At 72.6% G+C, this 109,688-nt stretch carries 112 protein-coding genes, 2 tRNA genes, 3 pseudogenes and 1 riboswitch (2 of these 118 cut by a window edge); of the genes and pseudogenes, 57 read left to right on the forward strand and 60 right to left on the reverse strand.

Annotated elements, in window-relative coordinates:
* Positions 1-90: the 3' end of a winged helix-turn-helix domain-containing protein gene (locus ACIRPP_RS06360; RefSeq protein WP_403638445.1), read on the forward strand. The gene continues 822 nt to the left of window position 1, outside the view; 90 of the gene's 912 nt are visible here — the last part of the coding sequence; its start codon lies beyond the left edge, outside the window; its stop codon occupies positions 88-90.
* A 94-nt stretch (positions 91-184) separates the two neighbouring features.
* Here the strand turns inward: ACIRPP_RS06360 and ACIRPP_RS06365 are convergent, their stop codons facing one another.
* A complete protein-coding gene (locus ACIRPP_RS06365; RefSeq protein ID WP_164338034.1) occupies positions 185-373 on the reverse strand; it encodes a hypothetical protein in 189 nt (62 codons plus the stop codon).
* A 135-nt stretch (positions 374-508) separates the two neighbouring features.
* On the opposite strand from ACIRPP_RS06365, the gene ACIRPP_RS06370 reads away from it, so the two are divergent.
* Entirely contained in the window at positions 509-1,390 is an 882-nt protein-coding gene (locus ACIRPP_RS06370; protein ID WP_403638447.1) for a winged helix-turn-helix domain-containing protein, read from the forward strand.
* Complete coding sequence (locus ACIRPP_RS06375) at positions 1,339-2,142, forward strand: HAD family hydrolase (RefSeq protein ID WP_403638449.1); 804 nt, start codon at positions 1,339-1,341, stop codon at positions 2,140-2,142. The genes ACIRPP_RS06370 and ACIRPP_RS06375 overlap by 52 nt, the downstream gene beginning before the upstream one ends.
* On the opposite strand, the gene ACIRPP_RS06380 is transcribed toward ACIRPP_RS06375, so the two are convergent.
* A complete protein-coding gene (locus ACIRPP_RS06380; RefSeq protein WP_403638451.1) occupies positions 2,133-2,315 on the reverse strand; it encodes a hypothetical protein in 183 nt (60 codons plus the stop codon). The two genes, ACIRPP_RS06375 and ACIRPP_RS06380, sit on opposite strands and share 10 nt — an antisense overlap.
* Before the next feature lie 174 nt (positions 2,316-2,489).
* Here ACIRPP_RS06380 and ACIRPP_RS06385 point away from each other — a divergent pair, with 174 nt between their 5' ends.
* Positions 2,490-3,398: a winged helix-turn-helix domain-containing protein gene (locus ACIRPP_RS06385; RefSeq protein ID WP_403638452.1), complete on the forward strand. Its 909-nt coding sequence runs from the start codon at positions 2,490-2,492 to the stop codon at positions 3,396-3,398.
* On the opposite strand, the gene ACIRPP_RS06390 is transcribed toward ACIRPP_RS06385, so the two are convergent.
* The gene (locus ACIRPP_RS06390; protein ID WP_403638454.1) at positions 3,364-4,122 is read right to left on the reverse strand and encodes an HAD family hydrolase; all 759 of its coding nucleotides are present in this window, start codon (positions 4,120-4,122) and stop codon (positions 3,364-3,366) included. The two genes, ACIRPP_RS06385 and ACIRPP_RS06390, sit on opposite strands and share 35 nt — an antisense overlap.
* A 385-nt stretch (positions 4,123-4,507) precedes the next feature.
* Between ACIRPP_RS06390 and ACIRPP_RS06395 the strand changes: the two genes are divergently transcribed.
* Positions 4,508-5,548 carry a phosphotransferase family protein gene (locus tag ACIRPP_RS06395; RefSeq protein ID WP_403638456.1) on the forward strand — a complete coding sequence of 347 codons (1,041 nt, stop codon included), beginning with the start codon at positions 4,508-4,510 and terminating at the stop codon, positions 5,546-5,548.
* A gap of 329 nt (positions 5,549-5,877) precedes the next feature.
* Positions 5,878-6,624, forward strand: coding sequence for an alpha/beta hydrolase (locus ACIRPP_RS06400; protein ID WP_403638458.1), 747 nt, complete (start codon positions 5,878-5,880; stop codon positions 6,622-6,624).
* A gap of 164 nt (positions 6,625-6,788) precedes the next feature.
* On the opposite strand, the gene ACIRPP_RS06405 is transcribed toward ACIRPP_RS06400, so the two are convergent.
* A complete protein-coding gene (locus ACIRPP_RS06405; protein ID WP_403638460.1) occupies positions 6,789-7,637 on the reverse strand; it encodes an NAD(P)H-binding protein in 849 nt (282 codons plus the stop codon).
* A 146-nt stretch (positions 7,638-7,783) separates the two neighbouring features.
* On the opposite strand from ACIRPP_RS06405, the gene ACIRPP_RS06410 reads away from it, so the two are divergent.
* The 3 genes from ACIRPP_RS06410 (at position 7,784) to ACIRPP_RS06420 (ending at position 9,436) form a co-directional block, all read left to right on the forward strand.
* Complete coding sequence (locus ACIRPP_RS06410) at positions 7,784-8,446, forward strand: HAD family hydrolase (RefSeq protein ID WP_403638462.1); 663 nt, start codon at positions 7,784-7,786, stop codon at positions 8,444-8,446.
* Positions 8,447-8,633: 187 nt separating this feature from the next.
* Complete coding sequence (locus ACIRPP_RS06415; RefSeq protein ID WP_403638464.1) at positions 8,634-8,855, forward strand: hypothetical protein; 222 nt, start codon at positions 8,634-8,636, stop codon at positions 8,853-8,855.
* A complete protein-coding gene (locus ACIRPP_RS06420) occupies positions 8,852-9,436 on the forward strand; it encodes a hypothetical protein (protein WP_403638466.1) in 585 nt (194 codons plus the stop codon). The genes ACIRPP_RS06415 and ACIRPP_RS06420 overlap by 4 nt, the downstream gene beginning before the upstream one ends.
* 85 nt (positions 9,437-9,521) lie before the next feature.
* Here the strand turns inward: ACIRPP_RS06420 and ACIRPP_RS06425 are convergent, their stop codons facing one another.
* Positions 9,522-9,965, reverse strand: coding sequence for a DUF6228 family protein (locus ACIRPP_RS06425; RefSeq protein WP_403638468.1), 444 nt, complete (start codon positions 9,963-9,965; stop codon positions 9,522-9,524).
* A gap of 236 nt (positions 9,966-10,201) precedes the next feature.
* Here ACIRPP_RS06425 and ACIRPP_RS06430 point away from each other — a divergent pair, with 236 nt between their 5' ends.
* From ACIRPP_RS06430 to ACIRPP_RS06440, 3 genes are all read left to right on the forward strand, one after another.
* A complete protein-coding gene (locus tag ACIRPP_RS06430; RefSeq protein ID WP_403638469.1) occupies positions 10,202-10,795 on the forward strand; it encodes a helix-turn-helix domain-containing protein in 594 nt (197 codons plus the stop codon).
* Between the two features lie 79 nt (positions 10,796-10,874).
* Complete coding sequence (locus ACIRPP_RS06435) at positions 10,875-11,504, forward strand: hypothetical protein (RefSeq protein ID WP_403638471.1); 630 nt, start codon at positions 10,875-10,877, stop codon at positions 11,502-11,504.
* Positions 11,505-11,652: 148 nt separating this feature from the next.
* Complete coding sequence (locus tag ACIRPP_RS06440; protein WP_164333867.1) at positions 11,653-11,985, forward strand: DUF2516 family protein; 333 nt, start codon at positions 11,653-11,655, stop codon at positions 11,983-11,985.
* A 126-nt stretch (positions 11,986-12,111) separates the two neighbouring features.
* Here ACIRPP_RS06440 and ACIRPP_RS06445 read toward each other — a convergent pair whose 3' ends face one another.
* From ACIRPP_RS06445 to ACIRPP_RS06455, 3 genes and pseudogenes are all read right to left on the reverse strand, one after another.
* Positions 12,112-13,479: a PP2C family protein-serine/threonine phosphatase gene (locus tag ACIRPP_RS06445; protein WP_403638473.1), complete on the reverse strand. Its 1,368-nt coding sequence runs from the start codon at positions 13,477-13,479 to the stop codon at positions 12,112-12,114.
* Between the two features lie 713 nt (positions 13,480-14,192).
* Positions 14,193-15,293, reverse strand: a pseudogene (locus tag ACIRPP_RS06450) (NlpC/P60 family protein); the annotation flags it as partial.
* Between the two features lie 293 nt (positions 15,294-15,586).
* Positions 15,587-16,378, reverse strand: coding sequence for a class I SAM-dependent methyltransferase (locus tag ACIRPP_RS06455; protein ID WP_403639153.1), 792 nt, complete (start codon positions 16,376-16,378; stop codon positions 15,587-15,589).
* A gap of 399 nt (positions 16,379-16,777) precedes the next feature.
* Between ACIRPP_RS06455 and mshA the strand changes: the two genes are divergently transcribed.
* Together mshA and ACIRPP_RS06465 are read left to right on the forward strand one after the other, a co-directional pair.
* Positions 16,778-18,160, forward strand: coding sequence for a D-inositol-3-phosphate glycosyltransferase (gene mshA / locus ACIRPP_RS06460; protein WP_403638475.1), 1,383 nt, complete (start codon positions 16,778-16,780; stop codon positions 18,158-18,160).
* Positions 18,153-18,713, forward strand: a complete 561-nt coding sequence (locus tag ACIRPP_RS06465; RefSeq protein ID WP_403638477.1) for a YbjN domain-containing protein — start codon at positions 18,153-18,155, stop codon at positions 18,711-18,713. The genes mshA and ACIRPP_RS06465 overlap by 8 nt, the downstream gene beginning before the upstream one ends.
* Positions 18,714-18,819: 106 nt before the next feature.
* Here the strand turns inward: ACIRPP_RS06465 and ACIRPP_RS06470 are convergent, their stop codons facing one another.
* Positions 18,820-19,545, reverse strand: coding sequence for a VIT family protein (locus ACIRPP_RS06470; RefSeq protein WP_403638478.1), 726 nt, complete (start codon positions 19,543-19,545; stop codon positions 18,820-18,822).
* 385 nt (positions 19,546-19,930) lie between these two features.
* Between ACIRPP_RS06470 and ACIRPP_RS06475 the strand changes: the two genes are divergently transcribed.
* Positions 19,931-20,740, forward strand: a complete 810-nt coding sequence (locus ACIRPP_RS06475; RefSeq protein WP_403638480.1) for a hypothetical protein — start codon at positions 19,931-19,933, stop codon at positions 20,738-20,740.
* A gap of 111 nt (positions 20,741-20,851) precedes the next feature.
* Here the strand turns inward: ACIRPP_RS06475 and ACIRPP_RS06480 are convergent, their stop codons facing one another.
* Positions 20,852-21,673: an AraC family transcriptional regulator gene (locus ACIRPP_RS06480; protein WP_403638482.1), complete on the reverse strand. Its 822-nt coding sequence runs from the start codon at positions 21,671-21,673 to the stop codon at positions 20,852-20,854.
* Positions 21,674-21,723: 50 nt separating this feature from the next.
* Between ACIRPP_RS06480 and ACIRPP_RS06485 the strand changes: the two genes are divergently transcribed.
* Entirely contained in the window at positions 21,724-22,143 is a 420-nt protein-coding gene (locus ACIRPP_RS06485; protein WP_403638483.1) for a DUF2000 family protein, read from the forward strand.
* Between the two features lie 11 nt (positions 22,144-22,154).
* Here the strand turns inward: ACIRPP_RS06485 and ACIRPP_RS06490 are convergent, their stop codons facing one another.
* The 6 genes from ACIRPP_RS06490 to ACIRPP_RS06515 form a co-directional block, all read right to left on the reverse strand.
* Positions 22,155-22,580 (reverse strand): hypothetical protein, encoded by a 426-nt coding sequence (locus tag ACIRPP_RS06490; protein WP_403638485.1) that lies wholly within the window; start codon positions 22,578-22,580, stop codon positions 22,155-22,157.
* Entirely contained in the window at positions 22,577-22,858 is a 282-nt protein-coding gene (locus ACIRPP_RS06495; protein ID WP_403638487.1) for a CopG family transcriptional regulator, read from the reverse strand. The genes ACIRPP_RS06490 and ACIRPP_RS06495 overlap by 4 nt, the downstream gene beginning before the upstream one ends.
* 112 nt (positions 22,859-22,970) lie before the next feature.
* Positions 22,971-23,900 carry a hypothetical protein gene (locus tag ACIRPP_RS06500; protein WP_403638488.1) on the reverse strand — a complete coding sequence of 310 codons (930 nt, stop codon included), beginning with the start codon at positions 23,898-23,900 and terminating at the stop codon, positions 22,971-22,973.
* Between the two features lie 270 nt (positions 23,901-24,170).
* On the reverse strand, positions 24,171-24,389 hold the full coding sequence (locus tag ACIRPP_RS06505) for a DUF397 domain-containing protein (protein ID WP_403638490.1): 219 nt from the start codon (positions 24,387-24,389) through the stop codon (positions 24,171-24,173).
* Positions 24,390-24,413: 24 nt separating this feature from the next.
* A complete protein-coding gene (locus ACIRPP_RS06510; RefSeq protein ID WP_403639155.1) occupies positions 24,414-24,545 on the reverse strand; it encodes a DUF397 domain-containing protein in 132 nt (43 codons plus the stop codon).
* Positions 24,508-25,422, reverse strand: a complete 915-nt coding sequence (locus ACIRPP_RS06515; RefSeq protein WP_403638491.1) for a helix-turn-helix domain-containing protein — start codon at positions 25,420-25,422, stop codon at positions 24,508-24,510. Before ACIRPP_RS06515 ends, ACIRPP_RS06510 begins: the two co-directional genes overlap by 38 nt.
* A 185-nt stretch (positions 25,423-25,607) precedes the next feature.
* Here ACIRPP_RS06515 and ACIRPP_RS06520 point away from each other — a divergent pair, with 185 nt between their 5' ends.
* Positions 25,608-26,072 (forward strand): ATP-binding protein, encoded by a 465-nt coding sequence (locus ACIRPP_RS06520; protein ID WP_403638493.1) that lies wholly within the window; start codon positions 25,608-25,610, stop codon positions 26,070-26,072.
* Here the strand turns inward: ACIRPP_RS06520 and ACIRPP_RS06525 are convergent.
* Positions 26,066-26,659, reverse strand: a complete 594-nt coding sequence (locus ACIRPP_RS06525) for a hypothetical protein (RefSeq protein WP_403638495.1) — start codon at positions 26,657-26,659, stop codon at positions 26,066-26,068. The two genes, ACIRPP_RS06520 and ACIRPP_RS06525, sit on opposite strands and share 7 nt — an antisense overlap.
* A gap of 372 nt (positions 26,660-27,031) precedes the next feature.
* Here ACIRPP_RS06525 and helR point away from each other — a divergent pair, with 372 nt between their 5' ends.
* Positions 27,032-29,308: an RNA polymerase recycling motor ATPase HelR gene (gene helR, locus ACIRPP_RS06530; protein WP_403638497.1), complete on the forward strand. Its 2,277-nt coding sequence runs from the start codon at positions 27,032-27,034 to the stop codon at positions 29,306-29,308.
* Positions 29,309-29,315: 7 nt separating this feature from the next.
* Here helR and ACIRPP_RS06535 read toward each other — a convergent pair whose 3' ends face one another.
* On the reverse strand, positions 29,316-29,654 hold the full coding sequence (locus tag ACIRPP_RS06535) for a hypothetical protein (protein ID WP_403638499.1): 339 nt from the start codon (positions 29,652-29,654) through the stop codon (positions 29,316-29,318).
* Positions 29,655-29,920: 266 nt separating this feature from the next.
* Between ACIRPP_RS06535 and ACIRPP_RS06540 the strand changes: the two genes are divergently transcribed.
* Positions 29,921-30,379, forward strand: coding sequence for a hypothetical protein (locus ACIRPP_RS06540; RefSeq protein ID WP_403638500.1), 459 nt, complete (start codon positions 29,921-29,923; stop codon positions 30,377-30,379).
* Between the two features lie 339 nt (positions 30,380-30,718).
* Here ACIRPP_RS06540 and ACIRPP_RS06545 read toward each other — a convergent pair.
* The 5 genes from ACIRPP_RS06545 to ACIRPP_RS06565 all read right to left on the reverse strand — a co-directional run bounded on the left by ACIRPP_RS06545 (position 30,719) and on the right by ACIRPP_RS06565 (position 35,487).
* Positions 30,719-30,793 (reverse strand) — tRNA-Trp (locus ACIRPP_RS06545).
* A 29-nt stretch (positions 30,794-30,822) separates the two neighbouring features.
* Positions 30,823-31,785: a redoxin family protein gene (locus ACIRPP_RS06550; protein ID WP_403638502.1), complete on the reverse strand. Its 963-nt coding sequence runs from the start codon at positions 31,783-31,785 to the stop codon at positions 30,823-30,825.
* A 137-nt stretch (positions 31,786-31,922) separates the two neighbouring features.
* Positions 31,923-32,540, reverse strand: coding sequence for a hypothetical protein (locus tag ACIRPP_RS06555; protein WP_403638504.1), 618 nt, complete (start codon positions 32,538-32,540; stop codon positions 31,923-31,925).
* Between the two features lie 1,625 nt (positions 32,541-34,165).
* Complete coding sequence (locus ACIRPP_RS06560) at positions 34,166-34,717, reverse strand: GNAT family N-acetyltransferase (RefSeq protein ID WP_403638506.1); 552 nt, start codon at positions 34,715-34,717, stop codon at positions 34,166-34,168.
* Positions 34,714-35,487, reverse strand: coding sequence for a GntR family transcriptional regulator (locus tag ACIRPP_RS06565; protein ID WP_403638507.1), 774 nt, complete (start codon positions 35,485-35,487; stop codon positions 34,714-34,716). Before ACIRPP_RS06565 ends, ACIRPP_RS06560 begins: the two co-directional genes overlap by 4 nt.
* Positions 35,488-35,764: 277 nt before the next feature.
* Here ACIRPP_RS06565 and ACIRPP_RS06570 point away from each other — a divergent pair, with 277 nt between their 5' ends.
* The 5 genes from ACIRPP_RS06570 (at position 35,765) to ACIRPP_RS06590 (ending at position 39,070) form a co-directional block, all read left to right on the forward strand.
* Positions 35,765-36,160, forward strand: a complete 396-nt coding sequence (locus ACIRPP_RS06570; protein ID WP_403638509.1) for a helix-turn-helix domain-containing protein — start codon at positions 35,765-35,767, stop codon at positions 36,158-36,160.
* Positions 36,157-36,651, forward strand: coding sequence for a hypothetical protein (locus tag ACIRPP_RS06575; RefSeq protein WP_403638511.1), 495 nt, complete (start codon positions 36,157-36,159; stop codon positions 36,649-36,651). The genes ACIRPP_RS06570 and ACIRPP_RS06575 overlap by 4 nt, the downstream gene beginning before the upstream one ends.
* The gene (locus ACIRPP_RS06580; RefSeq protein WP_403638513.1) at positions 36,648-37,487 is read left to right on the forward strand and encodes a hypothetical protein; all 840 of its coding nucleotides are present in this window, start codon (positions 36,648-36,650) and stop codon (positions 37,485-37,487) included. The genes ACIRPP_RS06575 and ACIRPP_RS06580 overlap by 4 nt, the downstream gene beginning before the upstream one ends.
* 76 nt (positions 37,488-37,563) lie before the next feature.
* Positions 37,564-37,806 (forward strand): helix-turn-helix transcriptional regulator, encoded by a 243-nt coding sequence (locus ACIRPP_RS06585; protein ID WP_403638515.1) that lies wholly within the window; start codon positions 37,564-37,566, stop codon positions 37,804-37,806.
* A 28-nt stretch (positions 37,807-37,834) separates the two neighbouring features.
* Complete coding sequence (locus ACIRPP_RS06590; protein WP_403638517.1) at positions 37,835-39,070, forward strand: tyrosine-type recombinase/integrase; 1,236 nt, start codon at positions 37,835-37,837, stop codon at positions 39,068-39,070.
* A gap of 78 nt (positions 39,071-39,148) precedes the next feature.
* Here ACIRPP_RS06590 and ACIRPP_RS06595 read toward each other — a convergent pair whose 3' ends face one another.
* On the reverse strand, positions 39,149-39,910 hold the full coding sequence (locus ACIRPP_RS06595) for a phosphoglyceromutase (protein WP_164338846.1): 762 nt from the start codon (positions 39,908-39,910) through the stop codon (positions 39,149-39,151).
* Positions 39,911-40,099: 189 nt separating this feature from the next.
* On the opposite strand from ACIRPP_RS06595, the gene ACIRPP_RS06600 reads away from it, so the two are divergent.
* Positions 40,100-41,410 carry an MDR family MFS transporter gene (locus tag ACIRPP_RS06600; protein WP_403638519.1) on the forward strand — a complete coding sequence of 437 codons (1,311 nt, stop codon included), beginning with the start codon at positions 40,100-40,102 and terminating at the stop codon, positions 41,408-41,410.
* 92 nt (positions 41,411-41,502) lie between these two features.
* Here the strand turns inward: ACIRPP_RS06600 and ACIRPP_RS06605 are convergent, their stop codons facing one another.
* Both ACIRPP_RS06605 and phoU read right to left on the reverse strand, forming a co-directional pair.
* A complete protein-coding gene (locus ACIRPP_RS06605) occupies positions 41,503-41,658 on the reverse strand; it encodes a hypothetical protein (RefSeq protein ID WP_192231098.1) in 156 nt (51 codons plus the stop codon).
* A gap of 253 nt (positions 41,659-41,911) precedes the next feature.
* Complete coding sequence (gene phoU / locus ACIRPP_RS06610; protein ID WP_403639157.1) at positions 41,912-42,613, reverse strand: phosphate signaling complex protein PhoU; 702 nt, start codon at positions 42,611-42,613, stop codon at positions 41,912-41,914.
* A 269-nt stretch (positions 42,614-42,882) separates the two neighbouring features.
* On the opposite strand from phoU, the gene ACIRPP_RS06615 reads away from it, so the two are divergent.
* Both ACIRPP_RS06615 and ACIRPP_RS06620 read left to right on the forward strand, forming a co-directional pair.
* Positions 42,883-44,445 carry a sensor histidine kinase gene (locus ACIRPP_RS06615; RefSeq protein WP_403638521.1) on the forward strand — a complete coding sequence of 521 codons (1,563 nt, stop codon included), beginning with the start codon at positions 42,883-42,885 and terminating at the stop codon, positions 44,443-44,445.
* Entirely contained in the window at positions 44,442-45,122 is a 681-nt protein-coding gene (locus ACIRPP_RS06620; protein ID WP_403638523.1) for a response regulator, read from the forward strand. The genes ACIRPP_RS06615 and ACIRPP_RS06620 overlap by 4 nt, the downstream gene beginning before the upstream one ends.
* A 180-nt stretch (positions 45,123-45,302) precedes the next feature.
* Here ACIRPP_RS06620 and ACIRPP_RS06625 read toward each other — a convergent pair whose 3' ends face one another.
* Positions 45,303-45,968 (reverse strand): DUF461 domain-containing protein, encoded by a 666-nt coding sequence (locus tag ACIRPP_RS06625; RefSeq protein WP_403638524.1) that lies wholly within the window; start codon positions 45,966-45,968, stop codon positions 45,303-45,305.
* Positions 45,969-46,749: 781 nt separating this feature from the next.
* Here ACIRPP_RS06625 and ACIRPP_RS06630 point away from each other — a divergent pair.
* The 6 genes from ACIRPP_RS06630 to ACIRPP_RS06655 all read left to right on the forward strand — a co-directional run bounded on the left by ACIRPP_RS06630 (position 46,750) and on the right by ACIRPP_RS06655 (position 53,446).
* Positions 46,750-47,232 (forward strand): CarD family transcriptional regulator, encoded by a 483-nt coding sequence (locus tag ACIRPP_RS06630; RefSeq protein WP_003953493.1) that lies wholly within the window; start codon positions 46,750-46,752, stop codon positions 47,230-47,232.
* A gap of 382 nt (positions 47,233-47,614) precedes the next feature.
* Positions 47,615-48,391, forward strand: coding sequence for a 2-C-methyl-D-erythritol 4-phosphate cytidylyltransferase (gene ispD, locus ACIRPP_RS06635; RefSeq protein WP_403638526.1), 777 nt, complete (start codon positions 47,615-47,617; stop codon positions 48,389-48,391).
* Positions 48,381-48,878, forward strand: coding sequence for a 2-C-methyl-D-erythritol 2,4-cyclodiphosphate synthase (gene ispF / locus ACIRPP_RS06640; RefSeq protein ID WP_403638528.1), 498 nt, complete (start codon positions 48,381-48,383; stop codon positions 48,876-48,878). Before ispD ends, ispF begins: the two co-directional genes overlap by 11 nt.
* Positions 48,879-49,172: 294 nt before the next feature.
* Positions 49,173-50,570: a cysteine--tRNA ligase gene (gene cysS / locus ACIRPP_RS06645; protein ID WP_403638530.1), complete on the forward strand. Its 1,398-nt coding sequence runs from the start codon at positions 49,173-49,175 to the stop codon at positions 50,568-50,570.
* Positions 50,571-50,715: 145 nt separating this feature from the next.
* The gene (gene rlmB, locus ACIRPP_RS06650) at positions 50,716-51,654 is read left to right on the forward strand and encodes a 23S rRNA (guanosine(2251)-2'-O)-methyltransferase RlmB (protein ID WP_164347457.1); all 939 of its coding nucleotides are present in this window, start codon (positions 50,716-50,718) and stop codon (positions 51,652-51,654) included.
* Between the two features lie 118 nt (positions 51,655-51,772).
* The gene (locus tag ACIRPP_RS06655; RefSeq protein ID WP_403638532.1) at positions 51,773-53,446 is read left to right on the forward strand and encodes a DoxX family membrane protein; all 1,674 of its coding nucleotides are present in this window, start codon (positions 51,773-51,775) and stop codon (positions 53,444-53,446) included.
* A 128-nt stretch (positions 53,447-53,574) separates the two neighbouring features.
* Here the strand turns inward: ACIRPP_RS06655 and ACIRPP_RS06660 are convergent, their stop codons facing one another.
* The 3 genes from ACIRPP_RS06660 to ACIRPP_RS06670 all read right to left on the reverse strand — a co-directional run bounded on the left by ACIRPP_RS06660 (position 53,575) and on the right by ACIRPP_RS06670 (position 56,219).
* Entirely contained in the window at positions 53,575-54,306 is a 732-nt protein-coding gene (locus ACIRPP_RS06660; RefSeq protein WP_403638533.1) for an NDP-sugar synthase, read from the reverse strand.
* A gap of 112 nt (positions 54,307-54,418) precedes the next feature.
* Positions 54,419-54,871: a hypothetical protein gene (locus ACIRPP_RS06665; RefSeq protein ID WP_164338946.1), complete on the reverse strand. Its 453-nt coding sequence runs from the start codon at positions 54,869-54,871 to the stop codon at positions 54,419-54,421.
* Positions 54,872-55,130: 259 nt separating this feature from the next.
* On the reverse strand, positions 55,131-56,219 hold the full coding sequence (locus tag ACIRPP_RS06670; protein ID WP_403638536.1) for an ABC transporter ATP-binding protein: 1,089 nt from the start codon (positions 56,217-56,219) through the stop codon (positions 55,131-55,133).
* A 307-nt stretch (positions 56,220-56,526) separates the two neighbouring features.
* Between ACIRPP_RS06670 and ACIRPP_RS06675 the strand changes: the two genes are divergently transcribed.
* Positions 56,527-56,602, forward strand: a tRNA-Thr gene (locus ACIRPP_RS06675).
* 45 nt (positions 56,603-56,647) lie between these two features.
* Here the strand turns inward: ACIRPP_RS06675 and ACIRPP_RS06680 are convergent.
* The 3 genes from ACIRPP_RS06680 to ACIRPP_RS06690 are packed head-to-tail and all read right to left on the reverse strand — an operon-like array spanning position 56,648 to position 59,779.
* A complete protein-coding gene (locus tag ACIRPP_RS06680; RefSeq protein WP_403638538.1) occupies positions 56,648-57,529 on the reverse strand; it encodes an aminoglycoside phosphotransferase family protein in 882 nt (293 codons plus the stop codon).
* A 32-nt stretch (positions 57,530-57,561) separates the two neighbouring features.
* On the reverse strand, positions 57,562-58,557 hold the full coding sequence (locus ACIRPP_RS06685; RefSeq protein ID WP_403638539.1) for a zinc-binding dehydrogenase: 996 nt from the start codon (positions 58,555-58,557) through the stop codon (positions 57,562-57,564).
* 46 nt (positions 58,558-58,603) lie between these two features.
* The gene (locus tag ACIRPP_RS06690) at positions 58,604-59,779 is read right to left on the reverse strand and encodes an FAD-dependent oxidoreductase (protein WP_403638541.1); all 1,176 of its coding nucleotides are present in this window, start codon (positions 59,777-59,779) and stop codon (positions 58,604-58,606) included.
* A 151-nt stretch (positions 59,780-59,930) separates the two neighbouring features.
* Between ACIRPP_RS06690 and ACIRPP_RS06695 the strand changes: the two genes are divergently transcribed.
* Positions 59,931-60,608 (forward strand): pentapeptide repeat-containing protein, encoded by a 678-nt coding sequence (locus ACIRPP_RS06695; RefSeq protein WP_403638543.1) that lies wholly within the window; start codon positions 59,931-59,933, stop codon positions 60,606-60,608.
* A 45-nt stretch (positions 60,609-60,653) separates the two neighbouring features.
* Here ACIRPP_RS06695 and ACIRPP_RS06700 read toward each other — a convergent pair whose 3' ends face one another.
* The gene (locus ACIRPP_RS06700) at positions 60,654-61,154 is read right to left on the reverse strand and encodes a hypothetical protein (RefSeq protein ID WP_403638545.1); all 501 of its coding nucleotides are present in this window, start codon (positions 61,152-61,154) and stop codon (positions 60,654-60,656) included.
* Positions 61,155-61,548: 394 nt separating this feature from the next.
* On the opposite strand from ACIRPP_RS06700, the gene ACIRPP_RS06705 reads away from it, so the two are divergent.
* Positions 61,549-62,928: a M1 family metallopeptidase gene (locus ACIRPP_RS06705; RefSeq protein ID WP_403639159.1), complete on the forward strand. Its 1,380-nt coding sequence runs from the start codon at positions 61,549-61,551 to the stop codon at positions 62,926-62,928.
* Positions 62,929-63,004: 76 nt separating this feature from the next.
* Here the strand turns inward: ACIRPP_RS06705 and ACIRPP_RS06710 are convergent, their stop codons facing one another.
* On the reverse strand, positions 63,005-63,580 hold the full coding sequence (locus ACIRPP_RS06710; protein WP_164345696.1) for a TerD family protein: 576 nt from the start codon (positions 63,578-63,580) through the stop codon (positions 63,005-63,007).
* A 145-nt stretch (positions 63,581-63,725) separates the two neighbouring features.
* Here ACIRPP_RS06710 and arfB point away from each other — a divergent pair, with 145 nt between their 5' ends.
* Positions 63,726-64,196, forward strand: coding sequence for an alternative ribosome rescue aminoacyl-tRNA hydrolase ArfB (arfB, locus tag ACIRPP_RS06715; protein ID WP_403638547.1), 471 nt, complete (start codon positions 63,726-63,728; stop codon positions 64,194-64,196).
* 28 nt (positions 64,197-64,224) lie between these two features.
* Here the strand turns inward: arfB and ACIRPP_RS06720 are convergent, their stop codons facing one another.
* Together ACIRPP_RS06720 and ACIRPP_RS06725 are read right to left on the reverse strand one after the other, a co-directional pair.
* Complete coding sequence (locus ACIRPP_RS06720) at positions 64,225-64,701, reverse strand: GNAT family N-acetyltransferase (RefSeq protein WP_192229960.1); 477 nt, start codon at positions 64,699-64,701, stop codon at positions 64,225-64,227.
* 82 nt (positions 64,702-64,783) lie between these two features.
* Complete coding sequence (locus tag ACIRPP_RS06725; protein ID WP_403638549.1) at positions 64,784-65,368, reverse strand: flavin reductase family protein; 585 nt, start codon at positions 65,366-65,368, stop codon at positions 64,784-64,786.
* Between the two features lie 304 nt (positions 65,369-65,672).
* On the opposite strand from ACIRPP_RS06725, the gene cdgB reads away from it, so the two are divergent.
* Complete coding sequence (cdgB, locus tag ACIRPP_RS06730) at positions 65,673-67,370, forward strand: diguanylate cyclase CdgB (RefSeq protein ID WP_164334977.1); 1,698 nt, start codon at positions 65,673-65,675, stop codon at positions 67,368-67,370.
* A gap of 116 nt (positions 67,371-67,486) precedes the next feature.
* The gene (locus ACIRPP_RS06735; protein ID WP_403638551.1) at positions 67,487-68,425 is read left to right on the forward strand and encodes a carbohydrate-binding protein; all 939 of its coding nucleotides are present in this window, start codon (positions 67,487-67,489) and stop codon (positions 68,423-68,425) included.
* 642 nt (positions 68,426-69,067) lie between these two features.
* Here the strand turns inward: ACIRPP_RS06735 and ACIRPP_RS06740 are convergent.
* The 3 genes from ACIRPP_RS06740 to ACIRPP_RS06750 form a co-directional block, all read right to left on the reverse strand.
* A complete protein-coding gene (locus ACIRPP_RS06740; protein WP_403638553.1) occupies positions 69,068-69,997 on the reverse strand; it encodes a 1-phosphofructokinase family hexose kinase in 930 nt (309 codons plus the stop codon).
* A 150-nt stretch (positions 69,998-70,147) separates the two neighbouring features.
* Positions 70,148-71,317 (reverse strand): N-acetylglucosamine-6-phosphate deacetylase, encoded by a 1,170-nt coding sequence (nagA, locus tag ACIRPP_RS06745; RefSeq protein WP_403638555.1) that lies wholly within the window; start codon positions 71,315-71,317, stop codon positions 70,148-70,150.
* The gene (locus ACIRPP_RS06750; RefSeq protein ID WP_403638557.1) at positions 71,317-72,270 is read right to left on the reverse strand and encodes an ROK family protein; all 954 of its coding nucleotides are present in this window, start codon (positions 72,268-72,270) and stop codon (positions 71,317-71,319) included. The genes nagA and ACIRPP_RS06750 overlap by 1 nt, the downstream gene beginning before the upstream one ends.
* Before the next feature lie 120 nt (positions 72,271-72,390).
* Here ACIRPP_RS06750 and ACIRPP_RS06755 point away from each other — a divergent pair, with 120 nt between their 5' ends.
* Entirely contained in the window at positions 72,391-73,656 is a 1,266-nt protein-coding gene (locus tag ACIRPP_RS06755; protein ID WP_403639161.1) for an extracellular solute-binding protein, read from the forward strand.
* Positions 73,657-73,697: 41 nt separating this feature from the next.
* A complete protein-coding gene (locus ACIRPP_RS06760) occupies positions 73,698-73,949 on the forward strand; it encodes a DUF3263 domain-containing protein (protein WP_164438937.1) in 252 nt (83 codons plus the stop codon).
* A gap of 36 nt (positions 73,950-73,985) precedes the next feature.
* On the opposite strand, the gene otsB is transcribed toward ACIRPP_RS06760, so the two are convergent.
* From otsB to ACIRPP_RS06775, 3 genes are all read right to left on the reverse strand, one after another.
* Positions 73,986-74,855 carry a trehalose-phosphatase gene (gene otsB / locus ACIRPP_RS06765; protein WP_403638560.1) on the reverse strand — a complete coding sequence of 290 codons (870 nt, stop codon included), beginning with the start codon at positions 74,853-74,855 and terminating at the stop codon, positions 73,986-73,988.
* Between the two features lie 71 nt (positions 74,856-74,926).
* Positions 74,927-76,357, reverse strand: a complete 1,431-nt coding sequence (locus ACIRPP_RS06770; RefSeq protein ID WP_403638562.1) for a trehalose-6-phosphate synthase — start codon at positions 76,355-76,357, stop codon at positions 74,927-74,929.
* Positions 76,358-76,408: 51 nt separating this feature from the next.
* Entirely contained in the window at positions 76,409-77,353 is a 945-nt protein-coding gene (locus ACIRPP_RS06775; RefSeq protein ID WP_403638564.1) for a glucosyl-3-phosphoglycerate synthase, read from the reverse strand.
* Positions 77,354-77,498: 145 nt separating this feature from the next.
* Positions 77,499-77,646: riboswitch (SAM riboswitch) on the forward strand.
* An 18-nt stretch (positions 77,647-77,664) separates the two neighbouring features.
* Between ACIRPP_RS06775 and thrC the strand changes: the two genes are divergently transcribed.
* The 4 genes from thrC to groL all read left to right on the forward strand — a co-directional run bounded on the left by thrC (position 77,665) and on the right by groL (position 82,106).
* Positions 77,665-78,969: a threonine synthase gene (gene thrC, locus ACIRPP_RS06780; protein ID WP_403638565.1), complete on the forward strand. Its 1,305-nt coding sequence runs from the start codon at positions 77,665-77,667 to the stop codon at positions 78,967-78,969.
* Positions 78,966-79,241, forward strand: coding sequence for a MoaD/ThiS family protein (locus tag ACIRPP_RS06785; protein WP_403638567.1), 276 nt, complete (start codon positions 78,966-78,968; stop codon positions 79,239-79,241). The genes thrC and ACIRPP_RS06785 overlap by 4 nt, the downstream gene beginning before the upstream one ends.
* Before the next feature lie 430 nt (positions 79,242-79,671).
* Positions 79,672-79,875 carry a cold-shock protein gene (locus ACIRPP_RS06790; RefSeq protein WP_004986573.1) on the forward strand — a complete coding sequence of 68 codons (204 nt, stop codon included), beginning with the start codon at positions 79,672-79,674 and terminating at the stop codon, positions 79,873-79,875.
* A gap of 608 nt (positions 79,876-80,483) precedes the next feature.
* Positions 80,484-82,106: a chaperonin GroEL gene (gene groL / locus ACIRPP_RS06795; protein WP_164334599.1), complete on the forward strand. Its 1,623-nt coding sequence runs from the start codon at positions 80,484-80,486 to the stop codon at positions 82,104-82,106.
* A 204-nt stretch (positions 82,107-82,310) separates the two neighbouring features.
* Here the strand turns inward: groL and ACIRPP_RS06800 are convergent, their stop codons facing one another.
* From ACIRPP_RS06800 to ACIRPP_RS06810, 3 genes are all read right to left on the reverse strand, one after another.
* On the reverse strand, positions 82,311-82,880 hold the full coding sequence (locus ACIRPP_RS06800) for a hypothetical protein (protein ID WP_164347399.1): 570 nt from the start codon (positions 82,878-82,880) through the stop codon (positions 82,311-82,313).
* Positions 82,881-82,956: 76 nt separating this feature from the next.
* Positions 82,957-83,910 carry an N-acetylmuramic acid 6-phosphate etherase gene (gene murQ, locus ACIRPP_RS06805; RefSeq protein ID WP_403638570.1) on the reverse strand — a complete coding sequence of 318 codons (954 nt, stop codon included), beginning with the start codon at positions 83,908-83,910 and terminating at the stop codon, positions 82,957-82,959.
* Between the two features lie 184 nt (positions 83,911-84,094).
* On the reverse strand, positions 84,095-85,036 hold the full coding sequence (locus ACIRPP_RS06810) for a MurR/RpiR family transcriptional regulator (RefSeq protein WP_403638572.1): 942 nt from the start codon (positions 85,034-85,036) through the stop codon (positions 84,095-84,097).
* Between the two features lie 55 nt (positions 85,037-85,091).
* Between ACIRPP_RS06810 and ACIRPP_RS06815 the strand changes: the two genes are divergently transcribed.
* Both ACIRPP_RS06815 and ACIRPP_RS06820 read left to right on the forward strand, forming a co-directional pair.
* Complete coding sequence (locus ACIRPP_RS06815) at positions 85,092-85,502, forward strand: hypothetical protein (protein WP_164335441.1); 411 nt, start codon at positions 85,092-85,094, stop codon at positions 85,500-85,502.
* Positions 85,499-85,759 (forward strand): annotated as a pseudogene (locus ACIRPP_RS06820) (DUF4031 domain-containing protein); the annotation flags it as partial. The gene ACIRPP_RS06815 and the pseudogene ACIRPP_RS06820, both read left to right, overlap by 4 nt.
* Positions 85,760-85,962: 203 nt before the next feature.
* Here ACIRPP_RS06820 and ACIRPP_RS06825 read toward each other — a convergent pair.
* Both ACIRPP_RS06825 and ACIRPP_RS06830 read right to left on the reverse strand, forming a co-directional pair.
* Positions 85,963-87,030 carry a GNAT family N-acetyltransferase gene (locus ACIRPP_RS06825; protein ID WP_403638574.1) on the reverse strand — a complete coding sequence of 356 codons (1,068 nt, stop codon included), beginning with the start codon at positions 87,028-87,030 and terminating at the stop codon, positions 85,963-85,965.
* Positions 87,031-87,039: 9 nt separating this feature from the next.
* Entirely contained in the window at positions 87,040-87,723 is a 684-nt protein-coding gene (locus tag ACIRPP_RS06830) for a hypothetical protein (RefSeq protein WP_403638576.1), read from the reverse strand.
* Positions 87,724-87,867: 144 nt separating this feature from the next.
* On the opposite strand from ACIRPP_RS06830, the gene ACIRPP_RS06835 reads away from it, so the two are divergent.
* The 3 genes from ACIRPP_RS06835 (at position 87,868) to ACIRPP_RS06845 (ending at position 90,341) form a co-directional block, all read left to right on the forward strand.
* The gene (locus ACIRPP_RS06835) at positions 87,868-88,734 is read left to right on the forward strand and encodes an alpha/beta fold hydrolase (protein ID WP_403638578.1); all 867 of its coding nucleotides are present in this window, start codon (positions 87,868-87,870) and stop codon (positions 88,732-88,734) included.
* A gap of 61 nt (positions 88,735-88,795) precedes the next feature.
* Complete coding sequence (locus ACIRPP_RS06840; RefSeq protein WP_403638579.1) at positions 88,796-89,476, forward strand: maleylpyruvate isomerase family mycothiol-dependent enzyme; 681 nt, start codon at positions 88,796-88,798, stop codon at positions 89,474-89,476.
* A 172-nt stretch (positions 89,477-89,648) separates the two neighbouring features.
* Complete coding sequence (locus ACIRPP_RS06845) at positions 89,649-90,341, forward strand: copper homeostasis protein CutC (protein WP_403638580.1); 693 nt, start codon at positions 89,649-89,651, stop codon at positions 90,339-90,341.
* A gap of 96 nt (positions 90,342-90,437) precedes the next feature.
* On the opposite strand, the gene ACIRPP_RS06850 is transcribed toward ACIRPP_RS06845, so the two are convergent.
* Positions 90,438-92,528, reverse strand: coding sequence for a HelD family protein (locus ACIRPP_RS06850; protein ID WP_403638581.1), 2,091 nt, complete (start codon positions 92,526-92,528; stop codon positions 90,438-90,440).
* Between the two features lie 292 nt (positions 92,529-92,820).
* Between ACIRPP_RS06850 and ACIRPP_RS06855 the strand changes: the two genes are divergently transcribed.
* On the forward strand, positions 92,821-93,006 hold the full coding sequence (locus ACIRPP_RS06855; protein ID WP_403638583.1) for a hypothetical protein: 186 nt from the start codon (positions 92,821-92,823) through the stop codon (positions 93,004-93,006).
* A 13-nt stretch (positions 93,007-93,019) separates the two neighbouring features.
* Here ACIRPP_RS06855 and ACIRPP_RS06860 read toward each other — a convergent pair whose 3' ends face one another.
* Both ACIRPP_RS06860 and ACIRPP_RS06865 read right to left on the reverse strand, forming a co-directional pair.
* Positions 93,020-94,663, reverse strand: a complete 1,644-nt coding sequence (locus ACIRPP_RS06860; protein ID WP_360595307.1) for a DNA repair helicase XPB — start codon at positions 94,661-94,663, stop codon at positions 93,020-93,022.
* A 227-nt stretch (positions 94,664-94,890) separates the two neighbouring features.
* Positions 94,891-97,542 (reverse strand): helicase-associated domain-containing protein, encoded by a 2,652-nt coding sequence (locus tag ACIRPP_RS06865; protein WP_403638585.1) that lies wholly within the window; start codon positions 97,540-97,542, stop codon positions 94,891-94,893.
* A 120-nt stretch (positions 97,543-97,662) separates the two neighbouring features.
* Here ACIRPP_RS06865 and ACIRPP_RS06870 point away from each other — a divergent pair, with 120 nt between their 5' ends.
* On the forward strand, positions 97,663-98,748 hold the full coding sequence (locus ACIRPP_RS06870) for a hypothetical protein (protein WP_403638587.1): 1,086 nt from the start codon (positions 97,663-97,665) through the stop codon (positions 98,746-98,748).
* Between the two features lie 454 nt (positions 98,749-99,202).
* Positions 99,203-99,910, forward strand: a complete 708-nt coding sequence (locus tag ACIRPP_RS06875; protein ID WP_403638589.1) for an HAD family hydrolase — start codon at positions 99,203-99,205, stop codon at positions 99,908-99,910.
* On the opposite strand, the gene ACIRPP_RS06880 is transcribed toward ACIRPP_RS06875, so the two are convergent.
* The gene (locus ACIRPP_RS06880; protein ID WP_164347474.1) at positions 99,877-100,137 is read right to left on the reverse strand and encodes a hypothetical protein; all 261 of its coding nucleotides are present in this window, start codon (positions 100,135-100,137) and stop codon (positions 99,877-99,879) included. The genes ACIRPP_RS06875 and ACIRPP_RS06880 overlap by 34 nt on opposite strands.
* A gap of 162 nt (positions 100,138-100,299) precedes the next feature.
* On the opposite strand from ACIRPP_RS06880, the gene ACIRPP_RS06885 reads away from it, so the two are divergent.
* Positions 100,300-100,683 carry a cold-shock protein gene (locus tag ACIRPP_RS06885; protein ID WP_164333825.1) on the forward strand — a complete coding sequence of 128 codons (384 nt, stop codon included), beginning with the start codon at positions 100,300-100,302 and terminating at the stop codon, positions 100,681-100,683.
* A 154-nt stretch (positions 100,684-100,837) separates the two neighbouring features.
* Here the strand turns inward: ACIRPP_RS06885 and ACIRPP_RS06890 are convergent, their stop codons facing one another.
* From ACIRPP_RS06890 to ACIRPP_RS06905, 4 genes are all read right to left on the reverse strand, one after another.
* Positions 100,838-101,713, reverse strand: coding sequence for a 1,4-dihydroxy-6-naphthoate synthase (locus tag ACIRPP_RS06890; protein ID WP_403638591.1), 876 nt, complete (start codon positions 101,711-101,713; stop codon positions 100,838-100,840).
* Between the two features lie 35 nt (positions 101,714-101,748).
* On the reverse strand, positions 101,749-102,459 hold the full coding sequence (locus ACIRPP_RS06895) for a futalosine hydrolase (protein ID WP_403638593.1): 711 nt from the start codon (positions 102,457-102,459) through the stop codon (positions 101,749-101,751).
* Between the two features lie 23 nt (positions 102,460-102,482).
* Positions 102,483-102,980, reverse strand: coding sequence for a DUF2771 domain-containing protein (locus ACIRPP_RS06900; protein ID WP_403638595.1), 498 nt, complete (start codon positions 102,978-102,980; stop codon positions 102,483-102,485).
* Positions 102,981-103,043: 63 nt separating this feature from the next.
* Positions 103,044-104,477: an MFS transporter gene (locus ACIRPP_RS06905; protein ID WP_403638597.1), complete on the reverse strand. Its 1,434-nt coding sequence runs from the start codon at positions 104,475-104,477 to the stop codon at positions 103,044-103,046.
* Positions 104,478-104,802: 325 nt separating this feature from the next.
* Between ACIRPP_RS06905 and ACIRPP_RS06910 the strand changes: the two genes are divergently transcribed.
* On the forward strand, positions 104,803-105,729 hold the full coding sequence (locus ACIRPP_RS06910; protein ID WP_403638599.1) for a DUF3027 domain-containing protein: 927 nt from the start codon (positions 104,803-104,805) through the stop codon (positions 105,727-105,729).
* A 49-nt stretch (positions 105,730-105,778) separates the two neighbouring features.
* Here the strand turns inward: ACIRPP_RS06910 and ACIRPP_RS06915 are convergent.
* From ACIRPP_RS06915 to ACIRPP_RS06925, 3 genes and pseudogenes are all read right to left on the reverse strand, one after another.
* Positions 105,779-106,689, reverse strand: a pseudogene (locus ACIRPP_RS06915) (hypothetical protein).
* 8 nt (positions 106,690-106,697) lie between these two features.
* A complete protein-coding gene (locus ACIRPP_RS06920; protein WP_403638601.1) occupies positions 106,698-107,591 on the reverse strand; it encodes a helix-turn-helix domain-containing protein in 894 nt (297 codons plus the stop codon).
* A 253-nt stretch (positions 107,592-107,844) separates the two neighbouring features.
* Entirely contained in the window at positions 107,845-108,276 is a 432-nt protein-coding gene (locus ACIRPP_RS06925; RefSeq protein WP_403638603.1) for an ATP-binding protein, read from the reverse strand.
* A gap of 160 nt (positions 108,277-108,436) precedes the next feature.
* Here ACIRPP_RS06925 and ACIRPP_RS06930 point away from each other — a divergent pair, with 160 nt between their 5' ends.
* Both ACIRPP_RS06930 and ACIRPP_RS06935 read left to right on the forward strand, forming a co-directional pair.
* Positions 108,437-109,315: a helix-turn-helix transcriptional regulator gene (locus tag ACIRPP_RS06930; RefSeq protein WP_403638605.1), complete on the forward strand. Its 879-nt coding sequence runs from the start codon at positions 108,437-108,439 to the stop codon at positions 109,313-109,315.
* Positions 109,312-109,521 carry a DUF397 domain-containing protein gene (locus ACIRPP_RS06935; RefSeq protein ID WP_403638607.1) on the forward strand — a complete coding sequence of 70 codons (210 nt, stop codon included), beginning with the start codon at positions 109,312-109,314 and terminating at the stop codon, positions 109,519-109,521. Before ACIRPP_RS06930 ends, ACIRPP_RS06935 begins: the two co-directional genes overlap by 4 nt.
* A gap of 66 nt (positions 109,522-109,587) precedes the next feature.
* On the opposite strand, the gene ACIRPP_RS06940 is transcribed toward ACIRPP_RS06935, so the two are convergent.
* Positions 109,588-109,688, reverse strand: partial view of a M23 family metallopeptidase gene (locus ACIRPP_RS06940; RefSeq protein ID WP_403638609.1) — the final stretch only. Its footprint extends 595 nt past the window's final position; only the last 101 of its 696 coding nucleotides appear in the window; its start codon lies beyond the right edge, outside the window; the stop codon is at positions 109,588-109,590.

Raw genomic sequence — 109,688 nt, forward strand, 5'->3', positions numbered from 1 at the left:
CTGCGGGACACCACGTTCGTCGAGCAGTCCCACCTGTGGTTCAACGCACTGTGGGAGACGATCAGTTCGGAGCTGGTGCTCACGAGCTGACGTCTCCCACGCGGATGGAGCGGAGCGGTCGCCGTACAGAGGTGCCGGAAGGGCCGGAGGAGCCGGAGGAGCCGGAGGGCCCGGGCGGGCCGCCTCACAGGGCGGGCCGCGCCACCAGTACGGCGAGCAGGACCGCCCCGGCGGAACTGACGGACGGCCGGTCGGCCTTGATGCCGATGGTGAGCAGCAGCAGGCCGAGGATGCCGGCCGTGCCGTACTTCCACTGCACGAGCTGCTCGAAGGTGACGACGAAGACGGCGGAGAGGAGAGCGAGAACATGCACGGCGACCCCCGGTGGCGTAAGTGTTCGCCAACTCTGCCGAGTTGGCTGCCAACTCTAAGGAGGTTGTCCCCGCTTGGCAGATATCCATAAACAACTTCCCGGCAACTCCCCAAAGATGGATCAAAGTTGTAGCGTTTGGTCGTGACCCAGGAGAACGTCGCCGTGAACGGCAGCAGAAAGCTCTCCGCCCAGGAGATCGCCGAGGCCCTGCGCGAGCGCATCCGCAGCGGTGAGCTCAAGGCGGGCGAACGCCTGCCCACCCAGGCCGAACTCGCCGAGCAGTACGGTGTGGAACGCGGCACCGTCCGCCAGGCCCTGCGCACTCTGCAGGAGGCCGGCCTGCTCACCCACGTCACCAAGGGCACCCCGCCCCGCGTCGCCGAACCGGTGACCGCCCCGGAGGAGCCCCAGCCGACGATGGTCGCCCTCGCGCCCCGCCTGACGGACGCCTTCGGCGCCGACCATGTCCGCATCGACGTCGTCTGCCACACCTCCGAGACCCTGATGGTCGCCCTCGGGCAGCCCCTGCGCATGATCCACGAGGGCGCCGTCCGGCCGCAGTCCATCGACTTCCGCATCCTGCTGCCCTCCCGCTCCATCAACCTGGCCTTCCCGGTCCTCGTCGAGGAGGACGGCGACGGCAGCGACCCGGTCCACGACCGCTGGCTGTCCATGCGCAACGCCCAGGCCCAGGTCCTGCGCCACAACCTCCAGGCCGTCCGCGCCACCCACGGCATCGACGTCCAGGTCCGCTTCCGCGCCCTGCCGTTCACCCCGCCGATGAAGCTGTACCTGCTCAACGGCGCGGAGGCGCTCTACGGCTACTACCGGCTGGAGCGGCGCGAGGAGGAGTGGGACAGCCAGACCCTCGACATGTACGACGTCCTCGGCTCCCAGTCCCTGCTCTTCTGCTTCGCCCGGCAGGCGGGGCAGCGGGACCGGGCGTTCGTGGAGGAATCGCAGAAGTGGTTCGACGCCCTCTGGGAAACCATCACGACCGACCTGACACTCTCCTAGTGACTCCTGATACGACGCAGACTGATGCGGTGACGTCCGAGACCGGGAAAGAGCTGGCCGCACTACGGGAACTGATCACCCCCGCCCGCGTCGTGCTGTGGGACTTCGACGGCCCCATCTGCCGCCTGTTCGCCGGGCATTCGGCGGAGCGGGTGGCCCGCGAACTCGTGGAGTGGCTGGAGCGGCAGGGGCTGAGCGGGCTGCTCAGCGACGAGGAGCGGGAGCACCCCGACCCGCAGGTCGTGCTGCGGGCCGTCGACCGCCGGCACCCCGGCAGCGACCTCGTCACCGAGCTGGAGGCCCGGCTCACCGCACAGGAGCGGCACGCCGTGGTCTCGGCCCAGCCCACCCCGTACGCCGACCCGGTCATCCGCACCTGGTCGGCGCTGGGCGGCCGGTTCGCCGTCACCACCAACAACTCGGCCCGCACGGTGGGCGACTACCTGGCCCGCCGCGGCCTGCTGGACTGTTTCGCCCCGCACCTTTACGGGCGGACGATCCGGCTCGACCGGCTGAAGCCGGACCCGCACTGCCTGCTGCGCGCCCTCCAGGCCATGGGGGCGGCGGCCGGGTCCGCGCTGATGATCGGGGACAGCCCGGAGGACCGCGAGGCCGCCCGCCGGGCCGGCGTCCCCTTCCTCGGCTACGGGCGCGACGAGGACAAGAGTGCCGCCCTGCGCAAGGCCGGGGCGCAGGTCGTGGTGGACTCGCTGGAGAAGGTGCTGCACGTCCTGCGCTCCCCTCAGGCCTGAAGCAGCAGGCAGGTGAAGACGACCGCAACGCCCACCGCCAGCCCGTCCTGCCGGGCCCGCACGGCCACCGCACCCGCGCACACCAGCACCAGGCCGACGAAGCCGAGTCTGTCCTGCGCCAGCAGCCCCACCGAGAACTCCAGGACCGCACACGTCGCGTGAAATAGAAACATGTCCCCCACCCGCGTCCCTCACCGGTGACGGCGGACCCATCACCCCGTCCAATTGGGCTGGTTGCCTTAAAGTGGTTGTCCCCTGACGAGGAGATCCCTTAACAAGCCCGCCGCAGTCAGGCCGAGTTGACGGAAAGTGGTGTGCTCCGGGGCGCGGAGCGGTACGGTCGGCGTGTGGACGCGGAGCACACCGGAGAGGGTGGCGGCAGGGAGTTCAGGCGGGTCCTGGAGACCCTGCGCTCCCGCATGCTCGACGGCACCTATCCGCTGAACAGCCTCCTCCCGCCGCAGCGGGAGCTCGCCCAGGAGCTGGACGTCTCGCGGGACACGGTCCAGCGGGTGCTGCGGGAGCTCGCCGACGAGGGCTGGGTGCGGTCCCGGCGGGGCAGCGGCTCCAAGGTGATCAAGACCCAGCGCATCCAGGGCACGACCCCGCCGCCGGCGGAGGAGCCGGTGATGACCCTGGGCCGGGTCATCGGCAGCGCCTTCGAGCAGGACGAGGTCACCCTCGACGTCTGCACGCTGACGTCGGAGTCCCTCGGCATCCACGTCCGGCTGCTGCTGGACCGCATCCGCGCGGGGCAGAGCACCGCTCCGCGCAGTATTCACGTCCGGCTGATGCTGCCCGCCGAGTCCGTCCCCTGGCCCTACCCGGTCAACGTGGCCGACCCGGCCGACGACCGGCCGCGCGAGCGGCTGCGGGAGATAGCGCGCCGCAGCACCGCGACCCTCGAGGAGACCCTGTACGAGCTGAAGTCCGAGAACTTCGTGACGGACGTCCGCCTGGAGATCCGGCACGCCCCGACCGTGCCGGACTTCAAGGTGTACCTGCTCAACAAGAACCGCATGCTGTACGGCACCTACAAGGCCATCCGCCGCAAGATCAGGCTGTCCACCGGTGAGTCGGTCGACGTCGTCGACGTCCTCGGCCTCGACGCCGCGCTCCTGTACTTCAGCGGGGACGGCGGACACGCCGTCGACGCCTACATGGTGGACGACATGCAGGCCTGGTTCGACTCACGGTGGGAACTCCTCACCGAGGAGGGCGTCACCGCACAGGCAGCCGCCGCGCCGCCCGCGTGACCGGCCCGAGCGAGGCGACCACCCCGTCGGCGCCCAGCCCTGCCATCCGGCGCCGCTTGTCCCGGTCGCCCGTGCACCCCAGAAAGCGGACCCCGGCCCGCTGGGCGGCCTCCAGATCCGTCACCTGGTCCCCGATCAGCAGGACCCGCGACCGGTCCGGCCCGCCGAGCAGCTCCAGCGCGCAGTTCACCAGGTAGGGGTCCGGCTTCATCCGGCGCGGCTCGTCCGGGTCGCGGCCGCACACGCCCGCGACGTGGCCGGCCAGCCCCTCGCGCGCCAGGTACTCCCGCACCGGCCCGGCCGCGTTGTTGGTGACGACGACGACCGGCAGCCCCGAGCGCCGGAACTCCCGCAGCAGTTCCCCGGCCAGCGGGGTGGGCCGGGCGGTGCGCACGGCGTCGTACTCGTACCGGGTGACGATCTCGTGCGCCAGCCGCAGGGGCTCGCGGGTGAGGTGCTCCGGGCGGTGCTTGTCGGCCATGTCGCCCAGCCGCGGCAGGATGCCGTGCGAGTCGTGGCAGTCCTCCACCTCGCGGTCCAGCCGGCCCCAGTGGCCGCGCGCCATGGTCTTGATCTCCGCGGCCACGTGCGCGGTGGGGACCGGGCCGAACAGGTCGCAGACGGGGCCGTCGAAGTCGAGCAGCACCGCCTCGGTCCCGGCGAGCAGGGCGGGCAGCGCGGTGCTCCGCGCGCGGTCCCCGACACCCGGAAGCGTCGATGTCATTGAGCAAGGATGCACGAAGGGCGCCGGACCGGCAGCCCGAACGTCAACTCGCCGCACTTCTGTCACTCCCCGGGCGGCACCGGGCCGCGTCCGGCGGCAGTCCCGGGACCCTGTACGGCCCCTCCCCGGCCGGGGCCGGGCGCCTGCGCCCGTGAACCACCGGGTCCGGCCGCTCGTACTGGTGGGCGTTCCGTCGTCCGCGCGGGCGACGCGAGCAGCACCGTCCCGAGATCGTGCTTCTGGCACGATGCACTGGCGCGGGGGAGTACGGTTCTCCCCCACCCTCAGTCCTTCGACGCGGCCTCTGGTGAAAGAACGGGCGATGTCACCCGAAACGGCTTCCACGACTCGACGGCGTGCCGTTGAAATGAGTGGTGACGCGAGCGTGGTGGTCGGTCCACTCACGGGATACCACCACGAGACGTACGTGTTCCCGCTGCCCGACCCCACCGGCACCGGCCCGCAGGTCCGCTGGAAGTGCCGCGAACCCCGCCGGGGCCTGCTGTGGTTCGACCGGCGCTGCTTCTACTCCGAGGAGATCCTGCTGCGGGAGCTGCAGGGCCGCGTCACCGGCATCCCCGAGATCATCCGCGCGGGTTCCACGTCCCTGCAGCGCTTCGTCGAGGGCATGACGCTGGGCACCCTCCACGCGGCGGGCACCGCCGTCCCGGAGCACCTGGCCGGCCAGATCACCGGCATCTTCGGGCAGTTGGCCGCGCTCGGCGTGGGCGACGTGCGGGCCCGGCGCCGGTGCCGGACCGAGGACCGGCCGGCCGACGGGGACACCACGGGCTTCCTTCAGCGGCTGCTGCACTTCACCGAACGCCGGGTGTACCGGCACAACAGCAAACGCTTCGAGACCCTGTTCCGGGCGCTCGGCGTGGACGCCGTGTGCTTCGACCGGCTCCGGCTGCGGCTGCGGGACCTCACGCCGAGGCCGTTCTGCCTGCTCCACGCCGACCTGCACCGGGAGAACTTCGTCGTCGACCCGTACGGCGGCCTGTGGACCATCGACTGGGAACTCGCCATGGTCGGGGACCCGTTGTACGACCTCGCCACCCACCTGCACCTGATGCGGTATCCCGCGGCGCAGGGCGAGGAGATGACCGCGCGGTGGCGGGAGGCCGTCGAGTCGGTCCGTCCGGGAGCGTCCCGGGGGTGGGAGGCCGACCTGCCCAGACTGCTCGCCTACAAGGGCGCCCAGTCGGTGTTCACCGACGCCATCCGGGCGTGCCTGTCGCTCGAAACTGCCCCGGACGACGACCCGGACACCTACGACCACGCGGCCGTGCAGCTCCACCAGGTGCTCACCGCCGCCGCGGATCCCCTCGGCCTGGAGGCGGTGCCGAGTCCGCGCGACATCTCGTCCGCCCTCACCCGCTGGTACTGGGAACACCGGGAGTCCCCCGCGCGCGGCGCGCAGTAGCGTGCGCGTGGCCGATTGAGCGGGGAGGCGTAGGTGCCGGAGCCGTGTCGCGGTTCGACCACGCCCAGGGCGGCGAGTGACGTCGGGGACGGTGAAGGGGTGAGGGGCGGCTGAGGGGATCCCGGGAGAACGGGCAGGAGGCCGGGGTCCGGGGCGGGAAAACCCGTTGGGCGCCCGGGCCGGCCGCTGCTAGGTTCGGCGAGGCCGTGCGGCAGAACGAGGAGGTGGTATCCGTGAACGCATCGACGTGGGTACTCCCTCCCCGGGACACGGTCGGGCGATAGGTCGCCCGGGAGTGCCGTTCCAGCGCATTCCCGAAAGGCACGACCATGGCCCTTCACCTCACCTCGAAGCGACGCCTCGACGACACCGTCCTCGAACGCGACCTCACCCTCGACGGGGTCCCCGGCATCCTGTGGACGCCCGCATCGGCCTCCGCGGCAGCACCGGTGCCGCTGATCCTGCTCGGTCATCCCCCGCTCGGCCTGCACGCCATGCATCCCCGTCTGGCGGCACGGGCCCGGCACGCCGCCGCGGACGGCTTCGCCACGGCCACCATCGAGCTGCCCGGCTGCGGTGACCGGCCCCGGTGGCCCGCCCTCGAGCAGGCCCGCGCCGACCTGGGCCGGGCGATGCGATCGGGCGAGCCGGTCGGCGACGACGTCATCGACGCCCTCGTGCTCCCGCTCGTCGACCGCGCGGTCCCGGAATGGCGGTCCGCCCTCGACGCCCTCCTGCCCCTGCCCGAGATCGACGGCCCGGTCGGCTACTCCGGGGGCCTGATCTCCGTCGGCGTCCGCCTCGCGGTGGCCGAGCCGCGCGTCGTGGCCGCCGGTCTCTTCGCCGGGAGCTTCGTGCCCCGCGTGATCACCGAGGAGGCCCGCCGGGTCACCATCCCGCTGCACGTCCTCCTGCAATGGGACGACGAGGGCAACGACCGGCAGGCACTGCTGGACCTGTTCGACGCCTTCGGCTCCGAGGAGAAGACCCTGCACGCCAACATGGGCGGACACACCGGCGTCCCGCACCACGCCGCGGACGCCGTCGCCCAGTTCTTCACCCGGCACCTGAGGTGAGACGGGGCCGCGGGGCGGTCGGCGGAGGGTGAACCGGGGGCCGGGAGCCGGGAGCCGGAGGGCCAGTGAGCCGGTGAGCCGGGACGTCGCCCGTCGTGACGGCTCCCGGCCCGCGCCCGTTGGGTCCGGCTCACTCACCCGGGCTCACCCGTGGCCGGGCTCACTCACCGGTCGGCCGACAGGAAGGCGCGGAGGGCGAGAGGGGACCGCCCGGTCAGCCGGACACCGTCGTCGCTCACCAGATCCCACCGCTGCTCGCGCACCGAGGCGAACAGCGACGAGAACGCGTACAGCCACCAGGGATCCAGCCCCTCCGCCGCCGTCTCGGCGCAGTAGGTCCGGTCCGGGACGTCCACGTAGGCGACCGGCGTCTCCCACCCCTCCGCCGCGGCCGCGGCGATGCCCGCCAGATCCGCCGACTCGGGCCCGGTGATGTCATGGTGACGGCCGGTCGGCTCGCCCACGGCGAGCGCGGCGAGCGCCCGGGCCACGTCGTCCCGCGCGACCAGGGAGACCCGGCCGTCCCCGGCGGGGAGCCGAAGCAGCCCGGTGGTGCGTGCTGTGACGAGCCATCCCCGGAAGAACTCCATGTACAGCGAGGCCCTGGCGAACGAGCACGGAATGCCGGACGCCAGGAGCAGCTCCTCGGTCAGCCCGTTGACGACGGCATAGCAGAACGGGGACGCCGTGTCGGCGTCGACGCTGCTCAGGGCGGCGACATGGCCGACACCCTCGGCGATGGCGGCGGCGACCAGGTTGCGGTGGTGCATCAGCATCCGCGCGTCGGGCCCGTCACTGGAGACGAGGACCAGCGTGTCGACACCCTTCAGCGCCGCACGCAGCGCGGGCGGATCGGCGTAGTCGGCCACGGCGACCGACACCCGCGCCGGGAACGCCTCCGCGGGAAGACCCCGCCGGGTCATCGCCACGACGTCCACGTCCGCCCGCTCCGCGAGCAACCCGACGACCCGCCCGCCCAGTCCGCCCGCCGCTCCGGTCACCGCGATCCGCATCTCGTCCCCTCGCTGCTCGACGTCATCGTCCGTGCTCCACGGTAGAGAGCCGGGCGGCCGGCGGCAGGGGATATGACGCGTTGCCGCACGATCAGGGCGACCACCGACCCGGCCCGGTGTCTCGCGGGTAGTGGCATCCTGGGCCGGTGTTCTCATCCGATCCCGTGGGCGCCGTGTTCTTCGACGTCGACGGCACCCTGGTCCCCGGTACGAGTTCGTCGGTCTTTCTGGCCGGCTATCTGGGCCACCGGGACGAGTTGACCGAAGCGGAGGACGCCTACGCCGCCGGTGCCATGGACAACCGGCAGGTCTCCGAGCTGGATGCCGCGGGCTGGGCGGGGGCGCACGTGGACGAGGTCTCCGGCCGGCTCGAAGGGCTTCCGCTGGTCTCGGGCATCACGGAGACCGTGGCCTGGTGTCGGCACAACGGGTTGGTGCCCGTGCTGGCAACCCTCGCCTGGTCGCCGGTCGGCAGCTACCTGACCGACCGCTTCGGCTTCCACGCGTTCAGCGGACCCGAACTGGAGACCGTCGGCGGCCGGTTCACGGGGCAGGTCGCCCGTCACTTCGACGAGTACGGCAAACGGGATGTCGCCCTGGCGCAGGCACGTGAGCTGGGGCTGTCTCCCCGTGCGTGCGGGGCGGTCGGAGACAGCCGATCCGACCTTCCGCTGTTCGCGTCCGTCGGGCTGAGCGTGGCGTTCAACGCATCGCCCGGAGCGCGCGGGGCGGCGACCGTCGCGGTGGACGACGAGGACCTGCGGGGCGTGCTTCCTTCGTTGAGTCGCCTGATCACGAGCACTCTGTGAGTGGGAAGGGCTTCCGCAGCCCGCGCGGGCCTCGCCGAACGCGCCGCTCCTCACCCAGCGATCATGTGAGCGTGACGCTGTGGATCCGCGCCTACGACGGCGAGAGCGATGTCTGGTCGTACGTCGAGCTCGACAGCGAGGAATGGGCCCTGCGTCAGGCCGACTGCACGGACCTCAGCGCCGGCCCGTGGCCGCGGCCTCGCCGGCGGAGGTCATCGAGATCCGTGACCGGGGCGGCCTCGCGGCCATGGCCGCCTACGAGCGGCGGTACGGCGTCCTCGCGGAAGGAGCCCTGCACGGATGGCGGGAGGCGGACGGCGCTGCTGAGACCACCCGCCAGGAATTCGAGTCGACGTGGGCCGCTGCGCGAGAGATCCTCGACGCGGATCGCACCGAGGAGACGACTTGATCACGGAGTATCAGCAGAAGCTGCGCGAGCGCTATCTCGCCGCCACCGTCATGCCCGCTCCCGAGCCGTGGCAGCCGGTGACGGACCGCAGGACTCCCATCGGGGGCCTTCTCGGCGTGGGATTCGCCGTCCATCCCGACAGCGGACACGACCTCGTCATGGTCGTGACCAGCGACGGCCACGGACTCTTCGACGCGGTCACCGGCGAGAAGATCGCCCGTGACCGGGACCCCGATCCGGAAACGAGCACCCCGGACGCCCACCCGGACCTCACCTGCCCCGGGCTCGGCCCCGTCGCGGGCGTCCCGGTGCGCATAGCCGGACTCTTCGGCGGCGGCCTGCACAGCACCACGCCGGACGGCTGGACCCTGGACGTCGTCAGCCCCGAGTGGCCCCACGACCGCGTCATCCTCTCCGCCGACGGCGGGTCCCACGACGGACCGGCGGGAGGGACGTGGTGGCACGTCTTCCACTCCGATCACTCAGCACTCCGCGCAGCCGGATTCTCGCCTTCCGGCCTGACCCTCGCGGTCGTCACCAGCAGTGACCTCACTCTCTGGACTCGGCCCGTGCACTCGTGACGTGGGACGCGGCGCCGCCCTCGGCCTGGAACCGTCCTTCGGCCGCAAGGTGCATGGCCTGCGCGGTGAGCTCGGCCTCGGCGTGTCACTGGTGCTCCCCGGAGAGGAAGTGCCGGATGTCGGCGGCCAGGGCGGTCATCTGCTCGCCGGCCTCCAGCCACGTGGTCGCCGAGGCGCTCCAGCCGGCGGCGGCCCGCGGCCAGGGTCGCACCGTCCAGGTCAGCCCGACGTGGCCGCCCGACCGGAAGACGGCCGACACCGCCAGGTCTCTGTCGTTGTTCTGCCAGCTCCGTTCGCCGTCCCATCCCCGGTAGTCCGCGGCCAGTTCGCCCACAAACGCGGTGAGATCGCTGTCCCAGATCCAGGCGACCACCTCGTCGACGCGAGCGGTCAGACCCGGGGCCCGCAGCTCGACGGCATAGTGCACGGAGTCCGCGTCGAAGCTGAACCGGTCGCAGAACGTCACGCCCACGGATGCGTTGTCCTGGCAGCGGATGGTCACGCAGGGCCTGTCGTCCGGGGAGGTCATGGCCGGAACGCTAGACCGGCACCAGGTACGCCGTCATCCGGATTCGTCGCCGGTCGGGTGGAGGGGGGCCGCGCCCATTTTCGCGTGCAGGTTCAGGGGCCACGGGGAGGGCGGTGGCTGAGCAGAAGCGGTCAGGCAGGCCATGTGGACGTCCGGTCGGCCGCGTAAGCGTGAGGCGGCACACTTCTGCAAGCAGGTTGCTTGCAATAGTTAGCGCGGTGCGCGACAGTGGGGGCATGGCATCGCTCAACGTCGGCAATCTCGGTGAGTACCTGCGGGAGCAGCGGCGCAGCGCGCAGTTGTCGCTGCGGCAGCTCGCGGATGCCGCCGGGGTGTCCAATCCGTACCTCAGCCAGATCGAGCGCGGGCTGCGCAAGCCGAGCGCGGAGGTGCTGCAGCAGGTCGCGAAGGCGCTGCGGATCTCCGCCGAGACGCTGTACGTGCGGGCCGGGATCCTCGACGCCGAGCGGGACCGGGACGAGGTGGAGACGCGGGCCGTGCTGCTCGCCGACCCCACGCTGAACGAGCGTCAGAAGCAGGTGCTGCTCCAGATCTACGAATCCTTCCGCAAGGAGAACGGGTTTGGGGCCGCCGAGGACGGCGAGGCGACAGGGGCGGCCGGTGCCGACGGTGCCGACGGTGCCGAGCCCGGGGACCTGGTCGCCGAGGACGTCGACGACGGTGCCGAGTCCATACGTCGGGGCCGTGCGGCCGACGGCGGGAAGCCCGCCGGACGCCGTGGCTCCACCAGCAAGGGCGGTACGTCCGCCGAGCGCCGGTCCCGCAGGGCCGGCGGCAGTGACAGCGATCCGCAGCAGACGGCCGGCTGAGCCGGACCAGGGCACCGGCCGTCCGCCGCGGACCACAGAAAGACCCTCAGCCGAAACGACATCCGGGAGGACCATCACCATGGCCATCACCGACGACCTGCGCAAGACCCTCAGCAACCCCACCCCGCTCTACTTCGCCGCCGGCACGGCCGACCTGGCGCTGCAGCAGGCCCGGAAGGTGCCCGCCCTGGTGGACCAGCTGCGGGCCGAGGCCCCTGCGCGGATCGAGGCCGTGCGCAACACCGACCCGAAGGCCGTCCAGGAGAAGGCCGGCCACCGGGTCAAGGAGACCCAGGAGAACCTCCAGGCCAAGGTCAACGAGCTGATCGGCTCGCTCGACACCGATCTGAAGAAGCTGGGCGAGACCGCCCAGGACCTCGCCCTGCGCGGCGTGGGCGTGGCCGCCGAGTACGCGGTCAAGGCCCGGGAGACCTACGAGAAGGTCGCCGAGCACGGCGAGCAGGCCGTGAAGACGTGGCGCGGCGACACCGCCGAGACCATCGAGGACATCGCGGTCGCCGTCGAGCCGAAGGCCGAGACCAAGGCCGAGCCCAAGCCGGTCGAGGTCAAGGACGAGAAGCCGGCCGCGGCCGCGACGCCGGTCGCCACGCCCGCCTCCGCCGCGGCCGCCGCGGAGAAGAAGGCCACCGCGAAGAAGGCGCCGGCCCGCAAGAGCACCGCGAAGCGGACCACTCCGCCCGCCAAGTGAGCCACGTCTCGGACCGTGGCCGTCGGCGGCGGCCGGGCGGGCCGGGCACCTTTGCGGTGTCCGGCCCGTTCTTCGGATAGCCGGCCGGCGGTTGCGGGTACGGTGACCGCGTAAGGACGAGCCGAGTCGGGTGGTGGACGTAGTGCTGATGCAGGGCTTCGCGGGGTTCATGTGGCTGCTGAGCATGGCCCTGATCGTGTTCAGCGGCTTCGCGCTGATCGACGCCGCCGTGCGCCGTGAGGACGCCTATCGCGCGGCGGACAAGAAGACCAAGCCGTTCTGGCTGATCGTGCTCGGGCTCGCCTTCGTGGTGAACCTGATCTTCAACATCCTGTCGTTCCTGCCGATCATCGGGCTCATCGCGACGATCGTGTACATGGTCGACGTGCGGCCCGCCCTGCGCGGCATCTCCGGCGGTGGCCGCAAGTACGGGGGATCGAGCAGCGACGGCCCCTACGGCCCGTACAACGGCGGCCGGTAGCAGGCGCCGCACCGGCCGCGGCGGCCGCGGCGGCCGCGACGGTGGCCGGCGGCCGCTGACCCGCCCGCGTGGATGCCGGGGGCGAGCTGCCCCGGCCAGAGCAGTACCGGCCCGGGCGGTGCGGGCTCAGGCCGTGCGGTCCAGCAGCAGTACGGCCACGTCGTCCGTCAGCTCGCCGCCGTTGAGGTCCCGGACCTCGTTGACGGCGGCCCGCAGCAGTTCCTCGCCGCGCAGGCCCTCGGAGAGCTGGCGGCGGACCATCTCGACCATGCCGTCCTGACCGAGGCGTTCCCCGCCCTCGCCGATCCGGCCCTCGATCAGACCGTCCGTGTAGAGCATCAGCCCCCACTCGGCACCCAGCTCCACCTGCGTCCGCGGCCAGCGCGCGCCGGGCAGCAGGCCGAGCGCGGGGCCGTTGTTGTCGTAGGGCAGCAGGCGTACGGGCAGGCCGGGGCGGAGCAGCAGCGGTGACGGGTGTCCGGCCAGGCACAGGCCCGCCCGGCGGCCGTCCGGTGCGATGTCGACCGTGCAGAGCGTCGCGAAGATCTCGTCGTCCGCGCGCTCGTGTTCCAGCACCTGCTGCAGCGTGCCCAGCAGCTCGTCCCCGCACAGCCCGGCCAGTGTGAGCGCCCGCCAGGCGATGCGCAGCTCCACGCCGAGCGCGGCCTCGTCCGGGCCGTGGCCGCAGACGTCGCCGATCATGGCGTGCACGGTGCCGTCGGGGGTGCGGACGACGTCGTAGAAGTCACCGCCGAGCAGGGCGCGCGAGCGGCCCGGGCGGTAGCGGGCGGCGAAGCGCAGCTGTGAGCCGTCCAGCAGCGGGGTGGGCAGCAGGCCGCGCTCCAGCCGGGCGTTCTCCTGCGCGCGCAGCCGGCCCTCGGCGAGCCGCCGCTCCGCGGAGTCGGAGCGCTTGCGCTCCACCGCGTAGCGGATCGCCCTGCTCAGCAGCCTGCCGTCCAGCTCGTCGCGGAAGAGGTAGTCCTGGGCGCCCACGCGCACCGCCTCCGCGCCGCGCTCGGCGTCGCCGGACGCGGTCAGTGCGAGCACGGCGTGCCGGGGCGCGAGCTCCAGGACGTACTTGAGTACGGCCAGCTCGTCGTCACCGCCGCCCACCCGGCCCGGCGCGGGCAGCGCCAGGTCGAGCAGGATGCAGTGCACGTCGTCGGTCAGCAGCCGCTCGGCCTCGGTGAGGTTGCGGGCGGTGCGCACACGGATCGGCTTGCCGGCCTGGTCGAGCAGGTCCGGCACGATCGGCGAGCCCGCCGGATCGTCCTCGATCAGCAGCAGGGTGAGGTTCTGGTGCGCGGTCGCCTCGGCCCGGCCCGGCGTGGACGTGGCCTGGTCCGTGGTGGTCGCGGCCTGGTCCGCCGTGCGCGGGCCCGCTGTCCGGTACTCCGAGGAGTCCTGGACGGGACCGCCGTTCACTGGTGCGGCGGGCGCCTGACCACTTTCCGCGGCCGGGATCGCTCTCTGCCGCGGTACGGGTGCGGGCATCGTTCCGGGTTCCTTCCCTCCCCCCGAGGGCATGGTGCGGGGCCGGGCTTCTCGGCCCTACCCCCGGCGCGCTGCTTCGTGCGAGCAGGGGCAGCCCCTTCGAACGGGGACGATAGCGGGTGGCGGCGGCGCAGCGGAATGGTGTGGAGCACGCGGTTCGGCCAAGAGCCAGTGTCATATGCCGCGTTTTCGCCCGCAGTTGGACAGCCCGCGCATGCTGCGGGGATGACGAACGTCACGTTGACGGGCTCGGGTCGGCGGGATCCGCGTGCGCTGCGTCACGTGGCCCGCGTCACCGGGGTGTTGGGGAGGGCGGAGGCGGGACGGCAGGCCGCCCGGGTTGTGGGCTTGCGTCCCCTTGTGGGGAGGGCGTGAGTGCCGCTGGTGGCGGGTGTCGCAGGCCACCCTCAGCTCGCGTCCGCTCCGGTGTCCGTGCCGGTGTCCTTGCCCTTTTCGTCGCTTCCGCTTCCGGAGGTCCGTGTCCCGGCCGACGAATCCTTCTGGGTCTTCTTCTCGGCCTTCTTCTCGGCCTTCTTCTCGGCGTTCTTCTCCGCGTTCTTCTGCTTCTCCGGGTTCTCGTCCGCTCTGCCGTTCGCGGTGCCGTTCGCCGTCTTCTTCTCAGCCTTCTTGTCCGACGTCGCCCCGGTCTTCTTTTCCGTCTTCTTCTCCGGAGCCGACGGTGGCGTCGTCCCCGTCGTCGCCTTCGCGCCGGGGTCCGGGCGTACGACGCCGAGGATCGGCATCGAACCCGCGCCCGCGAGGGTCACCGAGCGTCCCGGCCGGGGGGCGTGCACCATCGTGCCGTCGCCGACGTACATACCGACGTGGCTGGCGTCGCCGAAGTAGATGATGAGGTCGCCGGGCCGCATGTCCTGCACGGCCACGCGCGTGAGCTGCTTCCACTGGGCCTGCGAGGTGCGCGGTATGCCGCGCCCGGCCGAGGCCCATGCCTGGGAGGTCAGCCCGGAGCAGTCGAAGGACGCCGGGCCCTCGGCTCCCCACTGGTACGGCTTGCCGATCTGCGCGGTGGCGTACGCGACGGCCTTCCTGCCCTGGGCCGTGGCCTCGCCCGTGATGTCGTCGAGGATGCCGGAGCTCAGCCAGGCGGCCTGCGCCTGCTGCGCGGCCTGCTGCTCGAGCCCGGCCAGGCGCTCCTTCTCCTCCTTCTCCAGCTCCGATTCCAGCTTCTCGGCCGCCGCGATCTTCTTCTCGATCTTCTGCTGGGCCGCGGCCTTGGCCTTCCGGCCCGCCTCCAGCTTGCGCCACTGGGCGTCGGCGTCCTTGGCGTACTGCTTCAAGTCGGCCTGAGTGCGGGCCATTTCGCCGAGCAGGCCCTTCGTGGCGTGCTGGCCCTGGCGGACCCGGCCGGCGCCCTCGAGGAAGTCCTGTGGATCGTCGCTGAGCATCAGGTGCGCCTCGGGCGGGAGTCCGCCGCCCCGGTACTGGGCGGCGGCCGCGGCACCGGCGCGGTCCTTCAACTCGTCCAGTTTCTCCTGGCCCTTGACGATTTTCTGGGCCAACGCGACGATCTGCGCCGACTGGTCCTGCGTCTTCTCCTCGGCGGCGTTGTACTCGTCGGTGGCGACGGCCGCCGCGCGGTAGAGCTTGTCCAGCTTCTTGCGCACGGCGTCGAGTTCGGCGTTGGTGACCGGAGTGGCCGCGCTCGCGGTCGCGCCGGGGGTCGGGTCGGGTGCGGGGGCCGCGAAGGCGGTGCCCGGTGCCGCCAGCACGGTGACCGCGCAGACCACGGCCACGGCAACGGTGACCAGTCCCCGCTTTCCACTCCCGGTACGCGTCCCCGGCGCCGTGCCCATGACTCACTCCCCCATCTGGTTAACGGTCGGTAACGTGCGGTCGCCCGGGGGATGTTGCCATGTCGGCCCGCGAAGCAACAGGGGGAGTGGCCCGCTGTGCGTCTCGCCCGACCCTCGCCGGTCCGTGCGGCTTGCCCGTACCGCGGTCCGTCCCCTCCGGGTGTTTTCCGCCCTCACCGCCCCGGCATGTCGATCACCCCATGGATGTGACGAACGACTCACGGAGATCGTTCCCGGGCCGGCTGTCCCGGCTGTCGCGGGCTGTCCCGCTGTCCTGCTGTCCGGCGGTGCGCTCAGGTGCGCGGCGCCAGGGCCTCCCACCGCACCGTCACTTCGCCCTGCCGCCACCGCACCGGCCCGTCCGTCACCGGCCAGTCCGCGGTGAGGTCCCGCACCGCGCGGATCCAGCGCTGTCGGGCGCCGTAGGAGGCGTAGGGAGCGGCGGCGGCCCACGCGCGGTCGAAGTCGCGGAGGAAGGCGTGCACCGGTTCGCCGGGGACGTTGCGGTGGATGAGGGCCTTCGGCAGGCGTTCCGCAAGGTCGGACGGCTGCGCCAGGGAGCCGAGCCGGGTCGCGAAGGTGACGGTGCGCGGGCCCTCCGGGCCGAGCGCCACCCACACGTGCCGGCGTCCGATCTCGTCGCAGGTGCCCTCGACGAGCAGCCCGCCGCGCGAGCCGGTCGCCGGGTCGGCCGGGGCGAGCCGGCCGCACAGTCGCCGCCACACCTCGGTGACCTCGGCCTCGTCGTACTGGCGGAGTACGTTCGCCGCGCGCACGAGGACGGGGGTGCCGGGGACCGGCAGCTCGAAGCCGCCGTGCCGGAAGTCCAGCCCTTCCCGCGCGTAGGGCCGGGCGGCGGTGACCCGGGCCGGTTCGATCTCGATGCCGGTCACGCGGGTGCGGGGGGCCACGCCGCGCAGCCGGTGCAGCAGTTCCACAGCGGTCCAGGGGGCCGCGCCGTAGCCGAGGTCGACGGCGACCGGCTCGTCGGCGCGGCGCAGGTCGGCGCCGTGGGTGGCGACGATCCAGCGGTCCATGCGGCGCAGCCGGTTCGGGTTGGTCGTCCCCCGCGTCACCGTGCCCACGACGGGCGCCCCGCGGCCCGGGCGGGGCCGGGCATGGGGAAACGGGGTGGCGCGGGTCGTCATGCCTATGAGGGTAGGCGGGTACCCGGCGCCCCACGGCGGCTACGGCGGCTACGGCGCCCACGCCCGCGGCGCCCGCGCGGTGCCAGGGAGCTCAGGCCGACGGCGTCCCCGTGCCCCCGGGCGCTCCCGGCGCGAGCCGCAGGCCCGCCGGTCCACCCCACCCGCGCCACCACACGCACCATCAACTCGAACGGTTGAGCGACAAACGGTAATGATTCGGCAAAGACCGCTTCCGGGGAGGTCACCCGGAAATGGGAGCGCCCCCTTCCGGCGTTGCAGTCCCGGAGGCCGCACGCCCCGTGCTCGCCATGCCCACAGCCCGAGGAGGACCGCCACGTGAGCCAGTACATCGGCAGGCTCGGGCGGCGCTCCCCGGCCGTGCCCACGCGGCTGCGTCTGCACCGCAGGCAGCCCCGCCGGGTGGCGATGCTCTCGGTGCACACCTCACCGCTCCACCAGCCGGGCACCGGCGACGCGGGCGGCATGAACGTCTACATCGTCGAACTCGCGCAGCGCCTCGCCGCGATCAACATCGAGGTCGAGATCTTCACGCGCGCGACCACCGCCGCCCTCCCTCCCGCCGTCGAACTGGCCCCCGGCGTCCTCGTCCGGCACGTCGACGCCGGCCCCTACGAGGGGCTCGCCAAGGAGGAGCTGCCCGCCCAGCTGTGCGCCTTCACCCACGGCGTGATGCAGGCGTGGGCGGGTCACCGTCCCGGCTACTACGACCTCGTCCACTCGCACTACTGGCTCTCCGGCCACGTCGGCTGGCTCGCCGCCCAGCGCTGGGGCGTGCCCCTGGTGCACGCCATGCACACCATGGCCAAGGTCAAGAACGCCAACCTCGCCGACGGCGACACCCCCGAACCGGCCGCGCGCGTCATCGGCGAGACCCAGATCGTCGACGCCGCCGACCGCCTGATCGCCAACACCACCGAGGAGGCCGACGAACTCGTCCGCCACTACGCGGCCGACCCCGGCAAGGTCGCCGTCGTCCACCCCGGCGTGAACCTGGACCGTTTCCGCCCGTTCCCGAAAGGGTGCGGCGAGCTGCGCGCGGGGGAGGGCACCTCGGCGGCACGCGCCGCCGCCCGGGCCCGCCTGGGCCTGCCGCAGGACGCGCTGATCCCGCTCTTCGCGGGCCGCATACAGCCTCTGAAGGCCCCCGACGTGCTGCTCCGCGCGGTCGCCGTGCTCCTCGGCGAGCGCCCCGAACTGCGCTCCCGGATCTGCGTGCCCGTGGTCGGCGGCCCCAGCGGCAGCGGCCTCGCGAAGCCGGAGGGGCTGCAGAAGCTGGCCGCGCGGCTGGGCATCGCCGACGTGGTGCGGTTCTGTCCGCCGGTCGCGCAGGAGCAGCTCGCGGACTGGTTCCGGGCCGCGTCGGTGCTCGTCATGCCGTCCTACAGCGAGTCGTTCGGCCTGGTCGCCATAGAGGCGCAGGCGGCCGGCACGCCCGTGCTGGCCGCCGCGGTCGGCGGCCTTCCGGTGGCCGTGCGCGACGGACACACCGGCGTCCTCGTGCGCGGGCACGATCCGGCCGCATACGCGCGTGTGCTGCGCGACTTCGCCGACGACCCGCACCTCGCCGACCGGATGGGCGGGGCCGCCGCCCGGCACGCGCAGTCCTTCGGCTGGGACACCGCCGCGGCGGCCACCGCCGACGTCTACGCCGCCGCGACGCAGGCGCACCGCCGTCACGTACGCTCCCACCATGGCTGACCACGCGGAGGCAGAGCAGGCAGGGCAGCGGGTGACCCGGGTCATCGAGGACGTCCTGAAGGACGCCGAGCTCGAATGGGAGAGCCCGGATCCCGGCACGTACGTCGTGAAACTCCCCGGTACCCGCAAGCTGTCCACGACGCTGTCCCTGATCGCCGGCCGCCACACGCTCTCCCTGAACGCGTTCGTCATCCGCCACCCCGACGAGAACGAGGCGGGCGTCCACCGCTGGCTGCTGGAACGCAACCTCAAGCTGTACGGGGTCTCCTACGCGGTCGATCCGCTCGGCGACATCTACGTAACCGGGCGTCTGCCGCTGTCCGCCGTCACGCCGGAGGAGCTGGACCGCCTGCTGGGCCAGGTCCTGGAGGCCGCCGACGGCAGCTTCAACACCCTGCTGGAGCTGGGCTTCGCCTCCGCGATCCGCAAGGAGTACGCCTGGCGGGTGTCCCGCGGGGAGTCGACCCGCAACCTGGACGCCTTCACCCACCTCCTGCAGCGCCCCTCGGACGACCAGCGCCCCTCGGACGACCAGCGCCCCTCGGACGACTGACCCCGCGCCCCCGCGCGTACATCCGCGCCCGCCCCGCGCGTACATCCGCGCCCGCCCCGCGCATACACCCGCGCCCGCCCCGCCCGTACGAAGGGCACGCGCCCGGTCAGATCTGCGAGCCGACCAGCAGGCCGATGCCGTAGGTGACGGCCATGGCCGCCAGCCCGCCCACGACGACCCGCGTCACCGCGCGGCGCTTGCTCGCGCCGCCCACGTGGGCGGAGACCGAGCCGGTCACCATCAGGGCGAGGACCACGGCCCCGACCGTGGACGGCACGGCGACGGACCGCGGCGTGAGCAGGATCGCGAGCAGGGGCACCAGCCCGCCCACGAGGAAGGCCAGCATCGACGAGAGCCCCGCGTGCCACGGATTGACCAGCTCGTGCGGGTCGATGCCCAGGTGGAGGCGGGCGTGCGCGGTCAGCGCGTCTTTCTTCGTCAGCTGCACGGCCACGGGCCGGGCGAGGTCGGGGTCGATGCCGCGTTCCTGGATCAGTCCCGTGAGCTGCTTCAGCTCCCTGGCGGGGTTGGCCTTCAGCAGCCGGCGTTCGGCGGCCAGTTCCGCCTTCTGCGAGTCGCGCTGACTGGACACGGAGACGTACTCGCCCACCGCCATCGACAGCGCCCCGGCCGCCAGCGCGGCGATGCCGGAGGCCAGCAACGCGCTGTTGCTCACCGCGGCGCCGGCCACGCCGACGACCAGCGCCGCGGTCGAGACGATGCCGTCGTTGGCCCCCATCACTCCCGCGCGGAGCCAGTTCAGGCGACGGGAGATCGTGCCGCTCCGGTTCTCCTCCGCGGTGCCTTCCGGCCCTGCGGGGCGCTCGTCCATCACATCCACCTCTTCCCCGGAGTGCCCGTCCGTTCCGACTGCGTCCTCGAGTCCACGTCTCAGCGAAGCGCCTCAGCGAGAACGCCTCACCGATCACGCCTCACCGATCACGCCTCGGCGATCACGACTCAGCGATCACACCTCAACGAAAACGCCTCAACGAAAACGCCTCAACGAAAACGCCTCAACGAAACGTCTCACCCACAACGTCTCACCCATAACGTCTCACCGATACGCCGATCACGCGCCGAGAACCGCCACCGCTGCGCCCGCCCGGTGGCCGCACCGGTCGGTCAGGGGTCCGAACGGGCGTGCGGGACCGGGCTGTTAACCTGCCGCGATCCGGGTCCCGAGCACAGGGGTCCCATGCATGAAGAGGACGTGCATGCGCACAGGCAGATCCGCCCTCGTGGCTGCGCTCTCCGGAGCACTGGCCCTCGGGGCGTTCACCGCACAGCCCGCCCACGCCGCCGACACCGGCATCAAGGTGTCGAACGTGGTCGTGAACAAGGGCAAGCCCATGGTCGTGGGCACCAGCGACACCAAGTACCCGACGATCAGCTACCGGGTGACCTGGCCCGCCGGGTACACCATCAGCACGGCGACGACCAACCCGTTCATGTACCACGGGACCACGCCCGCCAAGGCGTACACGGCCTCGGGCGACCAGCTCTTCCACGCCGACATGATCACCTGCTACGAGGACGGTACGCGCGCCGCGAACTGCGAGGGCACCCTGCGCATCCGGCCCCGCGAGAACCTCGACTCCGCCAAGGACGCCACCACCTGGAAGCTGGGCGCCGTCGCGTTCCTGGAGAAGAAGGGGGGCAAACTCGACCACGAGTACCTGAGCACGTCGGGCACCCTCCAGGTCAAGCGCGCGGCCCGCGCCACGGTCAATGCCTCGCCGGAGCCGGTCGTCAGGAACAGGACGCTCACCGTCACGGGCAAGCTGACCCGCGCCGACTGGGCGAAGCGCACCTACGCCGGGTACGGCAACAAGCTGGCCAAGCTGCAGTTCCGCAAGGCCGGCACCAGCACGTACACGACGGTCAAGACGGTGCGGGCGAACTCCAGCGGCAACCTGAAGACCACGGTGAAGGCGACCGTGGACGGCTACTGGCGCTGGACGTTCGGCCAGACGGCCACCACGGGCGGCGCGACGGCGGCGGGCGACTACGTCGACGTGAAGTGACCGCGACCGCCCCGCCGTCCGGAGCCGAACGCCCCCGGCGCCCGGTTCCGGACGGCGCGGCGGTACCCAGCCGGCGGTCCGCTCGCACAGCGGCCACCCGCCCGGCCTTCCCTACGGGCGTTCCCCGTCCCGGTACCGCCCTGGAGTCACCCCGACGAGCCTGCGGAAATGCCGGGTGAGGTGGGCCTGGTCGTAGAACCCGGTGGCGACCGCGACCTCGCTCGGCGCACGCCCCTCCAGCAGCAGCCGCCGGGCCCGCCCCACCCGCCGGGACATCAGGTACTGGTGCGGTGCGATGCCGTAGGCGCCGCTGAACGCCCGTACGAGGTGCGCGGGATGGGCGGACAGCACGTCGGCCGCCTCGCGCAGCCCGATGCCCTCCACCACCCGTGCGTCGAGCAGCTCCCGCAGGCGCCGGGCGAGGACCGGGTCCCGCAGCGGGGTCCGCGCCGGCCCCCGGGACCGCAGGTGCTCGCGCAGCCGCTCCCCGACGAACGTCAGCCGGCTCTCCGCCTCCAACTCGTCGCCCGGCCGGGCCAGCGCGGTGTGCACCTGCCCGACGCGCCGCCGCAGCAGCGGGTCCCGCAGGTCGGGGCCGTCCACGGCAGGCCCGATGAGGTCGTCCCCGAGGTGCATGCCGTCGAGGTAGAGCACCCGCTTGCGGAAGCCGTCCGGGGTGGCGGGGGAGCCGTTGTGGGGGATGTGCGGCGGCAGCAGGGACACGGTGTCGTGCGGGGTGCCGTGCTCGTGCCGGTCCAGGTCGTACCGGACGGCGCCGGAGTCCACGATCAGCAGCGTCCAGGCGTCGTGGACGTGCATCGGATACGCGTACTCCGTGAAACGCGCGTGGAACACCTCGACGACACCCGGCACCCGGGGCCGCCAGGCGGAGACGGTCGCCCCGGACGTCCCCACGGAGCGCGCTGCGGCCATGCAAACAACGTACAAGACGCCGGCGTGCCCCGATCGGCAGTCTCAACGGCATGACGACCCCACGCTTCGACACGAAGATCGCCGTCCTGCTGCGCGACGACCTGGAGACCTGGCAGCGCCTCAACGTCACCGCGTTCCTGGTCAGCGGCCTGGGCAGCCAGTTCCCCGAGGTGATCGGGGAGCCCTACGAGGACGCGGACCAGGTCGGCTACCTGCCGATGTTCCGCCAGCCGGTCCTGATCTTCGAGGGCACGAAGGAGACGCTGCGCACCGCCCACACCCGCATCCTCGCCCGTGCCCTGCCCCGCGCCGTCTTCACCCGCGACCTGTTCGCCACCGGCCACGACGAGGCCAACCGCGCGGCGGTCCGCGCCGTCGGCACCGCCGACCTGGACCTCGTCGGCCTCGCGGTGCACGGCCCGAGGAACGCGGTCGACAAGGTCCTCAAGGGGGCGCGGATGCATCCGTGAGCCGCGCGCCCTCACACCTTGACGACGACGACCGTGTCCGGGACCAGTCTCTCCAGGTCGTCGACGTCCGACGTGAAGACCGTGACCCGCCCCTGCTGCCGGCGGGCCACCACGGCGAGGACCGCGTCGATCGCGTGTTTGTGTCCGTGCAGTGCCGCGTCGGCCAGCAGCCGTCGGGCCTGGCGTGCCTCGTCCCGGCCGATGTCGGCGACCTTCAGGCGGGACAGCACCCAGTCCCAGCGTTGCTCGGTCGTCCGGCCGTCGTACGCCTCGATCAGCGTCAAGGGAGAGGTCACCACCTCCGCCTCGCCCCGGGCGGCGAGGTCGAGCCGGGCGATCATCCGACGGTCTCCGCGCACGGCCAGGGACAGGGCCTCGCAGTCGAGGACGAAGACGCGCAGCGACGACTGTTCCTGCCCGCCCCGCCCGTTCCTCACGCGGCTTCCCCCGCGTGCGGCTTGCGTGCTGCGGTCCGACGGCGCTCGTGCTCGGCGTCCAGGTCCTGCAACTCCTCACGGGCCGCCGCCCGCTCCTCGTCCGTCACCGCACCGTGCTCCTCCTGGAGCCAGCCGACCAGCTCCACGAGCCGGTCGCGGTCCCGCTTGAGCCGCAGGGCGTCGGCGACGTAGGCGGACAGCCCCCGCTCGCCGGTCTCCCCGCGGATCTCCTCCAGGAGCTCCTCGGGGATCGTCACGGTCACCTTCTTGGTCGCCATACAAGAAACCATACTCGTGGTGCTCCAGGGAGTGCTCGTCGGGTGACGGCGGCGGGCCGCCGGGTGGCGTGCCCTCGCCCCGCCCGGGGCACACCCCGCCACGAGCACGCGCTCACCCCGCCGCACGGAAGGCCTCCGCCGGTGCGGCCGCCGCCGGACGGCAGTCGCGGCAGCGGCCCGGGGCGGGGGACCGGAAGGCCCGTTCACAGCCGTCGCAGGTCTGGAACGGCAGGACGGCCGTGGGGCGTTCCACGGGGTGAGCCGGCCGCACCGGCTCGGGCAGCGGCGTCTCCCGGAGCCGGAAGGCGAGGACGCCTGCCGGGCGGGTGCGGAAGTGGTCGGGGAGTCCCGCGGTCAGCCGCTCGGTGATGCCGGACGGTCCCACACCCGCGGCCAGCCACTGCGTGACGGCGGGCGCGAGGCGGGCCGCCTCCTCGGCGGACAGGACGAGCCGGGGGTCGACCCGGCGGAGGGAGGCAAGGACGGCGATCGCACGGGGATCGGCTTCGGAGAGCGGGGGAGAAGCCGGGGGCTGCGTAGGCTGCGCGGGCTGGTGGGGCTCGTCGGCCTCCGGCTGAGCGGCTTCTCGAACGGCGGGCCGGAAAGCAGCCGTTGCGCCGACGGCTTCAGGTGCCGCCCTGCGGGGCCGGGGCGGGGTGGGCGGTTCGGGCGGCCCGTCCGGTTCCGGGGGGCCGCCGGGTACGTCGTAGAAGTACGTCCGGGTGCGGATCCGGCCGCTGGGCAGGCGGACGCGTCGGCGCTCCAGGTACCCGGCGTCCTCCAACTCCCGCAGCGCGCGCGAGATCAGGATCTCGCCCTCGGTGAAGTGCCCGCACAGGGCGGCGATGCTGACGGGGGCTCCGTCGGGCAGGGACAGGATGTAGGCGGCCACGCCGATCGTGACGGCGCTGCCGCGCCGTTGGGCGAGGGCGTTGGCCATCACCGTGAAGTCGGCGGTGAGCCGGGTGCGTACGTGGAGCACACCCGAGGTGGAAGGTCCGGTGTCCGCGCGCAAGGGCGCGTTAGACTGCGAGTCAGCCATGGGGGAAGGGTCGTCTTCCTGCTTGGTGAGGCCCTCGTTCGGGATGCCACTCCCGCCCGGGGGCCGTTCTGATTACTGTCGTCGCCGGGAACGTAACGGTCCGTGACCCACCCGGGCAAGCCGGTCACCCGGACGGGTGACGCAGCCGGGAGGGTGGGTGGGCGGGTAGTTCTTTCCCCCGGTTCTTTGGAAGCCGCGCGGCCCACCGCCCCCTCGCGAACGAGGAACCGGCGGGCCGGAATCGCGGGACGCGACCGGTACCCGGGCGACTCAGTGCCGGTGCCGACCGGCCTTCAACTCGCCTATGAAGGCAGCCCAGGTGGTGGCTCGGAAGGTGAGTACGGGGCCGTGAGGTGCCTTGCTGTCACGGACGGGGGCGAGGCCGGGGACCCCTGCGGCCACCTCGACGCAGTCGCCCCCTTCCTGATTGCTGTAGCTGCTCTTGCGCCATCCTGCGCCGTTCCGGTCGGGTCGGGACGTGCGGGTCACGCGGGCTCCCTTCGACGGGCTGCTTCAGCTCAGCGGACGTGCGGTCTTCAGCGCGCCTATGAACGTGGCCCACGCTTCCGTTCGGAAGGCCAGTACGTGACCGTTTACATCTTTGCTGTCACGGACGGGGGCGAGGTCGGGCACCCCTGCGGCGATCTCGACGCAGTCCCCTCCCGCCTGATTGCTGTAGCTGCTCCTGCGCCACTCTGCGCCGTTCAGATCGGGACGGGACGTTCGCTCCACGGTAGTTGCCCTCCATCGCGGACCGGATCATGTCGAGCGACATGAGCGGGGGCAGGGCTGCCGCCCGTAGCCGATCGTAAATCACCCGGTAACGGGTGACCTCGTCCGTTCCTTCGATGAGTTGGCCGTAGTCGGAGCCCTCGGTATAGGCGGCCTCCGAGCCGTCCGGCAGAGCCAGAAGCGTCAGGGAACCGCCCATTGATTCATGCCCGCCCTGGTCGAAGGGCAGTACCTGGATTCTGAGACGGAGCTGAGTGGCCGCATCGAGAAGGCGTTGCATCTGCTCCCGCATCACGACCGACCCGCCCACCGGGCGGCGCAACACGGCCTCGTCCAGGATGACCCACAAGGCCGGTCGATCCGGGGACGCAAGGCGCTCCTGGCGCACCATGCGTGCCGCCACTCGCTCCTCCAACTGATGCTCGCCACTGAGCATGACGTCGAGACCCAGTACCGCCCGGGCGTAGGCCTCGGTCTGCAGAAGGCCGGGGACGACGTGCGCGGCGTACTGGTCGATGACCTTCGCCCGTTCGGAGAGTTCGATGAACGCCCGTGACCAGTCCGGGAACGCCTCCCGGTACACGTAGGGCCACAGGTCGACCAGCAGCCCATCGGCTTCCAGTGCCGCATCCAGTGCCCGCGTCAGCTCCAGTGTCGGGCGGGCCCCGGAGGCCCGTTCGATCTGGGTGATGCGGGTGCTCACCACGTGGGTCAGTGCCCCGAGTTCGGCCTGCGTCAGGCCCGCCGCCGTGCGGAGCTTGCGCACCCGGGAGCCGAACAGCGCGGCCATGGACGTACCCGGGTCAATTCCTTTGGCCAAGGCGTCACTTCCGTTCCTTACGAGCCGAAAGGTAAGGCTGCGTCCCCTTTCGAGCGTAGGGCGCGGCGGCCACTCTTGTGCACGGAACGTGACGACCCGCTCACTTCGCGGGGCGTCCGGATGGTGTCACCCTGGAGCACAAGGACGGACAGCCCGTGTCGGCAGGAACCACAGAAGGCGTCGAACGCGGCGCCCTCTCCACGCAGTTGCCCTCGACGCCGCGCGGTGCGCGCCTCGCCCGGCGTCTCGCCGCGCGGCGCATGGAGGAGTGGGGCTACTCACCGGAGTCGGACGCGGCCTGCGCGGTGGCGCTGGTCGTCGCGGAGCTCGCCGCGAACGCCGTGCGGCACGGCAGTGTCCCTGGCCGTGACTTCCGGCTCGGGCTCGAACGCGACGAGGTGGCGGGCCTGGTGAGGGTCGAGGTCGCCGACGCGGCGGCGGGGAGGAGGCCGCCGGTGGCGGCGCCCTCCTCGTGCCCCGAGGGCGAGTCCGGCCGGGGCCTGCTCCTGGTGGCGGCGCTGGCCCGGCGGTGGGGCTGGGGTCCTCGGGAGACCGTGGGCAAGACGGTCTGGGCGGAGGTGCCGGTCGGCCCGCCCGTATCGGCCTGCCCCTCTCAGTAGTTGCCGTTGGCGAGGAGTTCGCCGGCCTCGTCGTAGACCGAGACGAGGCCGTTGTCGGACTCGTAGCAGGAGGCGAACGCGGAGGCGATCAGCTTGCCCTCGCCCTGGTGGGGGCCGAGCAGTCCGCCGGTGAAGTCGGTGAAGACCTCGGCGGAGTCGAGGAGGTCGTTGCGCTTGTCGGCTCCGGTCACCTTGGTGACGTGCTCGACGGCGGCCTTCTCTCCCGCCGTGCCGGACTTCTCGACACAGTCCTGGAACTCCTCCGCCTGCGTCTTGGCCTCCTTGGGCTCGTCCTTTTCCTTGTCCTTCTCCTTGTCCTTGGCCCCCGGCTTGTCGTCGGCGGCGACGGCCTTGTCCCTGCTGCCGGTGTCGGCGGGGTCGTCGCTGCCGCCGCCGGCCACCACCGCGATGAGGACGGAGAAGGCCAGCAGGCCGGCGCAGCCGAGACCGGCGATCTTGCCGACGCTGCGCTTCTTCGGAGGCTGCGGCATCGGCGCCCCCGGCCCGAACGGCTGGGGATGGCCGTATCCGGGCTGAGGCTGGGGCTGGTGGGGCTGCTGCGGCTGCTGGGGGTACTGGTGGCTCATGCGTCTTCCCTCGAAGGACGTGCGTGTCTGTGGCATGTGCGACCTGCGGAGGGAATGTGCGGTTGCACCTCAAAGGGGCTGTTCACCCGAACGTGGTGTTCATGGCAAAAGCCGTGACAGAACGGCTCGCAGTGTGCCGGGCGCACGGGAGGGGTGGCGTGAGAACGCGACGCGTGAGGCGGGACGCTCCGGGCTCGGGAGGCCGGGAGGCCGGGACGTGAGGTGGAGGGCCGGACCGGCGACGTACGGCTGGTCACCCACTCCTCGCCACTCTCAACGTATAGCGCACTGGGGGGCTTGCGGCAAGGCCCCCCTCGTGCCGCAGAATTTCCGGCCGGAGCCAGAAAGCTGCGGAAAAGGGTGATTCGCGTTATGAGTACGATGCTGTCCGGATACGGCGCGGCCGAGGCCGCCGGCGCCTTCGACCTGCCGGAACGGCTCGCCGCCAAAGCCGACCCCGCACTGATCGCGGCCGACGAGGCGCACTTCGCGGCGATCGCGGCCTGTCTGGAGGAGACGATCGCCGAGCTGACCGCGCGCCTGGACGCCGAACGCAGGGCACCCGGCGGACTGGGCCGGCACGCCATGGACCGGGACGCCGAGATCCACCGCCTGACCGCGCGGCTGCGCGCACTGCGCCGCTTCGGCCTCGACCTGTGCCTCGGGCGCATGGTCGCCGACGACGGCAGCGACCCCGTCTACGTGGGCCGACTCGGCCTGACCGACAGCACCGGCCGGCGGCTCCTCGTCGACTGGCGCAGCCCTGCGGCCGAACCGTTCTTCGGGGCCACCCACGCCAACCCGATGGGGCTGGCGAGCCGTCGCAGGTACCGCTGGTCCGGTGGCCGGGTCAGTGACTACTGGGACGAGGTGTTCACGGCGGACGGCCTCACCGGTCACGCCGCCGCCCTCGACGACCAGTCCGCGTTCATCGCGAGCCTGGGCGACACCCGCTCACCCCGGATGCGGGACGTGCTCGGCACCATCCAGGCCGACCAGGACGCCGTGATCCGTGCGGATTCGCGGGGCGCCCTCGTCGTCGACGGCGGGCCGGGAACGGGGAAGACCGTGGTCGCCCTGCACCGTTCCGCCTACCTTCTGCACTCCGACCCCCGGCTGGGCCGGCGCCGGGGCGGCGTGCTGTTCGTGGGCCCGCACCGGCCGTACCTGGACTACGTGTCCGACGTGCTGCCCAGTCTCGGCGAGGAGGGCGTGCAGACCTGCATCCTGCGGGACCTGGTGGAGGAGGGGGCCGACGCGCTGCCCGAGACCGACCCGGAGGTGGCGCGGCTGAAGGCGTCCGCGGACATGGTGCGGGCGATCGAGACCGCCGTCCGCTTCTACGAGGACCCGCCCGCCGAGGCCCTGACGGTGACGACGCCCTGGTCCGAGGTCCGGCTGAGCCCCGCCGACTGGGCCGCCGCCTTCGCCGCGGTGGAGCCGGGCACCCCGCACAACGAGGCCCGCGAGCAGATCCGGGACGAGCTGTTCACGATCATCGTCGACCAGCACGACCTCGACGCCTCCGCGGGCGACGACCCGGACCGGGGCGGCGAGGTCTCCCCGGAACTGCTGCGCAAGGCGCTCCGGCAGAACAGGGAACTGAACACCGCCCTCAACAACGCCTGGCCCCTGCTCGACGCGGCCGACCTCGTCTCCGACCTCTGGTCGGTACCGGCCTACCTGCGCCTGTGCGCCCCGTGGCTCGGCCCGGACGAGGTGAAAAGGCTCCAGCGCGCCGACCCCCGCGCCTGGACCGTGTCCGACCTGCCCCTCCTGGACGCGGCCCGGAACCGGCTCGGCGACCCCGACTCGGCGCGCCGCGCCCGCCGCCAGGAAGCCGTCCTCGCCGCCCAGCGCGAGCGCATGACCCAGGTCGTCGACAACCTCATCGAGGCCACCGCCCACTCCGGCGCCGACATGGACGACGGCGAGGGCCTCGTCATCATGCTGCGCGGAGAGGGCGCCGAGGCGAGCATGGTCGACACGTCCGAACTGGGCACCGCCGACCCCGACCTGCTGGCCGGCCCCTTCGCGCACATCGTCGTGGACGAGGCCCAGGAACTCACCGACGCCGAATGGCAGATGCTGCTGCTGCGCTGCCCGTCCCACAGCTTCACCGTCGTCGGCGACCGGGCCCAGGCCCGGCACGGCTTCACGGAGACCTGGCAGGAACGCCTCGAACGCGTCGGCCTGCACCGCGTCCGCCTGGCCTCCCTCACCGTCAACTACCGCACCCCGGAGGAGATCATGACGGAGGCGGAGCCGGTCATCCGCGCCGTGCTCCCGGACGCCAACGTGCCGACCTCCGTCCGCAGCACGGGCATCCCCGTCACCCACGGCAGCGCCGCCGACCTGGACGACACCCTGAACGCCTGGCTCACGGCCCACCCCGAGGGCACCGCCTGCGTCATCGGCGCCCCCGCCCACCGGCCCACGTCCGACCGCGTCCGCTCCTTGCCCCCGGAGCTGTCCAAGGGCCTCGAGTTCGACCTGGTCGTCCTCGTCGACCCGCAGAACTTCGGCGCGGACCCCACCGGGGACACGGACCGTTCCCGCGCCGACGGCACGGACATCGCGGGGGCGGTGGACCGGTACGTGGCGATGACGCGGGCGACACGGCAACTGGTGGTGCTCAGCGGCTCATGAGTCCGGGTCACTCACAGGCGGCGAGCTCCTCCCGGCGACGGCGGTGTTCGGCATCCCTGCGCTCGGCGAGAAGGAACACGACGCAGGCGGCCGCGATGAACCCGAAGCCCACGTTCATCCAGTTCATCACCGTGTCCAAGGAGGCGTCGGCGATCCTGGGGAGGCCGTTGACGAGGACGACCCCGTAGAAGCAGAGGATGCCGTAGGCACGCAGTCGCATACCGGCCCGCTTCCTGAGCGGTACCCAGGACGGCGTCCACCCCGCCAGAACCGCTACCGAGAACGGCAGCATGAGCACCGTGTTCACCGCCAGGGCCACCCAGTGATACAGCGGATTGCCGTTCACCCAGCCCCCTTTCCCTGGGAGACCACCACCATACGGGTGCCCGGCCACCGGGAAGTGGCCGAGGGCGAGCAGGGATCGGGGAGGGGGACCGGAGCCCGGGGACACCCGCGCTCACGAGCGTCGCAGGGTTGCGTTGCTCGCCGTACGGCGAGGCGTACCGTTCTGCCGACGCCGCGACCGGGCGACGGGCGGGCAGACCGAGGGGGAACATGGACACAGCCAGGCCATCACGGACCGCTGCCCCGGGGAGCCGTGCGAAGAGGATCGTGCAGGGCACGGCCGTCCACCTCGCCGCCATGCACCTGAGCGGGGCGCTGCTGCTCCTCACCTTCCTGCTGCCACCGACCTGGGCCCTGGACGGTTATGCCTCCGCCTACGACAACGACGTGACGCATGCCGGCGATCCCACGGCGGACATGCCCGGTCTCGTGCTCCTGCTCCCCGCCCTGGGCTGCGTGTGCTTCCACGGCCTGGTCCAGATCCCCTCGGGCCTCCTGGGAACCCGGCTGGGCCGCCACCGCACGGCACGCACCGACTACGTCCTCGCCCTGGCGGTGGCGGGCACGCTCACCTTCGTCCTGCTGTGCGCGGTGCTCGGGCCCGCACAAGCCGCCGTCGGAGCCTGGCCGTTGTGGACCGAACTCATGGCACGCGTCGCACTGACGCTTGCAGCATACGTATGGCTGAACCGCAGGCTGCGCACACCACCCACAGCGAGGGGGTGACCCAGCGAGCGCCCGGCGGGCCCAGCGGACGCGGGCACGCCGGGCCCCAGCGGTTCGGCGTCTGTAGGGGCCCGCCGGGCTGTGCCGCCTGGATTCCGAGACGGTACCCGACGGGACGACAGGGTGACGTGGCACCCGGTCCGTTGCTCCTGCCCCTTCGCGGCCGGGACCGGGCTCGGGCATGCGCAGGGCCACGGCCCCACCGGCCACCAGCCCCGCCGTGGCCAGCAGCGCGGCCACCAGGAACGGGTCGAAGGAGTGCAGCGCCGGAGCGAACCCCACCCCGACGCAGACCACCACCCCGGTCGCGGCGCCCAGTTGGCCGTCAGGCGGGACGGACGTAACCGACCGGATTCGAACCGGCGTCCTCGCGGTTTTGGAGACCGCGCGCGACAACCTCTGCGCTACGGCTACGCCCGGCGGGAATCCTAGCCGGGCGCGCGTCAGAGCCGGTCGGGGTTCTCCCGCAGCCAGGCCAGGACTTGGCCGGCGTGCTTGTCCGGCGGGAAGATCGGGTAGAAGACGTGCTCGATCACGTCGTCCTTGATGATCAGCGTGAGCCGCTTGTACAGCGTCAGCCCGCTTGTGGTGAATGTCGGAAGGTCCAGTGCCCGGGCCAGGCTCCGTGTGGGGTCGGACAGCATCTGGTACGGGAGGCGGAGCCGCTCGGTGACCTCACGCTGGTAGTCGCTGTCCTGGCTGGAAAGGCCGTACACCTGGGCCGCGCCGGCCGCGAGCAGGTCCTGGTGGTGGTCGCGGAAGCCGCATGCCTCGGCGGTACAGCCACGGGCGCCGGGGATGGAGTCCCAGCCCTCGGGCAGATCGGTGCCGGGACGGCCGGTCAACGGGTAGATGTAGAGCACAGTGCGACCTGCACCCAGCGCCTCGAGGCTGACGGTGGTGCCGTCGGTGGCACGGAGGTTCAGCTGCGGCATCCTCGCCCCGCGCAGGTGGGCGGCAGCGCCGTCGTCCTCGGGAACGGGCAGATCGGCAGGCAAGCTGGTGTAGTTGGTCATCGGTTCCTCCCCGTTGTTGGCCGATGGGAAGCGGCTGTTGCGGTGAGCGGCCTCCTGCAGCTGCGCCACCAGCACCGCCCGGCGGGCGGTGAGGCCGTCGATCCGCTGCGTGAGCTCATGAATGGCGTCCCGGTACCCGGCCATCGCGGCCGGGCAGTCGTCCGCGTGCCGGTGCCCCAAAGCCAGGCATTCCAGGAAAGGCCGTGTCGCCTCTACCGAGATGCCGAGGCGGCACAGCGCCCGGATCTCCTGCGTGAGCCGTACGTCGTGCTCGTCGTAGTCCCTATAGCCGTTGGCCAGCCGCACCGGCGCGAGCAGCCCCAGCGATTCGTAGTAGCGCACCGCCTTGGTCGTCACACCTGCTCGCCGGGCCAGCTCGCCGATCCGCATGCCTCTCACCTCGAAGAACGCTAAACCTTGCCCCTGAGGGTAAGGTCAAGCGCTCGGCGGGGACGCCTGCCCGACCGGCAGGCGACGACAGCCGCCGGGAGTCCCGCAGGAAGATTCCCGGGGCTGCCACGGCAGGCCTAGTCGTGGCGGGCGAAGATGTCCCGGAGGCGGGCCAGGTCCGCTTCCTTCTCCTCCTCGTCCTCGTACCGGCCGCGCTCGTCGCGAAGCGCCACGAACGTCTCCGGGGTGAAGCTCTGGCCGAAGCGGTAGACCTTCAGGCAGTAGTCGAAGCCGGACTCGCGGAAGAGGTCCAGGCCCTCCTGCCGGCAGTGCTCAGCCACCCCGTCGGCAATGTGCCAGCGCGAGCCGTCGTACCAGAACACCCCACCCGCGTAGTGGATCGTCCGCTTCGTGTCCGGGTCGGTGAGGTTCAGCGACTCGTAGTTCTCCGGGCGGTCGCGGAGCAGGGCGACAAGAGACGCGGGGACGCCCTCGAAGAAGGACTCCTGGAGGGCGAAGTCCTCCTCCGCATACAGATTCAGGTCAGACTCGTGGTCGAACGTCAGCAGCAGCGCGCGCCCGTCCTCCGTGAAGTACCAGACCGTGGACTGACCAGCCCCGTCGTTCCAGGCCAGGCGCTGTGCCCCGGGCACCGCCACCGGCTCGGCACCGACCACGTCGTGCACGACGGCCGCACGGCGCCGCACTTCCTGAAGACCCGTCGCCGCCAGGGCGTCCCACGTCACATCACTCATTCCGGCAGGCTATCCGGCACCTCGGACAGGCCAGGCGGGTAAGGCGGTCACCGGCGGTCCTCCGGCAGCCCAGCCTCTCTCGTGCGGGAAGCGGCTCCTGTTCACCGGGCCGCGCGCCGAAATCGCCGGACAAGCGACAAGCCCCCTGCCCGCGGAGAACCTGCAGCCAGGGGGCTTACTCGTGCGGGCCTACTTCTTCTTGCCCTGGGTCTGGCGGGCCCATTCTTTGCCCCTGGTCAGCGAGCCACGCATCCCGACTGACCTGCGGCTGAGGGGTGGTTATTGGTCGTTGTTGGTCGCCTCCGGTCGTCCTCGGAGGGCCCAGAGTGGGCCCAGAGTGGGCCCGTTGTGGTCGCGTCCTAGTTGTCGCTCGTGGGCTGATCGACGTGGACTTCATCGCATAGACGGAGAACCACTGCTGGATCGGTCGGCCAGCGTCCGCGCGCATTCCGTTTTCGTGGGGAGGCAGCGGGGGAGGCGCCAGGGAGTCAGGGAGTTCTCCCTGAGTGCCTCCCTGAGGTGCCTCCCCGTATCTGACCTGTGTAGATCAAGGATCAGGGAGGCGGGGAGGCGTGTAGGGAAGGCCCTACGGAAACCCACTCTGAGAGGTTCCAGCAGGGGGTGTATCTGCCTCCCTGACGGGCGCCGTCACGGATTCCGCTTACGAGCGAAGAGCAATGGGGACCGCCCTGCGGGCGGGCGACCTTCGGGCGCCTCAGCGCCGCGGGAGCTCCCGCCGCCGGCGGCCCTGCGAGCGGCAGTGGGCCTGCTGTGTCGGCCCACCCTCCGGGATTGCCGGTGCTGGTGAGCGCGGGCAGACACGCAAGAGGAGCACCACGGCCCGGCGGTGCTCTTCTTGTTCTTCGGTGGCGACAGCCACCGTGCGACGGTCGCGCCGCGAAGCGGCTCGTTCTTTAGCGCTTGAGCGCGTACTACAGCAGACACCCTCTCTCTTGTCCTAAGAGGGAAAACCTGCGTCACCTGCGTCACTGCGTCACCGGACGCCGCCTGACCTGCATGAATAGAGGTGACGCAGACTGCGGCTCCTGCGTCACCTGCGTCATCGGTGACGCGCGCCTGCGTCACCGATGACGCACCTCCAAGGTTCTGCGTCACCCGAAAACCACAGGTCAGACAGCTTTGGTGACGCAGGTGACGCGGTGACGCAGAAATCCGACCCTAGGACAGGCACAGCCACCATGAGACGGCGAGTCTCCCCTGAGCCGCCGCGCAGGCGCTTGTACTACAACAGAGCCCCGCCCTCTTTTCCTAAGAAGGAAATCCTGCGTCATGCGCGTCATGCGGGTGAGGAAACGACCCCTGACCTGCGGATTGGAGCATGACGCAGACCACTGCGCCCGCGTCATGCCGCGTCATGTGCGTCATGGGTGACGCAGGGCATGACGCAGCGCATGACGCACCCTCAACCGTGCGTCATGGGGAAAGCGCAGGTCAGGCGTCCGCATGACGTAGATGGCGCACATGACGCAGAAATCCGAACCTCGGACAGACGCAGCGCCAGCGACCGGCATCCCTGAGTCGCCCACGATCCAGAGGGCCCATCTTGCTGAGGCGCCCGAAGGGCGGTCCCCATTGCCCTTCTGCCCGAGAGCGCGCACGGTCTCTCAGGCCGGGCCGGGCGTCTCGTCCACAAAGCCGTGGTCAGCCGGTTGGGCTGCACGCTGGGCCAGCCACCCGGAGACCCGAGGGCCGCCGTTCACGGCGACGCCTTCCCGGACAGTGCGCACGTGCTCAAAACCCTGACGGAGGTAGTAGCGCTGTAGTGCTTCGTTCGTCGTCCAGGCATCGAGCCTGAGCCACTTCACGGAAGCCCTGAAAGCTCTGTCCCCTGCCCAGTCGAGAAGTCGTCCACCGAGGTTCTGCCCCGCGTGCGTGCGAGCCACCGTGAGCTTGTTGACGAACCACGAGGGCTCGCTGAGTTCTTGCTCAGTCCACAGCCCTTCCTCGGCATCAGGTGTGAGTGTGATGGTGGCCGCGGTCGCCCCTCTGTCGCGCACCATGAACACGGTGCCCGCTTCGATCGCGGCCAACAGACGGTCAGCCGGGTAAGGGCGGCTCCACTGATCGGAACCGAGTTCGCTGAGCCAGGAAGCCGCCTCCTGTCGGAAGGCAAGCAGCTTGGGCAGGTCCTCTGGCAGGGCAAGGGTGATCTTCACTGAGGTTCGTTCTCGCTTCTGGCGGACAGGTCGCCGATCTCGTAGTTCATCCGGTTCAAGTCCGCCCTGAAGGTGGTGACCGTGCACCTGATCGGTCGCTCCTGTGAGTAACCCGTTCGCGTCCACAGCAAGACCGGAACCCCTGCTCCGATCTCCAGAAGGCGGGCCTCATCCGGCGTAGGCATACGAGCGGCGATCTCGTCGAAGTACCCGATCTGCTCGATTCCCAGGCTTGCCATGTAGCGGGTGGTTCCCTCGGCAATGTCGCCAGGCTCTGTGAGCCTTGGAGCCTTGGTCACAAGCCACTCCGGATAGTGCGTCGCCTGCGTCGACCACGGAACGTCATCCACGAACCGGTGGCAGAAGCGAAGGACCGCTGTAGCGCCCGCCTCCACCTCCAGCCGCTCGGCCACGTACTGCGGCGCCGTCGTCATCTCGACACGGAAGGTCTGGTGCGGCCGGCGCCCTGCGTTCGTCACGTCCGTCGTGTACGAGTCGCCGTTCTGCGGGAACGTCAGATTCTCGAAGCGTGAGGCGTTCAACTGGAACACCTCGTGCTTCCGTACCTCGTAGCCGAGTCCCTGACTCGACGAGATCAGCCCTTCACTTGCCAGCAGCTTCAACCCAGCCCGAACGGTGTTCCTGGACGCGCTGAACCGCTCCTGAAGCTCGCTTTCTGAAGGCAGACGCGCCCCCGGCGGGTATGTGCCGCCGACGATGTCACGGCGCAGGACATCGGCCACCTGGTGGTACTTCGGCTGCTTGCTCATGGGTCCATCATGACGCACTCGCTCAACTTGTTGGTACATGTGGGCGTGAACCCCTTGACGCTTGGCGTCCGGTGAGGGCAGCATCACAGTTAGCAACTTGTACCAACAAGTTGAGCAGGTGGCGCAACTGCACTGCCTGCGGAAACACGAAGGCCCCGGCGGGTTATCCGGTGTTAGCGCACCGGGCCCGCCAGGGCCCAAGCCCAAGAGCGGCGCTCGCGGCCAAGCAAAGCCGCCGCTCTCTGACCCTCGAAGGGGTATCTCCATGATGCCTGAGATGACCGTGACCGTTGAAGGTCCGGCACCGCAGCAGCCGCAGACACTGAGGGCGGCGGACACGCCGTTAGGGCGTGCGCGAGTGGCCCGGGGGTGGTCGCAGGAGAAGGCGGTTCGCGCCCTGGTTCTGCTGGCCGACGCCTGGGACTGGCAGATCGCGGCGGAATCGTCACTGAAGGTGCAGCTCTCGCGCTGGGAGCACGGCGGGAGCCGCCCGAACGAGACGTACCGGGCCCTGTTGTGTGCCGCCTACCAGACCACACCGGAAGCGCTGGGGTTCGACCGTCCCCGGCAGTCCCAGACGGTCAAGAGCCTGCGAGAGCGCGTCAACGCCCTCGAAGCCTTGGTGGAAAGCCTGACGGGTGCGCTGAGCGCCGTGCAGGGGGTGCAGGCATGATGGCACCCACTTTCACCAGCGTGGACGTGTCCGGCCTGACGGTTCCCGAGCGAACCGTGGCGCTGTACGCCTCGGACATGGCCACCCCGACGACCCTGGGGACGCCGGACCTGGTCCGCTCCTGGATCGTGCAGGGTGCCGAGCGGCTCGGCACGGCCGAGTTGCGGCGGGTGGCCGAGTTCTTCCACGGGTTCTTCCTGCTGGAGATGGACGGCATGGTGACGCCCGCCCTGTTGGCCCGCCATGAGCAGTGCTTCCCGGACATGCGCCGCCTGGACGCGGCGAACGCGGCGGCGGCGCTGAGCGTGCGGGTGCACGGGATGAGCGAGACGGCCCGGACTCGGAACGGGGCAGCGTCGATGGACGACTGCCCGTGCGGGGGAACCGGCACGGTCGACATCGACGACCCGGACCCGGACTTGTCCTTCACGCTGTACTGCCCGGTTCACCAGACGGCCACCGCCCTGCGCATCCGGGCGGGTGTCCGATGACCGCTTCGGGACCGCTGGGCGCACTGTACGCCCGCGTGACGGCCCCGGCCGCTCCCGCCGTGCCGCTGGCACGGCGGGAGCGCCGCCGCGCCGCTGAGGCGTTCCCCACGGTCCCCATCCGGGGCCTGGAGCTGACCACGGAGGAGACTGCCGCCGCGCTGTTCGAGACGGGCGCCGATGAACTCACCCTTCCGGTGCCCGACACCGACACCCTCTATGACGCCGTCAACGGCGCCGTGCGTGTGCTGGGTCCGGCAGGGATCGCCGAAGTCATCGACCACTTCGCCGCGCTGGACAGTGCCGAGTTTCCCGAGGTGGACGCCTGCCGCCAGTTCGCCTACCGGCTCGCCCTGTCGTTCTGGTATTCCGAGGCCCGCTCACGGCCGATGACGGTGGGCGAAGCGGCCGTGGCTCTGTACCTGTCGCCTGCCTACCAGCAGCACCAGGTCGACGCGGTCACCGTGCGGCGGGCGCCGCTGCTGATCTCGCGTGCGATCCGGCAGGGCGCCGCCTCAGTACCCGTGGAATCCCTCATGCGTCTCGGAGGGGCCATGGGGCGCGAGTTCGCGGCCCCCGCGCTGACCTGCGTCACGCCCGGCGTCACGGGCGCGTCACACCGCGACGTCACGGCCGTCACGCCGGGTCGTGACTGGCTGTACCGGCAGGCCCTGCCGGACTGGCACCGCCGCCGGTTCTGCTTCGACCTCATGCGCGCCGACACGCGTCAGCCCTCCCCGCTCATCGTCCGACTGGACGGCGGCGGCTACGCGGTCGGAGCCACCCCGCCGGCCGGACCGGACGGTACCTGGCGCCGAGCGCTGCGGGCGGAGTGGTAGCCGTGCCCATCGCGCAACGGTCTACCCCTGACCTGCCCGAATCGACTTCGAACCACTCGATCGAAAGGACGGCGGCATGACCGCACCCCGGAACCAGTCGACCGACCCTCGCGCCGTCCTCCGTGGCGGACTGCCAGAGCGCTACCTCACCCCGGAAGACCTGGTCGCGATGTTCAGCCTCCCGAGTGTCGAGACCGTCTACGCGTGGCGCCGCAAGCGGCTCGGGCCGCCCGCAATTCGCATCGGCAAGTACCTGCGCTACGACCCCGCCGTCGTCCACGCGTGGGCCCAGCAGCAGACCGACCACGACGCCGCCTGAACACTCGCTCTGAAGGGACAGCCTGTCGATGGCAGGAAGCATCCAAGACCGTTGGTTCAAGACCACCACCGACGCCAACGGCAAGACCATCCGCGTCAAGACCGAACGCCACGGCAAGGGCATGCGCTACCGGGCCCGCTACTTCACCCCCGACGGGAAGCGGAAGGGCAAGTCCTTCCCCGACGGACAGAAGCGCCTCGCCGAGCAGTGGCTGAGCAGCATCACGGCGGACGTGGCTCGCGGCGACTTCATCGACCCGAACGCGTCGCGTACGACGTTCCAGGAGTTCGCCGAGAAGTGGCTTGCGAGCCAGAGCGGCGACCCGAACACCCGCGCGTCGATGGACTCTCAACTCAGGCTGCACGCCTTCCCGCGCATCGGGGCGCGTCAGCTCGGGTCGTTCCAGCCGAGTCACATCCGGGAGTTCGTGACGCAGCTCGAAGCGTCCGGCATGTCCGGCGCGTACGCCCGTGTGATCTTTTCCAATGTCCGCGCCGTGCTCTCCGCAGCAGTCGAAGACGGGTGCCTGCGCCGCAATCCCTGCAACTCGCGCACGGTGACGCCTCCCGAACTGGGGACGCGCCGCGTCGTCCCCTGGCCGCCAGAGCGCGTTTTCGCGATGCGGGCTGCCATGGTTGAGCGCTTCCGGCCCATGGTCGACGTGGGTGCCGGCTGCGGCCTGCGGCAGGGCGAGATCCTGGGTCTGTCCGTGGATGACCTGGACTTCGAAAGCGGCACCCTGAACGTGGTGCAGCAACTGAAGTTGAGCCTCAGCAAGCCCGTGTTCGCGCCCCCGAAGGGCGGAAAGCTCCGAGACGTACCTTTGCCGGACCCCGTGGCGGAAGCGCTCAAAGAGCACATGGAGCGCTTCCCGCCGGTTGAGGTCACGTTGCCGTGGATGCGCGCGAACGGCCAGCCCGTGACCAAGCGGCTCATCTTCAGCGGGCCCAACGGTGGCCACGTATGGCGTACGTCGCTGAATGAGGACCACTGGAAGCCCGCACTTGCGAAGGTCGGCGTCATCCCGCGGGCCAAGAGCCGCGAGCACGCCGCCGCTCGCGAGCACGGCATGCACGCCCTGCGGCACTTCTACGCGTCCGTTCTGCTGGACGCCGGGGAGAGCATCAAGGCCCTTGCCGAGTACCTCGGACACTCCGATCCGGGCCTGACCCTGAAGGTGTACGCGCACCTCATGCCCAGCAGCCGGGAGCGTGCCCGGAAGGCTGTCGGCCAGGCACTCCGGCCGCAGGGCCCGGAGGACTGAGGGCCCAGAGTGGTCCCAGGCCGTGATCATGCCTCCCATCCGCGCCGTATGCGCAGGTGGGAGGCATGATCACTGGGCCTACTTCTTCTTGCCCTGGTTCTTGACCGCCTCGATGGCGGCAGCCGCCGCGTCCGGGTCGAGGTAGGTGCCGCCCGGGTTGACCGGCTTGAAGTCGGCGTCGAGGTCGTAGTGCAGGGGGATGCCCGTCGGGATGTTGAGGCCCGCGATGTCGGCGTCCGAGATGCCGTCCAGGTGCTTGACCAGGGCGCGCAGGCTGTTGCCGTGGGCGGCGACGAGGACCGTGCGGCCGGTGAGGAGGTCCGGGACGATGTTGTCGAACCAGTACGGCAGCATGCGGACGACGACGTCCTTGAGGCACTCCGTCTGCGGGCGCAGCTCCGGCGGGAGGGTCGCGTAGCGCGGGTCGGAGAACTGGGAGTACTCGGCGTCGTTGGCGAGCGGGGGCGGCGGGGTGTCGTAGGAGCGGCGCCAGAGCATGAACTGCTCCTCGCCGAACTCCGCGAGCGTCTGCGCCTTGTCCTTGCCCTGGAGGGCGCCGTAGTGACGCTCGTTCAGGCGCCAGCTGCGGCTGACCGGGATCCACAGGCGGTCGGCGGACTCCAGTGCCAGCTGGGCGGTGCGGATCGCGCGCTTCTGGAGCGAGGTGTGGAGCACGTCGGGCAGCAGGCCGGCTTCCTTCAGCAGCTCGCCGCCGCGCGTCGCCTCCTTCTCGCCCTTCGGGGTGAGGTTGACGTCCACCCAGCCGGTGAACAGGTTCTTCTCGTTCCACTCGCTCTCGCCGTGGCGGAGGAGGATCAGCTTGTACGGTGCGTCGGCCATGAGGCCGAGCGTAATCGAAGGCCCGCGCGAGCCGCGCGCCCCGCCCGCACAGCGGACGGTTGACGGGATCTGTTAATCGGGTGGTTCGGCGGCGCCCCCCGTTCGTAAGGTGTGGCGCCGGCCTGGGGTACTTACATCTCCGGGCTGTCGGTGCGCTCCGGGCGGGGCGCCGGTCATCCGGGGGGTTCCATGTCATCCGTCGTGCGTGCGCGGCTCGCGCTCAGGGAGACCCTGTCGGGGCTGCCCCCGGCGTTCTGGTGGCTGTGGACCAGCACCCTCGTGAACCGGCTCGGCGGCTTCGTCGCCACCTTCATGGCGCTCTACCTCACGCTCGACCGGGGCTACTCCGCCACCTACGCCGGCCTGGTCGCCGCGCTGCACGGGCTCGGCGGCGTGGTGTCCTCGCTGGGCGCCGGGGTGATGACCGACCGGCTCGGCCGGAGGCCCACGCTGCTCGTCGCCCAGTCCTCCACCGCCGTGTCGGTGGCCCTGCTCGGCTTCGTGTACCACCCCGTCGCCATCGCCGGGGTCGCCTTCCTCGTCGGCATGGCCAGCAACGCCTCCCGGCCCGCCGTCCAGGCGATGATGGCGGACATCGTCCGGCCCGAGGACCGTATCCGCGCCTTCTCCCTCAACTACTGGGCCATCAACCTCGGGTTCGCGGTCTCCGCCATGGCCGCCGGTTTCATCGCCGAGTACAGCTACCTCGCCGGGTTCCTGCTCGAAGCGGTGATGACCATGGCCTGCGCCGTCGTCGTCTTCGTGAAGATCCCCGAGTCCCGGCCGGTGCGCTCCGAGGGGGCCGCACCCGAGGAGTCCGTGGGCCTGGGGACCGTGCTGCGCGACGGGCGGTTCATGGGCGTCGTCGGGCTGTCGTTCCTCATCGCGCTGATTTTCATGCAGGGGTCGGTGGGCCTTCCCGTCGCCATGGGAGCGGCCGGCTTCACCCCGGCCGACTACGGCATGGCGATCGCCGTCAACGGGGTGCTCATCGTGGTGCTGCAGATCCCGGTTACCCGGTTCATCGAGCACCGTGATCCCGGCCGGCTGCTCGTGATCTCGTCCCTGCTCGCCGGATACGGCTTCGGGCTGACCGCCTTCGCCGGGTCGGTCGGCGTCTTCGCGCTCACCGTCTGCGTGTGGACGCTCGCCGAGATCGTCAACGCGCCGACCCAGACCGGTCTCGTCGTACGGCTGTCGCCGCTGCACGGGCGGGGGCGCTACCAGGGCATGTACACCATGTCCTGGGCCGTCGCCTCGCTCGTCGCCCCGCTGATGTCGGGCTTCGTCATCGACCGCTTCGGAGCCGAGTGGCTGTGGGGCACCTGCGCCGCCATCGGCACCGTGGCCGGACTCGGGTACGCGCTGCTGATGCGGCGGGTGCCCGAAGAGGGCCCCGCGGCGACGGCGGAGGGCCCCGGCGCGGCCCCGGAGCCGGACGGCGACCGCGCGGGTCCGGGCGGTCCGGTCCTGCGGAAGCCGGAGGTCGGCGCCCCTTGAGAGGCACCGGCCCGCCGGCCCCGCCCGGCCGGACCGCGCGGACCGCGTCATGGGACTGTCGTGGGACTTGGGACTGTCGTGGGACTACGGCCTCAGCCGCACTGGCAGGGGTTGCCCGACTGGCACCCGCAGCCGCAGCCGGAGCCGCAGCCGCACGCGGCGATCAGGGTCAGGTTCCTGATCTCGGCGGGCTGCTCGGTCTCGCGCTCCTGCGTGGGGTCGGGTGTCGTGCCGGGGGTTTCGGCCATGGGTCCCTCCTCGAGACTGGTGCCTGTGCCCATTGGATGCCCGTCCGGCCGGGCGCATCAACGGCGCACTGAGGCTCACGCGCGCCCGGCCGGCACCGGTGAGCCCCTGCCTCGCCCCTTTCGCGCCGTCAGGACACGGACACGGAAGGGCATGCGGATACGGACATGGACATGGACATGGACATGGTCACGGACGCGGGCATCAGGTGGCGGTGGCGGCCCGGCGCGTTCCCGCGTCAGGCGCCGGACGCGCTCAGGCCCCGTCCGTCCCCGGGGCCGGCTGGATCTCCGGCTGGAGGTCGGACTGGATCTCGTCCGCGTGTTCGCCCGTGACCAGGTAGACGACCCGCTTGGCGACCGAGACCGCGTGGTCGGCGAAGCGCTCGTAGTAGCGGCCGAGCAGGGTGACGTCCACGGCCGTCTCGATGCCGTGCTTCCAGCGGTCGTCCATCAGGTGCTGGAAGAGCGTGCGGTGCAGCAGGTCCATCGCGTCGTCGTCCGTCTCCAGCTGCAGCGCCAGGTCGACGTCCTTGGTGATGATCACCTCGCCGGCCTTCGCCATCAGGCGCTGCGCGAGCTGGCCCATCTCCAGGATGGTGGCGTGCAGGTCGCGCGGCACCGCGCGCGCCGGGTACCGCAGCCGCGCCAGCTTCGCCACGTGCTGGGCGAGGTCGCCGGAGCGCTCCAGGTCCGCCGACATGCGCAGCGACGTGACGACGATGCGCAGGTCGGTGGCGACCGGCTGCTGCCGGGCCAGCAGGGTGATGGCCCGCGCCTCCAGTTCGTGCTGGAGCTCGTCCACCTTCTGGTCGCCCTCGATGACGTTCTCGGCCAGCTTCAGGTCGGCGTCGAGGATGGCCGTCGTGGCGCGCCCGATCGCCGACCCGACCAGCCGGGCCATCTCCACCAGACCGTCGCCGATCGAATCCAGTTCCTCGTGGTACGCGTCCCGCATCAGGGTTCCTCTCATGCGTGTCTCAGGGGGGCCAGAAGCCGGGGCTCCTGCAGGGTCCGGGGCCGGGTGCCCCGCCGTGCGGCCGACGGTGCGCACGCCGCGCCGGTGGTGGTCCGGACCCCACGCTCCCACGGTGCGGCCGTCACGCGTCCGGTTCCACCACCGGACGTGAACCGTCCCTGGCTCCGAGGTGAACTCTGGGCGACGAGTGTTCGAGGTCGCCCTCCGACGGCTGGGGCGAGTGCTCGGAGCATGCCTAACCTGGAGGCATGGACCTGGACGCGGCGGTCGCCGCAGCGGCTGCGATCGCCGGTGTGCTCACCGGTGTCATCGCCATGCTGGCGTTCCGCTGGAGCGAGCGCGAACAGCGCCGCCCCACGCGAAGCTCGCTGCACACCGAACCGGTGCTGCCGCGCGGCGTGGACACCGTGCTGTCCGTGCTGCGCTCCTCCGCCGTCGTGCTCGACGAGGCCGACGAGGTGGTCAAGGCCAGCTCCGCCGCGTACGCCCTGGGGCTGGTGCGGGGCGGGAAGCTGGCCGTGGAACCGATGCTGCGGATGGCCCGCGACACCCGGCGCGACGGCGAGATACGCCAGGTCGAGCTGGACCTGCCCCGGCGCGGCACGGGGCGCGGCGAGGCGCTCGCGGTCTCCGCGCGGGTGGCGCCGCTCGGGGCCCGGCTGGTGCTGCTCCTCGTCGAGGACCTCACCGAGGCCCGCCGCATCGAGGCGGTGCGGCGGGACTTCGTCGCCAACGTCAGCCATGAGCTGAAGACCCCCGTCGGCGCCCTGTCGCTGCTGTCGGAGGCCGTCATGGACGCCTCCGACGACCCCGAGGCCGTGGAGCGCTTCGCCGGGCGCATGCAGATCGAGGCCACCCGGCTGACCAGCCTGGTCCAGGAGCTGATCGACTTGTCCCGGGTGCAGAACGACGACCCCCTCGACGACGCCGAACCCGTCCGGGTGTCCGAGCTGGTCGCCGAGGCCATCGAGCGCTGTCGGCACGCCGCGGGCACCAAGGAGATCACCATGGCCACCAATGTGGGCGGCCGTGAGGGGTCCGGTGAGGCCGGGGACGGACCCGACGCGGACGGCGCGGCCGACCTGCGGGTGTGGGGCAACCGGGGGCAGCTCGCCGCCGCGCTCGGCAACCTCGTCGAGAACGCCGTCAACTACTCGCCCGCCCGCACCCGCGTCGGCATAGCGGCCCGGTCCGTCGCCCGGACGGGCGGTCCGATGGTGGAGATCGCGGTGACCGACCAGGGCATCGGCATCTCCGAGAAGGACAAGGAGCGCGTCTTCGAGCGCTTCTACCGTGTCGATCCCGCCCGCTCCCGGGCCACCGGCGGCACGGGCCTGGGCCTGTCGATCGTCAAGCACGTGGCCGCCTCGCACGGCGGTGACGTCACGGTGTGGAGCGCCGAGGGGCAGGGCTCCACCTTCACCCTGCGCCTGCCCCAGGCCCCCGCCGTCCGCGACCGCGTCTCCCGGACGCCCGGCCCGGCGGAGGAACACGCCGCGTCCGGCCCGGCGGAACGTACCGCTGCCGGTACCGCTGAGGAGACCGGCGACGCGGTCACGCACCCCACCACCCACCGGACCGGAACCGGAACCGGAACCGGAACCGGAACAGAAGCCTTCAGCAGCGAAGCCCACGAGAGCTCCGATCCCGCCCGCCCGGAGACCGGACCCGGGACTGCGCCGCCGGCGCCGCCGGCCCCGTCCGGCTCCGCCTCCCTCCAGTCGTCCCCCCACATGTCGTCCCGCTCGACCCCCCACACTTCCGAATCATCCGCGTACGAAACGCTTCCCTCCCCGGAGGTCCTTCCGTGACCCGAGTGCTCGTCGTCGAGGACGAGGAGTCCTTCTCCGACGCCCTGTCGTACATGCTCCGCAAGGAGGGCTTCGAGGTCGCCGTCGCGACCACCGGGCCCGACGGACTCGACGAGTTCGAGCGCAACGGCGCCGACCTCGTGCTCCTCGACCTGATGCTGCCCGGGCTGCCGGGCACCGAGGTGTGCCGCCAGCTGCGCAACCGCTCCAATGTCCCGGTCATCATGGTGACCGCCAAGGACAGCGAGATCGACAAGGTGGTCGGCCTGGAGATAGGGGCCGACGACTACGTCACCAAGCCGTTCTCCTCACGGGAGCTGGTCGCCCGGATCCGTGCCGTGCTGCGGCGGCGGGGCGAGCCGGAGGAGGTCACGCCCGCGGCCCTGGAGGCCGGCCCGGTCCGGATGGACGTCGACCGGCACGTGGTGACCGTGGACGGCACCAAAATCGACCTGCCGCTGAAGGAGTTCGACCTGCTGGAGATGCTGCTGCGCAACGCGGGGCGGGTGCTGACCCGGATGCAGCTCATCGACCGGGTCTGGGGCGCCGACTACGTGGGCGACACCAAGACCCTGGACGTGCACGTCAAGCGGTTGCGCGCCAAGATCGAGCCGGACCCGGGCGCCCCCCGCTACCTGGTGACGGTCCGCGGCCTGGGCTATAAGTTCGAGCCGTAGAGAGACAGAAAGACCCGTAGAGAGACAGAAAGACAGAGAGACAGAGAGAGTCGGAGAACTGCAGAGGCGCCGCCGAGAGCCGCCGCGCGACGGCTCCCGCGGACGGCGTACGCCGAAGGGCGGGGTCCCGGCACCGGGATCCCGCCCTTCGGCGTGCTGTGTTGTCGGCGCGGAGGCCGGTCAGCCGGCGGCCGGCTGGCTGGCGGAGGCGGCGTCGGACGGGCTGCCCGACGGAGCGTCGCTGCTGCCGCCGGAGGGGGCGGCGGACTCGGTGGACCCCGGGGCGTCCGCGGACGGCTCCTCGGTCTTCTGCGGGGCCTCCGGAGCGGCCGGGACCTTGCTCGGGCCCCACTCGGCGTAGAAGCCCTCGGCCGGCTGGACGAACGCCTGGAGGGAGACGTTGCCGGTCTTGCTGAAGGTGAAGGTGACCTTCTGCGCGTTGCCGTCCTGGACGGCCTCACGGCTGCTGGGCAGGACGGCGGACGCGTTGCCCTCGCCGCCCAGGATCAGCGAACCGCCGGCCGGTACGGTCAGGCTGCCGCCCTCGGCGGGGGACAGTTCGGCGGTCTTGCCGGTGCCCGGGATGGTGACGGACTCCAGGGTCTGGTCGGTGGAACCCTCGTTGAAGAACGTGGCCGAGACGACGGCCGGGCCGGTGGACTCGAGGTCGGGCTGGGTGATGACGACGACGTTCTGGGCCTTGATGTCGCCGACGGTCGTGGCCGCGTTGTCCGGCTTGACCTGGAGGGTCTCGGCGTTGTTGCCGGACGCGCACGCGGAGAGCGAGGCGACCGAGAACGCGATGGCGGAGGCGGCGAGGGCACCGCGTCGAAGGCTGCTGCTCACGGCGGCGGCAACTCCTTGGACTCGAGCGTGGCGACCGGTGAAGCCGCCTTAAGTGTCTGTCAGCGGCCTCAGGTTACCGAGCCGTCCCCGTCCCACCGCACCCGACCCTCCCCCGAGCGGCCGCGTTCCCCCGAGAAGCGGTCCGCCCGGCCCGCCCGGACCGCCGTGTCCGCGCGGCGGGTTCCGTCCCGGGGCGTGCTCCCCGCGGGAGGGGCGGAGACCGGTGACTTTCCGGAACGCCGGGGCACCGGGGGGCTGTGTCCGGTCGGGGGAAGGGCGGCGGCGGACTCCTCATGACCGCTCCCGTGGGTGCCCCGGCATTCGGTGCGGATGCGTCCTGCATTCGTATTAGCCGCCGGGAGTGTCACCCGGGGTCCGCCTGTCATACGCCCGCCGGGCGGTCCCGCATTTCCGTGCGGGAATGCGCCGACGCTCCGGGAATTGATCACCGGCCCGTTCGTGGGGGCCGCGTGATGATCAATTCCCGATTCGGCCAGAACCCCGCCGGGGCACCGAACGGAGTAGCGGAAGTCGAGCATGTGGAACCGGACATTTGGGGATGTTCGGGCGCTCGCGGCGGCCTTCAACTCCGTGTAGCGTGCGGGTTTCTCCCGCCCCGGAGAGCCGCTCCGACCTGCGAATACCTGCTTCCGCTCGGCTCCCGATGCACGTTCATGTTGCGGTTGTCAAGCCCCGAGAATGGCCCTGACCTGCGAAAACGTCATTCAGAACCCGCCGTATCCGTGTTACCCTGGATAGCCACGGAAGGGGTACCTGTCACATGACGTTCAAGGTTGGCGACACCGTGGTCTATCCCCATCACGGGGCCGCGCTGATCGAGGCTATCGAAACTCGCCAGATCAAAGGCGTGGACAAGACCTACTTGGTGCTGAAGGTCGCCCAGGGTGATCTGACGGTACGTGTGCCAGCGGACAATGCGGAGTTCGTCGGCGTGCGCGATGTGGTCGGTCAGGACGGGCTGGACCGAGTCTTCGAGGTGCTGCGCGCACCTTATGCCGAAGAGCCCACGAACTGGTCCCGTCGCTACAAGGCAAACCTGGAGAAGCTCGCCTCGGGCGATGTCATCAAGGTCGCGGAAGTCGTGCGTGACCTGTGGCGTCGTGAGCGCGAGCGCGGACTCTCCGCCGGTGAGAAGCGCATGCTCGCCAAGGCGCGCCAGATTCTGGTCAGCGAGCTCGCGCTCGCGGAGAACACCAACGAGGACAAAGCCGAGGCCCTGCTCGACGAGGTACTCGCCTCCTGAGCCGAGGCGGAGCCCCGCTCGCTCGGCGCTCGACACGCACAGCACAGTGAAAATGCCGCGGTGCCCGATGACGAAGATGATGTCGCCGGGCGCTGCGGCATGTCCGCACCCGGAAAAGTCCCTCCGTACGCCCGCCGGCCCGCCGTCGGCCGGCGATGCGGGCATACTGCTCGCCCGCATGCCCTGCTTGCGCCGTGTCGTCGCGGGATGTGTCATCACTCACGTCCCGCACCCGGCACACCGGTCCGGGCGCCCCGGCTCGACCAGAGTCACGGAAGGGGCTGGTCGAGTCGTCACGCCCGGTGATCCCTCCGCTCCGGAGGCGGGGGGTACGCCCAGGCCATACCCAGGTAGGCCGAGCACACAAACCTGACAGGAACCGATGTCTGACGATCCGCTCACCCCGCCGTCGCAGAAGTCCGCACCCGACCGTACGACACGCCGTACCGCGGCCGTCATCCCGGCCGCCGGCCGGGGCGTACGACTCGGTCCGGGCGCTCCGAAGGCGCTCCGCGCCCTGGGCGGCACCCCCATGCTGATCCACGCCGTGCGGGCGATGGCCGACTCGCGCGCCGTCTCCCTGGTCGTCCTCGTCGCCCCGCCCGACGGGGCGGCCGAAGTCAAGACACTGCTGGACGCGCACGCCCTGCCCGAACGCACCGACTTCCTGGTCGTGCCCGGCGGGGACAGCCGCCAGGAGTCCGTGCGGCTCGGCCTGGAGGCACTGCCGCCGGAGTACGACATCGTCCTGGTGCACGACGCGGCCCGCCCCCTGGTGCCCGTCGACACCGTCGACGCGGTGATCGAGGCCGTGCGCGAGGGCGCGCCCGCCGTCGTGCCCGCGCTGCCGCTCGCCGACACCGTCAAGCAGGTCGAGCCCGCCGCGGCCCCCGGCGACCCGGAAGCGGTCGTCGCCACCCCGGACCGGTCCGTGCTGCGCGCGGTGCAGACCCCGCAGGGCTTCGACCGGGCCGTCCTGCAACGCGCCCACGCGACCGTCACCGAGCACGTGACCGACGACGCGAGCATGATCGAGCAGCTCGGTCTGACCGTCGTCACCGTGCCCGGGCACGAGGAGGCGTTCAAGGTGACCCGCCCGCTGGACCTGGTCCTCGCCGAGGCGGTCCTGGCCCGCAGGAGGCTCAACGATGGCTTCTGAACCGCTCCCTGCGCTCCCGCGCGTCGGCATCGGCACCGACATCCACGCCTTCGAGGACGGCCGCGAGCTGTGGTGCGCCGGACTCAAGTGGGAGGGGGAGGGGCCCGGCCTCGCCGGGCACTCCGACGCGGACGTCGTCGCGCACGCCGCCTGCAACGCCCTGTTCTCCGCGGCCGGCCTCGGCGACCTGGGGCAGCACTTCGGCACCGGGCGGCCCGAGTGGTCCGGTGCCTCCGGGGTGGCCCTGCTGACCGAGGCCGCCCGGATCGTGCGGGAGGCCGGGTTCCGCATCGGCAACGTGGCGGTGCAGGTCGTGGGGCCCCGGCCCCGGATCGGCAAGCGGCGCGACGAGGCGCAGAAGATCCTCTCCGAGGCGGCCGGGGCGCCCGTGACGGTGTCCGGGGCCACCACGGACGGCCTCGGCTTCCCGGGCCGCGGCGAGGGCCTGATGGCGGTGGCGACCGCCCTGGTGGTCACCACCGGCTGACGCCCGGCGGGCGTAAGCCGAGGAGAGACCTCGGCGCACGCCCGGCACGGTCCGTGGCGGCAGGCGGCAGGCGGCAGGCGGCAGGCGGCGGGCGGCGGGCGGGAGCCGAGGAGAGGCCGCGGTGCACGCCCCCGGCACGGCACGCGGACGGCGAGCGGGATGCCCGCCCGCCGTCCGCCCGCCCGAGGTCCCGGCGCGCCCGGCCGGGACGCGGGCCCGGCCCCAAGGACACCCGCCGGGAGCCGCCCGGCGGTGGAGGCACACGCACTCCCCGGGGCCCACTACCCTGGAGTGGTGACTATTCGCCTGTACGACACCAGCGCCCGGCAGATCCGTGACTTCACCCCGCTCCGGCCGGGTTGCGTCTCGATCTACCTGTGCGGTGCCACCGTGCAGGCGGCGCCCCACATCGGGCACATCCGCTCGGGGCTGAACTTCGACATCATGCGCCGCTGGTTCGAGTACCGCGGCCTCGACGTCACCTTCATCCGCAACGTCACCGACATCGACGACAAGATCATCGCGAAGTCGGCCGAACAGGGCCGCCCCTGGTGGGCCATCGGCTACGAGAACGAGCGGGCCTTCACCGACGGCTACCAGGCCCTCGGCTGCCTGCCCCCGACCTACGAACCGCGTGCCACCGGCCACATCACCGAGATGGTCGAGATGATGCGCGGCCTCATCGAGCGCGGCCACGCCTACGAGGCCGACGGCAACGTGTACTTCGCCGTCACGTCCTTCCCGGAGTACCTGAGCCTGTCCAACCAGGAGCTGGAGAACCTGCTCCAGCCCTCCGGCGAGGGCGAGACCGGCAAGCGGGACCCGCGGGACTTCGCCATGTGGAAGGCGGCCAAGCCCGGCGAGCCGAGCTGGGAGACGCCGTGGGGCCGCGGGCGCCCGGGCTGGCACCTGGAGTGCTCGGCGATGGCGCACAAGTACCTCGGCAGCGCCTTCGACATCCACGGCGGCGGTCTCGACCTGATCTTCCCGCACCACGACAACGAGATCGCGCAGGCCAAGGCCTACGGCGACGAGTTCGCCCGCTACTGGGTGCACAACGCCTGGGTCACCATGAGCGGCGAGAAGATGTCGAAGTCGCTCGGCAACTCGGTGCTGGTCAGCGAGATGGTCAAGCGGTGGCGGCCCATCGTGCTGCGCTACTACCTCGGCACCCCGCACTACCGCTCGATGATCGAGTACAGCGAGGAGGCCCTGCGCGAGGCCGAGTCGGCGTTCGCGCGGATCGAGGGCTTCGTGCAGCGCGTGGTGGAGAAGGCCGGCACCGTCGAGCCGTCCGCCGAAGTGCCGCCCGCCTTCGCCGAGGCGATGGACGACGACCTCGGGGTGCCGCAGGCGCTGGCCGTGGTGCACACCACCGTCCGGCAGGGCAACAGCGCGCTCGCCGCCGACGACAAGGAAGCGGCCGTCGCCCGCCTCGCCGAGGTCCGCGCCATGCTCGGCGTGCTCGGCCTGGACCCGCTCGACCCGCACTGGGCCGGCGAGGGCGACCGCGGTGAGGACCTGCACGGCGTGGTCGACACCCTGGTGCGCATGGTTCTCGACCAGCGGGAGGCCGCCCGGGCCCGCAAGGACTGGACGACCGCGGACGCCATCCGCGACCAGCTCAACCAGTCCGGCCTGGTCATCGAGGACAGCCCGCAGGGACCGCGCTGGAGCCTCGGCCCGCGCTGAGGACGAACCGGGGCGACCCGGACGTGTGCCGCCCGGCCCCGGGCGGCACACCGCACGCACGCAGCTCACTGACGCAACCGCACAGACGCAACCACACGGACGCACCCCCGCGTCCGCCGCACGACTTCACGGAGACGAGTACCTCATGGCCGCGAACAACCGCCGCATGTCCGGCAAGAAGGGCGCGCAGGTCGGCAGTGGCGGCCAGCGGCGCCGGGGCCTGGAAGGCAAGGGCCCCACGCCGCCCGCCGAGATGCGCAAGGGCCACGCCAAGCAGCGCGCCGCCCAGGCCAAGGCGCGCCGCGCCACGGGCCGCGCCCCGCAGCGCCGGGGCGGCCGCTCCGCCTCCGAGCTGGTCGTCGGCCGCAACCCGGTCGTCGAGGCGCTGCGCGAGGGCGTGCCCGCCTCCACGCTGTACGTGCAGCAGTTCATCGACAACGACGAGCGGGTGCGCGAGGCGCTCCAGCTCGCGGCCGACCGCGGCGGGATCAACCTCATGGAGGCCCCCCGCCCCGAGCTCGACCGGATGACCAACGGGCTGAACCACCAGGGCCTGGTCCTGCAGGTGCCGCCGTACGAGTACGCGCACCCCGAGGACCTGGTGGCGGGCGCCCACGACGAGGGCCAGGACCCGCTGATCGTCGCCCTCGACGGCGTGACCGACCCGCGCAACCTCGGTGCCGTCGTCCGTTCCGTCTCCGCCTTCGGCGGCCACGGGGTCGTCGTCCCCGAGCGGCGGGCGGCCGGGATGACCGCAGGCGCCTGGAAGACGTCCGCCGGCACGGCGGCGCGCACCCCCGTCGCCCGCGCCACCAACCTGACGCGCGCCCTGGAGGCGTACAAGAAGGCCGGAATCACGGTCGTCGGGCTGGCCGCCGACGGGGAGGCCGAGCTGGGCGAGCTGGCCGCGCTGGACGGCCCGGTCGTCATCGTCGTCGGCAGCGAGGGCAAGGGGCTGTCGCGGCTGGTCGGGGAGACCTGTGACGTCCGGGTGCGGATCCCGATGCCGGGCGGCGCGGAGTCCCTCAACGCCGGTGTCGCGGCGGGCATCGTGCTGTACGAGGTGGCCCGCCGCCGCGCCTGAACGGGCGTTCGGTCGTATCACCCACACGGAGTGTTCCCGGTGGTCCGGACCGGCTTGACGGGGTCCGGACACTTCCGGCCGGTCAAGGCAGTGTCCTAACCCCGCGTCACTCGGTTAGATGAGTGTGGACACCAGAACACCCCGCACACCCACGGGGGACCGCTCGTCGGGACTCGACGACGCTCCCGCGTTGAGCATGGTGAAGGTGCCGAGCGATCCGGCGCAGGTCATCGTCAATCACGCCAGCTTCCGCGTGCAGCTGGGCGTCTCGGCGCGGCGCGTCCAGTCACCGCGGATCGCACGGCACCTGAGCGCCGCCGAGGACACCGCCCGCATCCCCGTGGTCACCACCGTGGGCACGGCCGGTCCGGGCGCGCCCCGCCGCCGCCCCGTCGTCTGGAGCGGCCGGTCGGCCCCCGACGACACCGGCGCCCACCGTCTGCTCCAGGCCGCGCGGCACGACGGCGTCCGTCGCGCCGACGAGCCCCTCGCCGGCGCCACCCGGGTCATCCCCCGCGTCGGCACCGGCTACGGCTACGGCGACGACCCGGCCACCCTGGAGACGCCCGTCGTCGGCGCCCAGCGCACCCACGGCGGCGGCCCTCTGCTGCCGCCCATGCGCACGGTCGGCAGCGCCTACGACGAACCGGCCTACGACGAACCGGCCTACGACGAACCGGCCTACGACGACGCGTTCGAGGACACGGGCGCGCGGCCCGTCGTCGCGGACGAGGACGCCGGACCCCGCAGCCGGCGCCACGGCGACGACCCGTCCCGGCACGCCTACTACCCGGGCCGCCGGATGAACCTCGGCGTCGTGCTGCTCCCGCTGCGCGTCTTCCTCGGCTTCATCTCCGTCTACGCCGGTATGGGCAAGCTGTGCGACCCCGTCTACTTCGACGGCGGCAAGCGCGGCTCCATGGTCACGTGGCTGAACACCCTGCACCCCTGGGAAGTCGCCGAGCCGCTCCGCCAGTTCGCCCTCGAGCACCCCATCGGCTCCGGCCTCGTCATCGCTTTCCTCCAGGTCATCGTCGGCGTCCTCACCGTCCTCGGCTGCTGGCAGCGCGTGGCCGCCGTGGTCGGCGCCCTGCTCTCCGCCGCCCTGCTGGTCACGGTCAGCTGGAAGAGCGTCCCGGTCTACGACACGCCGGACATCATCTACCTCGCCGCCTGGTCGCCGCTGGTCATCGCCGGGGCCCCGGTCTACTCCGTCGACGGCCGCCTCGCCGGCAGCGCCTGGCGGCGCCTCGGCCCCCGCGCCGACATCTGGGACCTGCGGCGCTACGTCCTGCGCCGCGGCGCCCTCGTCACCGTCGTGGTCTGCGGGATCACCCTGCTCGTCGGCTCGCTGCTGGGCGGCGCCGTGCGCGACGCCGACCGTGTGGTCGTCCCCGGACCGGGCGAGTCCCCGCGCAACGAACTGCCCGGCTCCCCGCTCCCGCAGGAGCCCGGCGCCACGCAGAAGAAGCGCACTCCGTCCGCGCCCGCCTCGCCCACCCGGGGCGCCACCGCCGGCACGGGCAGCCCGTCCGCCGGCACGACCACCCCCGGCGCGACGAAGGACACCGGCGCGGTCACCGGCGGCACGCCCAGCCAGACCCAGGGCAGCGCCGGGCAGGCCCCGCCGCAGCAGTCCACGCCGGCCGAGCAGGCGCCGAGCACCAGCTCCGGCCCCACCTCCGGCGGCGGCAGCACCGGTGGCGAGGGCACGCCGAGCGGCGGCTCCGGCGGGGGCGGCGGCGGATCGTCCTCCGGGCAGCCCGGTCTCGTGGGAGGCCTCCTCGGGTAGCCCGGGAGGAAGTACCGCACGGCGGAAAGGGGCCCGCACGGACGGCGTGCGGGCCCCTTTCCTGCTGTCCTCCGTACCGACCCCTCGGAGGGGGCTCCTGGCGGGCCGTCAGGCGGTGCCGGGGGCGGTCAGCGGCCGTGGGCCGCCAGTTCCTTCGCCGCCTCCGTGAGGTCCTTCGCGGTGTCGATGGCCCGCCAGTAGGAGCCCTGCGGGATCGGGAAGCCGGCCAGGCGGCGCTCACGCGCCAGGTGCGGGAACGTGGTGCGCTCGTGGTCGCCGCGCTCCGGCAGCAGGTCGGCGAACCCGGGGGAGAACACGTAGATGCCCGCGTTGATCTCGAACGTCGACGGCGGGGCCTCGATGAAGTCGGTGATGCGGCCGAAGCCGTCCGTCTGCACGGCGCCCCACGGGATGCGGGGGCGGGCCAGCGCGAGGGTGGCGAGGGCGTCCCGCTCGGTGTGGAAGTCGGCCATGTCGCGCAGCGAGAAGCGCGTCCAGATGTCGCCGTTCGTCGCGTACCAGGGCCGGTCCGGGTGCGGGAGATGCGCGGCGGCGTACTTGAGGCCGCCGCCGCGGCCGAGGGGCTCCGTCTCGACGACGGTGGTGACGGACACCGGCAGATCGGCGGTGTCCAGCCACTTCTGGAGGACGTCGGCGAGGTGGCCGCAGGAGATCACCACGTCCGTCACGCCCTCGGCGGCGAGCCAGGACAGCTGATGGCCGATGATCGGGGTCCCGGTCCCGGGGATCTCGACCATCGGCTTGGGCCGGTCGTCGGTGTACGGGCGCAGCCGGGAGCCTTGGCCACCGGCCAGGACGACGGCCTGAACGGGGTGGGGCACGGCGTTCGGATCGGTCATGACCGCACTGTACGCGGCGTCCCCGGGCGCCCCGGCACGAACCACGGCCGGGCCCCCGCACGGGCGCCGGCCGCGCGGGGACCGGACGTCGGTGCCGTGGCCGGCCGGGCGGTCAGTGGTGGGCGGCGAGGACCCCCGACGCGAACGAGGTGTCGCAGACCGGGCGGGAGAAGGACTGCGCCTTCGTCGGGCCGTACACGCGCACCGCGGCCTTGCCCAGGGCGCGGGCGATGGACGCGCAGTGCCGGGCGAGGGAGGGACGGTCGTTGACCGCCTCCTGGAGGTGGGTGAGCGCGACGCCGGGGTTCTTCTCCTGGAGTTCGACCAGCAGCCGGTCGCGCAGGACCTCGTGCGGGGCGCGCGCCGCGCTGCGCGAGGCACCGGCCACGGCGGTGTCGGCGGCGGTGAGCACCGGGCTCGTGGGGCTCCCCGACCAGTCGACCCGGGCGACCGCGAGAGTTCCGGAGAACACCAGGACGACGGGCAGGACGAGGGCGAGGCTGCGGCCGATCCGGCGGGCGTGGCCCCGGCCGCGTCGCGTCTGAGGGTTAGTGGAGTGCTTCACGCGAGTGAGGGTAGCGTCCAGTGATGAGCCGAGGACATTCCGTCACCGGTTCGGGGGACATGGCCGGAGCGTTTTCGGGGTAACGCGTTGACGTGCACGGTCGAAATGCCCGGACTGCCGGGGTATTTGTCGACAACGCGAGAGGGCTCCGCAGCAGCTGCGGAGCCCTTCGTCGTCCGTCCGGGTGACGTGCGCCGGACGAGGTGTGAAAAGCGGGGTGTGCGGTGCGGACGGGCGCCGTCCGGCGGGTGACCCCGGGTCAGTCGGACAGGCGGGCACCGGTCGACGTCGAGAACACGTGGGTCTCGCCCGGGCGGGGCACGACGTGCAGGGTGCTGCCCTTCTCCGGCACGTTGCGGCCGCCCACGCGGACCACGAGGTCCTTGGCCTCCCCGCCCACCGTGGTGGTGCCGTAGACGTACGCGTCGGAGCCCAGCTCCTCCACCACGTTCACGGTGACGGCCAGACCCTGGTCGGAGTCCTCGCCGGCCACGTCGAAGTGCTCGGGGCGCACGCCCACGGTGACGGTCTTGTCGGTGGTGGAGGAGAGCGCGTCGCGCTGCACCGGCACCACCGAGTTGCCGAACTTCACGCCGCCGTCGGTGACCGGCACCTCGACGAGGTTCATCGCGGGGGAGCCGATGAAGCCGGCCACGAAGAGGTTGGCGGGCTTGTCGTACATGTTGCGCGGCGTGTCGACCTGCTGGAGCAGACCGTCCTTGAGGACCGCGACCCGGTCGCCCATGGTGAGGGCCTCGACCTGGTCGTGGGTGACGTAGACGGTGGTGATGCCCAGACGGCGCTGGAGGGAGGCGATCTGCGTACGGGTGGAGACACGCAGCTTGGCGTCCAGGTTGGACAGCGGCTCGTCCATGAGGAACACCTGCGGCTCACGCACGATCGCGCGGCCCATCGCGACACGCTGGCGCTGACCGCCGGAGAGGGCCTTCGGCTTGCGGTCCAGGTACTCCGTCAGGTCGAGGATCTTCGCGGCCTCCTCGACCTTCTGCCGGATCTCCGCCTTGTTCACGCCGGCGATCTTGAGCGCGAAGCCCATGTTGTCGGCGACCGTCATGTGCGGGTACAGGGCGTAGTTCTGGAACACCATGGCGATGTCCCGGTCCTTGGGCGGCAGGTGCGTGACGTCGCGGTCGCCGATGCGGATGGCGCCGCCGTTCACGTCCTCCAGGCCCGCGAGCATGCGGAGCGAGGTGGACTTGCCGCAACCGGACGGACCGACGAGGACGAGGAACTCCCCGTCCGCGATCTCGATGTCGAGCGCGTCGACGGCGGGCTTGGTGGAACCCGGGTAGATCCGGGTCGCCTTGTCGAACGTGACTGTGGCCATGGTGATGGGCCCCCTTCTACCGGCAGGAACGTGCCGGACGATCCGAGTAGGAAGGTGGTGCCACGACGGGTGTTCCGAAGTGGTGTCGTCCACGTATTCCGTTGTGGTGTGGTCCACGTGTGTGAACTGGCACAGGACGGTACCCGGCGTTCACCTGGTTGTCAGTAGTTTCCGGGGTGTGATGTGTTCGTGAACTCTCGACGCCCGCCGGGTCCGCCGGGCCGCCCGTGCCCCGCCGGCAAGTGCGTGGCCGGGGGAAACCGGCTCTGTGTACAGTGGAGCAGCCTTCGCGCGCGGAGCGCGCGGCGCCTCCTTAGCTCAGTCCGGTCCAGAGCGGCTGTCTTGTAAACAGCAGGTCGTCGGTTCGAATCCGACAGGGGGCTCTCTCCTCGCCGTCCCGGGCCGGCCCGTCTCCGGCCCGGGGCGTTTCATGTCCCGCGCAGCCGCCGGGCGATCTCCAGGTCCTCCGCTCCCAGTGGCCGGCCCTCCTCGGTCTCCCACAGGCAGTTCTGCAGCACCCGCCCGAACGTCCACGCGCGGGCCCGCTCCCGGTCCAGGCCGAGCACGTCGGTCATCGCGTCGAAGCGCCAGGTGACGTCGTCGGCGTCGAAGTTGTTGCCGAGGGCGGGCCAGAGGTCGAAACCCGGGTCGCCGGCCAGGGGTTTGGGGTCGATGGCGAGCCAGGGGGCGCGGTCGGCGGCGAGGACGTTCCCGTCGTGCAGGTCCCAGTGCAGGAGCCGGTCGCCGGGTTCGCCGGCCACCTCGCGGACGGCGGCCGCGCAGTCCGCGACGATTCGGCGGGCCTCTGGGTCGGCGATGCGCTCCAGGACGGGCGGGGTGCGCTCCAGCATGCGCCGGGCGATGTCGCCGAGGCGGCGCAGGCCCGCGGGCGCAGGGGTGGCGTGGAGGCGGGCCAGGAGGCGGGCGATCACCAGGACGCCGTCGCGCGGGGAGGCCACACGGGACAGCATCCGGGAGGAGTCCAGGCGTTCCAGGAGCATGGTGCCGGTGGGCTCGTCGTGGTCGAGCAGACGGACCGCGCCGTCGCCGTCCCACGCGCGCAGCGCGACCGGTTCGCCGTCGGTCTCGTGGTCGCGGATCTGCAGCTTCAGCATCGCCGGGGCGCCGTCCGCCCGGTGCACCGGGACGACCAGGGCGCTGACGCCGTGCAGCGGCGTCCCGGTGATGCGCAGCTCCCAGCGGTCCACGAACGACGCGGTCAGCCGCGGCAGGGCGGTGACGAAGGCGCGGCCCGCCTCCTTGTTGAACCTGATCTGGGCGGCGGCCAGTCCGGCCGGGACATCGATCATGGGCCGCACGGTAGTGCGCCGCCGCGGCCCCGTCACCGGGGCGAAGGGTGCGCCTGCGGTTCCAGGACGACCTTCCCGGTGGTGGCCCGGCCCTCCAGGGCGCGGTGGGCGGCGGCGGCCCCGGCGAGCGGGAAGCGCTGCACGGCGGGGACGAGGCGTCCCGCGGCGGCCTCGCCGAGGGCCCGCAGTTCGAGAGTGCGCAGCGGGTTCGGGCCGCCGGCCCGCTCCAGCATGGCCGGGCCGAGGACGTTCACCGAGACGCCGTCGACGAGGTACGGGCGGTCGGCGGCCAGGCCTTGCGAGGACCAGCCGAAGACGACGTGCCGTCCGCCCGGGGCGAGCAGTCCGACGGCCGTGCGGGCGACGTCGCCGCCCACCCCGTCGTACACGACGGTCACCTTGCCCGCGTGGGCACCGAGCCGGCCGGCCCAGCCGGGCTCGGTGTAGTCGACGGCCAGGTCGGCGCCGTTCGCCGCCACGAGGGCCGTCTTGGCGGGGCCGCCGGCCAGGCCGATCACGATGGCGCCCGCGTTGCGCGCGTACTGCACGAGCAGGGTGCCGATGCCGCCGGCCGCCGCCGGGACCAGGACCACGTCGCCGGGGCCGGGTTCGGCGAACTGCACGACACCCATCGCGGTACGGCCGGTGCCGATCATGGCGACGGCACCGGCGTGGTCGAGGCCGGGCGGGACGGGGTGCAGCCGGTCGGCGTCGGTGACGGCCAGCTCGGCGTAACCGCCGGGGGCGAAGCCGAGGTGGGCGACGACGTGCTCCCCGAGCCGGCTCTCCTCGACGCCCTCGCCGACGGCGTCGACGACCCCGGCGACCTCCCGGCCGGGGACGGTGGGCAGCTCGGTCCGGGCGCCGGCGGGACCCGGGCGGCCCGCGCGCAGGGCGGTGTCCAGGAGGTGGACCCCGGCCGCCCGGACGGCGATCCGCACCTGCCCGGGGCCCGGCCGGGGGTCCGGCACCTCTTCGAGGACGAGGTTCTCGGCCGGGCCGAAAGCGTGCAGGCGGATGGCGTGCATGGGGACCCCCAGGGAAGGACGGTGCCGCGGTGGACGCCCCCACTGTTCAACCTCCAGCTTGCTTGAGGTCAAGCTCGCGGCGGCCGAGGGCCAGGGAGACGGCGGCGAGCGCGCTGGTGAAGGAGACCTCCGAGAGCACGCCCGGCGCGGCGGTCCGGTCCCCGGCGAGGTAGACGCCGTCACCGCGGTCCACGGCCGGCCGGTCGCGCCAGCTGCTGCCGGGCGGGTCGACGGCACCGGTACGGCCGTCGGCCACCGCCTCCCGGCGCCAGGTGACGCGCTCCCGCCAGCCCTCGAAGCCCAGGTCGAGGAGTTCCCCCGCCCGTCGGATTCCGTCGGCCCGGGACTCGTGCGGGGCGATGGGGATGTGACCCTGGATCAGCTGCTCGCCGGCCGGGGCGAGCGAGGGGTCCTGCGCGGTGAACCGCTCCAGCCAGCCCGGGGCGTCCAGGTCGGAGACGACGAACGCGTCGCCGCGCCGGGTGCGCAGCGCGAGGTCGACGAGGACGGTCCGGCCGCTGGGCCAGGTCAGCGCCGGGTCGCCGAGGAGCCGGCGGGCCGCCTCCAGGGAGGTGGCGACGACGACGGGGGTGTCGGTGGGGAGCGTGTCGACGCGGGAGAGGGTCTCCACGCGCACGCCCAGGTTCCAGGCGCGGGCGGCCATCCGGTCGATGAGCGCGCCCCAGCCGCCGCGCGGGTACTGCGCCTCCGGGGGCAGCCTGGTGGCGCGGCGCAGCCGCTCCTGGACGAAGGCGGCGGACAGCGAGCCGGGGTCGTGGTGGAACAACGCGACCGCGCAGTAGTGGGCGGCGGTCCGGGCGGCCTCCTCACCGGCGATGCCGGTGGCCCAGGTGCGGAAGTCGGTGTCGACGGGGGCCCGGGCCGCGTCGACGCGCAGCAGTCTCAGCATCGCCAGGGGCGGGGTGCGGCGCAGCCTCCCGTGGTGGCGGAGCCGGAACCGGGCCGCTTCCCGGACGGGAAGGGTGGCGAGCGGTCCGACGAGGTTGCGCTCGCGCAGCCAGGTCCAGTGCGGGCCGCCGCGGTACAGGGCGTGCGGGCCCTCGTTGGTCCGGTACGGGCCCTCGGCGGTGCGGGCCCGGCCGCCGAGCGTGTGGTGGGCCTCGTGGACGGTGACCTCGGCTCCCGCCTCCGCGGCGGTGATGGCGGCGGTGAGTCCGGCGAAGCCGCCGCCGATGACGGTGATGCGGTGCGTGCGGTGCATGCCTGGGGGTCTCCCTGTCTCCCGTGCCCGGGATCGCCTGTGCCTTCCCCGATGCGACGGATCGCGCGGCCCGGAATGTGACATCGGCGGTGTTCTCGCAGGTCGCGGCGGTGATCGGGCCGTTGTCAGTGGTGGGGTGCAGCATGGGGTCATGGCGAGGAGAGCGGCGGGTGGTGCGCGCGTGCGGGAGCCCCGGCGGCCGGAGGTGCGGCTGCCGGAGCTGGAGCGGTTCGGGGCGGGCGCCCTGGAGCCGGACGGGGACTACGACGGGCTGGAGTTCGCGGAGGCGGACCTGGCCGGGCAGGACGGGGCGGGGTCGCGCTTCCTGGACTGCGCGCTGCGCGGGTGCGCGCTGGACGGGGCGCGGCTCACCCGCGTCCGGGTGCTGGACTCGGTCCTGGCCGGGGTCCGGGGGGTGGGCACCGACCTCGCCGAGGCCACCCTGCGCGACGTCGAGCTGACCGACGCGCGGCTGGGCGGGACGCAGCTGCACGGGGCGCAGCTGGAGCGGGTGCTGGTCCGGGGCGGCAAGATCGACTTCCTGAACCTGCGCGCGGCCCGGCTCAGGGACGTCGTCTTCGAGGGCTGTGTCCTGGTCGAGCCGGACTTCGGCGGGGCCCGGCTGGAGCGGGTGGCGTTCGCGGACTGCGCGCTGAAGGACGCGGACTTCAGCAGGGCCACGCTGACGGACGTCGACCTGCGCGGGGCCGCCCCGCTGGAGATCGCCCGCGGGGTGGACCGGCTGGCGGGTGCGGTGGTCAGCACGGGGCAGCTGCTGGACCTGGCTCCGGTGCTGGCGACGCAGCTGGGGATCCGCGTGGAGGGGTGAGGGGGTGGTGCGGCGGGGTGCGCCGCCGGGGATGGGGCCGGGGGGTCAGCCGATGCGGGGGTAGCGGGCCTGGAGGGTCCAGACGGCCGGGTTCTCGCCCAGGTCCTCGTGCAGGTCGATCAGGTCGGCCAGCAGGTCGTGCAGGAAGTCGCGGGCCTCACGGCGCAGTTCGGCGTGCGAGAAGGTCAGCGGGGGCTCGCTCGCCGGGAGCCACTCGGCCTCGATGTCCACCCAGCCGAAGCGCCGCTCGAACAGCAGCCGGTCGGTCGACTCGGTGAAGTCCAGCTCCGCCCGCTGGGGCCGGGAGGCGCGGGAGCCCGCCGGGTCCCGGTCGACGCGCTCCACGATGTCGCACAGCGCCCAGGCGAAGTCGAGGACCGGCACCCATCCCCAGCCTGTGGACAGCTCGCGGTCCTCCTTGGTGTCCGCCAGGTAGACGTCGCCGCAGAACAGGTCGTGGCGCAGGGCGTGGACGTCCGCGCGGCGGTAGTCGGTCTGCGGGGGGTCCGGGAAGCGGTTGGAGAGGGCGTAGCCGATGTCGAGCACGGGTGTGATGGTGTCACGGCCGCGCGGCGCCGCCCGCGGGGGCGCCGCCTCGTAGGATCACGGAGTGCGCCCCCACCGCCGCCCACCGAGCGCCCCGGGCCCGGCCCAGCGCCTTCCCGGCCCCGACGCCGGCTGCCCCGACGCCCGCTGCTCCACCCCGGCCCGGACCGCCGTCTTCGCCGTGTCCGGTGTGTCCGGCGTGTCCGGCGGGACCCGTGGCCCTGCGCCGTCCGCCCGGGCCGCCCTTCCCGCCTTTCTCGCCCGTCCCGCCTCACCAGCGCGGTCCGCCCTTCCCGGCTTTCTCGCCCGTCCCGCCTCTCCCGCGCGGTCCGCACGGTCCGCGCGGTCCGCGCGCGGCTCGCGGCGGCTCGCCTGGGGGCTCGCCCTGCTCACCGTGGTGGCGACGGCGTGCGGGGGCGGTGGCGCCGGTTCCGGGGCGTCCGCCGGCTCGGGGCCCTCGCGCTCCGGGCTGGGGGACCCGTACTTCCCCAAGGCGGGCAACGGCGGGTACGACGTCGCGCACTACGACCTCGACCTCGCCTACGACCCCGGCCCGCACCACCTCGCCGGCACCGCCACCGTCACCGTCCGCGCGACCGAGGACCTCCCCGCCCTGAACCTCGACCTGCGGGGCCTCGACGTGGAGAAGGTCACCGTCGACGGCACGCCGGCCCGTTTCGGGCGTGAGGGACAGGAACTGACGGTCCGTCCGCGCACCCCGCTGCGCCGCGGCGCCACCTTCCGGGTGACCGTGCGCTACTCCGGCTCCCCGGTGACCGTCACCGACCCGGACGGCTCCGAGGAGGGCTGGCTGCGCACGGCGGACGGCGCGCTGGCGCTGGGCCAGCCGACCGGGTCCATGGCCTGGTTCCCGGGCAACCACCACCCCTCCGACAAGGCGGCCTACGACTTCACGCTGACCGTGCCGGAAAACCTGCGCGCGGTGTCCAACGGCGAGCCGGCGGGCGAGGAGACGCGGGACGGCCGCAGGGTGCAGCGCTGGCGCGTGCGGGAGCCGATGGCGAGCTACCTCGCGGTGGTCGCCGTCGGACGGTACGAGACGCACCGGACGCGGACCGCGCGGGGCCTGCCCGTGCACACGGCCGTGGACCCGCGGGAGCGGGACGCGGGCCGCCGGGCCCTGGCCCGGCTGCCCGAGGTGCTGGAGTGGGCGGAACGCAGATTCGGCCCGTACCCCTTCGCGTCGGCCGGGGCGATCGTCGAGCGCCCCGGGGACGCCGGGTACGCGCTGGAGACCCAGAACCGGCCCGTCTTCCCCGGCGCCCCGGACACCGGGCTCCTGGTGCACGAGATCGCCCACCAGTGGTACGGAAACTCCGTCAGCCCCGCGAGCTGGCGCGACATGTGGCTGAACGAGGGCTTCGCCACGTACGCCGAGTGGCTGTGGCAGGAGGAGCACGGCGGGGACAGCGCCCAGCAGACCTTCGACGCGCTGTACGACGGGACCTACTTCGCCGACGCGGAGGCGAACGAGGCCGTGTGGGCCTTCCCGCCCGCGCGGCCGCCCGGTGCGGCACAGATCTCGGGGGTGCCCGTCTACCAGCGCGGCGCGATGGTGCTGCACAGGATCCGGCAGACCGTCGGCGACGACGCCTTCGACGCGCTGCTGCGCGGCTGGGCCCGGCGGTACCGGCACGGCACCGCCGGTACCGCGGACTTCACCGCCTTCGTCGAGCAGCAGGCCCCGGACCACGACTTCGACGCCGTCTGGGCGGACTGGCTCCACGGGACGGGGAAACCGGCGCGGCCCTGACAGGGGGCGGAAACACCGAGGCCCCCGTCCCGCCGGGCAGGCGGGACAGGGGCCGTGGAGCGACTCGCGGGGTACGTCAGACGTTGACGCCGAAGTCCTGGGCGATGCCCACGAGGCCGGAGGCGTAGCCCTGGCCGACGGCGCGGAACTTCCACTCGGCGCCGTTGCGGTACAGCTCGCCGAAGACCATGGCGGTCTCGGTGGCCGCGTCCTCCGACAGGTCGTAGCGCGCGATCTCGGTGCCGCCCGCCTGGTTGACGATGCGGATGTAGGCGTTGCGGACCTGGCCGAAGTTCTGGCTGCGGTTCTCGGCGTCGTAGATCGACACCGGGAAGACGATCTTGTCGATGTCGGCCGGCAGCGCGGCCAGGTTGACGTTGATCGCCTCGTCGTCGCCGGCGCCCTCGCCGGTGCGGTTGTCACCGGTGTGGACGATGGAGTTGTCCGGCGTCTGCTTGTTGTTGAAGAACACGAAGTGGGCGTCGGAGTAGACCTTGCCCTGCGTGTTGACGGCGATGGCGGAGGCGTCGAGGTCGAAGTCCGTGCCGGTGGTGGTGCGGACGTCCCAGCCGAGGCCCACGGTGACGGCGGTCAGGCCCGGAGCCTCCTTGGTGAGCGAGACGTTGCCACCCTTGGACAGGCTTACAGCCATTGTTGGGAGTCCCTTCCCTCGTTGACGTACGGCTAGAAGCTACCGCTACCCCCATTGAACGCGAGAGGCGCACGCGAGGTTCCAGTTCCCTTTACTTTCTTTACCCGCGAAATCGAGGTGACGCGGCCCGGCCGGGCACGGGACCATGGGCGGCATGTCCGGTCCCTCTCGCAGGCCCGGGGGCCTGCCCCCCGGAGCACTCCGCATCCGCGGCTCCGTCTCCCTCCCGGAGGCCGAGCTCATGTGGCGCTTCTCGCGTTCCTCGGGGCCGGGCGGCCAGCACGTCAACACCAGCGACTCGCAGGTGGAGCTCCGCTTCGACCTGGCCCGCACCACCGCGCTGCCCGAGGTGTGGCGGCAGCGGGCGCTCGACCGGCTGGCGGGGCGGCTGACCGACGGGGTGGTGTCCGTGCGCGCCTCGGAGCACCGGTCCCAGTGGCGCAACCGCGAGGCGGCGGCCGAGCGGCTCGCCGCGCTGCTGGCCGAGGCCACCGCGCCGCCGCCCAAGCCCCGCAGGCCCACCCGCGTCCCGCGCGGCATCAACGAGCGGCGGCTGCGGGAGAAGAAGCAGCGCGCGCAGACCAAGCGGGGCCGTAGCGGCCGGGACTGGGGCTGACGAGGGCCGGGGGACGCCCGCCGGGTGGTCAGCCGAGGCGGAGCACCTCGACCGTCTCGCCCTCGTGGATCTCCCCGTTCGGGCGGAAGCCCAGGCCGCGGTAGAAGTCCTCCGGTCCCGCCGGGCCGGGGTGGTGGGTGACGTAGAACTCCGTGCCGCCCCGGCGGCGGATCTCCTCGGCCACCGCCCGCACGGCGAACCGGCCGTAGCCCCTGCCCTGCTCGTCCGCCGCGATGTTCAGCCGCCACAGGCCGGAGCGGCGGACGCGGCCGTCCCCGAACCAGTCGGCGTCGAAGAAGGCCATGAGGAAGCCGACCGCGCGCCCGCCGTCGACGATCAGCCGGGGCCAGGCGACGTCCGGGTGCACGTAGGCCTCCGCGAGCGACTTCGCCACCGGGCCGACCAGGTGTTCCTGGTCCGGCCGGACGCGGACGGCGAGGGCGGTGCCGATGTTCGCTGCGGTGACCTCCACGAGACGCGGGGAGGAGCCGGGGTCGGTCGTCATGGCAGCACGGTACGGCCGCGACCGCCGTGGGACGCAACGGATTTCGCCCCCGGCCCGGCCGCCGCCCGGTCCCGGGGGGAGTTCAGCCCAGGTGCCGGTAGCGGCCGCGGAAGTAGGTCAGCGGGCCGCCGTCCGAGCTGGGGAGCGCGGCCGTGAGCACCCGGCCGATGACGAGGGTGTGGTCCCCGGCCGCGACGCGCTGCTCGGTGCGGCACTCCAGGGTCGCCAGCGCCCCGCCCACCAGCGGCGAGTCGCTGTACTCGCCCCGCACGTACGGGATGTCCTCGAACAGCAGCCGGTCGCTGATGCGGCCCCGCATCGCGAAGCGGCCCGCGATGTGCCGCTGGCTCTCGGACAGCACGGACACCGCCCACATCGGCTGCTCCTCCAGCAGCTCGTCCATGCGGGACCCCTCGCGCAGGCTCACCAGCACCAGGGGCGGGTCCAGGGACACCGACATGAAGGCGGTCGCCGTCATGCCCACGTCCTCACCGGCCGGGGCCCGCGGGTCGTCCGGGTCCAGCGGCGGTTCCTTCGCGGTCACCAGGACCACACCGGCGGCCAGACGGGACAGGGCGGCGCGGAACTCGTCGTTGCTCACCCCCTCAGCATGCCGGGCGGCGGGCACCGAGGTGACCGTGGACGGGGCGACAGAAGTGTTGGGCACACCGGAACGCTAGTGTCCGCATCACCGGGGGCGCATCGGGCCCCGGGACCAGTCCGGACCTAGGACCAGCGGACGACGGCCGCAAAGAACTGCCTTCCGCGATTGCAGCGAAATTCGGGGAGAAATCATGGAAAGGCCAGGCAATTGTTCACGTTTACCTGTGACTTGAGTCACAAGGGGCAGATATTGTTGACCCTGTGTACCGAGTGGGCAGCGCGCTGTGATTCAGTGGCGGGGAAGCTGCCGGGACGATACGCCGATGAGCACCCTTGATTCGCTGCGAGGACTCGGGGGGAGGGCGAGTATGGAGACCGAGTCGGAACCCTACGTGCGCTTGGCGTCGCTGCGACAACTGCACCAGGTGATGGCCGACATGAACACGGCCCGAAGCCTGGCGGACACCTTGCAGACCGTCGCCGACGGAGTCGTCGGCGCCCTCGGGTACGAGCTGGCCTGCGTCAACCTCGTGCGCCACGACGGCGATCTCGTCGTCGCCGCCTTCTCCGGCAACCCCGCCGCCGAGGCCCTCATCACCGGCCGGGTCGGCTCGCGCGAGTCCTGGGACCGCCGCCTCGGCATGGGCGAACGCTGGGGCGACCTGATCTTCATACCCCACACCGAGGGCTGGGTCCTCGACGACGACGACGTCCCGCAGTGGTACACCGACGGCCCCGCCCCGCGCTTCGAGGACGAGTGGCACCCCTCCGACCGCCTCTTCGCCCCGATGTACGCCCCCGGCCCCCAGGGCGGCGGCACCTCCGGGGAACTGGTCGGCGTCCTCTCCGTGGACCGCCCGCGCAACGGCCGCCGGCCCGGCGCCTGGGGCCGCGAAGCCCTCCAGATGTACGCCTTCCAGGCCGCCATCGCCATCAGCAACGCGCGTCTACGTGCGAACATGCAGCGCGCCCTGGTCCGCCTCGAACGTGAGCAGCAGGCCCTGCGCGCCAGCGAGGAGAGCTTCCGGCAGGCCTTCGAGTACGCCCCCTCCGGCATGGCCATCGCCGAGATGGGCGGCGACCAGCACGGCCGGATCCTGCGCACCAACGACGCCCTGTGCCGGCTGCTAGGCCGCCGCGCCTCCACGATGCGCCGCTACTCCTTCTCCGACCTCGTCCACCCCGAGGACATCGGCACCCTGCTGCGCACCTCCGCCGAGGGCGGCCGGGCCGAGCTGCGGCTGGCCCGCCGCGACGGGACGTACCTCTGGGTCTCGCTGCGCAACAGCGTGGTCGCCGACGCCGCCGACGGGCCCCGCTTCCTGCTCACCCACGTCGAGGACATAGAGGAACGCAAGCGGCGCGAACTCCACCTCGCCCACCGCGCCTCCCACGACTCCCTCACCGGCCTGCCGAACTCCGCCGAGCTGCGGTCCCGGCTCTCCGCCCGGCTGTGCCGCCAGCGCCCGCAGGCCGCGCTGCCCGCCGCCGGGTCCGTGGAGTCCTTCGAGGCCTTCGACTCCTTCGGCACCCAGGACGCCGTCCACGGCGGGCCGCCCGTCTTCGACCGGGGCCACGACTTCGACTTCCCGCCCGGCGCCGACGAGTACGACGGCTACGACCACCACGTGCACACGGTCGCGCCGCCCGACGAGTACGACGACGGCAGCAAGGGGCTCGCGGTGCTCTTCTGCGACCTCGACGGCTTCAAGTCGATCAACGACCGCTTCGGGCACAACGCGGGCGACGCCGTCCTCATCGAGGTCGCCCGCCGGCTCAGCAACGGCGTCCGCGACGGCGACACCGTCGCCCGGCTCGGCGGTGACGAATTCGTCATCCTCGCCGACGGGCTCGGCCGCGCCGACGCCCAGGACCTCGCCGTCCGGCTGCGCAACGAGATCATCCAGCCCATCCGGGCCGAGGGGCGGGCCGTGCGGGTCGGCGCCAGCTTCGGCATCGGGTGGGCGCACTGCGGCATGACGGCGGACGAAGTGCTGAAATCCGCCGACGAACGCATGTACATCGAGAAACGATCTCGTCCCAAACAGCACAGACGAGCCGGGTGAACCCCAGGTCAGGGATGTGATGCGGTCCGAGTCACCCGTTCGGGTCACGCGATGGGGGTAGGCTCGCCATCCGACCACGCGTACCGCATCCGATCAGTACCTAGGAGCACCAAGGGATGACGCCCGGCAACAACGGCGCGAGCACGCCCGAGGACGACGACCCGTTCGGCTACCTCTACGCCGACGGTCAGGCCAACGGGGCCCAGCCGCCGTCCGGAGGCTACGGCTACCCCAACTCGGTCAACCGGGTACGGGCGGTCGGCGCCCGGCAGTACGGCCAGCAGGCCCCCGCCCCGCAGGCACCCCCGCAGCAGGGCACGTACGGCCAGCCCAACGCGCACTACGCGGCCCCCGAGACGCTGCCCGGCGGCGCCGCCACCGCCCACTCCCCGCAGCCGGGGCACGGCGGCGGCCGCGGCCGCGGGCCGAACACCAAGGGCCTGCTGATCGGCGCGATCGCGGTGGTCGCCGCGGTCGTCATCGGCATCGGCGTCGCGATGATCGGCGGTGACGACGACGACAAGGGCGGCGACGAGGCGGGCGCCACCCCGACCCAGTCGCAGACCCAGAGCAGCGAGCCGAGCCCGTCGGCGAGTGACGGCGACGACGAGGGGGACACGTTCGAGTCCCCGACGATCGACGCGAAGGCGCTCCGCCTGGACGGTGGTGCCGCGCTGGCGTCGGACGTCGAGGGCGCCCAGTCCGACGGCGGCATCTACGTGACCAACCTGAACCAGCCCGGTTCCAGGGTCACCTGGACCGTCGACGGCATCCCGAAGGACGGCGCGTACACCGTCTTCGTGAGCTACAGCACCGCCGGTGAAGCCCAGTCGATGACGCTCACCGTCAACGGCAAGGAGTTCAGCAACAAGCTGAACATGGACAACTTCACCGGCGCCGAGGACGGCGACTTCGCCAAGGGCTGGACCAAGACCTTCGCCTGGCCGACCCTGAACAAGGGCACCAACACGATCTCGGTCTCCTGCAACGACGGCGACAAGTGCAACGTCCTGCTGGACCAGCTGTACATCAAGGAAGGCCAGGTCAAGAAGTAGCCGACGTCAACGCCGTTGTCCCCTCGGGACAACGGCGTTGAGTCATTCTTCGGCGCAGGTCATTGTCAGGCCCAGTCGGTACACGAGTTGAGCAACTTGTTGCCTTCGAATCTGGCGACTTGCACCCCAATCTCAAAAAGCCCGTTACTGTCCGATGCGCTGCTGCTCCAGGTCTGACTCCTGCCCGACCCTCTCGTGTTCTTGCGCCAAGGCCAATTCTTTCGAGCGTCGTTGTACTGCTTGCTGACCAGGCGTATGCGGACGTGGTGGCCGTCGGGCTTGATGTCGCTCAGTGTGAAACTTAAGCCCACTTTCTCGCCGGGGTTGTACCAATTCGTAATCTTGACGGCTCCCGAAGCTCCTGTAGTGGCGCACCCGGCGTAGTCTACCGGGGCAGCGTGCGCGGGGTTAGATCCGAGGGCAGTGAGGAAAACTGCTGCGATGAGCGGGAGAGTCGCTCGGGTTACTTTGTTCATCTCAATCCCTTTGACGTCCGGCTGCTGGTGGATGACGTTAGTTCGCCACTTCTGCGTAGGGGAAGTAGGGGTGGGTGATATGGCCGAAAAGAGAATGCAAGGCTGCTGACGGCGCGCGCCTTCGATGTGTGGCCCCCCGGGTCATTTGCGGGCGAATGAATGGGAGTCAGGCGGCGTTCGTCTCTGTCGTCACTGTGATACCGGACAGCAGTTCCTCGTAGGCCGGGCGGTCGAACTCGCCTGCCACCGGGGAGAGGACCGTCGCCGCCGACAGGGCGACCGCGCGGGTGAGGCGGTCGGGCCAGGGGAGGTTCTCGACCAGGCCCGACAGCAGGCCCGCGACGGCCGAGTCGCCCGCGCCGGTCGGGTTGCCGTGCAGGCGGGCCGGAGGAGTGGCGCGCCAGCGGCCCTCGGGGGTCACGGCGAGCAGGCCGTCCGGGCCCAGGGAGGCGACCACGGCGCCCGCGCCCCGGCGGCGGGCGTCCCGGGTGGCGGTCGACGGCTCGTGCGAGCCGGTGAGTTCGGCGAGTTCGTCGGCGTTCGGCTTGAGGATGCCGGGACGCCCGGCGATGCCGCGGCGCAGCGCCGACCCGCTGGTGTCGAGCAGCGTGGGCACCCCGGCGGCGCGGGCGGTGCGCAGGAGCCCGGCGTAGGCGCCCACCGGGACGCCCGGGGGGAGGCTGCCGCACAGGGCCACCGCGGAGGCGGCGGGCAGGAGCGCCGCGTAGGCCTCCTGGAAGGCGGACCACTCGGCGGGGGAGACCGGCGGGCCGGGTTCGTTGAGCTGGGTGGTGCCGCCGGAGCGGTCGTCGACCACGGCTATGGTGCGCCGGGTCGTGCCGTCGACCGGGACCAGTGCGTCCACCAGGCCGCGCACGTCGGCGAGTTGCTCGCGCAGGATGCGTCCGGTGGTGCCGCCGGCGAAGCCGGTGACCGTCACCTCGTGGCCGAGGGCGGCGAGCACCCGGGCCACGTTGATCCCCTTGCCGCCGGGACGCTCGGACACCTCCGAGACCCGGTGGGACGCGTGCGGCCGCAGGGACGGCACGCGATGGGTGATGTCGAGAGCGGTGTTCAGCGTGACCGTGAGGATCACCGGGCCGACCTCCCCTTTTGCCGCCTGCGCTGCCCGCGCGTGCCGTGACTGCCAGGGGCACGATCATGCCAAAGAGACGGCGCCCGGCCTACCCCCGGAGCCGGCCACCGTCTCCCGGAGCCGGCCACCGTCTCCCGGCGGCGGGACGGATCAGCCCGGTTGGGGATCGACCACCCATGCGCCCCGGCGCATCACGCCCCTGAGGGCGAAGTCCGCGTCCAGGACCACGAGGTCGGCGTCCTTGCCCGGTTCCAGGGAGCCGATCCGGTCGTCCAGGCCCAGCAGCCGGGCGGGGTTGGCGGACAGGGCGGCCACCACGTGCTCGACGGGCAGTCCGTCGACGGTGACCGCCCGCTGGAAGGCGCGGTCCAGGGTGAGCGTCGACCCGGCGATGGAGCCGCCCTCCACCAGGCGGGCCACGCCGTCGGCGACCTCCACCTCCAGCGGGCCGAGCAGGTAGCGGCCGTCGCCGAAGCCCGCCGCGTCCATCGCGTCCGTGATGAACGCGACGCGGTGCGGGCCCGCGTGATGGAACGCCAGCTGGAGCGCGGCCGGGTGCAGGTGGGTACCGTCGTTGATCAGCTCGACCGTGACCCGCTCGTCCTCCAGCAGGGCGGTGATCGGGCCGGGGGAGCGGTGCCCGAGGGCGGGCATGGCGTTGAACAGGTGGGTGGCGACGGTGGCGCCCGCGTCGATGGCGGCCACGGTCTGCTCGTAGGTGGCGTCCGTGTGGCCGACGGCCGCGATCACGCCGAGTTCGGCGAGCAGGCGCACCGAGTCGAGGCCGCCGGGCAGTTCGGTGGCGAGGGTGACCATCCTGGCGTGCCCGTGGGCCGCGTCGACCAGCTTGCGGACCTCCGCCGGGTCGGGGTCGCGCAGCAGCTCCTCGGAGTGGGCGCCCTTGCGGCACGGGGAGATGAAGGGGCCCTCGAAGTGGATGCCGGCCAGGTCGCCCTGCTGGGCCAGCTCGGCGAGGAGTCCGGCCCGGCGGACGAGGAAGTCCATGTCGCCGGTGACCGTGGAGGCGACCAGGGTGGTGGTGCCGTGCAGCCGGTGGGTGCGGATGCCGTGCAGGACGTCGTCGACGGTGCCGGAGGTGAAGGAGGCGCCGCCGCCGCCGTGGTTGTGGAGGTCGACGAAGCCCGGGACCACCCAGTGGCCGCTCAGGTCGACGGTCCGCACGTCGCCCGCCGCGGCCTCGCCGGATGCGGGGGGACCCCCGGCGACGATCCGCGTGCCCTCGACGATCACGCGGCCGTCGTCCACGGTCCCGGTGGGCAGGACCACCCGGGCACCGGCTAGAACAGTGGTGGGGGCCATCAGGCGGTTACCTCCGAGGGGTCCGGGGAGTCGGCGGGGGCGAGCAGGTCCCAGGCGAGGAGTCCCGCGCCCAGGCATCCGGCGGTGTCCCCGAGGGCCGCGGGGACCAGGGACGGCAGCTTCTGGAAGGTGACCCGCCGCCGGACGGCCTCCCGCAGTGGTGTGAACAAGGTTTCCCCTGCCTCGGCGAGCCCGCCACCGACGATCAGCGTGCGGGGGTCCAGCAGGGTGAGCGCGGTGACGAGTCCGTCGGCGAGGGCGTCGACGGCCTCCTGCCAGACCGTGCGGGCCCGCGCGTCCCCGGCCTCGACGGCCGAGGCGCAGTCGGCCGCGTCGGCGTCCGGGTCGCCGCCGGCGGCCGCCCACGCCTCGCTGACCGCCGCGGCGGACGCGTACCGCTCCAGGCAGCCGCGCCCGCCGCACGGGCAGACGGCGCCGCCGGGCCGGACGACGATGTGGCCGATCTCGCCCGCGAAGCCGTGGGCGCCGGCCTCCACCCGGCCGTCGATGCCGATGGCGCCCGCGATGCCGGTGCCCAGCGGCACGAACAGGAACCGGTCGGCGCCCCGGCCCGCGCCGATCCGGCCCTCGGCGAGGCCGCCGGTGCGGACGTCGTGGCCGAGGGCGACGGGCACGCCGCCGAGCCGTTCGGCGAGGAGCGCGCGCAGGGGGAGGTCGCGCCAGCCGAGGTTGGCCGAGTAGACGGCGAGGCCCTCCCGCTCGTCGACGATGCCGGGCACGGCGAGGCCCGCCGCCGAGGCGGGCCGTCCGTAGCGGCGGACGCCGTGGGCACGCAGTTCGGCGGCGAAGTCGAGGATGCCGGTGACGACGGCTTCGGGACCGCGGTCGCGGCCGGTGGCCCGGCGCGCCTGGTGCAGCAGCTCGCCGCCCGCCCCGACCAGGGCGGCCTTCATCCCGGTGCCGCCCACGTCGAGGGCGATGACATGTTCCACGGGGACAGTGTGACCCCGGCACCCGGGAGAGGTCTAGTCCACTTACGTGGTGTAGACCTTATTCCGGTTATCGAAAAATTTCGGACGGCGCGCTCCGCGCCGGGGTTGGGGCAGTACGCAGTGCAGCGGCGGGTCAGGACAAGGGCGATCGCGGTGGTCTCCGCACTGGGACTCACGGCGGTCCTCGGCGGATGCGGTGGTGACGGCTCGTCCGACGTGACACTGAAGCTGGTCGCCGCCGACTACGGCGACAGCGCGGCCACCAGCAGCCGGAAGTACTGGGCCGATCTGGTCGAGGAGTTCGAGGCCGGGCACCCCGGTGTGAAGGTCGACGTCAGCGTCTACTCCTGGAACGACGTCGACCGCAAGGTCAAGGAGATGGTCGACGCGGGCGACCCGCCGGACCTGGCGCAGATCGGCGCGTACGCCGACTACGCGAAGCAGGACCTGCTGTACAAGGCCGGCGACCTGCTCTCCATCCCCGTCCAGGCCGACTTCGTCCCCCAGCTCGCCGACGCCGGGGAGATCCCCGCCGGGCAGTTCGGGCTTCCCTTCGCCTCCTCCACGCGCGTGCTGTTCTACAACAAGGACCTCTTCACCGAGGCCGGCATCACCCCGCCGGAGACCTGGGAGGAGCTCGCCGACAACGCCGAGGCGCTCAAGGCGGACGGCGTGAAGTATCCCTACGCGCTGCCGCTGGGGCCCGAGGAGGCGCAGGCCGAGACGATGCAGTGGCTGCTCAGCGGCAAGGGCGGCTACACCGACGACATGGGCTCCTACACGATCGACTCCGCCGAGAACGTGGAGACCCTCACCTGGCTGAAGGAGGAGCTGGTCGGCCGCGGCCTCACCGGCCCCGTCGCGCCCGGCAAGCTGGACCGGGCGAAGGCGTTCGCGGCCTTCGCCGACGGGGACGTGGGCATGCTCAACGGGCATCCCTCGCTGATGAAGACGGCCGGCGAGAAGGGCGTGAAGTTCGGCATGGTGCCCATGCCGGGCGTCGACGGACCGAGCCGGGCCACCCTCGGCGTCGCCGACTGGATGATGGCCTTCCGGAAGAACGGCCACCGCGAGGAGAGCGGCCGGTTCCTCGACTTCGTGTACAGCGAGGAGAAGGTGCTGGAGTTCTCCCGCGCCTACAACCTGCTGCCGGTCACCCAGTCCGCGTCCCGCGTGATGTCCGAGTCCCCGAAGGACAAGGACCTCAAGCCCTTCCTCGACCAGCTCGGCACCTCCGAGCTGTACCCGGTCGGCGAGACCTCCTGGGCCGCGGTCAACGCGGAGATCAAGAAGCAGATCGGCAAGGCGGTCGCCCCCGGCGGCAGCCCCTCCGTGGTCCTCGGCGGCCTCCAGGCGACGGCCACCCGCGTGGAGAGCGGCCGGTAGCGAGCGGCCGGCTGTCGGCGGCAGGGGTTACCGTGCGGGACATGGACGAGGAGCACGAGGAGGCGCCGGCCGGGCTCGGCCGGCGCGAGCGCGACATCCTCGCGCTGGAGCGCCGCGGCTTCCCCGGCCCCGGCGCGAAGGAGCGCGCGATACGCGAGCGCCTGGGCCTGGCCCCCGTGCGCTACTACCAGCTGCTCAACGCCCTCCTCGACGACCCCCGCGCCCTGGCCCACGACCCGGTCACGGTCAACCGCCTCCGCCGCATCCGCGAAGCGCGCCGCGCGGAACGCTGAACGGCGCGCCGACGCGGGCGGGGAGGCCCGCAGGCCTCAGGGCATGCGGGCGGCCAGGGCGGTGAGGAGGGCGACCAGGCCCCCGGGGCCGTCGACGACGACGTCCGCGCGGTCGCGGAGCTCGGGGACCTCGTCGCTGCCGCTGCACACCAGCAGGCCGGGGACACCGTCGGAGCGGAGCTTCTCCACGGCCGCGAAGGCCGGGAGGTCGCCGAGGTCGTCGCCCGCGTAGAGGACCGCCCCGGCGGAGATCTCGCGCGCGTACTCCATCAGGGCGACGCCCTTGTCCATGCCGGGCGGACGCAGCTCCAGCACCATCCGGCCCGGCTCCACGATCAGGCCGTGCCGGGCGGCCAGGCCGGTCAGCGGCTCCCGCAGGGCCTCGAAGGCGGCCTGCGGCTCGGCGGCCCTGCGGGTGTGCACGGCCACCGCGCGGCCCTTCTCCTCGACCCAGGTGCCCTGCCAGGCGCCCACCCGGTCCAGCAGCCCCGGCAGCTCCGCGCGCACGGCGGCCACCCCGGGGTGCGGTTCGGGGGCGGTGACGGTGCCGGTGACGGCGTCCCAGCGCTCCGCGCCGTAATGGCCGAGCACGACCAGGTGCTCCAGGCCGGGGACGCCCGCGAAACCGCCGTTGCGGACCGCGACACCGGGGGGCCGTCCCGTGATCACGGCGACGGAGGCCACCTTCGGGGCCAGCGCGGCCAGCGCGGGCACGGCGCCGGGGTGCGCCCGGGCCTGGTCCGGGTCGGCCACGATCGGCGCGAGCGTGCCGTCGAAGTCGAGGCCGATCAGCGCCCGGTCCGGGCGGGCGAGGAGGGCGTCGAGCCCTTCACGTCCGGCCCGGGTGGCGGGCGTCGGCAGGTCGGGGACGGCATGCGGATCCGTGGAGTCGGTGTGGCTGCCCATACCGCCAACCTATCCACGTCCGGCCGGTGCCACGCCTGCCCGCCGGGCCGGACGGGCGAGCACCCGCCGGATCAGGCCGGGCCCGGTGCCCGCAGGGCGTCCAGCTGGTCCAGGAACCACCGGGCGGGCGGCAGCGCGGTCGCCGCCGCGGCCAGCCGCTTGCTCTGCTCGGTGCGCTGGGCCGGGCCCATGGTCAGCGCCTCGTGAAGGGCGCGGGCGGTGCCGGTGACGTCGTAGGGGTTGACGGTGATCGCGTCCTCGCCGAGCTCCTCGTGGGCCCCTGCCTCCCGGGACAGCACCAGCGCGCAGCCGCGGTCGGAGACGACGGGCACTTCCTTGGCGACCAGGTTCATGCCGTCCCGCACGGGGTTGACCAGGGCCACGTCGGCCAGCCGGTAGGCGGCCAGGGAGCGGGCGAAGTCGTCCTCGACGTGCAGCACGACCGGACGCCAGCCGGGTGTGCCGTACTGCTCGTTGATCTCCTCGGCGACCCGCTGCACCTCGGCGGTGTAGTCGCGGTACACGGCGAGGTCCTGGCGGGAGGGGTAGGCGAAGGCGACGTGCACGACCCGCTCGCGCCAGTCGGGGTGGTCGTCGAGGAGCTGCCGGTAGGCGAGCAGGCCGCGCACGATGTTCTTCGACAGCTCGGTGCGGTCCACGCGGACGATCGTGCGGCGCGGGGAGCCGTCGGGCGCGGTGCCGATCTCCTCGCGCAGCGCGGTCATCCGCTCCTCGACGTCCGGCTCGTGGGAGCGGGCGCGCAGGAAGTCCGCGTCGGCGCCGAGGCCGTGCACCCCGATGCGGGTGCCGCCGAGGCCGCCCGCGAACTGTTCGCAGCACGCGGTGAACGCGTCCGCCCAGCGCCGGGTGAGGAAGCCGAGCCGGTCGGCGCCCAGCATGCCGCGCAGCACCTGCCCGGCGATGTCGTCGGGCAGCATCCGGAAGTACTCCGGCGGCGCCCACGGGGTGTGCGAGAAGTGGCCGATGCGCAGGTCGGGGCGGAGCTCGCGGAGCAGGCCGGGGACGAGCGTCAGGTGGTAGTCCTGCACCACGACGGCCGCGCCTTCGGCGGCCTCCTCGGCGAGTGCCTCGGCGAAGGCCCGGTTGTAGCGCTCGTAGGACGCCCACCGGCGGCGGAACTCCGCGTCGAAGACGGGTTCCAGCGGGATCTGGTACAGCATGTGGTGGACGAACCACAGCACCGAGTTCGCGATGCCGTTGTAGGCGTCGGAGTGCACGTCGGCCGGGATGTCCAGCATCCGCACGCCGTCCTCGCCGGCGCCGCGGCGCACCGCCTCGCGGTCGCCGTCGGACAGGGCCGAGCACACCCACAGCGCGTCCGCGTCCGAGCCGATCGCGGACAGCCCGGACACCAGCCCGCCGCCGCCCCGCCTGGCGCGCAGCGAACCGTCCTCGTCCACCGTGTACGACACGGGCCCGCGGTTCGACGCGACCAGCACCTGGGCACCCTGACCAGCCTGAGCAGCATGCGTGGAAGCCATACGCACCAACCTAGCCCGGCCCCCGGAACCTCAAACGTCGCCGGGACGCGCTCAGGCCACCCGCCGGGCCTGGTACTCGGCGATCTCCCGCATCGGCGGGCGTTCCTCGGTGTCGACGGAGTACGTGCGCGGCTCGAAGCCGTCCCCGGCCCGCTCGAACTGGGTGAGGGCGGGCCGGATCAGGTGGCCGCGGGCCAGGCGGAGCTGGGCGGTGCGGTAGATGGCGGCGGCCATCCGGCCGAGGGCCCGCCCGTCCTGGTGGCGGTGCTTGCGCACGCCGACGTCGACCTGGGCGAGGGCGTCCAGCCCGGCCAGGTGCAGGGCGTCGACCAGCATGCCGAGCTCGACCCCGTAGCCGACCGGGAAGGGCAGCTGCTCCAGCAGCGAGCGGCGGGCCGCGTACTCGCCGCCGAGCGGCTGGACGAAGCCGGCCAGCTGCGGCCAGTGCATGTTGAGCAGCGGGCGCGCCATCAGCTCGGTGACCCGGCCGCCCTGCCCGGCGGCGGCGCCCAGGGGGCGGTCGTACATGGCCTTGACCAGCTGCACGTCCGGTTCGGTGAGCAGCGGGCCGACGATGCCGGTGACGAAGTCGGAGGAGAACTCGCGCAGGTCGGCGTCGACGAAGCAGACGATGTCGCCCCGGGTGACCAGCAGGGACCGCCACAGCACCTCGCCCTTGCCGGGCTCGGCCGGGATGCGGGGCAGGATCGCGTCCCGGTGCACCACCGTCGCGCCCGCCGCCGCGGCCGCCGCGGCGGTGTTGTCGGTCGAGCCGGAGTCGACCACGACGATCTCGTCGACCAGCGGCACCTGGAGCACCAGGTCGTGCCGGATCATCGCCACGATGTCGCCGACGGTCGCCTCCTCGTCGAGCGCCGGCAGCACCACGCTCACCGTCTGGCCCGAGGCCCGTTTCGCCGCCAGGATCCCGTGCAGGGGACGGTCGGCCACGGACCAGGACCGGTCGATCAGCCAGCGCTCGACTTCTTCCAGCACGGTCTGCGGCTCCTCACTCCGGTCCGGTCCTGTGATCCATCTCGCGGTTCGGACGACTGTCTCAATCGCCCGGGGCGTCGGTTACAGTCTTGAACAACGCGCACGGCCCCCGCATGCCGGGGTCGCCGCCGCGACAACTGAACACCGCTCATCCAGAGGGGCAGAGGGATACGGCCCGATGAAGCCCCGGCAACCCTCCAGTCGGTTCTTGTCACACGGACGTGGCGAGGCTCCCGGCTAGGGAAGGTGCCAAATCCGTCTCACGGCGAGATGCGTCGTGAGGAAGATGAGGAGAAAGGGCCTCGCCTCACATGGCTGTGCAGACCGTTGCAAGCAGCACCGGCACCACCGGATCCGCTGCCACCCCCGATGTCGACCTCGGCCCCGCCGCCGCGCTGTCCTGCCGCGAGTGCGGCCACCGCGTCCCGCTCGGTCCCCTCTTCGCCTGCCAGGAGTGTTTCGGCCCGCTGGAGATCGCCTACGACTTCTCGTCCTACGGGGCCGAGGAACTGCGCCGGCGCATCGAGGCGGGACCCGCGAACATCTGGCGCTACGCGCCGCTGCTGCCCGTCCCCGCGGACGTGGCCGGCAAGCCGAACCTCAACCCGGGCTGGACCCCGCTGGTCAAGGCGGACAACCTGGCCCGTGAACTCGGCGTCACCGGCGGTCTGTACGTCAAGGACGACTCCGGCAACCCGACCCACTCCTTCAAGGACCGGGTCGTCGCCCAGGCCCTGGAGGCCGCCCGCGCCTTCGGCTTCACCACCCTGTCCTGCTCCTCCACCGGCAACCTGGCGGGCGCCGTCGGCGCCGCCGCGGCCCGGGCCGGCTTCCGTTCCTGCGTGTTCATCCCGCACGACCTGGAGCAGGGCAAGGTCGTCATGGCCGCCGTCTACGGCGGCGAACTCGTCGGCATCGAGGGCAACTACGACGACGTGAACCGCTTCTGCTCCGAGCTGATCGGCGATCCGGCCGGCGAGGGCTGGGGCTTCGTCAACGTCAACCTGCGGCCGTACTACGCCGAGGGCTCCAAGACGCTCGCCTACGAGATCTGCGAGCAGCTCGGCTGGCGGCTGCCGGACCAGATCGTCGTCCCGATCGCCTCGGGCTCCCAGCTCACGAAGATCGACAAGGGCTTGCGGGAGCTGATCGACCTGGGGCTGGTCGAGGACCGCCCCTACAAGATCTTCGGCGCGCAGGCCGCGGGCTGCTCCCCGGTCTCGGCCGCCTTCAAGGCCGGGCACGACGTGGTCCGCCCGCAGAAGCCCGACACCATCGCCAAGTCGCTCGCCATCGGCAACCCCGCCGACGGTCCCTACGTCCTGGACATCGCCCGCCGCACCGGCGGTGCCGTGGAGGACGTCACCGACGAGCAGGTCGTGGACGCGATCAGGCTGCTCGCCCGGACCGAGGGCATCTTCGCGGAGACCGCGGGCGGCGTGACCGTGGGCGTCACCCGGAAGCTGGTCGACAGCGGCCTGCTGGACCCGGCCCTGACCACCGTCGTCCTCAACACCGGGGACGGTCTGAAGACCCTCGACGCGGTCGCCGGGACCGGCCTGACCGCCACCATCCGCCCCAACCTGGACTCCTTCCGAGAGGCTGGCCTCGCATGAGTGTGACCGTCCGCATCCCGACCATCCTGCGCACCTACACGGGTGGGCAGGCCGAGGTGAACGCCGAGGGGACGACCCTCGCCGAGGTCATCGAGGACCTGGAGAAGAACCACACGGGCATCGCCGCCCGCGTCCTGGACGACCAGGGCAAGCTGCGCCGCTTCGTCAACGTCTACGTGAACGACGACGACGTGCGCTTCGAGCAGGGCCTCGGGACCGCGACCCCGGACGGGGCCGGCGTGTCGATCATTCCGGCGGTCGCCGGCGGCTGATCATTACCGTAGGTAACTTCGGTTACCGAGCGTTCATCGGATTGCCCCCTCCGTAAGAGAAGCGGAGGGGGCAATTCCATGGGATTGAACGCGGTAGGGTTGGGGAACGCGGCCCCGGTCCACTGATCGGGAACCGTGAATTCCTGCCGCTCGCCCGACGAGAAGTAGCCAAAGTCTGTGCGTCTTTCGCGGCTTTTGTGGCCTTTGTGCGGCCCGGTTTGCCCTGAATTCGGGCGAAGTTGCACAACATTCCGGACCGGTGTCGTCCAGATTTCTCGTCCGATTGACCTGTTGCAGACGGCAGTTGGACAGATACATTCAGCCGCGGTCGACGCGTTCCGGCGCACGCCCCCACCCATTGGGGGGTGAGGTCTGACCCGGGTCCGCGAAGTGTGGATCTGTGCAAGGGCCAGTAATAGGGGAGTTAGGCATGGCTCAGGGCACCGTCAAGTGGTTCAACGCGGAGAAGGGGTACGGCTTCATCGCGGTCGACGGTGGTGCGGATGTTTTCGTCCACTACAGCGCGATCCAGATGGACGGCTACCGCACCCTGGAAGAGGGCCAGCGGGTCGAATTCGAGATCTCGCAGGGCCAGAAAGGCCCGCAGGCCGACATGGTTCGCGTCACCGCCTGAACGCGCTACCAACCGCAAGCATCTTCTGCTGACGAAGGGCCCGCACCTCCCGGGGTGCGGGCCCTTCGCCGTGCCGCCACGCGCCGCCGCCCGCCGGACCGCGACGCCACGTCCGGTGCCGCCGTCCGCCGGGCCGCGACGCCACGTCCGGTGCCGCCGTCCGCCGGGCCGCGCCCCAGGTCCGGTGCCGCCGTCCGCCGGCCCGCGCCCCCACGTCCGGCGTCGCCGCCCGCCGGCCCGCGCCCCAGGCCCGCCGGCGCCGCACCCGGACACGCCCGTCCGTGTCCCTGTGCGCGTGTTCGCGCGCGGCTGAGCGCGCCCCGGCGCCGTCACCGGCCCGGCCGCGCTCCGCCGCAGAACAGGGGCCTGCGCGCCCCGTCCGGCCGCGACCGGCCGACGGGTCCGCTTCGCGGGAGCGCCTTGCACTCGGGGGGGTCGAGTGCTAATCATTGGCGTTAGCACTCTGAAGGTGAGAGTGACAACGAAGGACCGGGTCGGTGAGGCCCGCAGGCCGCGTGGGGCAAGGAACCACGGGCCGGCGAGCCGTCCGTCGCGGGCGCGGGCGCGGTCCGAAGGAATCACCCCCAGTCCTGGAGGGACCACTTCACATGGCCAAGATCATCGCGTTCGACGAGGAGGCGCGGCGCGGCCTCGAGCGCGGCATGAACCAGCTCGCGGACGCCGTCAAGGTGACGCTCGGCCCCAAGGGCCGCAACGTCGTCCTCGAGAAGAAGTGGGGCGCCCCCACGATCACCAACGACGGTGTGTCCATCGCCAAGGAGATCGAGCTCGAGGACCCGTACGAGAAGATCGGCGCCGAGCTGGTCAAGGAAGTCGCCAAGAAGACGGACGACGTCGCCGGTGACGGTACGACCACCGCGACCGTTCTCGCCCAGGCCCTGGTCAAGGAGGGCCTGCGCAACGTCGCCGCCGGCGCCAACCCGATGGCCCTCAAGCGCGGCATCGAGAAGGCCGTCGAGTCGGTCTCCGCCGCCCTGCTGGAGCAGGCGAAGGACGTCGAGACCAAGGAGCAGATCGCCTCCACGGCCTCCATCTCCGCCGCCGACACCCAGATCGGTGAGCTCATCGCCGAGGCCATGGACAAGGTCGGCAAGGAAGGCGTCATCACCGTCGAGGAGTCCCAGACCTTCGGTCTGGAGCTGGAGCTCACCGAGGGTATGCGCTTCGACAAGGGCTACATCTCGGCGTACTTCGCCACCGACATGGAGCGTATGGAGGCCGTCCTCGACGACCCGTACATCCTGATCGCCAACTCCAAGATCTCCAACGTCAAGGACCTGCTCCCGCTCCTGGAGAAGGTCATGCAGTCGGGCAAGCCGCTGCTGATCATCGCCGAGGACGTCGAGGGCGAGGCCCTGTCGACCCTGGTCGTCAACAAGATCCGCGGCACCTTCAAGTCCGTCGCGGTCAAGGCCCCGGGCTTCGGCGACCGCCGCAAGGCCATGCTCGGCGACATCGCCATCCTCACGGGCGGCGAGGTCATCTCCGAGGAGGTCGGCCTCAAGCTGGAGAACGCCACGCTCGACCTGCTGGGCAAGGCGCGCAAGGTCGTCATCACCAAGGACGAGACCACCATCGTCGACGGTGCCGGCTCGGCCGACCAGGTCCAGGGCCGCGTCAACCAGATCCGTGCCGAGATCGAGAACAGCGACTCGGACTACGACCGCGAGAAGCTCCAGGAGCGTCTGGCGAAGCTGGCCGGCGGCGTCGCCGTCATCAAGGCCGGTGCCGCCACCGAGGTGGAGCTCAAGGAGCGCAAGCACCGCATCGAGGACGCCGTCCGCAATGCCAAGGCGGCCGTCGAGGAGGGCATCGTCGCCGGTGGTGGCGTGGCCCTGCTGCAGGCCACCCAGGTCTTCGAGAAGCTGGAGCTCGAGGGTGACGAGGCGACCGGCGCCAACGCCGTGCGCATCGCGCTGGAGGCCCCGCTGAAGCAGATCGCCGTCAACGCCGGCCTCGAGGGCGGTGTCGTGGTGGAGAAGGTGCGCAACCTGACCCCGGGCCACGGCCTGAACGCCGCGACCGGCGAGTACGTCGACCTGGTCAAGGAAGGCATCATCGACCCGGCGAAGGTGACCCGTTCCGCGCTGCAGAACGCCGCCTCCATCGCCGCGCTGTTCCTCACCACCGAGGCCGTCATCGCCGACAAGCCGGAGAAGGCCGCCGCGCCGGCCGGCGGCGGCATGCCGGGCGGTGACATGGACTTCTGATCCCTTCGAGGATCGGATCCGTCCGTCGCACGGACCGAGGGCGGCACTCCCTGCACGACAGGGGGTGCCGCCCTCGGGCGTTCTCCGGGCCGGCGGACGGGCCGGGACGGGGACGCCGGCCGTTGCGAGCCGGGGCGGGTGCGCCGGCCGTTACGGACCGGGGCGGGTGCGCCGGCGGACGTCCCGGCCCGTGACGGCCGGCGGTCAGAGGCCGCCCATCGGCTCGATGTCGACCCGCACCGGGGTGCCCCACACCCGCAGCACCTCGTAGTCGGTGAACTCGTGCACGATCCGGTACGCCATCGCGGGCCGGGGGCCGCGCCGCTGGGCCGCCAGGTACAGCTCCGCCTCCCTGCGGTCCCGGCGGGGGGTGCCGCACAGCTGCCACGCCTGGCCGTTCCACGCCTCCGGCAGCCAGCGCTGCTGCGGCTGCGGCCGGTCGCCGCGCACCCCGTACCGGGACGGCACCGGTTCGGTGGGCGCGTACTGCGGCGCCGGGCCGTTGAACTCGGCGCGGCGGGCGGCACGGCGCCGTGTCTCGCACAGCAGGCACAGGTCGGGCGCGCTCTCGTCGACCGGGCCGGTGGGGTGCTCCGGGCAGCGGGTGCTGGGGGCGGCCGAGGTGACGCCCTCCTCCAGCAGGTCCAGGGCCCGGCGCAGGTCGGCCTTGACCTCGTGCAGCTTGGCGTCCGGGGTGTCGCCGCCGAGCGCCTCGCCGTGTTCGCCGAGCAGGCGCAGGGCGCGGCCCAGTGCGGTGAGCTGCGCGTGGTTCATGGCGTCCGTCTCCGTGGGGGTTCGGGTCGGTACGAGTATCCCAGCGGCCCGGGACCTGTCACAGCCCGCGGTGACGTCAGGCGTCCGCGGGCCCGCTGCTCCCGGCCTTCGCGAGCGCGGCCCGCAGGTGGCCGTCCGCCTCGTCCAGCAGCCGGGCCGCGGTGCCGGCGTCCGCGTCGGTGAGCAGCACCAGGATGGCGTGCTTGACCTCGCCGCCGGTGGCCGTCAGGGCCCGCTCGACGGCCGCGTCGTCCGCTCCGGTGGCCAGGGCGACGATCCGGTGGGAGCGGGCGCGCAGCTTGTCGTTGGAGGCCCGTACGTCGACCATCAGGTTCCCGTACGTCTTGCCGAGCCGGATCATCGTGATCGTCGACAGCATGTTGAGGACGAGTTTCTGGGCGGTGCCCGCCTTGAGGCGGGTGGAGCCGGTGAGCAGTTCCGGCCCGACGACCACCTCGATGCCGTGTTCGGCGGCGGCGGCCAGCGCGCTGTCCGGGTTGCAGGCCAGCCCGACGGTGAGGGCGCCGAGGGCCCGGGCGTGGGTGACGGCGCCGACGGCGTACGGGGTGCGGCCGGAGGCGGAGATGCCGACCACGGTGTCGTCGGCGGTCAGGCCCAGCGCGGCCAGGTCGGCCTCGGCGAGGGCGGCGGAGTCCTCGGCGCCCTCGACGGAGGTGACCATGGCGTCGGGGCCGCCCGCGATGAGGCCGATCACCTGGCCGGGGCGGGTGTTGAAGGTCGGCGGGCACTCGGAGGCGTCCAGGACGCCGAGCCGCCCGGCGGTGCCGGCGCCCGCGTAGACGAGCCGGCCGCCGCGGGCCATGCGGTCGGCGACGGCGTCGATGGCGGCGGCGATCTCCGGCAGCCGCCGGGCGACCGCGGTGGCGACGGTGGCGTCCTCGGCGTTCATCAGCCGTGCGATGTCGAGGGTGGGCAGCCGGTCGATGCCGGCGAGCTCGGGCCGGAACGCCTCGGTGGCCAGCGTCTCCAGCTGGGCGCGGAGATCGCTGGGGTGGGACATGTCGGTCATGGGGCGGGTCTCTCCGGTCTCCGGTCTCTCCGGTCGGTCTGTTCCGTGGTTCCGGGGCGTGCCGCGGCCGGGTGATCGGCGGCGGCACCGCTGGGGGGAGCCCGGGGTGGTGCGGTCCGGGGGGTGCGTGGTCGGGGGGCGCCGGGGGCCGGGGGCCGGCCGCCCGTGGGGCGGCGCCCGCCCGCTACCGGGGCCCGCTGCGGTGCCGGTGGGCCAGCGCCTCGTACGACGCCGACAGGGCCGGGGCCGCCTGCTCGTACGTCCGCTGCGCCACGCCGACGAACAGGCAGTCCACGACGAGCAGTTGGCTGGTCCGGGAGGACATCGCCGCCGGGCGCAGCTCGCTCTCGCGGGCCGTGGACGTGGTCAGCACGTGGTCGGCGTACTGCGTGACGGGGCCGTCGGGCCGGCCGGTGACCGCCACCGTGGTCGCCCCGTGCTCGAAGGCCACCCGCAGCGGCTCGATGACGTCCCCCGTCGACCCGGAGTGCGTGATGGCGATCGCCACGTCGCCGGGACGCAGCTGCACCGCGTTGGTCACGGCGAGGTGCGGGTCGCTGGGGGCGTGCGCTATCAGACCTATGCGCAGCAGCTTCTGGGTGAGGTCCTGCGCGACCAGGCCCGAGGCGCCGAGGCCGTACACGTCGGTGCGGCGGGCGCCCGCCAGGGCGGTGACGGCGGCACCGAGCTGGACGGTGTCCAGGCCGGCGGCGGTGTCGGCGAGGGTCTGCTGCTCGTCGTAGGCCAGCTTCGCGACGACGTCGGCGATGGGGTCGTCCACCGCGATGTCGGTCGTGATGGCCGGGGCCCGGCCGGACTGCTGCTGGGCGGCCAGTCCGGCGAGGGCCAGGCGCAGATCGCGGTAGCCCGGGTAGCCGAGCAGCCGGGCGGTGCGCACGACGGTGGCCTCGCTGGTGCCGGTCAGCTCGGCGAGGCCGGTGACCGTGAGCGCCGCGCAGCCGGCCGGGTCGGCCGCGACGGCCTCGGCGACGCGCTGCATGGAGCGGGTCATCGACGGTGCCAGGGTGCGGACCTTGGCCGCGAGGGCGGCGGGGGCGGGCGGTGCGGAGGCGGAGCCGCCGGGGCCGCGCTCCCTGGCGAAAATTTCCTTCACTTCCTGGGTCACCCCTGAAAGATATTTTCGTTCCGGTGTCGCGGTCAAGAGTGCGCACAATAGGGGCATGCACCCCGACAAGCCCCCCGTCACCCGACTCGAACAGGCGCTGCACGCGGCCCGTGCCCTCGTGCTCGCCGACCTCGCCGCGCGCGAGGTCGCGGACGCGGACGTGGTGTCGCTGGTCGAGGAGTCCGTCACCCACCGCCGCTGGTGGGTCGAACAGTGGCCGGAGGGCAGCGAGTTCCTCGCCGGACTCGTCGCCCAGGACGTCCAGGACGCCCTGCTGGAACGGTACGGCCGCTGGCCCGTCTGCCCGGTCTGCGGCTCCGGGGACCCGCACGCGCTGGAGGTGGAGCCGGAGCTCGGCCCCGACCCGCACTGGGTGTGCCACAAGGCGGGCGTGAAGGTCGCGGCCGTCGGCGCGCTCGGCTCGGCGCCGGGCGGCGGGAGAGCGGAAGGCGCCCCGCCCTCGTGACGCTCTACATCGACCCGCCCACCTGGCCGGGCCACGGCCGCCTGTGGTCTCACCTGGTCAGCGACGTCTCCTACGACGAGCTCCACCTGTTCGCCGCCCGCCTCGGCGTCCCCCGCCGCGCCTTCGAACGCGACCACTACGACATCCCCGAGCACCGTTACGGGGAGTTTGTGCTGGCCGGCGCGCTGGAGGTCAGCAGCCGCGAGGTGGTGCGCCTGCTGCACGGAGCGGGCCTGCGCCGCCGGAAGGGCGCGAGCACGGGGACGGGCAGGGGCGCGGTGCAGGGCCTCTCCGGCGCCCCGGGTCTTTCCGGGGGCTCGGGTCTGCCCGGTGGCCCGGACCTCCCTGGCGGCTCGGACCTCCCTGGCGGCTCGGCTCTTGCCGGTGGCCCGGGTCTCTCCGGCGCCGGGGGCGCCTTCGCCCCCCGTCCGCTTCCCGGGCCGGCCGTGGGCGGCCCGGGTCAGCGGCGCAGCTCGTAGGCGAACTCCTCCTCGCCCCCGCCGATCCGGGTGAACCCGGCCCGCCCGATCACGGCCTGCGACGCGAGGTTGTCCGGTTCGGTGGCCGCGAACACCGAGGTCACCTCCGGCTGCTCCAGCGCCCACGCCGACAGCGCGCGCAGCGCCTCCGTCGCGTACCCGTGGCCGCGCGCCTCGGGGGACAGGTCGTAGCCGATCTCCACCCGGCCGTCCTCGTCCGGCGGGCCGTGGAAGCCGATGCCGCCGACCGCGCGGTCGTCCTCCCGGCGCACCATCACGAACATCCCCCACCGGGCCCGCAGCACCCCCGCCCCGTACGCCTTGAGCAGCGCCCCGGCCGCGTCCCGCGTCCCGTCGTACGGTCCCGAGTCCACCCAGGTGAACCCGCCGCCCCCGCCCACCGCCAGGTCGGCCGCAGCGGCCGGGGTGACGCCCTCCAGGGTGAGCCGGCCTGCCGGGACCACCACGTTGTTGCTCCACCGCCACGCGGTCACGGGCTCCCGGCCGGGCAGGTCCCCGCGCCCCGTCGCCCACAGCAGCGTCGGCCAGGGCGCGGGACCGGGCATCACCTCGGGGAAGATCCGGGTCAGCACGAACTCGGCGAGCGCGGCGGGCGGTTCGTACGCCATGCCCAGGCCCTCGGTGACATCGTGCGTGTGCAGCAGCACCTCGGCCACGCCCATCGCGGCGAAGCCCGTGCGGTCGGCGTGCCGGAAGGGGTACGGGTGGAAGGCGCGTACCGCGCGGGGGGTGGTCCGCAGCGTCGCGGCCAGCAGGGTCCCGGTCGTGCGGATCACGTGCAGGGCACCGGCGTTGTCGGTGCCGTCGTCCAGGACGATCTCGAACGGCACGTAGGCGTCGGCGGCCCGTCCGGCCAGCTGCCCCGCGTACGTGATGAGATCTTCGGCGATGTGCTCCGCCGTCCGCCGGCAGTCCCACTCCAGACGGCCGGCCCGCACCGCCCGCCAGTCCCGGTCCGCGACCGCTCCCAGCGCGCGCACACAGTCCGCGACGGCTTCCTCGACCTGTTGTGCGCCCGCAGCATCCATGGGGGCAGGCTAGGAGGACGGCGGCGCCGGGGTCGACAGCATTTCCAGTTCCCCGCGCAGGTTGTGGCGCGCGGTGGCCTCCCAGTGCTCCGCCCCGTACGGGGTGCGGAACAGGCGGGGCAGGGCGAGGAGTTGGCGCAGCACGTCGGCACGGCCGGCGCGGAAGGCATCGTTCGGGACGAAGTGGTACTCCTCGCGGACGGCGACCGTGTAGGCGGCGTACGCGGACGGGGACCCGGCGAGGACCGCCAGGTCGGCGTCGCACAGCACCTGGCCGTTCCGGTCGTCGTCGGCCGGGTCGTGCGTCACGGTGAGCCGCACCAGCCGCGCCACCTCCGCCGCCTTCGCCTCCGGCACCCCGGCCTCGGGCAGCGCCCGCTCGGCGAGCCGGGCCGAGCGCTCCTCGTTCTCCGAGCGGTCCGGCAGGTACACGGCGTCGTGGAACCAGGCGGCGAGACGGACGACGTCCGGGTCCCCGGCGTACTCCGCCAGCTCGTCGACGCGGTCGAGGACCGCCGTGAGGTGGGCGACGGTGTGGTACCGCCGCTGCGGCTCCCGCCAGCGCGCCAGCAGGTTGTCGGCGTACGGCCCCGGATCGGGCCCGCCGCCCGGGCCCCGGGCCCCCTCCAGCGCGCGGGCGAAGCGGTCACGCAGGGCGTTGTCGGCGTCATCGGCGTCATCGGTGTCGGCCATGGGCCCATTGTTCCGGGTGCGGGCCGTTGCGGCGGGCCGAAAAATGATGGGCCGGGTGATCTTCGGCTCGGTAGGGTGACCGGCCGGTGCGCGAACGTCCGTCCGCGTGCCGCGCCCACGTCGCCGGAAGAAGCGAGCTGCCGAGTGCAACCGACCTACGTCCTGGTCCACGGGGCCTTCGCGAACTCCTTCTCCTTCGCGCCGCTCCAGGCCGAACTCGGCCTCCTCGGGCACCGGTCGGTCGCCGTCGACCTGCCCGGCCACGGCTTCGGGGCCACCTACACCCGGGCCTACCAGGCGCCGCAGGACCTGGAAGCCCTCGCCGCCGCGCCCGGCGCGATCAAGGGCGTCACGCTGGCCGACAACGCCGCGCACCTGATCGGGATCCTGGAGCGGGCCAGGCGGAACGGCCCGGTGATCCTCGTTGCGCACAGCCGGGGCGGCGTCACGGCCACCGCGGCGGCCAACGCCCGGCCGGACCTGATCGACCGCATCGTCTACGTCGCGGCCTGGTGCCCGGTCGCGCTCGACGTCGGCGCCTACCACGCCGAGCCGGAGATGGCCGACTTCGACGCCGCCTCCCTGGGCCTGGCGGCGGCCGGCAACCCCGCCGAACTCGGCCTGCTCCGCGTCAACTTCCGCACCGCGGACCCGGCCGCCCTCGCCGCGTTCAAGGCGGCTTTCCTCGCCGACGGCACCGACGAGGAGTTCCTGACCTTCCTCAACACCTTCCAGCCCGACGAGAACCTGGACGTCGGCACCTCCGCCGACCGGGCGCAGGCCGCGACCTGGGGCACGGTCCCGCGGACGTATCTGCGATTGGCCGACGACGCGAGCATGCCGCTCGCGCTGCAGGACCGGCTGATCCGTGAGGGCGACGCGCTGACCCCGGACAACCCGTACGACGTCCGCACGCTGCCGGGCAGCCACCTGAAGTGGCTGGTCGATCCGGCGCCGGCCGCCCGCGTCCTGGGCGAGCTCGCCTCACTCACCGCCCCCGCCGCGGAATGACGGGGCGGCCACCCGGAGAAGAGCCGCCCTCCGGGGCGGTGCCGCCGTTAGCGTGGGTCGTATGACGACTCCTGCCGATGTGCACGACGTACGTGACCCCGAGCTGCCCGGGCGGCTGCTCACCGACGAGCGGGACGCCCTGGTGCCGTTGCTGCGGGCCAGGAAGGACGAGGACTTCGCGCTGCCGGTCGCCGCGTGTCCCGGATGGACGGTGCGGGACGTGCTGGCGCACTGCTCGTCCGCCTTCACCCGCGTCCTGGAGAGCCGCTTCGAGAAGGGCGTGTTCTCCCCCGAGTCCAACGACCGGGACATCGCCGAGCGGGCCGACTGGAGCAACGGGCGGATCGTGGACGAGTTCGAGCGCGGGCTGACCGAGGCCGGGCCGGTGATTGCCCGGGCGGGCGGGGTGCTGGACGTGCTCGCGCTGGGGGAGTGGGTGCACGCCGGGGACCTCCGGGAGACCTTCGGCGAGCCGGGCGCGTACGGCGGCGGCCGGCTGCCGCAGGCGCTCGCCCTGCTGGCCTACGTGACCTGCCGCGACCACCGCCTCCCCCTGCACGCCGACCTCGACGACGCCGACGAGCCACTGCGCCTGGGCGACGTCTCGGGCGAGCGGCCGCCCGCCCGCTACATCGGGGACGGCGCCACCCTGGTGCGCCTGTACGCGGGGCGCCCGGTGCACGGCGCGTCGTACGAGCTGGCGGGGGCGCGGGCGGAGGAGCTGAACATCTTCGGGGACTGAGTACCGCGCGTGGGGCCGCGACGGGCGGGGCTCCGGCATGGGCGTAGGGTGGATTGGACTAGACCTGTAGTCGTAGCCTGTCGTTCTCGATGGCGATGGCGATGGCGATGGCGACGGCGATGGCGTGTCGATGTCGATGTCGCTGCACCGATGAACGGATGAATGGGGTCCCATGAGCAAGCGTGCGGTCCTGGAGGTGATCGCCCTCGGCGTCGAGGACGCGGTCGCCGCCCAGGAGGGAGGCGCGGACCGGCTGGAACTGGTCACCGACATGTCGGCCGACGGGCTCACCCCGTCCCCCGGGACGGTGGCCGGGATCCGTGCCGCCGTCGACCTCTCGCTGCGGGTGATGCTGCGGCTGGCGGACGGCTTCGCCGCCGGGGACGTGGACCGGCTGGTGGAGGTCGCGGGGGAGCTGCGCGCGGCCGGGGCCGAGGAGTTCGTGCTCGGGTTCCTGGACGCCCGGGGCCGGGTCGACCTGGGCGCGGTGGAGCGGGTCGCCGGGGCGCTGGACGGCTGCCGGTGGACGTTTCACCGTGCCATCGACCGCGCCGCCGACCGGGACGCCCTGCGCAAGCAGCTCGACGGGCTCCCGGGCCTGGACACCTACCTCACCGCGGGATCGCCGGCCGGTGTCGACGACGGACTGCCCGTGCTGTGCGCGGAGGCCGGCCGGCGCGGCGAGCCCGGGTACGCGCAGCAGGTGCTGGTCGGCGGCGGGCTGCGCCTGGACCACGTCCCCACGCTGCTCGCGGCCGGACTCGACGCCTTCCACATCGGCGGGGCGGCCCGGCCGCAGGGCTGGGACGGGCCGGTGTCGGCCGACGCCGTCGCCCGGTGGCGGAGGGCGGTGGACGGGGACTGAGCCCGACGGCGCGCCGGTCCCGGTGCCGCCGGGGCCCGGGTGCCCCCGTGCCGCCCCTGCCCGAACTGTCTCCGCGGCCCGCGTCGGCCGCGGACCTCAGGCGGCCAGCTGCTCCGGCAGCGGGCCGGTGTGCGTGACGATCAGCCCCGACACCGCGCGCGTCAGCGCCACGTACAGCCGGCGCAGGCCGGTTCGTTCGTCGGGTTCGGCGGTGACCACGGCGCCCGGCTCGTCCAGCACCACGTAGTCGTACTCCAGGCCCTTGGCCAGGGACGCCGGGACGAGCGTGAGGCGGGTGGTGTGCGTGGTCTCCTCGCCGGGGGCGACGAAGCCGACGCCCTCGGCGGTGAGCCGCTCCGCCAGCTCCGGCACGCGGGCGTCGGCGGCGATCAGGCCGACCGAGCCCTCGCGGCGCAGCAGTTCGCGGCAGGCGGCCAGCACGTCGGCCGGTCCGCCGACCCGGCGGATGTCGAAGAAGCCGGGGTTCTCGCGGATCGACGCGACGGGGGTCAGCCCGGGCGCGATGCGGGGGAGCAGCCGGGAGGCGTAGGCGATGACGTCGGCCGGCACGCGGAACCCTGCGGTCAGCTCCTCGACGACCGCGTCCCGCTTGCCGAGGTGGGCCAGCGCCTCGTCCCAGCTCCGGGTCGCCCACGGAGTGGTGCCCTGGGCGAGGTCGCCGAGGACGGTCGCCGAGCCGGTGGTGCAGCGGCGGCCCACCGCGCGGTACTGCATGGGCGACAGGTCCTGCGCCTCGTCGAGCACCACGTGCCCGAGGGAGTGGGTGCGCCGGATCAGGTCGGCCGCCTCGTCGATGAGGACGGCGTCGGCTGCCGACCACTTCGCCGACTTCACCGACCGCGCGGGCTTCGCCCACAGGACGGCCTTCTGCTCCCCGGCGTCGAGCAGGCCCTCGGCGTGCTCCGCCAGGAAGTCCGCGTCGCCCAGCAGCCGCAGCACCAGTTTCGCCGGGTCGACGTCCGGCCAGACCGCCTTGACCGCTGCCTTCACCGCGCTGTTGCGGGCCACCGTGTCCTGCACCCGGTCGTCCGGTGCCTCGCCGGACCGCTCCATCTGCACCAGCACGGCGTGCGCGATGCGCTGCGGCAGGGCGTCGCGGGCGGCCCCGTAGCGCATGTCCCGCTCCAGCAACTCCCTGACGATGTCCTCCAGTTCGTACGCCGGGACGCGCCAGCGGCGGGAGCCGCGCACCACCACGACCGGCTCGGTGGGCATCGTCACGTGCGCGTACAGCGCCCGGCGCAGCACCTCGGCCATCCGGGCGTCGCCCTTGACGGCCGCGGCCGCGGCGTCGTCCGCCCCGCGCACCTCGACGTGTGCGACGAGGTCGTCGACCGTGGCCTGCTGCACGGTCAGTTCGCCCAGCGCGGGCAGTACCTGCTCGATGTAGTGCAGGAACGACCGGTTGGGGCCGACGACGAGGGTGCCGGTGCGGGCCAGCCGCTCGCGGTGCGCGTACAGCAGGTAGGCGACGCGGTGCAGGCCGACGGCCGTCTTGCCGGTGCCGGGGCCGCCCTGCACGCACACGCTGCCGGACAGGCCGGACCGCACGATCTCGTCCTGCTCGGGCTGGATGGTGGCGACGATGTCCCGCATCGGGCCGACGCGCGGGCGTTCGATCTCCTGCTGGAGCAGCCTGCTGGGCCCGGCCGTCTCCGCCGGGTCGCCGAGGTGCTCGTCCTCGTAGGCGGTGAGGTCGCCGCCGGTGTAGCCGAAGCGGCGGCGCAGCGCCACGTCCATCGGGTCCGTGCGGGAGGCCCGGTAGAACGGCTGCGACACCGGGGCACGCCAGTCGATGACCATGGGGTCGCCCTCCCCGTCGTGCACGTGGCGGCGCCCGATGTAGAACCGCTCGCCCCCGGCCCCTTCCGCGCCCTCGGCGCCCGGGGCGTGCGCGTAGTCGAGCCGGCCGAAGAACAGCGGGGTGTCGCTGAGGTCGGCCAGCGCCTTGACGCGGTCCTCGATCTGGCGTTCCAGGACGGCCGCGTTGACCCAGTTGGCGGTGACGTCCCGGATGTCGAGGGCTTCGACGTCCTCGCGCATCGCGCGCAGCGCGGAGCGGGACGCGGCGAGGTGGGAGCGTTCGCGGGCGAGCGGGTCGTCGGCGGCCCTCGGGGTGCCGACGGAACTGTCTACGGGCTCGTCTACGGGCGTGGACGCGGACAAGGGGGTGCCTCCGGATGACCTGCTGCGGGTGTGGTGCGAGGATGCCGGCCGGTTTCCGTCCGGGCGGCGGCGCTCCATGAAGGGGAGGCGGGGAAGAGCGGAGAGTCTAGGACGCGCGGCCGGTGCGTTCCAAACGCTTTTGTCCGCCCGGCGGGGTGACGGGACCGTCCCCTAGGGGACCGCCCCCTCCTGCCTGAGGGCTACGGGTCGGCCGGGAGGCGTACGCGCGGGCCTTGTGGATCAGGTCCCTGGGCCGATGCCCGTACCGGGGGCGGGGAGCAACCATGGAGACATGAGTACAGCGACCGTCCACCCCACCGCACCGCCGGTCCGGCCGACCGGCGCGACCTCACTGCGCGGCAGCCGCCCGCACCGTCTCGGTGACGCCCTGCGCGCCGTCAAGGTCTTCGTCGGCGCCGCCTTCGACGTCGTCCTCCTCGGCGAGTACGGCGAGGAGGCAGGCGTCCGCCGGCGGTAGGCACCGCCCCCCGTCAGCCCTCCGCCAGCAGCTCGTCCGCGTCCACGATCCGGTACGCGTAGCCCTGCTCCGCCAGGAACCGCTGGCGGTGTGCCGCGAAGTCCTGGTCGATGGTGTCCCGGGCGACCACGGAGTAGAAGTGCGCCTGGTGCCCGTCCGACTTGGGACGCAGCACCCGGCCGAGCCGCTGGGCCTCCTCCTGGCGGGAGCCGAAGGTGCCCGACACCTGGATGGCGACCGTCGCCTCCGGCAGGTCGATCGAGAAGTTGGCGACCTTGGACACCACCAGCACGCTGATCTCGCCCTGGCGGAACGCCTCGAACAGCTTCTCCCGCTGCAGGTTGGTCGTCTCGCCCTTGATCACGGGGGCGCCGAGGTGTTCGCCCAGCTCGTCGAGCTGGTCGATGTACTGGCCGATGACGAGGATCTGCTGACCGGCGAAGCGGCGCACGATCGCCTCCGTCACCTTCCGCTTCGTCGCGGTCGTCGCGCAGAAGCGGTACTTCTCCTCCGTCTCGGCGGTCGCGTACGCCAGCCGCTCGGAGTCGGTGAGATTGACCCGGACCTCGACGCAGTCGGCGGGCGCGATGTAGCCCTGCGCCTCGATCTCCTTCCACGGCGCGTCGAACCGCTTCGGCCCGATCAGCGAGAACACGTCCGACTCGCGGCCGTCCTCCCGCACCAGCGTCGCGGTCAGGCCGAGCCGCCGCCGCGCCTGGAGGTCGGCGGTGAACTTGAAGACGGGGGCGGGCAGCAGGTGCACCTCGTCGTAGACGATCAGGCCCCAGTCCCGGGAGTCGAACAGCTCCAGGTGCGGGTACACGCCCTTCCGCCGGGTGGTGAGCACCTGGTAGGTGGCGATGGTGACGGGGCGGATCTCCTTCTTCGTCCCGCTGTACTCGCCGATCTCCTCCTCGGTCAGCGAGGTCCGCTTCACCAGCTCGTGCTTCCACTGCCGGGCCGAGACCGTGTTGGTGACCAGGATCAGCGTCGTCGACTTCGCCTGCGCCATGGACCCGGCGCCGACGAGGGTCTTGCCCGCGCCGCAGGGCAGCACGACCACGCCGGAGCCGCCGTGCCAGAAGTTCTCCACCGCCTGCTTCTGGTACGGGCGCAGCGCCCACCCGTCCTCGTGCAGCTCGATGGGGTGCGCCTCGCCGTCCACGTACCCGGCGAGGTCCTCGGCCGGCCAGCCCAGCTTCAGCAGCGTCTGCTTGATCTGCCCGCGCTCCGAAGGGTGCACGGCGACGGTGTCGGGATCGATGCGGGCGCCGACCAGGGGCGCGATGCGCTTCGAGCGCAGCACCTCCTCCAGCACGGGCCGGTCGGTGCTGGTCAGGACGAGGCCGTGCGCCGGGTGCTTGACCAGGCTGAGCCGCCCGTAGCGGTCCATCGTCTCGGCGATGTCGACGAGCAGCGCGTGCGGCACCGGGTAGCGGCTGTACTGCACCAGCGCGTCGACGACCTGCTCGGCGTCGTGGCCCGCCGCCCGCGCGTTCCACAGGCCGAGCGGGGTCACCCGGTAGGTGTGGATGTGCTCGGGCGCGCGTTCGAGTTCGGCGAAGGGGGCGATGACGCGCCGGCAGTCGTCGGCCTGCTCGTGGTCGACCTCGAGGAGAAGGGTCTTGTCGGACTGGACGATGAGCGGACCATTCACGCGCGGCTGCCTTTCTGGCGACGGGCTCGGCACGGGCACTGCTCGGCCAATCGTCCAGTTTGCCTGATCGCGGGCCCGCACGGCCCGGAGCGGGCCGTATCACCCCGGCCGGAAGGGCGTGAGCTTGTTCACCGGCGGGGGTCCGGTTGGGGTCGCCGTGGGTCCGTCGGGGGTCCGCCGGGTGTCTGTCGGGGTCTGTCGGGGTCCGTCGAGGTCCGCCGGGGTGTTCACCGCTCCTCGTCGGCCAGCTCCGCCACCCCCGTGATCCGGTGCAGCGGATACGTGCGGACCTCGTCGGCCGTGTGGTCGTACGCCGTGACGAAGCCGCCCTCGACGCGGACCGGCGCGATGACGCGCTGGCTGGCCGCGCCGTCGGCGTTGACGTAGCCGATCCACAGCGCCTCGCCGGTCAGGACGGCGGCCTGCATCGTGGCCAGCGTCTCGGCGGCGGTGGTGCGCGGCAGCTCGCCGCCCTGGACCGGCCCGTCGCCGTCCCCCGCGGCTTTCAGGGGGGCGGTGGAGGCGAGGTCGCCGGCCCGGATGGCGCGGATCGCCGCCGTGAGCAGGGTCGCGTCGGGCACCGGCGGCCCGTCCGGGACCGGCTCGGGGGCCGTGCGCGGCGGGGTGCGGCGGGCGTGCGCGCGGGTGATCAGGACGTCGCCCTCGGCGGACTCGGCGGCCGGCGCGAACCCCATGGACCGCAGCCCCTCCAGCAGGCCCGCCGGATCGGTCCGTGCGGCCAGCACCGTCGGCGCGAGGCGGCGCAGGCCCAGACCGGCGGCCCGCTTGTCGGCGAGGATCTCGTTGAGCACGGCGTCGTCGTCGCAGCGCACGTACGCCGAGGCGGCGCCCACCCGCAGGTGCCCGTGCCGGCGGGCCACGTCGTCGATCAGGTACGCCAGCGGCTGCGGCACCGGCGTGCGGGAGTGCGCGGCGAGGAAGGCGTGCAGGTCGGCGGCGGTCTGCCCGGCGTCCAGGGCACGCCGGACGGAACCCGGCGTGAACCGGTAGACGGTCGCCCCGCCCTTGGACTCCACGTCCGCCAGCACGTCGAGCACATCGGCGAGCGGCCGCTGCAGCGGGCCCGGCGCGACCGCCGTCAGGTCGGCCTGCAGCAGCACGTGGTCCAGCGGTTCCGGCAGCAGCGGCGCCAGCAACCGGGCGGCGGCCGCCGACGCCGTGGCCTGCTCGGCGGGGGAGAGGGGGGCCGGGACCGGCAGCGGGGCGGTGCGGTGGTGCACGGGCAGCTTGTCGCCGGGGCCCCGGTCCGCCGCGTCCGCCCGTTCCGTGCCGCGGGGACCGGACGCCGCCGCCGGGGCGCCGAGCAGGGCGCGGCCGTGCGTGGACAGCGCGCCCCGACCGGTCACGCCCAGCATCTCCGCCTCGGCCAGCGTCCAGCGGGCGAGCCGGGAGCGCAGGTCGTCGCCGTCCCCGGAGGCCGCAGCGGACGCGGCCGCACCGGAGGCCGCCCCGGCGGTCCGCTGCCCGGCGTCCTGCCGGTCGGCGGCCCCGCCCCGGCCCCGCAACGGCCGCTCCCAGCGCAGCCGCGCCAGCACCGAGGCGTCGGCCGCGGCGTGCCCCTCCGGCAGCCCCGCCAGCAGCGTCAGCACCCGGTGCCGCACCTCGGGCGCCGCCGACCGGTCCAGACCCGGACCCAGCGCCGCCAGCGCCCGGTCCTTCGCGTCCCGCCCACCGACCAGCCCCGGCGCCCGCGTCGCCGTCAGCCACGCGGACGCCAGCTGCGCCCAGCGCTCGGCCGCGGGCCGCTCCCGCCACTCGTCGTAGGCGGGGGTCGCCGCGTACCGCTCGTCCTCCTCACCGTCGGAGGCCAGCAGCCCGGCCGCGTAGGCCAGTTCCACCCAGAACGCGGCGGCCGGCTCCGGCACGTCCAGCGCGACGGCGGTCCGCTTCAGGTCCCGCACGCTCAGCCCGCCGGACCGCAGCACGGCGGGCCCGCCCTCGTCCCAGTCCTTCAGCAGTTCCTCCACCGTCGCCAGCGCGGTGTACGCCTGCCCGGCCGCCGTCGCGTCCACCACCTGCGGGCGGTGCGTGCCCGCGGACTCCACGGGCGGCGGCACCGGCTCGGTCACCCGGTGCGCCCGCCCGCCCCGCAGGTGCAGGGCCACCTCACGCGGCAGGACCACCGTCCCGGGCGCCGTCGGCAACAGCAGCCCCCGGTCGAGCAGCCAGCGCAGCCGAGGCGCTGGATCCGCCGTGACCTGGCCGTACGGCGGACCCCACAACAGCCGCTCCAGCACCTCGACCGACTCGGCCGGGGCCTCGTCCAGCAGGGCGGCCATCCGCTCCCGGTCACCGAACAGCGCGGCCAGCGCCGCCACGGCGGACACCGAGTCGTGCGTGGACGCCAGCCCCGCCGCCACCACGACCTCCTGGATCCGCCCCGGCGACATCCCCGCGGCGGCCTCCCGCACCGACGGGCCCAGCCCGGTCGGCGACGGATGCTGCGGGGACGGCGACAGCAGCTCGCGGGCCGTGCGCACCAGCCGGAGCACGTCGTCCCCGCCCCACACCAGCGCCTGCTCCCGCAGCGTGCCCAGCGCCCGCGGCAGGGCGGCGGCGACGGCCGGATCACCGTCGTCGCCCGCCAGCAGCCCGAGCAGCTCCCCGTACGACGCCGGGTCCCCGGCCACCGCCAGCGCCTCCGCCGTCTGCAGCGCGAACCGGTCCAGCCGCTCCAGCGCCCGCACCACCGAGGCCCGCGTCCCGGCCCGGGTGGCGAGCTGGGTGAGGTCGGTGGGCACGGGCGTGATGAGGTCCGGGCGGCTGCGCAGGAGCGCGGCGAGGGAGGCGTCGTCCCGCCTCCGGAGGGCTTCGGCGAGGGATCGTGGCGCCGCCGCGGGCTTCTCCTCGGTGCTCATCCGCATCACGGTAGCGGGTGGGGTATGCCGGTGGGGCGTGTGGAGTTGGGCCGGGCGGCGCGACTCGCGGTACCGTCGGGCGACGGTGTGAGCCAACGCATCCGCCCCCGAGGGGACTTCGTGGGTATCGAGAGTGACCAGGTCGTCTACGAGTACCTGAGCCGCGTCGGCGACGTGGCTCAGCAACGGCAGCTGCCCTCGTCGGCGCGCATGCGGCTGGTCACCGAACTGCGCGACGAGATCGACCGGCGCCGCGCGAAGGCCGTGGTGGACTCCCCGGCCGCCGTGCGCCGCATCCTGTCCCGGATCGGCACCCCCAGCGAGGTCGTGACGGCGGCCACGCACACCGCCGGCCCCGCGCCGGAGGCCGCCGACGCCCCGGCGGCGAGCGCCCCCGCCGCCGTCCCCGTGCAGCGCGAGGGCGGGGCACGGGAGGCCGGGAGCGCCCCCGCCACCGACCTGACCAAGCGTCCCGGCCGCCCCAAGGGCGTCCTGGGCCGGATCGTGCCCGGCCCCCGCCCGGCCGCGCCGTCCGCCCCGGACCCGGCTCCCCCGCCCGCCGACGTCCCGTCGTCCCCGCACCGGGCCGGCACGGACGAGCTCGGTGACAGCGCGACCCAGCCCGACTGGTGGCGGGTGGACAGCAGCCCCTTCGGCGTCGGCGACGAGGTGCCCGGCTTCATCGGCGGCGTCGAGATCCCGGAACTGCTCAAGCCCCCGCCGGACGGGACACCGCCCGCCGGTGCCGGTGCCGCTGCCGGTGCCGGTGCCGGGGCCGGGGCGGACGCCGACGCCGCCGAGCCCGCCGACGCCGTCCCGGCCGCCGTGGAGGCACCCGCGCGGCGGCGCCTGTGGCGTCCCTCCAACGGGAGCTGGAACAACCCCCTCCTGCTGCTCGCCGCCGCCCTCCTCGTCGCGGGCGCCGTCCTCGGCACGTGGCTCGCCCTGCTCCTCGGCTGGCTCATCGCCTGGGCGTCCCGCCGCCTGACCCCGGCCGAGTCCAAGTGGGCGGTCGTCGTCATCCCCGGCCTGGCGCTCACCGCGGGCCTCACCTGGCTGTGGGGCCGCACCGCCGGCCGCTGGGGCGAGCCCATCGCCGAGGGCGCGATGAACGAAGCGGTCTCCGAGACCTGGCCGTGGGTGGTCCGCGGCGCCGCCGTCGCCTCGGCGCTCTTCCTCGTGTGGCGGTCGCAGCGGCAGAGGTGAGACGGGCGCGGGGCCCGGGGCGCGAGCTGCTGTGCCGGTGCCTCGGCGGGGCGCCCGGTGACTCGGGGGGCGCTGGTCTGCCGGTCCACTGGTCGGGTGGCGGCCGGTGTCTGCTGCTGGCCGCCGGCCCGCTGTCTTCGTCGCGGTCGGTCGTTTCGGGGCCTCGGCTCTGCTCAGTGCCTGCCCGTCGGTTTCCCGACCTGCCGGCAGGCGGGTGCCGAGGCGGTCTGCCGGTGTTTTGGTGGGGCGCCGGTCCGCCGGTCCGCTGGCCGAATGGCCGCTGCTCGCTGCCCGCTGCTGGCCCGCTGTCCGCGCCGCGTCGCCCCGGGGTCTCGGCCCGCTCACCGCTGTCCCGCCCGCCTGCCTGCCCGCCCGCGTCCCGGGTCGGCCGGCAGGCAGGCGGGCGCCGAGGCGTCCTGCCGGGCACGGTGGGGCGACGGGCACAATGGCGGGCATGGCCTCCACGACCCCGCACCCCTCCGCGTCCGTGTCCGCGTCCGTGTCCGTGACCCCGTCCCCGGCGTCCTCCGGGTCGGCCGGACCGACCGTCGGGTTCGACCTCGACATGACGCTGATCGACTCGCGGCCGGGGATCCGGGCCTGCTACCTGGCGCTGGCGGAGCGGACCGGGACGTACATCGACGCCGATCTCGCGGTGACCCGGCTCGGGCCGCCGCTCGCCGAGGAGCTGGTCAACTGGTTCCCGGCCGAGCGGGTGGACGAGGCGACGGAGCTGTACCGGTCGATGTACCCGGAGTTCGCCATCGCGCCTGCCCTCGCCCTGCCCGGCGCCCGCGAGGCCGTCGCCGCCGTGCGGGAGGCCGGCGGGCGGGCGATCGTCGTCACCGCGAAGTACGAGCCGAACGCCAAACTGCACCTCGCCCACCTCGGCATCGAGCCGGACGCCGTGATCGGCGGGCTGTGGGCCGAGCAGAAGGCGCTCGCGCTGCGCGAGCACGGCGCGCACGTCTACGTCGGCGACCACGTGGGCGACGTGCGCGGCGCGCGGACCGCCGGTGCGCTGTCCGTCGCGGTCACCACCGGGCCGTGCGACGCCGGGGAACTCCGTGCGGCGGGCGCGGACGTCGTCCTCACCGGCCTCACGGAATTCCCGGGATGGTTTTCGGACTACCGCTCGGACCGCTCCCTCGACCGCGCCTGACGCCGGCCGGCCGCGGCGGAACGCAGAACGCCCGCCCCGGCCATCAGGAATCCGACGCCCATCAGCATGCTCAGCACGAACATGTACGTCGGAAAGGGCGTCGTTCCGAGGAACAACGGGGCCACCGTGACCAGAGTGGCCACGGCACCGATGATGAAGACGATGCCACCGGCACGGACCAGGCCGTCACCGGGCGCCGCGGAATTCGCTTGGGTTTTGTCACGCACTCGACCAGGGTAGTTCCCTGCCCGAGAGAACAACCGGGGGACGTCTTGTCACGGGCCTGAAGACCATTAGCCTTGGTACCGGCGGGTCACCAGGCCCGCCCCAGTGCTATCAAGAGCCGTTTCCGAGCAGTTTTCCCGACGAGCACAAGGACGAGGACAGACGTGCCTACCGGCAAGGTCAAGTGGTTCAACAGTGAGAAGGGCTTCGGCTTTCTCTCCCGAGACGACGGCGGTGACGTCTTCGTCCATTCCTCGGTCCTCCCCGCCGGAGTCGAGACACTCAAGCCGGGCCAGCGCGTGGAGTTCGGCGTGGTCGCCGGACAGCGCGGTGACCAGGCCCTCTCCCTGACCGTGCTCGACCCCACCCCGTCGGTCGCGGCGGCCCAGCGCCGCAAGCCGGACGAACTGGCCTCCATCGTCCAGGACCTGACCACACTGCTGGAGAACATCACCCCGCAGCTGGAGGGCGGCCGCTACCCCGACCGCGCCTCCGGCAAGAAGATCGCCGGCCTGCTGCGCGCGGTCGCCGACCAGCTCGACGTGTAGGACCAGGAGGGCGGTCGCCGCCCGATGACAGGAGAACGGCCGCGGTACCCGTACCGCGGCCGTCGTCGCACTCACGGGATCGCACTCACGGGGCCGCACTCACGGGACCGCGTCCGCGGCCCCGCGCCCACGGGGCCGCGCCCTACGTCCGCGCCTACGGGAACCGCAGCGCGTCCGGGCCCAGCGGCGGCACCAGGCCCTCGGCCGCCGCCCGCGTCAGCAGCCCCCGCACCGCCGCGTAACCGTCCTCGCCGAGGTCCGCGGTGAACTCGTTGACGTACAGCCCGATGTGCTGGTCGGCGACGGCCGGGTCCATCTCCTGCGCGTGCTCCATCACGTACGGCCGCGACGCCTCCGGGTCGTCCCAGGCGGCCCGCACGGAGGCCCGTACCGCGTCCGCCAGCCCGGTCAGGGCCTCGGTGCCCAGCGACCGCCTGGCGATGATCGCGCCGAGCGGGATCGGCAGGCCGGTGGTGTGCTCCCAGTGCTCGCCCATGTCGGCCAGCTTGTGCAGCCCGTAGTTCCGGTACGTGAAACGCGCCTCGTGGATCACCAGGCCCGCGTCGACGTGGCCGTCCCGCACGGCGGGCATGATCTCGTGGAACGGCATCACCACGATCCGGCCGACCCCACCGGGCACCACGTCCGCCGCCCACAGCCGGAACAGCAGGTACGCCGTGGACCGTTCACTCGGCACGGCGACCGTGCGGCCCGCCAGGTCCCCGCCCGCCAGGCCCTCCTCGCGGGTCAGCACCAGCGGCCCGCAGCCGCGCCCCAGCGCGCCCCCGCAGGGCAGCAGCGCGTAGTCGTCGAGGACGTACGGCAGCACCGCGTAGGACACCTTCAGCACGTCGTGCTCGCCGCGTTCGGCCATCCCGTTGGTGATGTCGATGTCGGCGAAGGTGACGTCGAGGGCGGGCGCCGAGGGTACCCGGCCGTGGGCGAGGGCGTCGAAGACGAACGTGTCGTTCGGGCACGGCGAGTACGCGATCCGCAGCCGCTGGTCCCGCCCGTGCTGTTCACTGCTCATGCGGGTTCCTCATGCCGGTTCCTCATGCGGGTTCCTCATGGTTCTCCTGCGGATTGCTCATGCGGGTTCCAACTCTCCAGGACGGGTCCCAGCTTCCCGAAGCCCTCGGTCAGCGCGGTCAGGGCCTCCCCGATGCGCCAGGCGGCGCGGTCGCGGGGACCGACGGGGTTCGACACCGCCCGCACCTCCAGCACCGGCACGCCCTGCGCGGCGGCGGCCTCGGCGACCCCGAAGCCCTCCATCGCCTCCGCCAGCGCCCGCGGATGCCGGGCCCTGAGCGCCTCGGCGCGGGCGGCGGTGCCGGTCACCGTGGACACGGTGAGCACCGTGCCGGCCTGCGCGCCGGCCGCGGCGGCAGCGGCCCGCACCAGGGACTCGGGCGGGCGGTGGGTGACGGTGCCGAAACCGAGGTCGGTGACCGGCAGGAAACCGTCGGCCGTCTCGGCGCCCAGGTCGGCCGCGGTGATCTCGTCGGCGACGACCAGCGCGCCGAGCGGCGCGTGCGGCGGGAAACCGCCGGCGATCCCGGCGGACACGACGAGACCGTAGGGGCGGCCGGCCAGCGCGGCGGCGGTCAGCGCGGCGGCCGTCGAGGCGGCCGCCAGGGCCGGGCCGACTCCGGCCGCGAGCAGGTCCGGGCCGCCGCCGACCGCGTGCACGGCCGCGCCGGGCACCGGCGTCCCGCGCACCGGCCCCGGGAACGCCCGGGCCACCGCGTCCCGCTCGGCGGGGACGGCGGTGGCCACGAGGATCCGTACGGGGGACGTGATCAGGCGTCCTTCTTCAGCCGGAAGGACCACAGCCCGGTCGTCTCGTCCTCGCCCTCCTTGATCGACACCAGGGTGGAGTCGCCCTGGGCGCCGTACTGGGCGTTGAAGAACACGCTGCCCGGGATGGTGCGGTAGGTCTTGGTGCTGGAGTCGGTCAGCGGCTGACCGTTCATCAGGATCGTCCAGCCGTTGTCGGCGACGTCCGGGTCGACACCGAAGCGCACGGTCTCGTCGGGGTCGACCGTGATGCTCTTGACGTCCTTGTCCTTGAGGCACTTCGTGAGGTCGGCCGCCTTCAGGGCCTCGCCCTCGCCGCCGCAGGCGGCCTCGGAGCTCACGGACGAGCTGCCGACGGTGATCGTGGACAGCGCCGTCGGCTTGTCACAGGCGGACAGGACGAGCAGTCCGGCGGATACGACGCCGGCGGCGGCGGCGACGCGGCGGCGTCGCACAGCGCGGTGGCTCTGGGCGGCTGCGCCGCGGGGCAACGTGGTCATGGCGGAAAGGCTATCGGGCGGGCCCCGCCCACCTCCCACGTGGGGTCCGGCGTGGCCGGGGCGTTACGCCACTCGCGGACGTGCCGCGCCCCCGTGCCGGGCCGACGTGAGCAGGGCGCGCACGGTCAGCAGCCAGCCCGTCGCGACGATGCCCGCCCCCACGGCCAGGCCCAGCGGCCCGATCAGCGGCATCGCGATGCCGATCGCCCCGCCCAGCACCCACGCCATCTGCAGCAGCGTCTCCGAACGGGCGAACGCCGAGGTGCGCACCAGTTCCGGCACGTCCCGCTGGATCAGTGCGTCCAGCGACAGCTTCGCCAGGGCCTGCGCGAACCCGGCGACCGCCGCCAGACAGGCCACCAGGGCGGCCCCGAAGAACACGGCCGCCACGATCGCCGCGCCCGCCACGCACGCCACCACCGTCACGATGATGATCTCCGGGGCGCGGGAGCGCAGCCAGGCCCCCACCGCCGTGCCGAGCGCGTTGCCCGTGCCCGCCGCGACGCCGACGATGCCCAGGGACACCGCCGCGCTCTGCCCGGTCATCGGGTGCTCGCGCAGCAGGAAGGCGAGGAAGAAGATCAGGAAGCCGGTCAGGCAGCGGATCGCGGTGTTGGCGGCCAGCGCGTGGGTGACGGCCGGTCCGACGGTGCGCAGCCCGGGACGCTTCACCGGCCTGCGGTGCGGCCCGTGCAGGTGCCGCTCGTCGGAGGCGAGCAGCGCCACGTCCTCCCCCTTCGCCGAGTCCACCTTCGACGGCAGCCGGAAGGACAGGAACATGCCCGTCACGAACAGCGCGAACGCCCCGTAGAGCGGCCAGCGCGGCCCGATCTGCTGAAGCCCGGCACCGATCGGCGCCGCCACCCCGGTGGCCAGCAGTCCGCCCAGCGTGACCCGCGAGTTCGCCTTGACCAGGGAGAACTTGGGTGGCAGCAGCCGCGGCACCACCGCACTGCGCACCACCCCGTACGCCTTCGACGAGACCAGCACGCCGAGCGCGGCCGGATACAGCTCCAGCCCGCCGGTGACCACCGCACCCGACAGCACCAGCGCGAGCAGCGCCCGCGCGAGCATCGCGCCCGCCATCGCGGCGCGGCGGCCGTGCGGGACGCGGTCCAGCAGCGGACCGACCACCGGAGCGAGCAGGGTGAACGGGGCCATGGTGATCGCCAGGTACAGCGCGACCCGCCCGCGGGCCTCGTCCGTCGGCACCGAGAAGAACACGGTCGACGCCAGCGCCACCGTGATCATCACGTCCCCGGCGCCGTTCACCCCGTGCAGCTCGATCAGCTTGCCGAGACCGGACTCGCCGGCTCCGTGCGCGTGTGTGGCCCGGCGGATGCCCCGCGCGGTTCCGGTCACCGGGAAACGCAGCGCGCGGCCGAACGCGCGAGCACCGCCGCCCGTGCGGCCCGTGCCGACACGTCGGCCGTTGCCCTTGGTTCCCTTCGCCCCACCGATCCCGGTGGCGCCGTGGGGTGATTTCGCGGTAGCCACCACGCCATAGTGCCCCGAGAAGGCGAGGGATAGTGCTACGACTCCGGCCGACCGGCCCGGCGCGGGCACGCCGTGCGGCTGTCCGGCGCAACCGGCGTCCGTCCCGGCGGGAAACCCGGCGCGCGGAACCCCGGAACAACCGTCGGTGTAGGCCCACGGCACGCGAGAAGGTAGCGTGCCTATCTCAGCCATCCCGCAGAATGGATGGAGGCGCGCCCGAGCACGATCCGGCGCGGACGTCGACGCGGTCCTGCGGTCCGCTCCGTCCGCCCCCGCGCATGGGAGTGGCGCACTCGTGAGACGGCGTAGGAGAGAAGCGATACCTGTGAGCGCAGCGACAACGCGAAGCCGCACCCCCGACCGTCTGTGCGCCGAGGCCGTCGACCTCGCCCGCGCCGCAGCCGAGGAAGCCGCTGCGCCCGGTGTGGTCGGCGAACACGAGGGGATGGTCTCCGAGGGGGACCGCGTCGTCACGCACTTCTTCGGCTGCCGCGAGCTCGGCTACCGCGGCTGGCGCTGGGCCGTCACCGTCGCCCGCGCCTCCCGCGCCAAGATCGTCACCGTCGACGAGACGGCCCTGCTGCCCGGCCCCGACGCGATCCTCGCCCCCGAATGGGTGCCGTGGAGCGAGCGGCTGCGCCCCGGAGACATGGGCCCCGGCGACCTCCTGCCCACCGACGCCGACGACCTGCGCCTGGAGCCCGGCTGGTCCGGCGAGGACGAGCCGCCGCCCAACTCCGTCCTCTCCCGCGAGCTGGCCGACCTGGTCGACGCCGAGGACGCCGAGGTCACCGGCGGCAGGCCCGCCGAGCTGGCCACGCCCCCCTCGCGGGGCTCCATCGCGTCGGTCGCCGACGAGCTGGGCATGCGCCGCGCCCGGGTCCTGTCCCGCTACGGCCTGCACGCCGCCGCCGACCGCTGGGAGGAGGCGTTCGGTGCGAAGACCCCGATGGCCCAGGCGGCCCCCGCGGCCTGTGTCTCCTGCGGCTTCCTCGCTCCGATCGGCGGCTCCCTCGGCCAGGCGTTCGGCATCTGTGCCAACGAGTTCTCCCCGGCCGACGGCCGCGTGGTCTCCCTCGGCTACGGCTGCGGCGGCCACTCCGAGGCCGCGGTCATGCCGACCCCGCCGAAGCCGGCCTCCCCGGTCATCGACGAGACCCGCGTCGACCCCTTCCCCCTCCGCCCGGCCCCGGACTCCGGCTCGGTCCCGGCGACGGAGGACGAGGCGTCGGCGGAGCTGGGGCACTCCTGACCCACGGGGCGGCCCGGCCCACGGCAGGGCCGCCCGCCCGGGGCTTCGTTCACTCGTCCGGGTCGAAGATCGCCTCTGTCGTCGGTGCGGTGACGGCCCGCCGGAGCCAGCGGCTGAGGGTGTGGGGGGCGTCGCAGCCGTTGATGCGCTCACGGGCCTGGTCGGAGACGTCGAGGCCGCGTTCCGCGAGGACGGTGAGGACGTCCTCGGCGGCGCGCCGCCTCTCGCTCTCGGCACTGGCCTCCGCTCGCGCCTCCGCTCGGGCTTCTTCCCGGATCTCTTCGACGAGGTAGGACTTGTAGAAGGAGAGGTCCACGGCCACCAGATTCCTCCAGAGGTGCTTCGCCGGGTGCTTCCCAAGGCCCTGTGCGGTGAATTCGACGATGGGGTCAGCAATGTCTTCGGGTACGTCGCGCAGTGCGGTGGACAGCGCCTTCAGTATCGCATTGACCGCCGGTCCGGCGGCATGTGTGATCGCTGCCAGGCTGGCGAGGACAAGGTCCGCGCGTGCCTCTTCCGGGTCGGTGATCACCGGCATGTTGTGCGGTCCCGCGACCACGGGCCGCAGGGTGAGGGTGGGCAGCTGGGGAGGCCCGCTGCTGACCGCCCGTTGGGCCCACTTGGCCGTCGTGTGGTCCTGGCAGACGACCAGGAGTGCGGTGGGCAGCCGGTACTTCGTCCACAGGTAGGCGGTGTAGTAGGCCCAGCTCGCCGGCTTGTCGGGTCCCGCTTGCCCTGGGCCTCGATGGCGAGGAGGAAAGCGCCCTGTTTAGCGGTGTCGAACCGCAGGAGCGTATCGACCCGGCGTTCCACCGGACTGGTCTCCGTGAGGTCGGTCGGAAGGGCCGCGGCCCTGACGGGCCTGGGGATCTCCACGCCCAGGAAGCGCGAGACGCGGCTGAACAGGCCGGGGTCGTGCTGGAAGATGCGGTGCATCGCCTCATGAGGCGGGCTGACCATGGGGTTCCTCAGTGATTCGGATGAGTGGCCTTGGACGCGCGGCAGTCCCGGCAGCGTGTCTCGGTCGCTGGGCCGCGGAAGGCGTGGTCGCAGCCGTCGCAGTTGCGGAGGGGGTGCCGTACGGGGGGTGGGTCGGCCGACGGGCGGCAGGGAGGTGCAGCGGGCAGGGCGGCGGTGAGGCGGTGGGCGAGGAGGGCGGCGGGGCGGGTGAGGGGTTCGTACGGCAGGTCGGCGGTGAGGGCCAGGCGTACGGCGGCGGGGGTGGCCTCGCGTTCCAGCCAGGTGGCGACGCCGGGGGCCAGGTGCTCCGTGTCGGCGGCGGAGAGCAGCAGGCGGGGGTCGTGGCGGCGCAGGCCGGTGAGCAGGTCGGTGGCCTGCTGGAGCAGGGCGGCGGCGGGGAACGCGGGCCGGGGCACGGCGGGGAGGGCCTTGCGCGGACGCGGGCGGGGCGGCTGCGGTGGGCGCTTCGCCGGTGGCCGGGGTTGCGGGTCGGGGCAGCCGGTGTCGGCCGGTTGCCGCCGGTGGGCGGGCTGGTTGCAGGAGATCGTGCGGGTCACGATGCGCCCGTTGGCGGTGCGGTGGCGTTCGCGGCGCAGGTAGCCGTGGGCTTCCAATTCGCGCAGGGCGGAGGCGATGCGGGTGGTGCCTTCGGCGAAGCGTGCGGTGAGGCTCTTGATGTCGATGGGGGCGCCGGCGGGGAGCGACTGGATGTGGCAGCCGAGGCCGATCGCCAGCAGCGACAGTTCGGTGTGCTGGACGAGGTGGTTGCCGATCACCACGAAGCGGGTGGTGTGGCGGCTGTTCTCGTGGATGACGCCGCCGGTGCGGTGACGCGGGCGGGTCGGATTGCGCTCTGCGGCTGACTGGGCGCGCGGGGGCGCGCTAGGGTTTTGGGTACCCATCGAGGAGAATTCCTTCGTTCGCTTCTTGATGGTCAGGCCCTCGCAACGGGATGCCAGTCCCGAGCGGGGGCCGAAATCGTTTTCGGGATGTCCGTGGGCTGAGCGTAGAGGAGCTGAGGGGCCCGAAATCCAGCTGAGCCGGTGATGTTCACCCACCCGGGTGATGGCGCGCCCCCGGGCGGGAGGGGTGGGGCTTGGTGGGGTTCTTTCTCCCCCGTTCTTTGTTCTGGAAGGCGCCGACGGCACCGGAGCTTCAGATCCCGGGTTCCGGTGCCGTGAGCCGTAGTTCGGCCCAGACGGTCTTGCGCGGGAAGCGGCCCTCGGTCACGCCCCAGCGGTCCGCGAGGGCGTCGACGAGGAGCAGGCCCCGGCCGGACTCGGCCTTGGGGGTGGGCGGTTGCGGCTGGGGGAGCCGGTCACCGCGGGTGTCGGTGACCTCGATGCGGAGGGTGCCGCCCACGACGTAGAGCGTGAGCCGGAAGTCCCGTCCCGGGACGCGGCCGTGGGTCGTCGCGTTGACGGCCAGCTCGGCGATGATCTGGCGGGCGGGGTCCACGGGCAGGCCCCAGGACCGCAGTTGGGCTGCCCCCAGGCACCGGGCTTGGTGGGCGCCCCGTGGCGTGGGGGAGAGCTGCACGCTGAAGTTGCGGACGGGGGCGGCGGGCTCGGCGGTTCGCTGATTCACGTCACCCAGCGTGGCCGGAGCTGCCTACCGTGGAGCGTCACTTGGTGCGTACGTACGGTCACTGTCCGGTGGTTGTCCGGTGCTGTCGTGGCTGTGCCGACGGTTGGTACGGGTAGGGCGCCGGGGTGCGTCACGGACGGTTCCGAGGGAGAGGTGCGGCATGACGGCGGTCGAGGCGGAGGCGGGTCGGCTCAAGGAAGAGGCGGACGAACCGGGTTGGGAGGTGGACCCGGACGACGAGTGGGGCGTCGCGGTCATCACCACGGTGGGACGGCAACTGAAGCTGCGCCGTGAGGCGGCGGGGATGCGGGCCGCCGAGTTCGGTCGGATCGTCGGCTACGGCGAGGACATGGTGTACAAGATCGAGGGCGGCAAGCGCATCCCCCGCCAGGAGTTCCTGGACAAGGCGGACGAAGTCCTGAACGCGGGCGGGCTGATCGCGGCGGCCTGGGAGGACGTGAAGAAGGTCCGGTATCCGAAGAAGGTTCGGGCGCTGGGGAAGCTGGAAGCGGCAGCGGTCGAGATTGCCGTGTACCAGTCCAACAGCATCAATGGCTTGTTGCAGACACCGGAGCACGCGCGAGCAGTGATCGGGGCCGCTCAGCCGCCCTATTCGCCGGACGACGTGGAGCGCATGGTGGCTGCGCGTATCGCCAGGCGCACTGTCTTCGAACGCGATCCCGCCCCGGCACTCAGTTTCGTGCTGGAAGAGGGGGTTATGCGTCGGCCCATCGGAGGCACAATGGTGTGGCGTCAGCAGCTCGAACGCTTGTTGGAGGTAGGGCGGTTGCACAACGTCGTACTTCAGGTGATGCCGACGAACTGTGAGACCCACTCCGGGACGGACGGCACCATCGAGTTGCTGAAGTTCGCGGATGGGACGGCGGTTGGCCGGGCCGATGGCGAGTTCAACGGGCGGCCGACGACGGACCCGAAACAGCTGCGCATCCTTGAACTGCAGTATGGGACGATCCGAGCCCAGGCGCTCTCCCCTCGGGAGTCGCTGGCCTTCATCGAGCACCTGCTGGGGGAAACATGATCCGCAAGACCACTGCCGGGGACGCCTCCGAGCTGGCGTGGTTCAAGAGCAGCTACAGCAGTGGCAACAACGGCGAGTCCTGCGTCGAACTCGCCCTCACTCCCGGCACTGTCCACGTCCGTGACTCCAAGGACATCGCCGGCCCCCGCCTCGACTTCGCGCCGGACGCGTGGACGGCGTTCGTCCCGTACGCGTCCGAGGGCTGAGCGCGCGACGACCCCGAGGAGAGCTCCTCGGGGTCGCGTGGCGCGGTCAGGTGGTGCCGTGGTCGGTCAGAGGTTGACGCCCTTGGCGCGGAGGAACTTGACCGGGTCGACGGCGGAGCCGTAGTTCGGGGTGGTGCGGATCTCGAAGTGCAGGTGGGGTCCGCTGG

Source organism: Streptomyces sp. NPDC101219 (assembly GCF_044767675.1).
Classification (GTDB): Bacteria; Actinomycetota; Actinomycetes; order Streptomycetales; family Streptomycetaceae; genus Streptomyces.

Bases quoted from the DNA above. Each gene is read 5' to 3' on its own strand.
- groL (WP_164334599.1), top strand. From the start codon at position 80,484: ATGGCCAAGATCATCGCGTTCGACGAGGAGGCGCGGCGCGGCCTCGAG.
- ACIRPP_RS06630 (WP_003953493.1), top strand. From the start codon at position 46,750: ATGACGTTCAAGGTTGGCGACACCGTGGTCTATCCCCATCACGGGGCC.
- ACIRPP_RS06475 (WP_403638480.1), top strand. From the start codon at position 19,931: ATGCGCACAGGCAGATCCGCCCTCGTGGCTGCGCTCTCCGGAGCACTG.
- ACIRPP_RS06785 (WP_403638567.1), top strand. From the start codon at position 78,966: ATGAGTGTGACCGTCCGCATCCCGACCATCCTGCGCACCTACACGGGT.
- nagA (WP_403638555.1), bottom strand. From the start codon at position 71,317: ATGGCCCCCACCACTGTTCTAGCCGGTGCCCGGGTGGTCCTGCCCACC.
- otsB (WP_403638560.1), bottom strand. From the start codon at position 74,855: ATGGGCAGCCACACCGACTCCACGGATCCGCATGCCGTCCCCGACCTG.
- ACIRPP_RS06470 (WP_403638478.1), bottom strand. From the start codon at position 19,545: ATGGACGAGCGCCCCGCAGGGCCGGAAGGCACCGCGGAGGAGAACCGG.
- cdgB (WP_164334977.1), top strand. From the start codon at position 65,673: ATGGAGACCGAGTCGGAACCCTACGTGCGCTTGGCGTCGCTGCGACAA.
- murQ (WP_403638570.1), bottom strand. From the start codon at position 83,910: ATGACCGACATGTCCCACCCCAGCGATCTCCGCGCCCAGCTGGAGACG.
- ACIRPP_RS06680 (WP_403638538.1), bottom strand. From the start codon at position 57,529: ATGATCGATGTCCCGGCCGGACTGGCCGCCGCCCAGATCAGGTTCAAC.
- ACIRPP_RS06720 (WP_192229960.1), bottom strand. From the start codon at position 64,701: ATGACGACCGACCCCGGCTCCTCCCCGCGTCTCGTGGAGGTCACCGCA.
- ACIRPP_RS06790 (WP_004986573.1), top strand. From the start codon at position 79,672: ATGGCTCAGGGCACCGTCAAGTGGTTCAACGCGGAGAAGGGGTACGGC.
- ACIRPP_RS06600 (WP_403638519.1), top strand. From the start codon at position 40,100: ATGTCATCCGTCGTGCGTGCGCGGCTCGCGCTCAGGGAGACCCTGTCG.
- ACIRPP_RS06695 (WP_403638543.1), top strand. From the start codon at position 59,931: ATGGCGAGGAGAGCGGCGGGTGGTGCGCGCGTGCGGGAGCCCCGGCGG.
- ACIRPP_RS06435 (WP_403638471.1), top strand. From the start codon at position 10,875: ATGGCCATCACCGACGACCTGCGCAAGACCCTCAGCAACCCCACCCCG.
- ACIRPP_RS06830 (WP_403638576.1), bottom strand. From the start codon at position 87,723: ATGGCCGACACCGATGACGCCGATGACGCCGACAACGCCCTGCGTGAC.
- ACIRPP_RS06480 (WP_403638482.1), bottom strand. From the start codon at position 21,673: ATGGCCGCAGCGCGCTCCGTGGGGACGTCCGGGGCGACCGTCTCCGCC.
- ACIRPP_RS06405 (WP_403638460.1), bottom strand. From the start codon at position 7,637: ATGCGGATCGCGGTGACCGGAGCGGCGGGCGGACTGGGCGGGCGGGTC.
- ACIRPP_RS06445 (WP_403638473.1), bottom strand. From the start codon at position 13,479: ATGCCCGCACCCGTACCGCGGCAGAGAGCGATCCCGGCCGCGGAAAGT.
- ACIRPP_RS06890 (WP_403638591.1), bottom strand. From the start codon at position 101,713: ATGAGCAGTGAACAGCACGGGCGGGACCAGCGGCTGCGGATCGCGTAC.
- ACIRPP_RS06585 (WP_403638515.1), top strand. From the start codon at position 37,564: ATGACCGCACCCCGGAACCAGTCGACCGACCCTCGCGCCGTCCTCCGT.
- ACIRPP_RS06580 (WP_403638513.1), top strand. From the start codon at position 36,648: ATGACCGCTTCGGGACCGCTGGGCGCACTGTACGCCCGCGTGACGGCC.
- ACIRPP_RS06605 (WP_192231098.1), bottom strand. From the start codon at position 41,658: ATGGCCGAAACCCCCGGCACGACACCCGACCCCACGCAGGAGCGCGAG.
- ACIRPP_RS06555 (WP_403638504.1), bottom strand. From the start codon at position 32,540: ATGAGTGATGTGACGTGGGACGCCCTGGCGGCGACGGGTCTTCAGGAA.
- ACIRPP_RS06855 (WP_403638583.1), top strand. From the start codon at position 92,821: ATGAGTACAGCGACCGTCCACCCCACCGCACCGCCGGTCCGGCCGACC.
- ACIRPP_RS06655 (WP_403638532.1), top strand. From the start codon at position 51,773: ATGAGTGTGGACACCAGAACACCCCGCACACCCACGGGGGACCGCTCG.
- ACIRPP_RS06440 (WP_164333867.1), top strand. From the start codon at position 11,653: ATGCAGGGCTTCGCGGGGTTCATGTGGCTGCTGAGCATGGCCCTGATC.
- ACIRPP_RS06660 (WP_403638533.1), bottom strand. From the start codon at position 54,306: ATGACCGATCCGAACGCCGTGCCCCACCCCGTTCAGGCCGTCGTCCTG.
- ACIRPP_RS06840 (WP_403638579.1), top strand. From the start codon at position 88,796: ATGACGACTCCTGCCGATGTGCACGACGTACGTGACCCCGAGCTGCCC.
- ACIRPP_RS06575 (WP_403638511.1), top strand. From the start codon at position 36,157: ATGATGGCACCCACTTTCACCAGCGTGGACGTGTCCGGCCTGACGGTT.
- ACIRPP_RS06935 (WP_403638607.1), top strand. From the start codon at position 109,312: ATGATCCGCAAGACCACTGCCGGGGACGCCTCCGAGCTGGCGTGGTTC.
- ACIRPP_RS06865 (WP_403638585.1), bottom strand. From the start codon at position 97,542: ATGAGCACCGAGGAGAAGCCCGCGGCGGCGCCACGATCCCTCGCCGAA.
- ACIRPP_RS06430 (WP_403638469.1), top strand. From the start codon at position 10,202: ATGGCATCGCTCAACGTCGGCAATCTCGGTGAGTACCTGCGGGAGCAG.
- ACIRPP_RS06570 (WP_403638509.1), top strand. From the start codon at position 35,765: ATGACCGTGACCGTTGAAGGTCCGGCACCGCAGCAGCCGCAGACACTG.
- ACIRPP_RS06525 (WP_403638495.1), bottom strand. From the start codon at position 26,659: ATGAGCCACCAGTACCCCCAGCAGCCGCAGCAGCCCCACCAGCCCCAG.
- thrC (WP_403638565.1), top strand. From the start codon at position 77,665: ATGGCTGTGCAGACCGTTGCAAGCAGCACCGGCACCACCGGATCCGCT.
- ACIRPP_RS06815 (WP_164335441.1), top strand. From the start codon at position 85,092: ATGCACCCCGACAAGCCCCCCGTCACCCGACTCGAACAGGCGCTGCAC.
- ACIRPP_RS06920 (WP_403638601.1), bottom strand. From the start codon at position 107,591: ATGGGTACCCAAAACCCTAGCGCGCCCCCGCGCGCCCAGTCAGCCGCA.
- phoU (WP_403639157.1), bottom strand. From the start codon at position 42,613: ATGCGGGACGCGTACCACGAGGAACTGGATTCGATCGGCGACGGTCTG.
- ACIRPP_RS06485 (WP_403638483.1), top strand. From the start codon at position 21,724: ATGACGACCCCACGCTTCGACACGAAGATCGCCGTCCTGCTGCGCGAC.
- ACIRPP_RS06550 (WP_403638502.1), bottom strand. From the start codon at position 31,785: ATGCGGATCGGCGAGCTGGCCCGGCGAGCAGGTGTGACGACCAAGGCG.
- rlmB (WP_164347457.1), top strand. From the start codon at position 50,716: ATGGCCGCGAACAACCGCCGCATGTCCGGCAAGAAGGGCGCGCAGGTC.
- ACIRPP_RS06670 (WP_403638536.1), bottom strand. From the start codon at position 56,219: ATGGCCACAGTCACGTTCGACAAGGCGACCCGGATCTACCCGGGTTCC.
- ACIRPP_RS06595 (WP_164338846.1), bottom strand. From the start codon at position 39,910: ATGGCCGACGCACCGTACAAGCTGATCCTCCTCCGCCACGGCGAGAGC.
- ACIRPP_RS06500 (WP_403638488.1), bottom strand. From the start codon at position 23,900: ATGGCTGACTCGCAGTCTAACGCGCCCTTGCGCGCGGACACCGGACCT.
- arfB (WP_403638547.1), top strand. From the start codon at position 63,726: ATGGGCGGCATGTCCGGTCCCTCTCGCAGGCCCGGGGGCCTGCCCCCC.
- ACIRPP_RS06690 (WP_403638541.1), bottom strand. From the start codon at position 59,779: ATGCACCGCACGCACCGCATCACCGTCATCGGCGGCGGCTTCGCCGGA.
- ACIRPP_RS06515 (WP_403638491.1), bottom strand. From the start codon at position 25,422: ATGGCCGCGCTGTTCGGCTCCCGGGTGCGCAAGCTCCGCACGGCGGCG.
- ACIRPP_RS06390 (WP_403638454.1), bottom strand. From the start codon at position 4,122: ATGACATCGACGCTTCCGGGTGTCGGGGACCGCGCGCGGAGCACCGCG.
- ispD (WP_403638526.1), top strand. From the start codon at position 47,615: ATGTCTGACGATCCGCTCACCCCGCCGTCGCAGAAGTCCGCACCCGAC.
- ACIRPP_RS06380 (WP_403638451.1), bottom strand. From the start codon at position 2,315: ATGTTTCTATTTCACGCGACGTGTGCGGTCCTGGAGTTCTCGGTGGGG.
- ACIRPP_RS06465 (WP_403638477.1), top strand. From the start codon at position 18,153: ATGGCTGACCACGCGGAGGCAGAGCAGGCAGGGCAGCGGGTGACCCGG.
- helR (WP_403638497.1), top strand. From the start codon at position 27,032: ATGAGTACGATGCTGTCCGGATACGGCGCGGCCGAGGCCGCCGGCGCC.
- ACIRPP_RS06710 (WP_164345696.1), bottom strand. From the start codon at position 63,580: ATGGCTGTAAGCCTGTCCAAGGGTGGCAACGTCTCGCTCACCAAGGAG.
- ACIRPP_RS06685 (WP_403638539.1), bottom strand. From the start codon at position 58,557: ATGCACGCCATCCGCCTGCACGCTTTCGGCCCGGCCGAGAACCTCGTC.
- ACIRPP_RS06495 (WP_403638487.1), bottom strand. From the start codon at position 22,858: ATGGCGACCAAGAAGGTGACCGTGACGATCCCCGAGGAGCTCCTGGAG.
- ACIRPP_RS06760 (WP_164438937.1), top strand. From the start codon at position 73,698: ATGGACGAGGAGCACGAGGAGGCGCCGGCCGGGCTCGGCCGGCGCGAG.
- ACIRPP_RS06845 (WP_403638580.1), top strand. From the start codon at position 89,649: ATGAGCAAGCGTGCGGTCCTGGAGGTGATCGCCCTCGGCGTCGAGGAC.
- ACIRPP_RS06900 (WP_403638595.1), bottom strand. From the start codon at position 102,980: ATGACCACGTTGCCCCGCGGCGCAGCCGCCCAGAGCCACCGCGCTGTG.
- ACIRPP_RS06615 (WP_403638521.1), top strand. From the start codon at position 42,883: ATGGACCTGGACGCGGCGGTCGCCGCAGCGGCTGCGATCGCCGGTGTG.
- ACIRPP_RS06425 (WP_403638468.1), bottom strand. From the start codon at position 9,965: ATGACCTCCCCGGACGACAGGCCCTGCGTGACCATCCGCTGCCAGGAC.
- ispF (WP_403638528.1), top strand. From the start codon at position 48,381: ATGGCTTCTGAACCGCTCCCTGCGCTCCCGCGCGTCGGCATCGGCACC.
- ACIRPP_RS06735 (WP_403638551.1), top strand. From the start codon at position 67,487: ATGACGCCCGGCAACAACGGCGCGAGCACGCCCGAGGACGACGACCCG.
- ACIRPP_RS06800 (WP_164347399.1), bottom strand. From the start codon at position 82,880: ATGAACCACGCGCAGCTCACCGCACTGGGCCGCGCCCTGCGCCTGCTC.
- ACIRPP_RS06565 (WP_403638507.1), bottom strand. From the start codon at position 35,487: ATGAGCAAGCAGCCGAAGTACCACCAGGTGGCCGATGTCCTGCGCCGT.
- ACIRPP_RS06930 (WP_403638605.1), top strand. From the start codon at position 108,437: ATGACGGCGGTCGAGGCGGAGGCGGGTCGGCTCAAGGAAGAGGCGGAC.
- ACIRPP_RS06875 (WP_403638589.1), top strand. From the start codon at position 99,203: ATGGCCTCCACGACCCCGCACCCCTCCGCGTCCGTGTCCGCGTCCGTG.
- ACIRPP_RS06400 (WP_403638458.1), top strand. From the start codon at position 5,878: ATGGCCCTTCACCTCACCTCGAAGCGACGCCTCGACGACACCGTCCTC.
- ACIRPP_RS06825 (WP_403638574.1), bottom strand. From the start codon at position 87,030: ATGGATGCTGCGGGCGCACAACAGGTCGAGGAAGCCGTCGCGGACTGT.
- ACIRPP_RS06770 (WP_403638562.1), bottom strand. From the start codon at position 76,357: ATGGCTTCCACGCATGCTGCTCAGGCTGGTCAGGGTGCCCAGGTGCTG.
- ACIRPP_RS06590 (WP_403638517.1), top strand. From the start codon at position 37,835: ATGGCAGGAAGCATCCAAGACCGTTGGTTCAAGACCACCACCGACGCC.